At 62.0% G+C, this 113,295-nt stretch carries 106 protein-coding genes (2 of these 106 running past the window's edge); 37 read left to right on the top strand and 69 right to left on the bottom strand.

The annotated features are described in order from the left end of the window. The 5 genes from atpA to FAA86_RS07675 all read right to left on the bottom strand — a co-directional run. Positions 1–35, bottom strand: the 5' portion of a protein-coding gene (atpA, locus tag FAA86_RS07695; RefSeq protein ID WP_113461498.1) for a F0F1 ATP synthase subunit alpha. It extends 1,495 nt beyond the left edge of the window; only the first 35 of its 1,530 coding nucleotides appear in the window; its start codon is at positions 33–35; its stop codon lies beyond the left edge, outside the window. Then, on the bottom strand, positions 35–601 hold the full coding sequence (locus tag FAA86_RS07690; protein ID WP_136539504.1) for a F0F1 ATP synthase subunit delta: 567 nt from the start codon (positions 599–601) through the stop codon (positions 35–37). The genes atpA and FAA86_RS07690 overlap by 1 nt, the downstream gene beginning before the upstream one ends. Positions 602–864: 263 nt before the next feature. Beyond that, entirely contained in the window at positions 865–1,248 is a 384-nt protein-coding gene (locus tag FAA86_RS07685) for an AGROH133_08824 family phage infection protein (RefSeq protein WP_136539502.1), read from the bottom strand. A gap of 113 nt (positions 1,249–1,361) precedes the next feature. Then, a complete protein-coding gene (locus FAA86_RS07680; RefSeq protein WP_136539500.1) occupies positions 1,362–3,575 on the bottom strand; it encodes a primosomal protein N' in 2,214 nt (737 codons plus the stop codon). A 61-nt stretch (positions 3,576–3,636) separates the two neighbouring features. Continuing rightward, positions 3,637–4,530, bottom strand: a complete 894-nt coding sequence (locus FAA86_RS07675) for a GNAT family N-acetyltransferase (protein ID WP_136539498.1) — start codon at positions 4,528–4,530, stop codon at positions 3,637–3,639. 145 nt (positions 4,531–4,675) lie between these two features. On the opposite strand from FAA86_RS07675, the gene FAA86_RS07670 reads away from it, so the two are divergent. Both FAA86_RS07670 and FAA86_RS07665 read left to right on the top strand, forming a co-directional pair. Then, positions 4,676–5,599 (top strand): tyrosine recombinase XerC, encoded by a 924-nt coding sequence (locus FAA86_RS07670; protein WP_136539496.1) that lies wholly within the window; start codon positions 4,676–4,678, stop codon positions 5,597–5,599. A 90-nt stretch (positions 5,600–5,689) separates the two neighbouring features. Next, positions 5,690–6,781: a TraB/GumN family protein gene (locus FAA86_RS07665; RefSeq protein WP_136539494.1), complete on the top strand. Its 1,092-nt coding sequence runs from the start codon at positions 5,690–5,692 to the stop codon at positions 6,779–6,781. Here the strand turns inward: FAA86_RS07665 and FAA86_RS07660 are convergent. The 17 genes from FAA86_RS07660 to sdhC form a co-directional block, all read right to left on the bottom strand. Further along, positions 6,754–7,257 carry a DUF2867 domain-containing protein gene (locus FAA86_RS07660; protein WP_136539492.1) on the bottom strand — a complete coding sequence of 168 codons (504 nt, stop codon included), beginning with the start codon at positions 7,255–7,257 and terminating at the stop codon, positions 6,754–6,756. The two genes, FAA86_RS07665 and FAA86_RS07660, sit on opposite strands and share 28 nt — an antisense overlap. Positions 7,258–7,275: 18 nt before the next feature. Then, positions 7,276–7,776, bottom strand: coding sequence for a cytochrome b (locus FAA86_RS07655; RefSeq protein WP_136539490.1), 501 nt, complete (start codon positions 7,774–7,776; stop codon positions 7,276–7,278). Between the two features lie 131 nt (positions 7,777–7,907). Further along, a complete protein-coding gene (gene lpdA, locus FAA86_RS07650; RefSeq protein ID WP_136539488.1) occupies positions 7,908–9,314 on the bottom strand; it encodes a dihydrolipoyl dehydrogenase in 1,407 nt (468 codons plus the stop codon). 24 nt (positions 9,315–9,338) lie between these two features. Beyond that, positions 9,339–10,088 carry an SDR family oxidoreductase gene (locus tag FAA86_RS07645; RefSeq protein ID WP_136539486.1) on the bottom strand — a complete coding sequence of 250 codons (750 nt, stop codon included), beginning with the start codon at positions 10,086–10,088 and terminating at the stop codon, positions 9,339–9,341. Continuing rightward, a complete protein-coding gene (locus FAA86_RS07640) occupies positions 10,085–10,579 on the bottom strand; it encodes a hypothetical protein (protein ID WP_136539484.1) in 495 nt (164 codons plus the stop codon). Before FAA86_RS07640 ends, FAA86_RS07645 begins: the two co-directional genes overlap by 4 nt. An 8-nt stretch (positions 10,580–10,587) precedes the next feature. After that, a complete protein-coding gene (locus tag FAA86_RS07635) occupies positions 10,588–11,001 on the bottom strand; it encodes an MAPEG family protein (RefSeq protein ID WP_136539482.1) in 414 nt (137 codons plus the stop codon). A gap of 12 nt (positions 11,002–11,013) precedes the next feature. Then, positions 11,014–12,252 carry a 2-oxoglutarate dehydrogenase complex dihydrolipoyllysine-residue succinyltransferase gene (gene odhB / locus FAA86_RS07630; protein WP_136539480.1) on the bottom strand — a complete coding sequence of 413 codons (1,239 nt, stop codon included), beginning with the start codon at positions 12,250–12,252 and terminating at the stop codon, positions 11,014–11,016. Between the two features lie 57 nt (positions 12,253–12,309). Continuing rightward, a complete protein-coding gene (locus FAA86_RS07625; RefSeq protein ID WP_113461511.1) occupies positions 12,310–15,306 on the bottom strand; it encodes a 2-oxoglutarate dehydrogenase E1 component in 2,997 nt (998 codons plus the stop codon). Positions 15,307–15,466: 160 nt separating this feature from the next. After that, positions 15,467–16,369, bottom strand: a complete 903-nt coding sequence (sucD, locus tag FAA86_RS07620; RefSeq protein WP_113461512.1) for a succinate--CoA ligase subunit alpha — start codon at positions 16,367–16,369, stop codon at positions 15,467–15,469. An 18-nt stretch (positions 16,370–16,387) separates the two neighbouring features. Next, entirely contained in the window at positions 16,388–17,581 is a 1,194-nt protein-coding gene (gene sucC / locus FAA86_RS07615; RefSeq protein ID WP_136539478.1) for an ADP-forming succinate--CoA ligase subunit beta, read from the bottom strand. A 43-nt stretch (positions 17,582–17,624) separates the two neighbouring features. Next, positions 17,625–18,587, bottom strand: a complete 963-nt coding sequence (gene mdh / locus FAA86_RS07610; protein ID WP_113461515.1) for a malate dehydrogenase — start codon at positions 18,585–18,587, stop codon at positions 17,625–17,627. 161 nt (positions 18,588–18,748) lie between these two features. Continuing rightward, positions 18,749–19,924 (bottom strand): cell division protein ZapE, encoded by a 1,176-nt coding sequence (gene zapE, locus FAA86_RS07605; protein ID WP_136539476.1) that lies wholly within the window; start codon positions 19,922–19,924, stop codon positions 18,749–18,751. 60 nt (positions 19,925–19,984) lie between these two features. Then, positions 19,985–20,512: a protease inhibitor Inh/omp19 family protein gene (locus tag FAA86_RS07600; RefSeq protein ID WP_113461517.1), complete on the bottom strand. Its 528-nt coding sequence runs from the start codon at positions 20,510–20,512 to the stop codon at positions 19,985–19,987. Positions 20,513–20,695: 183 nt separating this feature from the next. Then, the gene (locus FAA86_RS07595; RefSeq protein ID WP_113461518.1) at positions 20,696–21,475 is read right to left on the bottom strand and encodes a succinate dehydrogenase iron-sulfur subunit; all 780 of its coding nucleotides are present in this window, start codon (positions 21,473–21,475) and stop codon (positions 20,696–20,698) included. A gap of 15 nt (positions 21,476–21,490) precedes the next feature. Continuing rightward, positions 21,491–23,332: a succinate dehydrogenase flavoprotein subunit gene (sdhA, locus tag FAA86_RS07590; protein WP_136539474.1), complete on the bottom strand. Its 1,842-nt coding sequence runs from the start codon at positions 23,330–23,332 to the stop codon at positions 21,491–21,493. A gap of 6 nt (positions 23,333–23,338) precedes the next feature. Continuing rightward, on the bottom strand, positions 23,339–23,719 hold the full coding sequence (gene sdhD, locus FAA86_RS07585; protein WP_136539472.1) for a succinate dehydrogenase, hydrophobic membrane anchor protein: 381 nt from the start codon (positions 23,717–23,719) through the stop codon (positions 23,339–23,341). An 11-nt stretch (positions 23,720–23,730) separates the two neighbouring features. After that, positions 23,731–24,126 (bottom strand): succinate dehydrogenase, cytochrome b556 subunit, encoded by a 396-nt coding sequence (gene sdhC, locus FAA86_RS07580; RefSeq protein ID WP_136539470.1) that lies wholly within the window; start codon positions 24,124–24,126, stop codon positions 23,731–23,733. Between the two features lie 286 nt (positions 24,127–24,412). Here sdhC and FAA86_RS07575 point away from each other — a divergent pair, with 286 nt between their 5' ends. Beyond that, positions 24,413–24,775, top strand: a complete 363-nt coding sequence (locus FAA86_RS07575) for a hypothetical protein (protein ID WP_136539469.1) — start codon at positions 24,413–24,415, stop codon at positions 24,773–24,775. On the opposite strand, the gene FAA86_RS07570 is transcribed toward FAA86_RS07575, so the two are convergent. The 5 genes from FAA86_RS07570 to tsaD are packed head-to-tail and all read right to left on the bottom strand — an operon-like array spanning position 24,769 to position 28,256. Further along, complete coding sequence (locus FAA86_RS07570; protein ID WP_136539467.1) at positions 24,769–25,416, bottom strand: class I SAM-dependent methyltransferase; 648 nt, start codon at positions 25,414–25,416, stop codon at positions 24,769–24,771. The genes FAA86_RS07575 and FAA86_RS07570 overlap by 7 nt on opposite strands. Before the next feature lie 6 nt (positions 25,417–25,422). Next, positions 25,423–25,854: an EVE domain-containing protein gene (locus FAA86_RS07565; RefSeq protein ID WP_113458939.1), complete on the bottom strand. Its 432-nt coding sequence runs from the start codon at positions 25,852–25,854 to the stop codon at positions 25,423–25,425. Between the two features lie 5 nt (positions 25,855–25,859). Next, positions 25,860–26,153 carry a YciI-like protein gene (locus tag FAA86_RS07560; protein WP_054150399.1) on the bottom strand — a complete coding sequence of 98 codons (294 nt, stop codon included), beginning with the start codon at positions 26,151–26,153 and terminating at the stop codon, positions 25,860–25,862. 22 nt (positions 26,154–26,175) lie between these two features. After that, the gene (locus FAA86_RS07555) at positions 26,176–27,165 is read right to left on the bottom strand and encodes an NAD(P)H-dependent glycerol-3-phosphate dehydrogenase (RefSeq protein WP_136539465.1); all 990 of its coding nucleotides are present in this window, start codon (positions 27,163–27,165) and stop codon (positions 26,176–26,178) included. Continuing rightward, entirely contained in the window at positions 27,162–28,256 is a 1,095-nt protein-coding gene (gene tsaD, locus FAA86_RS07550; protein ID WP_136539463.1) for a tRNA (adenosine(37)-N6)-threonylcarbamoyltransferase complex transferase subunit TsaD, read from the bottom strand. Before tsaD ends, FAA86_RS07555 begins: the two co-directional genes overlap by 4 nt. A gap of 73 nt (positions 28,257–28,329) precedes the next feature. On the opposite strand from tsaD, the gene hemC reads away from it, so the two are divergent. The 6 genes from hemC to FAA86_RS07520 all read left to right on the top strand — a co-directional run bounded on the left by hemC (position 28,330) and on the right by FAA86_RS07520 (position 34,224). Further along, the gene (gene hemC / locus FAA86_RS07545; protein ID WP_136539461.1) at positions 28,330–29,259 is read left to right on the top strand and encodes a hydroxymethylbilane synthase; all 930 of its coding nucleotides are present in this window, start codon (positions 28,330–28,332) and stop codon (positions 29,257–29,259) included. 3 nt (positions 29,260–29,262) lie between these two features. Further along, on the top strand, positions 29,263–29,976 hold the full coding sequence (locus FAA86_RS07540) for a uroporphyrinogen-III synthase (RefSeq protein WP_136539459.1): 714 nt from the start codon (positions 29,263–29,265) through the stop codon (positions 29,974–29,976). 90 nt (positions 29,977–30,066) lie between these two features. Further along, positions 30,067–31,341, top strand: a complete 1,275-nt coding sequence (locus tag FAA86_RS07535) for a mitofilin family membrane protein (protein WP_136539457.1) — start codon at positions 30,067–30,069, stop codon at positions 31,339–31,341. 3 nt (positions 31,342–31,344) lie between these two features. Next, positions 31,345–33,009, top strand: coding sequence for a heme biosynthesis protein HemY (locus FAA86_RS07530; protein WP_136539455.1), 1,665 nt, complete (start codon positions 31,345–31,347; stop codon positions 33,007–33,009). A gap of 11 nt (positions 33,010–33,020) precedes the next feature. Then, complete coding sequence (locus FAA86_RS07525) at positions 33,021–33,500, top strand: tellurite resistance TerB family protein (protein ID WP_136539453.1); 480 nt, start codon at positions 33,021–33,023, stop codon at positions 33,498–33,500. Then, positions 33,490–34,224 carry a glutamine amidotransferase gene (locus tag FAA86_RS07520; protein WP_136539451.1) on the top strand — a complete coding sequence of 245 codons (735 nt, stop codon included), beginning with the start codon at positions 33,490–33,492 and terminating at the stop codon, positions 34,222–34,224. The genes FAA86_RS07525 and FAA86_RS07520 overlap by 11 nt, the downstream gene beginning before the upstream one ends. On the opposite strand, the gene FAA86_RS07515 is transcribed toward FAA86_RS07520, so the two are convergent. Further along, positions 34,209–35,456, bottom strand: a complete 1,248-nt coding sequence (locus tag FAA86_RS07515) for an MFS transporter (RefSeq protein ID WP_113458949.1) — start codon at positions 35,454–35,456, stop codon at positions 34,209–34,211. The genes FAA86_RS07520 and FAA86_RS07515 overlap by 16 nt on opposite strands. 124 nt (positions 35,457–35,580) lie before the next feature. Here FAA86_RS07515 and FAA86_RS07510 point away from each other — a divergent pair, with 124 nt between their 5' ends. Together FAA86_RS07510 and FAA86_RS07505 are read left to right on the top strand one after the other, a co-directional pair. Then, the gene (locus FAA86_RS07510; protein ID WP_113458950.1) at positions 35,581–35,871 is read left to right on the top strand and encodes a YggT family protein; all 291 of its coding nucleotides are present in this window, start codon (positions 35,581–35,583) and stop codon (positions 35,869–35,871) included. Continuing rightward, positions 35,868–36,182 (top strand): DUF167 domain-containing protein, encoded by a 315-nt coding sequence (locus FAA86_RS07505; protein WP_136539449.1) that lies wholly within the window; start codon positions 35,868–35,870, stop codon positions 36,180–36,182. Before FAA86_RS07510 ends, FAA86_RS07505 begins: the two co-directional genes overlap by 4 nt. A 1-nt stretch (position 36,183) precedes the next feature. On the opposite strand, the gene ppa is transcribed toward FAA86_RS07505, so the two are convergent. Further along, positions 36,184–36,720 carry an inorganic diphosphatase gene (gene ppa, locus FAA86_RS07500; RefSeq protein WP_113458952.1) on the bottom strand — a complete coding sequence of 179 codons (537 nt, stop codon included), beginning with the start codon at positions 36,718–36,720 and terminating at the stop codon, positions 36,184–36,186. Positions 36,721–36,846: 126 nt separating this feature from the next. Here ppa and FAA86_RS07495 point away from each other — a divergent pair, with 126 nt between their 5' ends. Further along, positions 36,847–37,479 (top strand): hypothetical protein, encoded by a 633-nt coding sequence (locus FAA86_RS07495; protein ID WP_136539447.1) that lies wholly within the window; start codon positions 36,847–36,849, stop codon positions 37,477–37,479. Positions 37,480–37,494: 15 nt separating this feature from the next. Here the strand turns inward: FAA86_RS07495 and FAA86_RS07490 are convergent, their stop codons facing one another. The 3 genes from FAA86_RS07490 to FAA86_RS07480 form a co-directional block, all read right to left on the bottom strand. Further along, positions 37,495–38,001: a GNAT family N-acetyltransferase gene (locus tag FAA86_RS07490; RefSeq protein WP_113458954.1), complete on the bottom strand. Its 507-nt coding sequence runs from the start codon at positions 37,999–38,001 to the stop codon at positions 37,495–37,497. Between the two features lie 179 nt (positions 38,002–38,180). Next, positions 38,181–40,010, bottom strand: a complete 1,830-nt coding sequence (gene typA, locus FAA86_RS07485; RefSeq protein WP_136539445.1) for a translational GTPase TypA — start codon at positions 40,008–40,010, stop codon at positions 38,181–38,183. Between the two features lie 157 nt (positions 40,011–40,167). After that, positions 40,168–42,231 carry a M3 family metallopeptidase gene (locus FAA86_RS07480; RefSeq protein ID WP_136539443.1) on the bottom strand — a complete coding sequence of 688 codons (2,064 nt, stop codon included), beginning with the start codon at positions 42,229–42,231 and terminating at the stop codon, positions 40,168–40,170. Positions 42,232–42,427: 196 nt separating this feature from the next. Here FAA86_RS07480 and FAA86_RS07475 point away from each other — a divergent pair, with 196 nt between their 5' ends. After that, complete coding sequence (locus FAA86_RS07475; RefSeq protein ID WP_136539441.1) at positions 42,428–42,856, top strand: hypothetical protein; 429 nt, start codon at positions 42,428–42,430, stop codon at positions 42,854–42,856. Between the two features lie 108 nt (positions 42,857–42,964). Beyond that, positions 42,965–44,155 carry a multidrug effflux MFS transporter gene (locus FAA86_RS07470; RefSeq protein WP_136539439.1) on the top strand — a complete coding sequence of 397 codons (1,191 nt, stop codon included), beginning with the start codon at positions 42,965–42,967 and terminating at the stop codon, positions 44,153–44,155. A 56-nt stretch (positions 44,156–44,211) separates the two neighbouring features. On the opposite strand, the gene FAA86_RS07465 is transcribed toward FAA86_RS07470, so the two are convergent. From FAA86_RS07465 to FAA86_RS07455, 3 genes are all read right to left on the bottom strand, one after another. After that, a complete protein-coding gene (locus tag FAA86_RS07465) occupies positions 44,212–45,435 on the bottom strand; it encodes an argininosuccinate synthase (protein ID WP_136539437.1) in 1,224 nt (407 codons plus the stop codon). A 108-nt stretch (positions 45,436–45,543) separates the two neighbouring features. Then, positions 45,544–45,834 (bottom strand): type II toxin-antitoxin system RelE/ParE family toxin, encoded by a 291-nt coding sequence (locus FAA86_RS07460; RefSeq protein ID WP_136539435.1) that lies wholly within the window; start codon positions 45,832–45,834, stop codon positions 45,544–45,546. Continuing rightward, positions 45,831–46,079, bottom strand: coding sequence for a type II toxin-antitoxin system ParD family antitoxin (locus tag FAA86_RS07455; RefSeq protein ID WP_136539433.1), 249 nt, complete (start codon positions 46,077–46,079; stop codon positions 45,831–45,833). The genes FAA86_RS07460 and FAA86_RS07455 overlap by 4 nt, the downstream gene beginning before the upstream one ends. Positions 46,080–46,179: 100 nt before the next feature. Between FAA86_RS07455 and FAA86_RS07450 the strand changes: the two genes are divergently transcribed. Continuing rightward, positions 46,180–47,043, top strand: a complete 864-nt coding sequence (locus FAA86_RS07450; RefSeq protein WP_136539431.1) for an SDR family NAD(P)-dependent oxidoreductase — start codon at positions 46,180–46,182, stop codon at positions 47,041–47,043. 74 nt (positions 47,044–47,117) lie between these two features. Beyond that, positions 47,118–47,759: a LysE family translocator gene (locus FAA86_RS07445; protein WP_136539429.1), complete on the top strand. Its 642-nt coding sequence runs from the start codon at positions 47,118–47,120 to the stop codon at positions 47,757–47,759. A gap of 34 nt (positions 47,760–47,793) precedes the next feature. Here the strand turns inward: FAA86_RS07445 and rlmN are convergent, their stop codons facing one another. The 4 genes from rlmN to FAA86_RS07425 all read right to left on the bottom strand — a co-directional run bounded on the left by rlmN (position 47,794) and on the right by FAA86_RS07425 (position 50,790). Beyond that, positions 47,794–49,032 carry a dual-specificity RNA methyltransferase RlmN gene (gene rlmN, locus FAA86_RS07440; RefSeq protein ID WP_136539428.1) on the bottom strand — a complete coding sequence of 413 codons (1,239 nt, stop codon included), beginning with the start codon at positions 49,030–49,032 and terminating at the stop codon, positions 47,794–47,796. A gap of 234 nt (positions 49,033–49,266) precedes the next feature. Further along, positions 49,267–49,770: an invasion associated locus B family protein gene (locus FAA86_RS07435; protein WP_136539426.1), complete on the bottom strand. Its 504-nt coding sequence runs from the start codon at positions 49,768–49,770 to the stop codon at positions 49,267–49,269. 260 nt (positions 49,771–50,030) lie between these two features. Then, positions 50,031–50,411: a YkvA family protein gene (locus tag FAA86_RS07430; protein WP_113458964.1), complete on the bottom strand. Its 381-nt coding sequence runs from the start codon at positions 50,409–50,411 to the stop codon at positions 50,031–50,033. Between the two features lie 76 nt (positions 50,412–50,487). After that, positions 50,488–50,790, bottom strand: coding sequence for a 4a-hydroxytetrahydrobiopterin dehydratase (locus FAA86_RS07425; protein ID WP_136539424.1), 303 nt, complete (start codon positions 50,788–50,790; stop codon positions 50,488–50,490). A 27-nt stretch (positions 50,791–50,817) separates the two neighbouring features. Between FAA86_RS07425 and FAA86_RS07420 the strand changes: the two genes are divergently transcribed. Then, the gene (locus tag FAA86_RS07420; RefSeq protein ID WP_136539422.1) at positions 50,818–51,276 is read left to right on the top strand and encodes a low molecular weight protein-tyrosine-phosphatase; all 459 of its coding nucleotides are present in this window, start codon (positions 50,818–50,820) and stop codon (positions 51,274–51,276) included. Here the strand turns inward: FAA86_RS07420 and thpR are convergent. Both thpR and FAA86_RS07410 read right to left on the bottom strand, forming a co-directional pair. After that, complete coding sequence (thpR, locus tag FAA86_RS07415; RefSeq protein ID WP_113458967.1) at positions 51,225–51,818, bottom strand: RNA 2',3'-cyclic phosphodiesterase; 594 nt, start codon at positions 51,816–51,818, stop codon at positions 51,225–51,227. The two genes, FAA86_RS07420 and thpR, sit on opposite strands and share 52 nt — an antisense overlap. 66 nt (positions 51,819–51,884) lie before the next feature. Beyond that, positions 51,885–52,532 (bottom strand): arylesterase, encoded by a 648-nt coding sequence (locus FAA86_RS07410; protein ID WP_136539420.1) that lies wholly within the window; start codon positions 52,530–52,532, stop codon positions 51,885–51,887. A gap of 74 nt (positions 52,533–52,606) precedes the next feature. Here FAA86_RS07410 and FAA86_RS07405 point away from each other — a divergent pair, with 74 nt between their 5' ends. The 3 genes from FAA86_RS07405 (at position 52,607) to FAA86_RS07395 (ending at position 56,779) form a co-directional block, all read left to right on the top strand. Further along, a complete protein-coding gene (locus tag FAA86_RS07405) occupies positions 52,607–53,320 on the top strand; it encodes an ABC transporter ATP-binding protein (RefSeq protein ID WP_113458969.1) in 714 nt (237 codons plus the stop codon). Continuing rightward, positions 53,317–55,863, top strand: coding sequence for an ABC transporter permease (locus FAA86_RS07400; RefSeq protein WP_136539418.1), 2,547 nt, complete (start codon positions 53,317–53,319; stop codon positions 55,861–55,863). The genes FAA86_RS07405 and FAA86_RS07400 overlap by 4 nt, the downstream gene beginning before the upstream one ends. A gap of 178 nt (positions 55,864–56,041) precedes the next feature. Next, on the top strand, positions 56,042–56,779 hold the full coding sequence (locus FAA86_RS07395) for a Bax inhibitor-1/YccA family protein (protein ID WP_136539416.1): 738 nt from the start codon (positions 56,042–56,044) through the stop codon (positions 56,777–56,779). Between the two features lie 149 nt (positions 56,780–56,928). Here the strand turns inward: FAA86_RS07395 and FAA86_RS07390 are convergent, their stop codons facing one another. Beyond that, a complete protein-coding gene (locus FAA86_RS07390; RefSeq protein ID WP_102021030.1) occupies positions 56,929–57,504 on the bottom strand; it encodes a CarD family transcriptional regulator in 576 nt (191 codons plus the stop codon). Positions 57,505–57,566: 62 nt separating this feature from the next. On the opposite strand from FAA86_RS07390, the gene FAA86_RS25275 reads away from it, so the two are divergent. Continuing rightward, on the top strand, positions 57,567–57,707 hold the full coding sequence (locus FAA86_RS25275) for a cytochrome c3 family protein (protein WP_136539414.1): 141 nt from the start codon (positions 57,567–57,569) through the stop codon (positions 57,705–57,707). Positions 57,708–57,885: 178 nt separating this feature from the next. Here the strand turns inward: FAA86_RS25275 and fdxA are convergent, their stop codons facing one another. The 3 genes from fdxA to FAA86_RS07370 form a co-directional block, all read right to left on the bottom strand. Next, positions 57,886–58,224, bottom strand: a complete 339-nt coding sequence (gene fdxA, locus FAA86_RS07380) for a ferredoxin FdxA (protein ID WP_113458972.1) — start codon at positions 58,222–58,224, stop codon at positions 57,886–57,888. 188 nt (positions 58,225–58,412) lie between these two features. After that, positions 58,413–58,823, bottom strand: a complete 411-nt coding sequence (locus tag FAA86_RS07375) for an RNA-binding S4 domain-containing protein (RefSeq protein ID WP_136539412.1) — start codon at positions 58,821–58,823, stop codon at positions 58,413–58,415. Next, a complete protein-coding gene (locus FAA86_RS07370) occupies positions 58,823–61,879 on the bottom strand; it encodes a helicase-related protein (RefSeq protein ID WP_136539710.1) in 3,057 nt (1,018 codons plus the stop codon). The genes FAA86_RS07375 and FAA86_RS07370 overlap by 1 nt, the downstream gene beginning before the upstream one ends. Positions 61,880–62,203: 324 nt before the next feature. Between FAA86_RS07370 and FAA86_RS07365 the strand changes: the two genes are divergently transcribed. Genes FAA86_RS07365 through FAA86_RS07360 form a run of 3 tightly spaced genes read left to right on the top strand, consistent with a single transcriptional unit; the run spans position 62,204 to position 63,695 of the window. Beyond that, the gene (locus FAA86_RS07365) at positions 62,204–63,232 is read left to right on the top strand and encodes an alpha/beta fold hydrolase (RefSeq protein ID WP_246035018.1); all 1,029 of its coding nucleotides are present in this window, start codon (positions 62,204–62,206) and stop codon (positions 63,230–63,232) included. 13 nt (positions 63,233–63,245) lie between these two features. Further along, positions 63,246–63,398, top strand: a complete 153-nt coding sequence (locus tag FAA86_RS24910; protein ID WP_082511155.1) for a DUF3309 family protein — start codon at positions 63,246–63,248, stop codon at positions 63,396–63,398. A gap of 42 nt (positions 63,399–63,440) precedes the next feature. After that, positions 63,441–63,695, top strand: coding sequence for a glycine zipper domain-containing protein (locus FAA86_RS07360; protein ID WP_113458975.1), 255 nt, complete (start codon positions 63,441–63,443; stop codon positions 63,693–63,695). Positions 63,696–64,023: 328 nt separating this feature from the next. Here FAA86_RS07360 and phbB read toward each other — a convergent pair whose 3' ends face one another. After that, the gene (phbB, locus tag FAA86_RS07355) at positions 64,024–64,749 is read right to left on the bottom strand and encodes a beta-ketoacyl-ACP reductase (protein WP_136539410.1); all 726 of its coding nucleotides are present in this window, start codon (positions 64,747–64,749) and stop codon (positions 64,024–64,026) included. A gap of 152 nt (positions 64,750–64,901) precedes the next feature. Continuing rightward, the gene (locus FAA86_RS07350) at positions 64,902–66,083 is read right to left on the bottom strand and encodes an acetyl-CoA C-acetyltransferase (RefSeq protein ID WP_136539408.1); all 1,182 of its coding nucleotides are present in this window, start codon (positions 66,081–66,083) and stop codon (positions 64,902–64,904) included. Between the two features lie 224 nt (positions 66,084–66,307). Between FAA86_RS07350 and phaR the strand changes: the two genes are divergently transcribed. Next, a complete protein-coding gene (gene phaR, locus FAA86_RS07345) occupies positions 66,308–66,889 on the top strand; it encodes a polyhydroxyalkanoate synthesis repressor PhaR (protein ID WP_113458977.1) in 582 nt (193 codons plus the stop codon). A 42-nt stretch (positions 66,890–66,931) separates the two neighbouring features. On the opposite strand, the gene FAA86_RS07340 is transcribed toward phaR, so the two are convergent. From FAA86_RS07340 to mtgA, 4 genes are all read right to left on the bottom strand, one after another. After that, complete coding sequence (locus FAA86_RS07340) at positions 66,932–67,327, bottom strand: hypothetical protein (protein ID WP_113458978.1); 396 nt, start codon at positions 67,325–67,327, stop codon at positions 66,932–66,934. Positions 67,328–67,462: 135 nt separating this feature from the next. Then, the gene (gene rpmF / locus FAA86_RS07335; protein WP_006724402.1) at positions 67,463–67,648 is read right to left on the bottom strand and encodes a 50S ribosomal protein L32; all 186 of its coding nucleotides are present in this window, start codon (positions 67,646–67,648) and stop codon (positions 67,463–67,465) included. A 155-nt stretch (positions 67,649–67,803) separates the two neighbouring features. Next, a complete protein-coding gene (locus FAA86_RS07330) occupies positions 67,804–68,451 on the bottom strand; it encodes a glutathione S-transferase family protein (protein ID WP_136539406.1) in 648 nt (215 codons plus the stop codon). A 72-nt stretch (positions 68,452–68,523) separates the two neighbouring features. Then, positions 68,524–69,189 carry a monofunctional biosynthetic peptidoglycan transglycosylase gene (mtgA, locus tag FAA86_RS07325; RefSeq protein WP_425467438.1) on the bottom strand — a complete coding sequence of 222 codons (666 nt, stop codon included), beginning with the start codon at positions 69,187–69,189 and terminating at the stop codon, positions 68,524–68,526. A 213-nt stretch (positions 69,190–69,402) separates the two neighbouring features. Here mtgA and FAA86_RS07320 point away from each other — a divergent pair, with 213 nt between their 5' ends. From FAA86_RS07320 to FAA86_RS07310, 3 genes are all read left to right on the top strand, one after another. Next, positions 69,403–70,317 (top strand): polyprenyl synthetase family protein, encoded by a 915-nt coding sequence (locus tag FAA86_RS07320; RefSeq protein WP_136539402.1) that lies wholly within the window; start codon positions 69,403–69,405, stop codon positions 70,315–70,317. 1 nt (position 70,318) lies between these two features. Continuing rightward, positions 70,319–71,374 carry a histidinol-phosphate transaminase gene (gene hisC / locus FAA86_RS07315; RefSeq protein ID WP_136539400.1) on the top strand — a complete coding sequence of 352 codons (1,056 nt, stop codon included), beginning with the start codon at positions 70,319–70,321 and terminating at the stop codon, positions 71,372–71,374. Between the two features lie 62 nt (positions 71,375–71,436). Further along, positions 71,437–72,069, top strand: a complete 633-nt coding sequence (locus tag FAA86_RS07310; protein WP_136539398.1) for a LysE family translocator — start codon at positions 71,437–71,439, stop codon at positions 72,067–72,069. Between the two features lie 54 nt (positions 72,070–72,123). Here the strand turns inward: FAA86_RS07310 and FAA86_RS07305 are convergent, their stop codons facing one another. From FAA86_RS07305 to FAA86_RS07295, 3 genes are all read right to left on the bottom strand, one after another. Then, positions 72,124–72,789 (bottom strand): YiaD family glycine zipper/OmpA-like lipoprotein, encoded by a 666-nt coding sequence (locus tag FAA86_RS07305; protein ID WP_136539396.1) that lies wholly within the window; start codon positions 72,787–72,789, stop codon positions 72,124–72,126. A 76-nt stretch (positions 72,790–72,865) separates the two neighbouring features. After that, entirely contained in the window at positions 72,866–74,131 is a 1,266-nt protein-coding gene (gene ispG / locus FAA86_RS07300; RefSeq protein ID WP_167494917.1) for a flavodoxin-dependent (E)-4-hydroxy-3-methylbut-2-enyl-diphosphate synthase, read from the bottom strand. Positions 74,132–74,262: 131 nt separating this feature from the next. Continuing rightward, the gene (locus FAA86_RS07295; RefSeq protein WP_136539394.1) at positions 74,263–75,456 is read right to left on the bottom strand and encodes an MFS transporter; all 1,194 of its coding nucleotides are present in this window, start codon (positions 75,454–75,456) and stop codon (positions 74,263–74,265) included. A 212-nt stretch (positions 75,457–75,668) separates the two neighbouring features. Here FAA86_RS07295 and FAA86_RS07290 point away from each other — a divergent pair, with 212 nt between their 5' ends. After that, the gene (locus FAA86_RS07290; protein WP_136539392.1) at positions 75,669–76,547 is read left to right on the top strand and encodes a DMT family transporter; all 879 of its coding nucleotides are present in this window, start codon (positions 75,669–75,671) and stop codon (positions 76,545–76,547) included. Here the strand turns inward: FAA86_RS07290 and FAA86_RS07285 are convergent. Beyond that, positions 76,529–77,692, bottom strand: a complete 1,164-nt coding sequence (locus FAA86_RS07285; RefSeq protein WP_183954619.1) for a M20 aminoacylase family protein — start codon at positions 77,690–77,692, stop codon at positions 76,529–76,531. The genes FAA86_RS07290 and FAA86_RS07285 overlap by 19 nt on opposite strands. A gap of 134 nt (positions 77,693–77,826) precedes the next feature. Here FAA86_RS07285 and FAA86_RS07280 point away from each other — a divergent pair, with 134 nt between their 5' ends. Together FAA86_RS07280 and FAA86_RS07275 are read left to right on the top strand one after the other, a co-directional pair. Continuing rightward, positions 77,827–78,462 carry a TetR family transcriptional regulator C-terminal domain-containing protein gene (locus tag FAA86_RS07280; RefSeq protein ID WP_136539390.1) on the top strand — a complete coding sequence of 212 codons (636 nt, stop codon included), beginning with the start codon at positions 77,827–77,829 and terminating at the stop codon, positions 78,460–78,462. Between the two features lie 326 nt (positions 78,463–78,788). Next, the gene (locus tag FAA86_RS07275) at positions 78,789–87,296 is read left to right on the top strand and encodes a glycoside hydrolase family 94 protein (protein WP_136539387.1); all 8,508 of its coding nucleotides are present in this window, start codon (positions 78,789–78,791) and stop codon (positions 87,294–87,296) included. Positions 87,297–87,360: 64 nt separating this feature from the next. On the opposite strand, the gene pyc is transcribed toward FAA86_RS07275, so the two are convergent. Next, the gene (gene pyc / locus FAA86_RS07270) at positions 87,361–90,822 is read right to left on the bottom strand and encodes a pyruvate carboxylase (protein WP_136539384.1); all 3,462 of its coding nucleotides are present in this window, start codon (positions 90,820–90,822) and stop codon (positions 87,361–87,363) included. Positions 90,823–90,939: 117 nt separating this feature from the next. After that, positions 90,940–91,677: a LuxR family transcriptional regulator gene (locus FAA86_RS07265; protein ID WP_136539382.1), complete on the bottom strand. Its 738-nt coding sequence runs from the start codon at positions 91,675–91,677 to the stop codon at positions 90,940–90,942. A 280-nt stretch (positions 91,678–91,957) separates the two neighbouring features. Between FAA86_RS07265 and FAA86_RS07260 the strand changes: the two genes are divergently transcribed. Continuing rightward, positions 91,958–93,703, top strand: a complete 1,746-nt coding sequence (locus FAA86_RS07260; protein WP_136539379.1) for a glucan ABC transporter ATP-binding protein/ permease — start codon at positions 91,958–91,960, stop codon at positions 93,701–93,703. A gap of 12 nt (positions 93,704–93,715) precedes the next feature. Here the strand turns inward: FAA86_RS07260 and FAA86_RS07255 are convergent, their stop codons facing one another. From FAA86_RS07255 to FAA86_RS07210, 10 genes are all read right to left on the bottom strand, one after another. Further along, positions 93,716–95,254 (bottom strand): cryptochrome/photolyase family protein, encoded by a 1,539-nt coding sequence (locus FAA86_RS07255; protein WP_136539377.1) that lies wholly within the window; start codon positions 95,252–95,254, stop codon positions 93,716–93,718. Then, positions 95,248–95,964 carry an SDR family oxidoreductase gene (locus FAA86_RS07250; protein WP_136539375.1) on the bottom strand — a complete coding sequence of 239 codons (717 nt, stop codon included), beginning with the start codon at positions 95,962–95,964 and terminating at the stop codon, positions 95,248–95,250. The genes FAA86_RS07255 and FAA86_RS07250 overlap by 7 nt, the downstream gene beginning before the upstream one ends. Before the next feature lie 68 nt (positions 95,965–96,032). Further along, positions 96,033–96,839, bottom strand: a complete 807-nt coding sequence (locus tag FAA86_RS07245) for an alkaline phosphatase family protein (RefSeq protein WP_136539374.1) — start codon at positions 96,837–96,839, stop codon at positions 96,033–96,035. A gap of 46 nt (positions 96,840–96,885) precedes the next feature. Continuing rightward, complete coding sequence (locus FAA86_RS07240; protein WP_136539372.1) at positions 96,886–97,743, bottom strand: SDR family oxidoreductase; 858 nt, start codon at positions 97,741–97,743, stop codon at positions 96,886–96,888. A gap of 119 nt (positions 97,744–97,862) precedes the next feature. Further along, complete coding sequence (locus FAA86_RS07235) at positions 97,863–99,794, bottom strand: beta-galactosidase (RefSeq protein WP_136539370.1); 1,932 nt, start codon at positions 99,792–99,794, stop codon at positions 97,863–97,865. Then, positions 99,794–100,885, bottom strand: a complete 1,092-nt coding sequence (locus tag FAA86_RS07230; protein WP_136539368.1) for an ABC transporter ATP-binding protein — start codon at positions 100,883–100,885, stop codon at positions 99,794–99,796. The genes FAA86_RS07235 and FAA86_RS07230 overlap by 1 nt, the downstream gene beginning before the upstream one ends. Continuing rightward, positions 100,878–102,983: an alpha-galactosidase gene (locus FAA86_RS07225; RefSeq protein WP_136539366.1), complete on the bottom strand. Its 2,106-nt coding sequence runs from the start codon at positions 102,981–102,983 to the stop codon at positions 100,878–100,880. The genes FAA86_RS07230 and FAA86_RS07225 overlap by 8 nt, the downstream gene beginning before the upstream one ends. Beyond that, on the bottom strand, positions 102,980–103,831 hold the full coding sequence (locus tag FAA86_RS07220; RefSeq protein WP_136539364.1) for a carbohydrate ABC transporter permease: 852 nt from the start codon (positions 103,829–103,831) through the stop codon (positions 102,980–102,982). The genes FAA86_RS07225 and FAA86_RS07220 overlap by 4 nt, the downstream gene beginning before the upstream one ends. After that, the gene (locus tag FAA86_RS07215) at positions 103,831–104,739 is read right to left on the bottom strand and encodes a carbohydrate ABC transporter permease (protein WP_136539362.1); all 909 of its coding nucleotides are present in this window, start codon (positions 104,737–104,739) and stop codon (positions 103,831–103,833) included. The genes FAA86_RS07220 and FAA86_RS07215 overlap by 1 nt, the downstream gene beginning before the upstream one ends. Positions 104,740–104,827: 88 nt before the next feature. Next, the gene (locus FAA86_RS07210; RefSeq protein WP_136539360.1) at positions 104,828–106,060 is read right to left on the bottom strand and encodes an ABC transporter substrate-binding protein; all 1,233 of its coding nucleotides are present in this window, start codon (positions 106,058–106,060) and stop codon (positions 104,828–104,830) included. A gap of 150 nt (positions 106,061–106,210) precedes the next feature. Between FAA86_RS07210 and FAA86_RS07205 the strand changes: the two genes are divergently transcribed. Further along, positions 106,211–107,134 (top strand): helix-turn-helix domain-containing protein, encoded by a 924-nt coding sequence (locus tag FAA86_RS07205; protein WP_136539358.1) that lies wholly within the window; start codon positions 106,211–106,213, stop codon positions 107,132–107,134. A gap of 9 nt (positions 107,135–107,143) precedes the next feature. Here the strand turns inward: FAA86_RS07205 and FAA86_RS07200 are convergent, their stop codons facing one another. Both FAA86_RS07200 and FAA86_RS07195 read right to left on the bottom strand, forming a co-directional pair. Then, entirely contained in the window at positions 107,144–108,232 is a 1,089-nt protein-coding gene (locus tag FAA86_RS07200; RefSeq protein WP_136539356.1) for a mannitol dehydrogenase family protein, read from the bottom strand. A gap of 2 nt (positions 108,233–108,234) precedes the next feature. Beyond that, complete coding sequence (locus tag FAA86_RS07195; protein WP_136539354.1) at positions 108,235–109,122, bottom strand: GntR family transcriptional regulator; 888 nt, start codon at positions 109,120–109,122, stop codon at positions 108,235–108,237. Positions 109,123–109,371: 249 nt separating this feature from the next. On the opposite strand from FAA86_RS07195, the gene FAA86_RS07190 reads away from it, so the two are divergent. From FAA86_RS07190 to FAA86_RS07175, 4 genes are all read left to right on the top strand, one after another. Further along, positions 109,372–110,877, top strand: coding sequence for a UxaA family hydrolase (locus tag FAA86_RS07190; protein WP_136539352.1), 1,506 nt, complete (start codon positions 109,372–109,374; stop codon positions 110,875–110,877). A 28-nt stretch (positions 110,878–110,905) separates the two neighbouring features. Continuing rightward, entirely contained in the window at positions 110,906–111,925 is a 1,020-nt protein-coding gene (locus tag FAA86_RS07185; RefSeq protein ID WP_136539350.1) for an aldo/keto reductase, read from the top strand. A gap of 9 nt (positions 111,926–111,934) precedes the next feature. Continuing rightward, positions 111,935–112,381, top strand: coding sequence for an RbsD/FucU family protein (locus FAA86_RS07180; protein WP_113459001.1), 447 nt, complete (start codon positions 111,935–111,937; stop codon positions 112,379–112,381). 191 nt (positions 112,382–112,572) lie between these two features. Continuing rightward, positions 112,573–113,295, top strand: partial view of an ABC transporter substrate-binding protein gene (locus FAA86_RS07175; protein WP_136539349.1) — the 5' portion only. Its footprint extends 264 nt past the window's final position; the window shows 723 of its 987 coding nt (coding positions 1–723); its start codon is at positions 112,573–112,575; the stop codon falls past the right edge of the window.

Genomic DNA, 113,295 nt, shown 5'->3' with positions numbered 1-113,295 from the left:
AGAATTGCGGAAATTTCCGCGGCGCGGATATCCATCAGCCAACCTCTTTCAGTGCAAGCTTAAGGGTGGAAAGTTTGGTGCGAAGAGACGTGTCGATCTGGCGGGAGCCGACCTTCACGATCAGGCCGCCGAGCAGGGAGGGATCGACCGTAACGGAGATCGAGACATCCTTGCCGGTGACGCCCTTCAGCGCCGCTTTCAGTTCGGTTTCCTGCTCGGCCGAAAGGGCATGAGCAGACGTGACGTCAGCCGTGATCTCACCCTTGTGACGGGCAACGATCTGGCGATAGGCAGCCACCATGCCGGGAACGGCAAACAGGCGGCGATTGCTTGCGACGACCTTCAGGAAGTTCAACACCAGCGCGTTGAAACCGGCCTTCTCGCCGATTGCGCTGATGGCCTTGACCTGGTCTTCGGCCGTGAAGACGGGCGACTGTACCAGGCGCTTCAGATCGTCGCTCTCGTCGATCATCGCCTGGAAACGGTTGAGATCGGCAGCGACGGCGTCGATCGCGCCAGCTTCGAGCGCAAGCTCGAAGAGCGACGATGCGTAACGCTCCGCCACGCCTGAAATCACTTGGGATGCGTCTGCCACGGGCAAAAAATTCCCTGATCTGGATCCAGGCTACCGGACACCTCGGACGAGGCCTCTCAAGCTCCTGATATCGTTTTGTTTTTCCCCAAAAACACAAGCATGTTGCACTTGCGTTTTCCGAATTTCGCGGTTCGTCTAGCATAGCAGGTCTAGACTCGCAACACGCGTATTAACGGTTTGCTCCTTCAGAGCAAGGCCTTGTGGCGTTTTTTGTCCGAAACTGCGTCAAATTGACGAGATATCCCAGCACTACCGCCGAAAACCGATCTTCAAGTCAGACCAAAGACATAGGCGAGCGTGAGAGAAGCAATGGCCGCCTGCACAACCAGAAGGAGAAGGTTGCGCCAGGTGCTTCCATGATCGGACATGATGGAGAGGATTCGGGCGAATGCCGAGAGGCCGACAGCGGCCCCGAATGCGAGGTAGACGGTGGGCTGCGCCAGCAGAAGCGCCGTACCCGCAAAGCCGACGATCAGGCCCCCGACCGAGCGCGCAGCACCGAGCCCCTCCGGCCGGCCTTCCGCCGGGTGGAGACCGAGCGCCTTCAAGGTCAGCCCCGGAGCAAACAGGATGAAGCATCCGATGAGCGCCGCAGCGGCAGCCGAAAGAAAGGCGAGCTGCTCGCCGAACTCGATGGGAAAGTAGAAATCCATGGATCAACCCGCGTTGAAGCAAACCGCGCGGCTTATGGCATGAAACGGGCGCCGGCGGTATGGCCTGAGCGCCGTAATTCGCGGATCATGCGACGGAAACTGCGCCTGATGGCCTACAGGAAGCTTTGCGGATCGACATCCACCTGCACCTGGATCGACCGGCGCTCCTTCGGTCCCCGCTCCAGCATGCTCCTGACAAAGGCCTGCATGTCGCTGTTGCGCCGGCCGTGCACGAGCAGGCGGAAGCGGTGACGTCCCCGGATGAGCGCCAGTGGCGCTTCGGCGGGCCCGAGGATCATGATGCCGCTTTCATGGGGGGCTGCCTGACGCAGGCCACGCGCATGGCCTTCCGCATCTGCACGCGTGTCGGCGGAAACGATGATCGAGACCAGTCGGCCAAAGGGCGGCAGCTGCGCCCGCTCGCGTTCCGTGATTTCGCGCTCGTAGAAGGCCGAGGCGTCGCCCGAGATGATCGCCTGCATGACGGGATGCTGTGGCTGGAACGTCTGCAGCAGACCGAGGCTCTTGCGCCCTGTGCGGCCGGCACGGCCCGTCACCTGCGAAAGCAGCTGGAAGGTCCGCTCGGCAGCCCGGGGATCGCCATTCGACAACCCGATGTCCGCATCGATGATGCCGACCAGCGTCATCAGCGGGAAGTTATGTCCCTTGGCCACGAGCTGTGTGCCGATGACGATATCGGCCTCGCCATTGGCAATCGCTTCGAGTTCGAGCCGCAGGCGCTTGACCCCGCCGATATCGGACGACAGCACCAGCGTCCGGGCATCGGGAAAGTGCTTCTCCACCTCTTCGGCAATCCGCTCGACCCCAGGCCCGCAGGCGACGAGATGATCGAGCGTCCCGCATTCCGGGCAAGAATTCGGCGTCGGCTCGTGATAGCCGCATTGATGGCACTGGATCTGGCCACGGAAGCGATGCTCGACCAGCCAGCTCGAACATTGCGGGCACTGGAAGCGGTGGCCGCAGACCCGGCAGAGGGTGAGCGGCGCGTAACCCCGTCGGTTGAGGAAGAGCAGCGCCTGTTCGCCGCGCTCCACGGCCTTGCCAACGGACCGCAGCAGGATCGGCGACAGGAACCCGCCCCGCTCCGGTGGTGCCCGCCGCATATCGATGAGATGCAAATCCGGCATGGCCGCATCGGCAAAGCGCGTCGGCAGATGGATGCGCGTATAGCGCCCCGCGATGCAGTTGACCTGGCTCTCGACCGACGGCGTCGCCGAGACGAGGACGACCGGGAAGTTCGCGATCCGCGCCCGCACGACCGCCATGTCCCGCGCATTATAAAAGACGCGGTCTTCCTGCTTGAAGGCCGGGTCATGCTCTTCGTCGACGATAATGAGACCCAAATTTTCGAAGGGCAGGAAAAGCGCCGAGCGCGCGCCGGCCACCACGCGGATCTCGCCGGTCGCCACCTGACGCCACACCTTTTCACGCGTACGGGTCGCGAGATCCGAATGCCATTCACCGGGCTTGGAGCCGAAGCGATCCTGGAAGCGCTCGAGGAAGTTGGCAGTCAGCGCGATTTCCGGCAGCAGGATCAACACCTGCTTGCCCTGTTTCAAGGTCTCGGCAATCGCCTCGAAATAAACCTCCGTCTTGCCGGAGCCTGTCACGCCATCGATGAGCGAAACGGCGAAACCGCCCTTGCGCAGGCTGTCGAGGATTTCCTCCGCCGCTTCTTTCTGCGGACCGGCAAGACGGCTTTCGGCATAGTCCGGGTCGGGCGCCGCAACCAGCGGCGGCGGCGGCAGGAAGACCTGTTCGAACACACCCTGCTTGACGAGACCATCGATGACGCTGGCCGAGACGCCGCTGGCATGGGCAAGGCCGCTCTTCGTCCAGGAGAGGCCATCCGACGCCATCTCCAGCACCTTCTGCCGCGCCGGCGTCAGGCGCTCCGGCTGATAGCCGGCATAGCGCAAACCCTCGATCATCGGCTCCGGATCGAAGGCCGCCGGTGCGCGAAGCGCCATGCGCGCGACATAGCCGGGCGGTGACAACGTGTAGGCGGCGACCCAGTCGAGAAAAGTCCGCATGTCCTGATCAAGCGGCGGGCAGTCGAAGACCTTGGTGATTTCGCGCAGCTTCTTCGGATCGACTGACGTCTCATTCGCGCCATCCCAGACCACACCGATGACCTGGCGTGGCCCGAGCGGCACCTGCACGATGGCGCCCGGTTCGATCGTCAGGCCATCCGGCACGGCATAACTATAGGCCGTAGGCGCGGGCATGGGCACGAGCACCGGCACCACCCTGCGGCGCGGCGTCTCGAACAGCTCCCCGAACAGGCTTTTCGAATCGTCCTTCATCGGGCTGCAACTTGCCTCCGGAAGAACAGAAAGAAAACAGGCTTTATGGAGGGGGACGAGATCAGCCGAAGCTGCGATCGGGATCGGCCGGCAGCTGGTGGACCGTGTAGGCTTCTAGCGCGCGTGTCACCTCGGCAGGATCACCATCGAGTGCCTCGACCGGGATCAGGTTGCCGACCGTGAAATCGAAACGACCGCCGCGCTTGTTAAGAAGCTCGTAGAAAACGGTCATGTCGCGCAATTCCGTCGACCAGCGGGCGAACCAGTAGAACAGCCCGGAATTGCGGGCCTTCATGTTCACCGGCAGGATCGGCAGATTGTATTTGCGGGCAAGCGAGATGGCCGATGTCTTCCACGGCCGCTCGTTGAGCTTGCCTTCGTCCCAATAGGCGATGCGACCCGAAGGAAAGAGAATGGTGGCTCGGCCTTCTTCCACGGCCCGCGTCGTGAGTTTCAGCGTTTCACGCGCCTTGAGCTTCGACTTGTGCTCTTCGCGCCATTCCACGGGAATGATGATCTCCGCGAGGCGCGGATTGACCCTGACGGCATCGCGGTTGGCGAAGAAGGTCATATCGGGTCTGCGATCTTTCAGCAGATCATACATGGCAACCCCGTCGGCAATCCCGGTCGGGTGATTGCTGACAAGGATGAAGCCACCGGATGACGGGATGCGATCAGCATGCCGGATCTGGATATCGAGGCCGAGAGCAGCGCTCAAATAGTCGAACACCTGCGGACCCGGCAGGTTCGCGACGTCATTGGCGAACTGGATCGCCTTGTCGTAGCGCAGAACGCTATAAAGAAAGGGCCGCATCGCGGGCCACAGCGGATGCTCGACGAGCTTCTGCCCACGCTCGGCAATCAGCGTGTCGACGATGTGACCGGGGCGACCTTGCGACAGAAGCGACAGAGTGTCGGTGACGCTGGCAAAGGTGGAGACGGGAGAGCGGCGCATCAGCAAATACCTCGCCAGAATTCCTGATGCGTTCTGGCAGCGATTTGTGATCCGATCATGACAGCTCCGGTCTTCGTGCTTCCTTAACCCTCGCGCGCCATCGTGCCGAGGCAGGCCAACATCCGAGAACGCATAAGGCGCGCAATTGATCCCGGCTGACGAAAACATTCTTGGCGAACGCGCGGCATGGCTCGAAAGCCTGGACGCCGAGCGCCGTTTGTCCGGCAATACGCTGGAGGCCTATGAGCGCGACACGCGCCAGTTCCTGCAGTTTCTCTCCGGCTATGTCGGCGGCAAGGTGAAGATCCGCGATATCGAGGCCTTGCGTCCTGCAGACCTTCGAAGCTTCCTCGCCCATCGCCGTAAGGAAGGTGCCGGCGCCCGCTCGCTTGGACGGCATCTGGCGGGGCTGAGGTCCTTTCTGCGTCACCTCGAACGCAAGGGGCTCGTCAATGCGGCCGGCGCCAGCGCCATCCGATCGCCCAAACAGCCGAAGTCATTGCCCAAGCCGCTGAGCGGCAGCCAGGCCCTGGCGGTTGTCGACCAGGGCATGCAGATGAACGAGGAGCCCTGGATTGCGGCGCGCGATGCAGCGGTGCTGTCGCTGCTCTACGGCTGCGGGCTGCGTATTTCGGAAGCACTCGGCCTCACACCCGATGTCTTCAACGGCAGACCGACCAGCCTGCGGATCACCGGCAAGGGCGGTAAGACGCGGCTGGTACCGCTGCTTCCCGTCGTTCTGGAGGCGGTGGAAACCTATTACAAGCTCTGCCCTTACCATCTCGAAGCCGGCGCGCCGCTCTTCCGCGGGGCCCGGGGAGGCCCGTTGCAGCCGGCGATCATTCAGCGCGAAATGCAGAAGCTGCGTTCGGCGCTCGGCCTGCCGGATACCGCCACACCACATGCCCTCCGCCATTCCTTCGCCACCCATCTTCTCGGCAGTGGCGGCGACTTGAGGACGATCCAGGAACTGCTCGGCCATGCGAGCCTCTCGACCACCCAGATCTATACTGGCGTCGACAGCGCTCGGCTTCTGGACATCTACGACCGCGCCCATCCCCGCGCCTGACGCGTCCCGATCGCGCCTGCGTTAACCAAGATCCTTAATCGAACGTGAGGGCGATCGCTTCTATTCTCTCGACTTCTGACAGGAGATGACATGAACGCGCACCGCCTTTTCTCGCAGCGGCCACATCTGCCGCGCCTTTCGCCGTCTGAGATCGGTCTCTGGATCGCCGGCGCGCTGCCGCTTGCTCTTGTCGCTTTGCTCCTTGCCGCTATCCTGGCGGTCAGCCCTGCCCATGCCTCCGATGCTGCCTGCCATGGTGAAAACCTGCTCGTGGCAATGGAGGCGGAGAAGCCGGAAGAACTTGCAGAGATCCGCGCCGAAGCCGCCAAGGTCCCGAATGGCCAGGGCATCTTCTGGAAGATCGAGAAGGACGGTCTGAAACCTTCCTACCTGCTCGGCACCATGCATGTCACCGACCCGCGTGTTCTGACCATGCCCAAGGGTGCACGCGAAGCAGCGGATGCGGCCGACGTGGTGGTCATCGAATCCGATGAAATTCTGGACGAAAAGAAGGCTGCCGCTTCGCTCCTCATGCATCCTGAGCTGACGATGTTCACGGATGGCAAGTCGGTGAAGGACCATCTCGACACTGACGAAATGAAAAAGCTGGAGACGGGCCTGAAGGAGCGCGGCCTGGCGCTTGGCGCCGTTGCGCGGATGAAGCCCTGGATCCTCGCGAGCTTCGTCGCCCTGCCCGCCTGCGAACTGTCACGCAAGGCAGCCGGCGCATCCTTCCTCGACAAGCAGATTGCCGAAGATGCCGTGAAGGCCGGCAAGCCGGTGGCAGGACTGGAGACGCTCGTTGAGCAGCTCGAAGCCATGGCCGACCTGCCGGTCGATTTCCACTTCAAGGCCCTGATCGAGACGATCGCACTTGGCGACAAGATGGAGGATGTCATCGAAACGATGACCGAGCTTTATCTCGCCGGCGATATCGGCATGACCATGCCGATGCTGAAGGCGGTGGCTCCGACGGAAGACGGCGAGGATGAAAGCGCCTATGCCGCTTTCGAAACCCGCATCGTGCGCGACCGCAATCTGGTCATGGCTGAGGGCAGCAAGCCGCATCTCGAGAAGGGCAACGCCTTCATTGCGGTTGGTGCGCTGCATCTGCCGGGCGAGGAAGGTCTGATCGAACTGATCCGCAAACAGGGCTATACGGTCACGCGGATCGACGGCTGACGCGTGGAAGCCGCGAAGCGCTTCAGGAACGTCTTCACGATCAGTTTGTGGAACGGCGTGATGACGAAGATATACAGCCGGCCGAACAGGTTGTGACGCTCAACGAGCGTGGTGAGCGTCACATGTTGATGGGTGACGCCTTCCGGCTCCACCGCCACGATAATCCGAAAATCCAGATGCTTGTCGTTGAACCCGAGCAGCACATGCTGGTCGTCCTCAGCCAGAACCGGAAAGCCACCGATCCGGTCCTGACCCGTCACCTCGAGCTCGGCGGCTTTCAGACCGAAGAGACCGCCGATTGCATTGCGGATCTTCAAGAGGACGCGGACCCAGCGCGGTGCTCGGCCCAGGAGGTCTCTCGCAACCTCAATGGGTTCCAGGTCGGATCGCTCAAGGCGGATGCTGTAACTGTCGGCCCAGTCAGCCTTGGGAAGATCAGGATGAGGAAGCGGGACACGCTGCTCGACAACACTCATCCGACCCTCCTCTGGCCGTCACCCCCGCGTCATGCGCGTGGCGATCGGCGTCTTCCAGTAGAACTGGTGTACCAGAAGCGCCAGGATATGCACCGCGATCAATAGCCACATGAGTGCCTTCAGCGGACCGCCATGCACGAAGCCTGCGGTTTCATTGCCGAAGTAGTAGGCGCCGATGCCGCTGAGCGGGATGAGGAAGAACAGCGCGTAGAAGGTGCCATGGGCGAGCTTCGCGGCCAGCTGGAGGAGCGGCGGCTCCTCGGCCGGCGCCGGTGGCGCGCCACGTTTAAGCCGAATGGCAAGCCGGACAAGCCCGAGACAGAGAACCGCGATACCCACATAGGCATGGATATTGGCGAAGGTCAGATCGTCGGCCGAGGGCACTTCACCACGCTCATAGGCTTCGGCGACCTCTTCCATCGCATCCGAGAAGATGAGGTTGAAGAGGATGAGCAGGGCCATCAGCCAGTGCAGGGCCTTTTGCGGGATCGAATAGGAGGTCGGGGCGAGAGCAGCCATCGGTCATTGCCTTTTCGTGCGGTTCCAGGGAGGCATTGCCCAGACAATGATAAAGGCCGCCGCTTGTGGAGCAAGCGACGGCCTTCAATCTTACCGAAATATAATATTTGACCTATGTCAGGTCAGCCGCATCACATGTGCAGCGGCTTGAAGAAGGTCGCGAGTGCGGCTTCCTTCACGGCTTCCGACATGGTCGGATGCGCGTGGCAGGTGCGGCCGAGATCTTCCGAGGAACCGCCGAACTCCATCAGCACGGCCGCCTCGTGGATCATCTCGCCGGCACCGAGGCCGATGATGTGCACCCCGAGAACGCGATCCGTGTCCTTGTCGGCGAGAACCTTGACGAAACCGTCGGAGGCGAGCATGGCGCGGGCGCGGCCGTTGGCGGTGAACGGAAACTTGCCGACCTTGTACGATACGCCTGCGGCCTTCAATTCTTCCTCGGTCTTGCCGACGGAGGCGACTTCCGGCTGGGTGTAGACGACACCCGGGATGACGTCGTAGTTCACATGGCCATGCTGGCCGGCGAGGATTTCGGCGAGTGCCACGCCCTCGTCTTCCGCCTTGTGGGCGAGCATCGGGCCCTTGACCACGTCGCCGATGGCATAGATGCCGGCGACATTGGTGCGGTAGTGGCCGTCAATTTCGACGCGGCCACGGTTATCGAGCGCAACGCCGGCTTCTTCGAGGCCGAGGCCTGCGGTGTAGGGCTTGCGGCCGGTAGCGACGAGCACGACATCGGCTTCCAGCGTCTGGGCTTCACCGCCCTTGACCGGCTCGAACGTCACCTTGGCGCCTTCGCCCGACTTTTCGACACCAGTGACCTTGGCGCCGAGATTGAATTCCATGCCCTGCTTGGCAAGGATGCGCTGGAACTGCTTGGAGACTTCGCCGTCCATGCCGCCGAGGATCGTGTCGAGATATTCGACCACGGTCACCTTGGCGCCGAGACGCGACCAGACCGAGCCGAGCTCGAGGCCGATGACACCGCCGCCAACGACGATCATCTTGCCCGGCACCTTTTCAAGCGCGATACCGCCGGTCGAGGACACGATGACCTTCTCGTCGATCTCGACGGCAACCCCCGGAATGCCGGCGACGTCGGAGCCGGTGGCAATCACGATATTCTTGGTTTCGAGAACCTGGACTTCACCGGCATCGTTGGTGACCTCAACCTTGCCGGCGCCGAGGATCTTGCCCGTGCCCTGGATGCCGTCGATCTTGTTCTTCTTGAAGAGGAACGAAACGCCCTCGACGTTCGACTTCACGGTCGCATCCTTGTGCGCCATCATCTTTGGCAGGTTCAGCGTCGGTGCACCGACATCCACGCCGAGGTCGGCCATGCCATGGGCAGCGTGGTGAAAGACTTCCGATGCATGCAGCAGGGCCTTGGACGGGATGCAGCCGATGTTGAGGCAGGTGCCGCCATAGGTGGCGCGCTTTTCGACCACGGCAACCTTCATGCCGAGCTGGGCCGCCTTGATGGCGCAGACATAGCCGCCGGGGCCGGAGCCGATAACGATGACATCATAAGACATGGGAGCTTCCTTCGTTTTCGACGGTTATCGACCGCCGCTGACATTCAAGATGGCACCCGTCACATAGGATGCCTGAGGCGAGAGGAGATAAAGAACGCTGTCGGCCACTTCGTCCGCCGTCCCGGGCCTTTGCATCGGAACGATCGGCGCGAGGTCGCGAGCGCGGTTCGGCAGGCCGCCCGATGCGTGGATTTCGGTATCGATGATGCCGGGCCTGATAGCATTGACCCGAACACCTTCCGTTGCGACTTCACGCGCAAGCCCAAGGGTGAACGTGTCGACAGCACCCTTGGCAGCGGCATAGTCGACATATTGCCCGGGCGCTCCGAGCACGGCTGCGATGGAGGACAGGTTGACGATGACACCGCCCTGCCCGCCATGCTTCGTCGACATCCGCTTCACCGCCTCCGTGGCGCAGCGGATCTTGCCGATCACGTTGATGGCAAAGATGCGGTCGAGCCGCGCGCGGTCGAATTCATCGACCCGCGCCGTGACATCCACCACACCGGCATTGTTGACGAGACCATGAAGCGGCCCAAGACGATCGACAGCGGCAAAGATGGCGGCGACACCCTCTTCCGTGCCCGTATCGCCCTGGACGATCTCGGCCCTGGCACCCTGCGCCCGGCAATCGGCGGCGACGGCTTCTGCAGCCGACTGGTCCGAGCGGTAGTTGACGATCAGGTCATAACCCTGTGCGGCGGCCTTGCGGCAGACGGCGGCACCGATTCCGCGGCTGCCGCCGGTGACGAGAACGAGGGGACGCTGGCTCATGCTGCACATCCCTTGAACTCGAAGACATCCCAGGGCGCTGCCTCCATGCCCTTGCCGATCACGGAGGACAGGACAGCCGGCCCGAGGCCGGGCAGGAGAATGGCGTCCGGCGCGTCGGCGCCTTCCGGCGGCAGAAGGTCCACGTGGCCGGTCTTTTCGTCGATGCCGTAGACGATGCCCTTCCAGATGGTGCAGGCGGCGATATCCGCGCCCGTCACGTCACCCTCGGGGCAGTTGTTCATCAGCATCGCCACCGGCCGTTCGATCTCGGGGTCGAACATGACATGGCCATCGAGCTTGAAGGAGCCGATCTCGCTGCGGAAGCCGTGGCTGACAGGCGTATTCTCGCCGCTCGCCGCCGAGAACACGAGTTCGACGCCGGTTTCGGCTTCGCGATAAGTCGTCTTCTCGATCGGGCAATTGGCGGCGAAGGCCGCGTCAGCGAGCGCGAGCGCTGCCAGAAGTATTATTGCCCTTGAAGACGCGCCCATCCCGCACCTCAAAACGCCAGCGCGAGGAACATGAGGCCGAGGCCGGCCATGGCACCGAGCCAGACGAGCGAGCGGATATAGGGAATGCCGGCGAGATAGAGCGGGTAGTAGACGATGCGTCCGACGAACCAGATGATCGCGCCGGTCAGTCCGAGACCGGAGACTTCGCCGGTAAACAGCAGCCCGGCGGCCAGTGCGATGAAGGCCGGATAGGTTTCGCGGAAATTCGAGGACGCGCGCGCGGCACGGCCGGCGAGCTTGCCCGCCGGCTGTTTGCCTTCATCACGCGGGCCGGCATTCCACTCCGTGCCCAACTCCTTGGTGGCGAGCATGCCCTGCAGAAGGACATGCGCGACAAGCAGAACTACGCTCCAGGCGAGGAGCAGGACAAGCGGAGAGGCGGAAGCGGAAACCGGCTCCATTGTGAAGTCTCCTTAGAGGTCGAGAACCAGACGTTCCGGATCCTCAAGGCTTTCCTTGACGCGAACGAGGAAGGTAACGGCTTCCTTGCCGTCGACGATGCGGTGATCGTAGGAGAGCGCGAGATACATCATCGGACGGATGACGATCTGGCCACCGACGACGACCGGACGCTCCTGGATCTTGTGCATGCCGAGGATACCCGACTGCGGGGCGTTCAGGATCGGCGACGACATCAGCGAACCGTAGACGCCACCGTTCGAGATGGTGAAGGTACCGCCCTGCATGTCGGCCATCGACAGCTGACCGTCACGGGCAGCCTTGCCGAGGCGACCGATTTCCTTTTCGATTTCGGCGATCGACATCTGGTCGGCATCGCGCACGACCGGAACCACGAGACCCTTGTCCGTGCCGACGGCAACGCCGACATGGCAGTAGTTCTTGTAGATGATGTCGGTGCCGTCGATTTCGGCGTTGACAGCCGGCAGTTCCTTCAGCGCATGCGTGACGGCCTTGGTGAAGAAGCCCATGAAGCCGAGCTTCACGCCATGCTTCTTCTCGAAGATGTCCTTGTAGCGGTTGCGCAGGTCCATGACGGCCTTCATGTCCACCTCGTTATAGGTGGTGAGCATGGCGGCCGTGTTCTGGGCGTCCTTGAGGCGCTTGGCGATCGTCTGGCGCAGACGGGTCATCTTCACGCGCTCTTCGCGCGAGGCGTCGTCAGCCGAAGAGGCCGGACGCGGTGCAGCCGGAGCGGCGGCCGGAGCCGGTGCGGCGGGACCCTTGGCGATGGCGGCGAGCACGTCACCCTTCAGGACCTGACCGCGCTTGCCGGAGCCGTCGACGTCGGACGTGGAGATGTTGTTGTCGGCAGCGAGCTTGGCAGCAGCCGGAGCAGCCGGCATGGACGAAGCGGCAGCAGGGGCGGACGGAGCGGCGGCTGCCGGAGCGGGCGCAGCAGCCGGAGCCGGTGCGGCGGCCGGAGCAGGTGCAGCGGCGCCGGCGGAGCCCGCAGCGCCTTCGGCGATCTGGCCGAGCAGCGCGCCGAGACCGACAGTCTCGCCGTTCTGGGCAACGATTTCGGTCAGAACGCCCGAGGCAGGCGACGGGACTTCGACGGTCACCTTGTCGGTTTCCAGTTCGACGAGCGGCTCGTCAGCCTTCACGGTGTCACCGACCTTCTTGAACCAGGTGCCGATGGTGGCTTCGCTGACGGATTCGCCGAGGGTGGGTACGCGGATTTCAGTGGCCATGATCTCAATTCCGTTGGTCAGAGAACGTTACGGTCTGCGGGGAGTAGTCTGGGCGGATCAACCGCCCAGAGCGTCCTCGAGGAAGGCTTCGAGCTGGGCGAGGTGCTTGGACATCAGGCCGGTTGCCGGCGAGGCAGCGGCCGGACGGCCGGTGTAGCGCACCCGCTGGTACTTTGCGTCGATATGGGCAAGCACCCATTCCAGATAGGGATCGATGAACGACCAGGCGCCCATGTTCTTCGGCTCTTCCTGGCACCAGACCATCTCCGCATTGCGGAAGCGCGAGAGCTCGTTGATGAGCGCCTTGGCCGGGAACGGATAGAGCTGTTCGATGCGCAGCAGGTAGATGTCGTCGATGCCGCGCTTTTCGCGCTCTTCGAGCAGGTCGTAGTAGACCTTGCCCGTGCACATCACGACGCGACGGATCTTCGCATCCTTCTGCAGCTTGATCGGGCCGTCCTTGATGACCTCGGCATCGTCCCACAGCAGGCGGTGGAACGAGCTTTCGCCGGCCATTTCGGCAAGGCTCGACGTGGCGCGCTTGTGACGCAGCAGCGACTTCGGCGTCATCATGATCAGCGGCTTGCGGAAGTCGCGCTTCATCTGACGGCGCAGGATGTGGAAGTAGTTCGCCGGCGTCGTGACGTTGGCGACCTGCATATTGTCTTCTGCACACATCTGCAGCCAACGCTCGAGGCGGGCAGACGAGTGTTCCGGACCCTGACCTTCATAGCCATGCGGCAGAAGGCAGACGAGACCGGACATGCGCAGCCACTTGCGTTCGCCCGACGAGATGAACTGGTCGAAGACGACCTGTGCACCGTTGGCGAAGTCGCCGAACTGGGCTTCCCAGAGCGTCAGCGCGTTCGGACGGGCGAGCGAATAGCCGTATTCGAAACCGAGCACGGCTTCTTCGGACAGCATCGAGTTGATGACTTCGTAGCGCGCCTGGTTCGGAGCGAGATTGGCAAGCGGGATGTAACGCTCTTCGGTCTCCTGATCGTAGAGAACCGAGTGGCGCTGCGAGAAGGTGCCGCGTTCGCAATCCTGGCCGGACAGACGGATCTTGTGGCCTTCGACGGCAAGCGAACCGAAAGCAAGGGCTTCGCCCATCGCCCAGTCGATGCCTTCGCCGGTCTCGATCATCTGCGAGCGGTTTTCCATGAAGCGCTGGATGGTGCGATGTGCCTTGAAGCCTTCCGGAATGGTCGACAGCTTGCGGCCGATTTCCTTCAGCTGCTTCATCGGCACGGCGGTTTTGCCGCGACGCTGCTCGTCGGCATTGTCGGCAGTGCGCAGACCCGACCAGGCACCATCGAGCCAGTCGGCCTTGTTCGGCTTGTAGCTCTGGCCGGCCTCGAACTCCTGCTCGAGATGCGCGCGCCAGTCGGCCTTCATCTTCTCGAGTTCGCCTTCCGAGATCAGGCCTTCCGCGATCAGACGTTCCCCATAGAGCTGAACGACCGTCTTGTGGGCGCGGATTTCCTTGTACATCTTCGGCTGGGTGAAGCTCGGCTCATCGCCTTCGTTGTGACCGAAGCGGCGATAGCAGAACATGTCGACGACGACAGGCTTGTGGAACTTCATCCGGTATTCGGTGGCAACCTTGGCCGCGTAGACGACGGCTTCCGGATCGTCACCGTTTACGTGGAAGATCGGCGCTTCGATCATCTTGGCGACGTCGGACGGATAAGGCGACGAGCGCGAGAAGGCCGGATTGGTGGTGAAGCCGATCTGGTTGTTGATGATGAAGTGCATGGTGCCGGCAACGCGGTGACCGCGCAGGCCGGAGAGACCGAGGATTTCGGCAACGACGCCCTGACCGGCAAAGGCCGCATCACCGTGCAGAAGCAGCGGCAGAACTTTCGCGCGCTCCTTGAGCGGAATAACGTCGCCTTCCCAGGCCTTGGCAATCTGGTCCTGCTTGGCACGGGCCTTGCCCATGACGACAGGGTTGACGATTTCCAGGTGCGACGGGTTTGCCGTCAGCGACAGGTGTACCTTGTTGCCATCGAATTCGCGGTCGGAGGACGCGCCGAGGTGGTACTTCACGTCGCCCGAGCCTTCGACTTCGTCGGGCTTGAACGAACCGCCCTTGAACTCGTGGAAGATCGCGCGATGCGGCTTGCCCATGACCTGGGACAGAACGTTCAGGCGGCCGCGATGGGCCATGCCGAGAACGATCTCTTCCATGCCTTCCTGGCCGCCGCGCTTGATGATCTGCTCGAGTGCCGGGATCAGCGATTCACCGCCGTCGAGACCGAAGCGCTTGGTGCCCTTGTACTTGACGTCGATGAACTGCTCGAAGCCCTCTGCCTCGATCAGCTTCTGCAGGATGGCCTTCTTGCCGTTCGGCGTGAACTCGACGCCCTTGCCCGGGCCCTCGATGCGCTCCTGGATCCAGGCCTTTTCTTCCGGATTAGAGATATGCATGAACTCGACGCCGAGCGTCGAGCAATAAGTGCGCTGCAGGATGTCGAGCATCTGCGGGATCGTGGCGTATTCCAGACCCAACACGTTGTCGATGAAGATCTTGCGGCCGTAATCGGCTTCGGTGAAGCCGTAAGCGGTCGGGGACAGTTCGTTGTAGTCGTCGACCGGAGCGGCGAGACCGAGCGGGTCGAGCTTGGCATGCAGGTGACCGCGCATGCGATAGGCGCGGATCATCATGATGGCGCGAACGCTATCACGGGTTGCCTGCAGCACTTCGGCTTCGGAAACCGGCTTGCCCGTGGAAGCGGCGGTCGCTTCGGCCTTGGCCTGAACCTTCTTCTCGATGGCCTTCTCGACCACGCCCCAGTTGCCGTCGAGCGCGTTGACGAGATCACCGCCTTCGGCGATCGGCCAGTTCTTGCGCTTCCAGGAGGCGCCAGAGGCTGCCTTCTTCACGTCGCCGGGATTGTCGGCGAGCGCCTTGAAGAAGGCCTGCCATTCGTCGGAGACCGAAGAAGGGTCTTCCTGATAGCGTGCGTAAAGCTGTTCGATATAGGCCGCATTCGATCCGTCGAGGAAGGACGTGATCAGAAACTGCTCGTTGGCTTCTTGCCTACCCATTGTGTTTCGCGAGCGTCTCGGCTCGCCTCCCGACTTGAATTGATGGCCGGATGCCCGGCCTGCCGCTCGCGATCGCAAAAAGCGAATCGTCCTAAAGATGCGAAGTCCAGGCGTAGGATTGGAGGACCAATCCTACGCCTGGCTTGATTTTCGTCAGGTCTTAGCCCTTGAGGACTTCGACCAGGGTCTTGCCCAGGCGTGCCGGCGAAGGCGAAACCTTGATGCCGGCGGCTTCCATGGCGGCGATCTTCGATTCCGCATCGCCCTTGCCACCGGAAACGACAGCACCGGCATGGCCCATGGTGCGGCCCTTCGGCGCCGTACGGCCCGCGATGAAGCCGGCCATCGGCTTCTTGCGGCCCTTCTTGGCTTCGTCGATGAGGAACTGCGCCGCATCTTCTTCAGCCGAACCGCCGATTTCGCCGATCATGATGATCGAGGTGGTTTCCGGGTCTGCCAGGAACATCTCGAGCACGTCGATGAATTCGGTTCCCTTGACCGGGTCGCCACCGATACCGACGGCGGTCGTCTGGCCGAGGCCTTCGTTCGAAGTCTGGAACACCGCTTCATAGGTCAGAGTTCCCGAGCGCGAGACGATACCGACCGAACCCTTGCGGAAGATCGAGCCCGGCATGATGCCGATCTTGCATTCTTCCGGCGTCAGGATGCCCGGGCAGTTGGGGCCGAGCAGCCGCGACTTGGACTTGTCGAGCTTGGCCTTGACCCGCACCATGTCCATGACCGGGATACCCTCGGTGATGCAGGTGATGAACGGGATCTCGGCGTCGATCGCCTCGATGATCGCGTCAGCAGCCCCTGCCGGCGGAACGTAGATCACGGATGCGTCCGCACCGGTCTTTTCCTTGGCTTCGGCAACGGTCGCGAAGATCGGCAGGGTTTCACCCTTGGAGCCGGTCCAGTTTTCGCCACCCTTCTTCGGATGGATACCGCCGACCATCTGCGTGCCGTAATAGGCAAGCGCCTGTTCGGTGTGGAAGGTACCGGTCTTGCCGGTCAGGCCCTGCACGAGGACCTTGGTGTTCTTGTTTACAAGAATAGACATCAGTTAGGTCCCTTGAGATTAGCCGTTGATCGCCGCGACGATCTTCTTGGCGGCGTCGTCCAGATCGTCGGCTGCGGTGATCGCGAGGCCGGATTCGTTCAGGAGCTTCTTGCCAAGTTCGACATTGGTGCCTTCGAGGCGAACGACGAGCGGAACCTTCAGACCGACTTCCTTCACGGCGGCAATGACGCCTTCCGCGATGACGTCGCACTTCATGATGCCGCCGAAGATGTTGACGAGGATGCCCTCGACCTTCGGGTCGGCGGTGATGATCTTGAAGGCAGCCGCGACCTTCTCCTTGCCGGCGCCACCGCCGACGTCGCAGAAGTTTGCCGGCTCCTTGCCGTAGAGCTTGATGATGTCCATCGTCGCCATGGCGAGACCGGCACCATTGACCATGCAGCCGATATTGCCGTCGAGGGCGACATAGGCGAGGTCCCACTTGGAGGCTTCGATTTCCTTGGAGTCTTCTTCCGTTTCGTCGCGCAGTTCGCGTACGTCGTCGTGACGGAAGAGGGCGTTGCCGTCGAAGGAGACCTTGGCGTCGAGAACGCGCAGGTGACCGTCCTGCATGACGATCAGCGGGTTGATCTCGAGGAGCGCCATGTCCTTCTCGGAAAAGGCCTTGTAGAGGATCGGGAAGAGCGACTTCGCGTCTTCGGCAGCAGCACCGGTCAGTTCCAGCGCAGCCGAGATCTTGGCAACGTCGGCATCGGTGACGCCGGCCTGCGGATCGATTGCGATCGTGTGGATCTTCTCGGGCGTGTCATGGGCCACGGCCTCGATGTCCATGCCGCCTTCGGTCGAAACGACGAAGGCAACCTGGCCGACCGAGCGGTCGACGAGGAGCGAGCAGTAGAGTTCGCGAGCGATGTCGGCGCCGTCTTCGATGTAGAGACGGTTGACCTGCTTGCCGGCATCGCCGGTCTGGGCGGTTACCAGCGTGTTGCCGAGCATGTCCTTGGCATGTGCCACGACCTCATCGATCGACTTCGCCAGGCGAACGCCGCCCTTGGCGTCGGGGCCGAGTTCCTTGAACTTGCCCTTGCCGCGGCCGCCGGCATGGATCTGGCTCTTGACCACGTAAAGCGGGCCAGGAAGCTGCTTGGCAGCAGCTTCGGCTTCTTCGACCTTGAGGATCGCCACACCCTTGGCGACCGGTGCACCGAAGCTCTTCAGAAGAGCCTTGGCCTGATATTCATGAATGTTCATTGTCATGTCCCTGTTGTGGGCCGCCCTGTCGGGCTGGTGGCAATTACTTGAGAGCCGGAGCGATGTTGATGCAGGCTTCGCAGAGGCCGGCAACGGCGCCGACGGACTTCTGGAAGGCTTCTTCTTCGGCCTTGTTCAGGTCGATCTCGATGATGCGCTCGACACCGCCTTCGCCGATGATGACGGGAACGCCGACATACATGTCCTTCACGCCATACTGGCCGGTGAGGTAGGCGGCGCAAGGCAGAACGCGCTTCTTGTCCTTGAGGTAGGACTCGGCCATCTCGATGGCGGAAGCAGCAGGTGCGTAGTAAGCCGAACCGGTCTTGAGCAGGCCGACGATTTCGGCGCCGCCGTCGCGGGTGCGCTGGATGATTTCTTCGAGGCGCTCTTTGGTGACCCAGCCCATCTTGACGAGGTCGGTCAGCGGGATGCCGGCGATCGTGGAGTAGCGGGCGAGCGGCACCATCGTGTCGCCGTGGCCGCCGAGAACGAAGGCGGTGACGTCTTCGACCGATACGTTGAACTCAGCCGAGAGGAAGTGACGGAAGCGGGCGGAATCGAGAACGCCAGCCATGCCGACGACCTTGTTGGCCGGCAGGCCCGAGAACTTCTGCAGAGCCCAGACCATCGCGTCGAGCGGGTTGGTGATGCAGATGACGAAGGCGTTCGGAGCATACTTCTTGATGCCGGCGCCGACCTGTTCCATGACCTTAAGGTTGATGCCGAGCAGATCGTCGCGGCTCATGCCCGGCTTGCGGGCGACACCGGCGGTGACGATGCAGACGTCTGCGCCTTCGATGGCGGCGTAGTCGCTCGCACCGGAGAGCTTGGCATTGAAACCTTCGACCGGACCGGACTGGGCGATATCGAGACCCTTGCCCTGCGGGATGCCGTCGGCAATGTCGAACAGGACGATGTCGCCCAGTTCCTTCAGACTGGCGAGATGCGCCAGCGTTCCACCAATCATTCCAGAACCGATAAGAGCGATCTTTTTGCGCGCCATTGTAGACTTCCTTTTGGATCCGCGACCAAGGTCGAGACAAGTTTTAGCCTGCCCTTGTGGACAAACCGCATAGCTCCAAAGGGTCTAAATCGCAAACGATAATTTTCGGTGTATCAATTTCAATCGGTTAGAACATAAAATTCTTACGTAAACGTCAAATATTATGTCACTTGGCCGTCATGATTTTGTCGTTTTGACTGATGCAGCTCCAGATAATCGGCGCTGCGCATCTCGAAAAGACGCGAAACTGTGCGGTCGAATTCGAAGCCTTCGGTGCCCTTTTTCTCCGTCAGCAGAGCCTCGGGCATGGCAACGGCGGAGGCGAAAAGCCTAACGCTCGCATCGTAAAGCGCGTCGATGAGGATGATGAAGCGTTTCGTCTCGTTGCGCTTCTCCGGACCGAGATGCGGGATGTTCTCGACGAAGACGACGTCGAACCGCTTGGCAATCGCCAGATAATCGGATGCGCCAAGCGGCCGCTCGCAAAGATCGCGGAAACTGAAGCGTGCGCATCGATTGGCCGCGCGGGACACTTCGATCACCCGCCCTTTCATCTGGATCGAGACGGGAGCCTCGGGAGCCCCCTCGGTCACGCGTTGCCAGGCGATATCCATCATCTTGGGAGCGTCGTCGAGCGGCGCGATGTAGACCGGCAGGCTCTCCATCTTCTCCAGCCGATAATCGGTCGGGGAATCCAGCGTCGATACCTGGACGTTCTTTTTCAGGAGATCCACGAAGGGGAGGAAGAGCCCGCGATTGAGGCCGTCCTTGTAGAGATTGTCCGGCTCGACATTCGAGGTCGCAACGAGCGTGCAGCCGCGCGCAAAGAGCTCGGTGAAGAGCCGGGCGAGGATCATCGCATCCGCGATATCGGTCACGGTGAATTCGTCGAAGCAGAGGAGTTGAGCCTCCTCGCGCAGGGCTGCGGCGACCGGAGGCACCGGATCCGCCTGCTTGGTCTCGCCGGCCTTGAGTTTCTGGCGATGGGCATGGATGCGCCCATGCACATCGGCCATGAATTCATGGAAATGGGCGCGGCGCTTCTGCTCGACGGGCGCCAGCTTGAAGAAAAGGTCCATCAGCATGGTCTTGCCGCGACCCACACTGCCATGGACATAAAGTCCCTTGATCGGAATTTCCGGCTTGCGTGATCGGGCGAACATCCAGCCTAGGGCACTTTTCTTGGCCGCCGGCTTGCGCGCCTTCAGCTCTGTCAGGATGCGATCGAGCTTCTCGGCCACATCGAACTGGTAACGGTCGGGCTGAAGCGTCCCCGCCTCCGTCATAGCGCGCAATTGCTCAGCGACGCTCAAGCCGTAGTCAGGAATTGGCTGCATGAAATGGTGTCCCGCCGGGAGGGTGGCCCCTTGCGGGCCACCGCAGGAATGAGAATGGGATCAGCGGCTCAGGCTGATCGGCTGCCCCGAGGCGGAGCTGCCGTCGAAACGCGCATCGGCCGTCTTGTAGACGCTGCCGATCGTGTTGCCGTTGCGGTCCTTGAGCACGACGGCCTTGCCGGACACTTCCCACGACCCCATGGTCGTCAGCTCGCCGGCGCAGCCGCGCGTACCGCCACGCGAGCCGCTGCCAAGATTGGTGAGCGTCAGGAACATGTCGCAGCTCGTGCCGGCGCTCTGGACGCGCCAGTTGCCGACCATCGATTCCTTGGTGACATCAAGCGCGGTCGCGGGCGCGCCGGCTGCCGGATCGAGAGCAGCCGTGGTCGTGGCCGGAGCCGCCGGGAACTGCGACGGGTCGGCGCTGCCCGGAGGCGGCAGCTGGCCGGACTGTACGGATGGAACGGGCTGCGCCTGCAGCGGCGGAAGGGCGCTGTTGGCGGCGTTCATGCTGCTATAGGATGTACGCTGGCACCCCGCGAGCGCCAGAAGGATGGCTGCTCCGGTGACTGCATGGCTGAATTTCATCATTATACTCCCGCTCTCGCGACCTGCGCCGCAACCTGCCGTACAACTGGGTTAGAAATATGTTACGCGAATATGGTTAATCAAGTTCCATATCACGTTCGATCGATAGCCGGCACTATAAGGATAAATTAAGGCCGCCCGAAACTGTTCCCGGGCGGCCTCGCAATCTTGTGACGATGTGGCTCAGGCGCGACGCTCGACCATCATCTTCTTGATCTCGGCAATCGCCTTGGCCGGGTTCAGACCCTTCGGGCAGGCCTGTGCGCAGTTCATGATCGTGTGGCAGCGATAAAGACGGAACGGATCCTCGAGATTGTCGAGACGTTCACCGGTCGCTTCATCTCTGGAATCGATGAGCCAGCGATAGGCCTGCAGGAGGACAGCAGGACCGAGGTAACGGTCGCCGTTCCACCAGTAGCTCGGACAGGATGTCGAGCAGCAGGCGCAGAGAATGCACTCATAGAGACCGTCGAGCTTCTGACGATCCTCGTGGCTCTGCTTCCATTCCTTGGCCGGCGTCGGCGAAACCGTCTTCAGCCAGGGCTCGATCGAGCGGTGCTGGGCGTAGAAGTTGGTGAGGTCAGGCACGAGGTCCTTCACCACCGGCATATGCGGCAGCGGATAGACCTTCACGGTGCCATTGATCTCGTCCATGCCCTTGGTGCAGGCGAGCGTGTTCGTGCCGTCGATGTTCATCGCGCAGGAACCGCAGATTCCTTCGCGACAGGAACGGCGCAGCGTCAGCGTCGGGTCGATATTGTTCTTGATGTAGAGAAGTCCATCGAGAACCATCGGACCGCAATCATCGACATCGATGTAGTAGGTGTCGATGCGCGGATTGGCACCATCATCCGGATTCCAGCGATAGATCCGGTATTCGCGCACATTCTTGGCACCGGCCGGCTTCGGCCAGACCTTGCCTTCCGTGACCTGGGAATTCTTGGGGAGAGCGAGTTCTACCATGATGAGTTCCTCAAATCAGTAGACGCGAGCCTTGGGCTCGATCTTCTTCGGATCGATCCCGTCGGCGATGAGCTCGGTATGAACAGGACGGTAGTCGAGCTTGACGTCGCCCTCTTCCGATACCCAGGCCAGCGTGTGCTTGCGCCAGTTGGCATCGTCGCGACCGCCCATCGGGCCGTCCTTGTAGTCTTCGCGGGCATGCGCGCCGCGGCTTTCCTTGCGGGCCTCGGCGCCATAGACCGTGGTGATCGCATTGGCCATCAGGTTGTGCAACTCGAGCGTTTCGACCAGATCGGAATTCCAGATCATCGAGCGGTCGGTGACCTTGATGTCGGGCAGTTCCTTCCAGATCGCCGACAGACGCTGGCAACCGCTTTCCAGCGATTCCTGCGTACGGAAAACGGCTGCGTCTTCCTGCATGGCGCGCTGCATCTTGTCGCGCAGCACGGCAGTCGGGGTCTGGCCAGAGGCATGACGCGTCTTGTCGAAGCGGGCCATGATGGCGTCGCAGGCCTGGACGTTGAGCGCCGGGATCGGCTCGGCCTTGTTGATGACTTCGGCAGCCCGGATCGCAGCGGCGCGACCGAAGACCACGAGGTCGATCAGCGAGTTGGAGCCGAGACGGTTTGCGCCATGAACGGATGCGCAACCGGCTTCGCCGACGGCCATCAGACCCGGGATGATGCGTTCCGGGTTGCTGGAATCGGCATTCAGCACTTCGCCCCAGTAATTGGTCGGAATGCCGCCCATGTTGTAGTGAACCGTCGGCAGAACCGGGATCGGCTCGCGGGTGACATCAACGCCAGCAAAGATCTTCGCCGATTCCGAGATGCCAGGCAGGCGCTCGTGCAGGACCGCCGGATCGAGGTGGTCGAGATGCAGGAAGATGTGGTCCTTGTTCTTGCCGACGCCGCGGCCTTCACGGATTTCCATCGTCATGCAGCGCGAGACGACGTCACGCGAGGCAAGGTCCTTCGCCGACGGCGCGTAACGCTCCATGAAGCGCTCGCCTTCGGAGTTGACGAGATAACCGCCTTCGCCGCGCGCACCTTCGGTGATCAGACAGCCGGCGCCGTAGATGCCCGTCGGGTGGAACTGCACGAATTCCATGTCCTGCAGGGGAAGGCCGGCACGGGCAATCATGCCGCCGCCGTCACCGGTGCAGGTGTGCGCCGAGGTGGCCGAGAAATAGGCGCGGCCATAGCCACCGGTCGCCAGAACCACCATCTTGGCGGTGAAGCGATGGATCGTGCCGTCATCGAGGTTCCAGGCAACGACACCCGTGCAGCGACCGTCTTCCGACATGATCAGGTCGAGCGCGAAATACTCGATGAAGAATTCGGCATTGTTGCGCAGCGACTGGCCATAAAGCGTGTGCAGGATGGCGTGGCCGGTACGGTCGGCGGCAGCGCAGGTGCGCTGCACCGGCGGGCCTTCGCCGTAGTTCTGCATGTGGCCGCCGAACGGACGCTGATAGATCTTGCCTTCTTCGTTACGCGAGAAGGGCACGCCGTAATGCTCGAGCTCATAGACCGCCTTCGGCGCTTCCATGGCGAGATACTGCATGGCGTCGACATCGCCGAGCCAGTCGGAACCCTTGACGGTATCGTAAAGGTGCCACTGCCAGCAGTCCGGCGTCATGTTGTTGAGCGAGGCGGCGATACCGCCCTGTGCCGCGACCGTGTGCGAACGGGTCGGGAAGACCTTGGTGATGCAAGCCGTCTTGAAGCCCTGTTCGGCCATGCCGAGCGTGGCGCGCAGACCGGCACCACCAGCGCCGACGACCACCACGTCATAGGAATGGTCAACATAGGTGTAGGCTTTGCCGGTCTGGGCGAAGTTGTGAATGGTTGCCATGTTGATTTACCCTACGAATGCGATCTTCAAGATGGCGAAAAGACAGAGACCACCGATCAGGATCGCGAAGAACGTGTTCAGCATCAGAAGCAGAACCTTGACGATCTCCGCATGGACATAGTCCTCAATGATCACCTGCATGCCGAGCTTCATATGGATCAGGGCCGAAAGCACGACCAGTCCCATGACGACGGCAACGAGCGGGTGCGACAATGCGCCAACCACTTCCGCATAGGGAGCGCCGTTGTACATCACCAGGAAGCCGACGAAGAAGAGAATGAGCGGAATGTTCGAGACGGCCGTCAGACGCTGACGCCAGAAATGCTCGGTGCCTTCCTTGGCCGAGCCGAGACCGCGGACCTTGCCGAGCGGAGTGCGCATATCCATGAAATGGTGCCTCAGGTGCGAATGATATAGGCAACGACCCAGACGAGGATCGTCAGGACGACGGATGCGACGATGTTCGCCTTGGCGAGCTTCGTGGAGAAATGCTTCTCGAAGCCGTAGCCGACATCCCACATCAGATGGCGCAGGCCGCCCAGCATGTGATGGATCAGCGCCCAGGTGTAGCCGAGCAGGATCAGCCGGCCGATGATGGTTCCCATGAACCAGTTGACCCACTCGAAGTAATCGGCACCCGTCGAAGCGGCCACCAGCCACCACGCGACCAGGATCGTGCCGAAATAGAGCGCGCCGCCAGTGATGCGGTGCAGGATCGACATGACCATGGTGGGAATAGGCTTGTAGATTTGCAGGTGCGGCGACAGGGGCCGGTTTTTTGTCACATTCGCCATCTAAACCTCGCGGCGTCTCGATGCGGTCCGATCATACGGACATCTTGTTCGCAATGCGTCATAGCGTTCTGGTGCATTGCATCAGGGGGACGTTTAATCCTCGAACTCCCGGACGACAAGCACATTCGCTTGACGATTTCAATTTAATCGATTCGCGTGAACAGACCTTTAGCGTCACGCCGAACCGCAGTTCCCGTTACGAAAAAAGCGTTGATATGGATGACTTTAGCAACCACTTGCGGCATGCTGCGTTAACGATTTGTTAACCGCGTTCCGGAGGTGCCCCATGCTAAAGTATCGTCTTGTCGCAACAGCAGCGACCCTCCTTCTGGCCTCCTCGGCAACCCTCGCCGAGGCAGGAGACAGGCATCACCGATACGAGCGCCATCACCATCACGGACGCACCCAGACCATCGTCGGCACCGATGGGCTACCTTCCGTTGTCCCCGGGATCGGCACCTTCAGCGGTGGTATTTCGGCCTTGCGAATCAAGGGCAATGGCGTCTTCATTGCCGTCGACGGAAGGGTTGCGCCTCAGGTCATCGACAATCGCGCGCCGAAGGCGAAAATCATTGAAGTTTCAGCAGAAAACCAGGACGAGGCCTGCTCGTTCGAAGCCGGTGTCTGCGTGATCCGACCCGATTACTGACGGAATTTCCAGACCGTCGTCTTCTTCACTTCGCTGTCTTCCAGCGCCCGCGTCACGGGCACCTCGTAAGTCGCCAGCGGATCGAGATGTGCGGTCGGACGATAGCTCCGCCCAGGATCTCCCACCAGAACGAGACAGCCGCTTTCCGCCAGGTTCACGAACCACTCGACCAGAGCTCGCGCGAAGTCGCTGTCATAGAAAACGTCACCGGCGAGAACCACGTCGAAGTCGACGGACCGGCCGATCAGGTCGTCATCGGTAAAAGCCAGATCGGCATCGTTGAGAGCGGCATTCAGCCGCACCGCCGTTCGAGCCCAGGGATCGATATCGGCTGCCAGCACCTCCACCGCCCCGGCTTTCGCCGCAGCGATGGCAACGAGACCGGATCCGCTGGCGAAATCCAGCACCCGCTTGCCCTCCACCGTCTCGGGATGATCGAGGATGTAGCGGGCGAGCCCCTGCCCACCCGCCCAGGCAAAGGCCCAGAAAGGCGGCGGCAAACCGATCTCCTCCAGATCCTCCTCCGTCTTCAGCCAGAGATCATGCACTTCGCTCGCAAGATGCAGCCGGATCTCCGGCACATGCGGCGGCGAGAGCACGCTGGTATTCTCGAGTATGAAGCGCTCGGGGTCGGTCTTCACGGTCGGTCAGACGGGCGGATTGTCGAGCCCGCCCATGCGGCAGACCTCGAAATACTCGTCTTCGGTCACCGGCTGGACGGAGAGCCGCATCGACGTGACCAGCGACATCTTGGCGAGCTTTTCATTCGCCTTGATGTCCTTGAGGCTGACCGGCTTCGGCATGTCACAGACGGCGCGGATGTCGACACAGTCCCAGCGGGCATCGCCCTCGGCGGTCGAATCCGGATGCGACAGCGCGCAGACCTCGACGATCCCGACCACTTCCAGCCCCTCGTTCGAGTGGTAGAAGAAGCCCTTGTCGCCGATCTTCATCGCCCGCATGTTGTTACGCGCGAGATAGTTGCGCACGCCGGTCCATTCTTCGCCGACCTCGCCCTTGGCCTTCTGCATTTCCCAGGACCACTTGAAGGGTTCGGACTTGTAGAGCCAGAATGCCATCGTCTTTACGCCTCGGGATTGTTGAATACCCAGTTATAGGGCTTGATCTCGACCGTCTCGAACAGGCCCGCCTTGGCATAGGGGTCCTGTGCGGCGAGCGCTTTCGCAGCCTCGATGTCGTCGGCCGCGATGATCAGCATCGAGCCGCAGGGCTTGCCGTCGGCATCGAGAAACGGACCGGCGATCTTCAGCTGCCCGGCAGCGTTCAGCCCGTTCAGCCATTCGACATGCGGCGGACGCGTTTCCATCCGAAGGTTCAGGTGTCCGGGCTTGTCGGCGCAGATGACGGCAAACAGCATCTCTTGTCTCCTAGGGGATCTCTTATTCGGTGGTGATCGGTCGTGACATCAGTTGCGTGATGGCGGTCGGGATGTCCAGCCTGCCATCGATGATCGCGGCAACGGCTTGCGTGATCGGCATCTCGATCTGGCGACCCTCGGCAAGCCGCGCGGCAACGGCGGCGGCGAAGGCACCTTCGACGAGCGCGCCATGCTGGGCAGCGATGGGCTCACCTTTACCCAGAGCAATGCCGAAACGCAGGTTGCGCGACTGATGACTGGTGGCTGTCAGGACAAGGTCTCCGAGACCCGACAAACCCCGCACCGTGTCGCCGCGTCCGCCCATCGCATCCACAAGCCGAGACATCTCGGCAAGCCCGCGGGCAATCAGCGCCGCCCGAGCCGAATCGCCAAGGCCCATGCCTTCGACGATGCCGCAGGCGATCGCGAGCACATTCTTGAGCGCGCCGCCGAGCTGCACGCCGATCCGGTCGTCGGAGGCATAAAGCCGGAAGGTCTGGCCCGAAATGGCCTTGGCAAGCTGTTCGGCCAGCGGCAGGTCTTTGGCCGCGATCGCCATGGCCGTCGGCAGGCCCTTGGCAATGTCGGCAGCGAAACCGGGACCCGACAGCATGGCGATCGGATGCCCGGGCAGTGCGCTTTCCAGCACATCGGTGAGGAGCCGCGAGCTCTGCTTCTCGATGCCCTTGGCGCAGATGACGATGGGCGCGCCCGGCTTCAGATGCGGCCCATAGGTTTCCGCTGCCGCAATCTGGGCCTGGGACGGCATGGCGAACAGCACGATATCCTGATCCCTGAGATCTTCGGGTCGTGAGGAGAAGGCGAGTGTGTCCGGAAGCCGGATACCCGGCAACGCAGCCTCATGCACGCGGCTCGCAGCAAGATCTGCCATAACGGACGCATCGCGACCGATGAGCACAACGGCGACCTTGCCGGTCTGCGCCATAACGGCGGCCAGTGCCGTGCCGAAGGCACCGGCACCGATGACGGCGATACGCTGCAGCCCGCTCATGCCTTGGCTCCTCGCTTGCCATAGGCGAGAAGCGCCTTGGCATCCTGGTCCAGCGGCCAGCGCGATCTCGGCGCGACAGTGAGATCATCCGAGGGCATGCCGAGCGCCATGCGCTCCAAGCCCGCCCAGGCAATCATCACGGCATTGTCGGTGCACAGATGGTGCGGCGGCGCGACAAAGCGGAAACCATGCTCGGCGCAGAGTGTATTCAGCGTCTGGCGCACTTCCTTGTTCGCCGCGACACCACCGGCCACGACCAGCGCAGGCTCGGCGACATCGGGATAGGTTTGCTTGAACCGCTGGAGCCCTCGGCCGATGCGATCCTTCAGCGTGCGCGAGATGGCATGCTGGAAGGAGGCGCAGATATCGGCGATGTCCTGATCGGTGACAGGCGCGATCCCTTCAGCGGCCTGGCGCACAGCGGTTTTCAAGCCCGAAAACGAAAAGTCGAGGCGCGCCTCGCCGACCAGCGGACGGGGGAAAGCGAAGCGTTTGGGATTGCCCGTGGCCGCTGCCCGCTCGACGGCGGGACCACCGGGATAGGGCAGCCCAAGCAGCTTGGCGGTCTTGTCAAAGGCTTCGCCCAGCGCATCATCGATCGTCGTACCCCAGCGCTCGTAGTCTCCGACGCCCTTGACCAGAACGAGCTGCGTGTGGCCGCCCGAAACGAGCAGCATTAGATAGGGAAAGGCAACACCGTCGGTCAGCCGCGCTGTCAGCGCATGGCCTTCGAGATGGTTGACGGCGTAGAGCGGTTTGCCCGTGGCCTGGGCGATGGCCTTGCCGGTCATCAGGCCTACGAGCAGGCCGCCGATCAGTCCGGGGCCCGAGGTGGCGGCGATGGCATCGACCTCGGCCAGCGTTATGCCGGCGCGGGTCAGCGCCTCTTCGATGAGTGTATCCAGCGCATCCACATGGGCGCGCGCCGCAATCTCCGGCACCACGCCGCCATAGGCGCTGTGCTCGTCGAGCTGGCTCAGGACGACATCCGCTTCCGTGACAGCCGAGCCGTCTGCAAGCCGCGTGACGACAGCCGCAGCCGTCTCGTCACAGCTCGTTTCGATGCCGAGGATGCGCAGTTTGGATGTCATGGAACCTGTTCATTGATTGCGGTCACCGAGAAACCGGTCTACGAAACCTGTCGGTAACAACGGACAAGTTCGGATGCAAACAAAACCTTTTCGCATCGGCACACGCGGCAGCCCGCTCGCTCTCGCCCAGGCTTCGGAGACACGTGCCCGGCTGATGATCGCCCATGATCTGCCGGAGGACATGTTCGAGATCGTGGTGCTGTCCACCAAGGGCGACCGTATCACCGACCGCGCTCTGTCAGAGATCGGCGGTAAGGGGCTGTTCACTGAGGAGCTGGAAGAACAGCTGCTCTCGGGCGACCTCGATTTCGCCGTGCATTCTTCCAAGGACATGCCGACGAAACTCCCGGAAGGGCTTTTCCTTTCTGCCTACCTGCCGCGTGAAGATGTCCGTGACGCCGTCGTCGGGCGCACCGCGCCGACATTGAAAGATCTACCGCACGGCGCGACCGTCGGCTCCTCCTCGCTGCGTCGCCAGGCTCTCATCCGCCGCATGCGCCCTGATATCAAGGTCATCACCTTTCGCGGTCTCGTTGACACCCGGCTGCGCAAGCTCACCGAGGGCGAAGTGGATGCCACGCTCCTTGCCTTCGCCGGCCTGAAGCGGCTCGGCAAGCCGGAAATCCCCACGGAGCTGCTCGACCCGAGCGAGTTCCCACCGGCACCAGCCCAGGGCGCGATCTGCATCGAGAGCCGCATCGGCGACACCAGGGTCAATGACCTGCTCGATCCGATCAACGATCGCGACACCTTCGATGCCGTCAGCTGCGAACGTGCCTTTCTGGGCGCGCTTGACGGTTCCTGCCGCACCCCGATTGCAGGCCATGCCACCGTGGACGGAGACGCCCTCCGCTTTGCAGGCATGATCCTCACGCCCGATGGCAGCCGCTGGCACGATGTCGAGATCGACGGAAGCCGCACCGATGCCGCCATCCTTGGCGCCACCGCGGGCGGGACGATCCGCAGCAAGGCCGGCAGCGACTTTTTCGACAGCTGGAATTGAACCATGCGCGTTCTGGTGACGCGCCCTGAGCCGACATCGGCCCGCACCGCCGCCGAACTCAAGCGCCGTGGCCATGAGCCCGTCCTGCTGCCCCTGATGCAGGCAATTCAGCAGCCGGAAGCCCTCATGAAGGCGCCGGAAACGGAGGCTTCCGCGCTGGCAGTCACCAGCGCCGAGGCGATGCGGGTGCTGGAGACACTGCCGCAGGACCGCCAGGCACCCTATCTCGCACTGCCTGTCTTTTCCGTCGGTCGCGCCACGGCGCGGGCGGCAGAGGCTGCGGGCTTCGCCGCTATCTCGATTGCAGACGGCGACGGCAGCTCCCTCGCCAAACTGCTGATCTCGCGAATGGATGCGGCGGCACCGATCGTCTACCTGACCGGCACCCCGCGATCTTCAGACTTCGAGGCGACCTTGCAGAAGGCCGGATACGCACTCGATCTACGAGAATGTTACCGCATGATCCCGACAAGTCTGTCTGATGCCGCAGTGGCCGACAGGCTCGACCCCATGCCGGATGCAATCCTTGTCTACTCTTCCGAAACAGCAAGGCGGCTCGCCGAGCTGTACGCCAGGACAGCTCAGAGTCTGGACTGGCAGCGGGCACGATTTCTCTGCCTGAGCGACAAGATCGCATGTGCTCTCCCGGCAGAATTTCAGCCCAGAAGCCAATGGCCGATGGAACCTCGAGAGGACCTTCTCCTTCTTCTGCTTTGATGCAGTGCCGCGCGAAATGGAACCTCGGCCCTTTCCTTCGCCTTGAGGACTGACTAGGTTTAATCACACGCGCGAAATGAAGAGGTTGCCATGGTTTCCGGAAAGCCACCCCGTCGATCGAAAGCTCCCGAGGATCCGGTGACGATCGACCTGACCGCACAGGAAGCCAAGAAAGCCGAAGAAAACGGCTCGCCCGAGGCTTCCGAATCGGACCCCGCCTCCCCTTCGCCTGCAGTGGAGGAAACGTCGTCCGCAGTGCCCCTGAACGAGCAGCAGATCGATACTGCCACCGATCCCTGGGCGCCGAAGCCGGATGAGACGGAGGCCGTGACGACACCACCCATGGAGGAGCGGGAAGCATCGGCCGACACCCCGCGGGTGGAAGAGCCAGCACCCGCGCCACAACCCGTCCGCCAGTCTCCGGCGACGTCGACTCTGGTCGCATCCGGCATCTTTGGCGGCCTGGTTGCCCTCGCTCTTGCAGGCAGCATGCAATATGCCGGCATCGTCCCCGGGCTCGGACCGGACCAGCAGGCGCAGGCGCCGGCTATCGACACGACAGAGCTTGACGCCCTGAAGGCCGAAGTGGCGAATCTTGCCGCGCGGCCGGCAGCCGAAGGGACCGACCCGGCCCTGGTCGAACGGGTCTCCGCCCTTGAGGAAAGTGTTGCCAATGCCACGTCGACCCCAACGGCCGATGCAGCAGCGGTGGAAGCGCTCAAGACACAGCTCGCAGGCGCAGAACAGGCCATCCAGTCCCTGCGGGCGGAGATCGCCAGCAACAAGCAGGCGCTCGAACAGAGCACGACACGGCTCGATGAAGCCGAGCGCAAGCTGGAAGAACCGCGCAGCGATGTGGAAATGGCCCGCGCGATCGCCCTCTCAGGCCTGAAAACGGCCATCGACCGCGGTGGTCCGTTCCTCTCGGAGCTCGATGCGCTGAAGAGCGTCTCGCCGGAAGATCCGGCAGTTGCGGCTCTGGCGCCACTTGCCAGCAATGGTGTGCTGTCGCGCAGCGATCTGAGCCGGGATTTCAACCAGGTTGCGGACGACATTCTTTCCGCCATCAACCAGCCGGAGGCCGGCGAAGGCTGGACGGATCGTCTGCTGGCAAGCGCCCGCTCTCTCGTGAAGGTGCGGCCTGTCGGCAATGTCGAGGGCGAAACACCGGAAGCCATCGTGGCCAGGATCGAAAACAAGCTGCAGAATGGCGACCTGAAGGGGGCAGCCCTCGAATGGGAAACGCTGCCGGAAGCCGGCAAGCAGGCATCCTCAGACTTCGCGACGAAGCTGAAGAACAGGATCGAGGCGGAAGAGCGGGTGGCCTCTGCCCTGTCTCAGACCGTTGCCGGGAACGGAGGCTGACCCATGACCACCATTCTCAAGATCCTCTTCTTCTTCGCCTTCATCCTGGCCCTCGGCTTTGGTTTTTCCTGGATCGCCGACCGTCCGGGCGAGATCTCGCTGATCTGGGAAGGCCAGCAATACAACACCGACCTGATTGTCGCGGTAACGGCGCTCGTTGCGCTGGTGGCCGCGATAATGGTTCTGTGGTGGCTGCTGCGCACACTCTGGACCTCGCCCCACTCCGTTCGCCGCTTCTTTCGCGCCCGCAAGCGCGATCGCGGTTACCAGGCCCTTTCGACCGGCCTGATTGCAGCCGGCGCCGGCAACGCCATTCTCGCACGCAAGATGAGCGCTCGCGCCCGCGGATTGATCCGGGCAGATCAGGAGCCGCTGATCCGCGTCCTGGATGCGCAGGCAGCCTTGATCGAAGGGCGCCACGACGAGGCACGCCGCCTCTTCCAGGAAATGTCGGAAGACCCGGAGACGCGCGAGCTTGGCCTGCGTGGACTTTATGTCGAAGCCAACCGCTTGGGCGCGCATGAGGCCGCCCGGCAATATGCAGAAACGGCCGCGGAAGCAGCCCCATACCTGCCCTGGGCCGCCAAGGCGACGCTCGAACATCGCTGCCGAGCCGGGCACTGGGATGACGCGATCCGACTGCTGGATCAGCAGAAGATCGCCCATGTTCTGGAGCGTCATGAAGCCGAACGTTTGAAGGCGGTGCTGCTGACGGCAAAGGCCGAAGACCAGCTCGAGGCTGAACCTTCCGGCGCCCGCGACAGTGCCTTGAAGGCCCTGAAGCTCTCCAAGGGTCTGGTGCCCGCGGCAATCGTCGCCGCCAAGGCCTATATGCGCGAAGACAATCTGCGCAAAGCGTCGAGCACGCTCGAACAGGTCTGGAAAATCGAGCCGCATCCGGAAATCGCCCGCGCCTATGTGCGGGCGCGCAGCGGCGACAGTGCCGTTGACCGCCTGAAGAAGGCCGAGAAGCTGGAAGCGCTGAAGCCCAACAATTACGAATCGCTGATGGTCGTCGCCGAAGCAGCGCTCGATGCGCAGGACTTCAAGAAGGCGCGCGCCAAGGCGGAAGCTGCCGCCCGCATCGCATCCCGCGAGCGCGTCTATCTTCTGCTTGCCGATATCGAGGAGGCGGAAACCGGTGACCAGGGCCGCATCCGTCACTGGATGGGTCAGGCGCTGAAGGCACCGCGCGACCCGGCATGGGTGGCCGACGGCCATGTCTCCGAGCGCTGGATGCCGATTTCTCCTATCACCGGACGTCTGGACGCCTTCGAATGGAAGATGCCTTTCGACCAGCTCGCCGGACCAATCGAAGAAGGCAGTGTTTCCGAGGGGGAAAAAGCGCTTGCTTCGCTTCCGCCTGTCGCAAAGGACGATACCCCACCTCAGAGAGAGCCGGAGGTCGTGAAGACACCGCCGAGGATCGTCGAGGCCGAGGGGCCGGTGATCGATGCCGAGGTACCGGCCAAATCGGCCGAACCGGAAGAGGTATCTGCAAAGCCGACAAAGCCCGAAAAGCCTGCGGTGGTCGTGGCCAGGGACAATGCACCCGCGAAGGAAACGACCGTCGTTGAACCCTTCTTCGGGCGCCCACCGGATGATCCGGGCGTTAAGGATCCGGCACTCGCGGCACAGGAACCCAAGACCCGCCTTAAGCTCTTTTGACAGGAAACCGCATGCTCGACCGTCTGCAAGCCTTCTTCCAGTCTGTGATGCAGGACCGCCCGAAATCGGTCTTCGCGCCAGATGATCCGCGCATTGCCGTCGCGGCTCTCTGTCTGCAGGTCATGGAGGCAGACGGTGTCGTACGGGATTCGGAACGGGCGAAGCTGCGCGAGATTCTGAAGCAACAGTACGACCTCGATGGCACCGAACTCGACGACCTGATTGCAGCAGGCCAGAGCGCCGAGAGCGAGGCCGTCGACTACTATCGCTTCACCACCGAACTGAAGCGCCAGCTCAACGAAGAGCAACGCCAGCAACTCGTGGGCCTGTTGTGGGACATCGTCTATGCCGATGGGACCCGCAGCGAGATGGAAGACCACGCCATCTGGCGCGTGGCCGATCTGCTCGGCGTATCCGGACGCGAACGCATCGTCCAGCGGCAGGAAGCGGCGGAGCGCGCCGGTCTCGGAGCCATCGACGATGTCCCGTGATGGCCGGTCGCAATCGCGCGATCGCAAGCAGCCTGTTTTGATCGTCCTCCACCAGGAACGATCGAGCCCCGGCCGCGTCGGTCAGATGCTCGAGGAGAAGGGCTATCCGCTCGACATCCGCCGCCCCGTGCTCGGACAGGAACTGCCCAAGACGCTGAGCGAGCATTCCGGTGCTGTCGTCTTCGGCGGACCGATGAGCGCCAATGATCCGGAAGACTTTATCAAGACCGAGATCAACTGGCTGGATGTGCCGCTCAAGGAGAACAAGCCGTTCCTCGGCATATGCCTGGGCGCCCAGATGCTCGTTCGCCAGCTCGGCGGCAAGGTGGAAGCCGATCGCGAGGAGCGCACCGAGATCGGCTGGTATCCGATCAAACCGACGGAGCATGGCCGCCTGCTGATGCACTGGCCGAAGATGGTCTACCACTTTCACCGCGAAGGCTTCAGCCTGCCGCATGGTGCGAAGCTTCTGGCGACGGGCGATGTCTACCCCAATCAGGCCTTCCGTTACGGTGAAAACGCCTGGGGCGTGCAGTTTCACGCCGAACTGACCAGGGCCATGATGCATCGCTGGGTGGTGCATGGCGCCCACCGCTTCGTGCTGCCCAACGCCCAGCAGGGCCGCGAGCATCTCGAGGGACGAATGATCTTCGACGCGCCGCTTAGGGCGTGGCTATGGGATTTTCTCGACCTGATCTTCGAGCGCGATCAGCGCGCCTCCTGACGCTCCGGCGCTTCCAGACTGTCGATCTTGCGCAACTGCGGGAAACCGAGCGCCCAGACGGCGGCAACCGCGAGCGTGCCGAAGCCACCGAGCACGACGGCCGGCACCGGTCCGATGAAATGTGCCATCGTCCCCGCGCGGAATTCGCCGAGCTCATTCGACGCACCGACGAAGACCATGTTGACCGCATTGACGCGTCCGCGAACCTCGTCGGGCGTCCAGAGCGCAATCAGCGTCTCGCGCACATAAACCGAGGCCATGTCAGCCGCGCCCATCAGCATCAGAGCCAGGATCGAGAGCCAGGCCGTCTGCGAAAAGCCGAACAGGATGGTGCCCACACCGAACAGGGCGACCCCGATGAACATGAAGGTGCCTGCATTGTGGCGGATCGGAAAGCTCGCCAGCGCAATGGCGACGATGATCGCACCAATTCCGGGAGCCGCCCGCAAGAGCCCGAGTCCCCAGGGCCCGAGGTCGAGGATGTCACGCGCAAAGACCGGCATCAAGGCGACCGCACCGCCGAGCAGCACGGCAAAGAGATCGAGCGAAATGGCACCCAACACCACCTTCTCACCGAAGATGAAGCGGAAGCCGGCAAAGAGGGTATCGAGCGTTACGGCCTTTTGTGATCTCTGCTGCGGGGGTCGCTTAACGAGGAAGACGAGGATGGCGGCAGCGGCAAAGAAAGCGAAGGAGACCGAATAGGCAACGACCGGGCTTGCGCCATAGAGGAGACCACCGGCGACAGGCCCGACGATGGAGGCCGTCTGCCACGACGACGAGTTCCAGGCGACCGCATTGGAGAGATCCTTCTGCGGCACGAGATTCGGCGCCAAAGACTGCACGGCGGGTGCGGCAAAGGCACGCTCGACCCCGAAGACCACGAGGATGGCGAATACGATCGTCGGCTCGAAGGCATCGGCAATGGTCAGCGAAAGCAGCGCCCCGGCGCAGACGGCGCTGACGATCATGCAGATCGAGACGATGGCGCGGCGATTGTAACGGTCGGCGACGGAACCCGTGACCAGGATCAGCAGCAGCGAGGGCAGAAACTGCACCAGGCCTATCAGGCCGAGGTAGAACACATTCCCGGTGTTGTCATACATCTGCCAGCCGACCGAGACGCTGAGGATCTGGGTGGCAAAGGCACCAAGGAAACGGGCAAAGAAGAAGCGGGTATAGGAGGAATGCCGGAACGCCGCGAAACGATCGTCGGCCGAAGACGGGTGCATCGAAAAGACCTTAAGCTGCGGGCGGGCCCGCCGTTAAACATGATTCGGATTGCGTGGGCCCCATCCACTTGTCCGTTAAGTCGCCAATGTCTACATCTCTGTCAACCAAGAAATGGAGACCTGAATGTACGCCCTGTTTCAGACAATTGACCTTGCCTTGAGCATCTTCACCTGGATTCTGATCGGGAGTGCCATCTTCTCCTGGCTCTATGCCTTCAACGTGATCAACTCCAGCAACCGCTTCGTCGCGACGCTCGGCCAGTTCTTCTACAACGTCACCGAGCCGGTGCTTCGCCCCATCCGCCGCTTCATGCCGGATCTCGGCGGCATCGACATCTCGCCGATCATCGTGCTGCTGATCATCTTCTTCCTGCGTTCCTTCCTCTGGAACAGCATCTATCCGCTGGTGGCGTGACCAGCCCCTACCGCCTCGCCCATGACCATCTGCTGCTCGCTGTCCGGCTGACCCCGAATGGCGGGCGCGATGCGTTGGACGGTGTGGAGACGACAGCCGACGGGCAGGCGCATCTAAAGGCGCGGGTGACGGCAGTGCCGGAGAAAGGCAAGGCCAACAAGGCGCTGATCGCCCTGCTGTCGAAGGCGCTCAAAGTGCCCAAGACCTCGATTTCCCTGATCTCCGGCGATACCGCCAGACAAAAAATCCTCCGGATCACTGGCGACCCGGAGGATTTGAGAACGCGAATTGATGCGCTGAACGTGAACTGAATTACTTGCCTTCAGCCTTGGCGCGCTCGATCGAGTCGAGAATGATCTGCTTGGCGACGTCGACATTCTGCCAGTCGCCGATCTTCACCCACTTGCCGGGCTCCAGATCCTTGTAGTGCTCGAAGAAGTGCTGGATCTGCTTCAGGGTGATTTCCGGAAGATCCGTGTAGTTGGCGATCTTGTCGTAACGGCGCGTCAGCTTCGGCACCGGAACGGCGAGGATCTTCTCGTCCATACCGCCGTCATCTTCCATCATCATGACGCCGATCGGGCGCACATTGATGACGCAGCCCGGGACCAGCGGACGGGTGTTGCAGATGAGAACGTCGAGCGGGTCGCCGTCCTTGCAGAGCGTGTGCGGCACGAAGCCGTAATTGCCCGGATAGGTCATCGGGGTATAGAGGAAGCGGTCGACGATCAGCGTACCGGCGTCCTTGTCCATCTCATACTTGATCGGCTGGCCGCCGACAGGAACTTCGACGATGACGTTGATGTCTTCCGGCGGGTTCTTGCCGATGGCAATTGCATCAATACGCATATTATTGGACCCCGTAGAGTGTTGAATTCCTGCGCTACCTAATGCGTATTATGGCGCAATGCAACACGGCTTTCGGCGGACATGAGGGGCTCAGCGCCGGGCAGCTTACGGAGGGGGCGCATCCGCATGATCAAGACATCGAGAACCATCTCCGCGGCCATGCAGGTGCTGCTCTGCCTGTCGCCCCTTGCCGGCCCCGCTCACGCAGCCGAAAGCGTCTATACCGACCTCGACCTCGATGCCTGCGAGACACTCGCTGAGGACATGATGGGCGTCTCCCTGAAATGCGAAGGATACAAAGATTACCCCGTCTACTTCAAGGAAGGCGATCTTCGCCAGAGCGTGATCTTCGGCACAATCGACCAGGTCCTGATCGACGGCGCCTACGAAAGCTTCGCCGCCTTCAACCGCGTCAACACCAAGATCGAATGGCGCCTCAATGAAAGCGGCGAGCCCGTGGCGGCGATCCTGCGATGGTTCATCGAAAACCCGGGGCCCAGCGGATCGCCAAGCCCGGAGAGTACCGGTCAGGTCCTCGTCATTTCCCGTGTCGGCGACGCTGGCTTTCCCGGCTCCTGTTTCGTCGCCATGGTGGACGCCAAGGCCAACCGCAATGCCAACGAACTCGCAAGACAGGCGGCCGATAGTGACGCGGCCGACTTCGCCTGCGGCATGACGGAGCCGCAATGGATCGGCAAACGTGGCGATCTCACCAGTGAGCGGACCTTCAGCTGGCCCGAGGGCTATGTGGTGGAATAGGCGAGAGCCGCCCGATCAGTTCCAGATGAAGCCGAGCTTCTTCAGGTGCACGTCGTCGAAATCTTCCATGCCTTCGACAACGTCGAGCCCACCATTCGACCGGAAGAAGTTCGCGGCAATCTCGCTGTCCTCGAGGCACCAGACGACCATGCCGTTGCAGCCGAGCGACTTCAGCATGCGCCGGGCCTCGTGGAAGAGTTGGTAGCCGAGGCCAATGCCTTGATATTCCGGGCGGAGATAAAGCTCGTAGATCTCGCCCTCATGCGGCAGCGCGCGCGCCCGGTTATAGCCAAGCGAGGCATAACCCGCCACGACGCCGGCCACTTCGGCCACCAGGATGGTTGCCGGACCGCGCGTTGCCTTGCGCCACCAGCTTTCGCCGCGGCGCTCGACCATCTTTGTCAGGGCACGATAGGGAATGATGCCGGAATAGGCGTGCATCCAGGCATTGCGATGAGCATCCGCGACCGCTGCGGCATCTGCGGGACCTGCCAAGCGCATATCGATCGACAACGTCTTCATAACGTAAACTCACCCTGGCGCGCCGAACTTGGAGGACGCGGAGCCCGGACCTTCATCGGTCCACGGTGAAAAGTTAACGCTTTTTTAAGACTGCCCGCAAGGCGCGAGGAACAAGTTCAACAAACAAAACCCCGGCCTTTTGGACCGGGGTTTCGAAATGAGACATGTTTTCAGAGGCTTCAGCCGGTAGCGGAAGCCTTGGCCTTTTCCATGCGCTTGCGGTCATTCGCATCGAGGAACATCTTGCGCAGGCGGATGGACTTCGGCGTCACTTCGACGAGCTCGTCGTCCTGGATCCAGGACAGCGCGCGCTCGAGCGTGAACTTGATCGGTGGGGTGAGCTTGACCGCTTCATCCTTGCCGGCAGCACGAATGTTGGTAAGCTTCTTGCCCTTGAGCACGTTCACTTCCAGATCGTTGTCGCGGCTATGGATGCCGATGATCATGCCCATATAGACCTTCTCGCCGGCATCGATGATCATCGGGCCGCGATCTTCCAGGTTGAACAGGGCATAGGCCACGGCTTCGCCGGCTTCGTTGGCGAGCAGAACACCGTTCACGCGGCCACCGATCTCACCCTTGTAGGGCTGGTAGTCGTGGAACAGACGGTTCATCACGGCCGTGCCGCGCGTGTCGGTCAGGAGTTCCGACTGATAGCCGATCAGGCCCCGGGTCGGCGCGAAGAAGACGAGGCGAACGCGGTTGCCGCCCGACGGACGAAGCTCGACCATTTCGGCCTTGCGCTCGGACATCTTCTGGACGACGACGCCGGAATGCTCTTCGTCGACGTCGATCACGACTTCCTCGATCGGCTCCATCATCTGGCCGGTCGCTTCATCCTTGTGCATGACGACGCGCGGACGTGACACGGCAAGCTCGAAGCCTTCGCGGCGCATGTTTTCGATGAGAACGGCAAGCTGAAGTTCACCGCGGCCTGACACGAAGAACGAGTCCTTGTCGGCCGACTCTTCGATCTTTAGCGCGACATTGCCTTCGGCTTCCTTGAACAGACGATCGCGGATGACGCGGCTCGTGACCTTGTCGCCTTCGGTGCCAGCCAGCGGGCTGTCGTTCACGATGAAGGACATCGTGACGGTCGGCGGGTCGATCGGCTGCGCCTTCATCGCTTCAGTCACGGCCGGATCGCAGAAAGTGTCGGCAACGGTGCCCTTCGAGAGACCAGCAATGGCGACGATGTCGCCGGCATGGGCTTCTTCGATGGCGGTACGCTCGATGCCGCGGAAGGCGAGGATCTTGGAGATACGGCCCTGCTCGATGAGCTTGCCGTCCTGGCCGAGAACCTTGACCGCTTGGTTTGGCTTGATCGAGCCGGCAGCAATACGGCCGGTGATGATGCGGCCGAGGAAGTTGTTGGCTTCCAGGATCGTACCGATCATCTTGAACGGGCCTTCTTCGACGGTCGGCTCGGGCACGTGCTTGATGACGAGATCGAGCAACGGCTTCAGGCCTTCTTCCTGCGAGCCGTTCGGATCGGTGTTCATCCAGCCGGAGCGGCCCGAACCGTAAAGGATCGGGAAGTCGAGCTGCTCGTCGGTCGCGTCGAGCGCGGCGAAGAGATCGAAGACTTCGTTGACGACTTCATCAATACGGGCGTCCGGACGGTCGACCTTGTTGATCGCAACGATCGGGCGAAGACCGACCTTGAGCGCCTTGCCGACCACGAACTTGGTCTGCGGCATCGGGCCTTCGGCAGCATCGACGAGAACGATTGCGCCATCCACCATCGAGAGAATGCGCTCGACTTCACCGCCGAAGTCGGCGTGGCCGGGGGTGTCGACGATGTTGATGCGGGTGTCCTTCCACTCGATCGACGTCGCCTTGGCGAGAATGGTGATCCCGCGCTCCTTTTCGATGTCGTTCGAGTCCATAACGCGTTCCATCACGCGCTGGTTCTCGCGGAACGACCCGGACTGCTTGAGGAGCTCGTCGACGAGGGTCGTTTTCCCATGGTCAACGTGCGCAATGATCGCGATATTGCGGAGGTTCATATCCAAGATCTCTGATGGCTGGGGCGCAATACGGAAGAGAGGCGCCGATTTACTTTGGCGCGCTCATACCCTGTTTTTTGCATTTGCGAAAGGGGGAAACGCCCGAAGCGCCGGCGATGGTTACCGCCGGCGGCCCTTTTGAGCGGCGTCAGGACGCTTAGGCCGCAAGGCCTTTCTTCTTCAGCATCGCCTCCGGGCTCGGCATCTTGCCCCGGAAGGCCTTGTAGGCATCCTCCGGATCGACCGACCCACCGGATGCATAGATGTGCGTCTTCAGCTTCGATGCCATCTCCGGATCGAAGGGATTGCCGGTTTCCTCAAAGGCGGCGAAGGCATCCGCGTCGAGCACTTCCGACCACATGTAGGAATAGTAGCCCGCCGAATAACCATCCCCGGAGAACACGTGCTGGAAGTGTGGCGTGGCGTGGCGCATGACGATCGACGACGGCATGCCGATCTTCTCAAGCACTTCGGCCTGCACAGCCATCGGATCCTCCACGGGCCCGCGGGTGTGAAACGCCATGTCGACCAGTGCCGACGAGGTGAACTCCACCGTGTTGAAACCGGCATTGAAAGTCCGGGCCGCGAGCACCTTGTCGAGCAGCGCCTGCGGCATCGGCTCGCCTGTCTCGTAATGCACCGCATAGGTCTTGAGGATCTCGGGCACCGTCAGCCAGTGCTCGTAAAGCTGTGAGGGCAGTTCGACGAAATCGCGCGAGACGCCGGTACCGGACACCGAGGGATAGGTGACGTTGGACAACATGCCATGCGCAGCATGGCCGAATTCATGGAAGAGCGTGCGGGCATCGTCGAGCGACAGCAGCGCTGGCTTGCCGGGCTCGGGTTTGGCGAAGTTGCAGACATTGTAGATGATCGGCAGCTCACCCTGGCGACCGTTCTTCAGCGTCAGCCGGTGTTGCGCCTGGAAGCTGCTCATCCAGGCGCCGGAACGCTTGGAGGGGCGGGCGAAATAGTCGCCGAGGAAGAGTGCGACCAGGTCGTCATTGCGGTCGCGGATTTCAAAGACGCGCACGTCAGGATGATAACCGACGACATTGGCGAGTGGCACGGCGCGGATGCCGAAGATGCGGCCGGCAACGTCGAAGCAGGCCTCGATGATCTTCTCGAGCTGCAGATAAGGTTTCAGCTCGGCCTCGGAGAAATCGAACTTCTTTGCCCTGAGCTTTTCCGCATAATGGCGCCAGTCCCAGGGTGCCACCTCGTGGTTCTTGCCCTCGTCTGCGATCAGGGCGGCAAGTTCCGCCTCTTCGGCGCGCGCCTGCGACACGGCCTTTTCCCAGACCTGCATCAGAAGCCCGTTCACCGCCTCCGGCGTCTTCGCCATAGTGTTGTCGAGCTTGTAGGAGGCATAGTCCTTGTAGCCGAGCAGCCCCGCTTTCTCGGCCCGAAGCGCCAGCGTCTCCTTGACGATGCCGCGATTGTCGGTCTCGCCACCATTGATACCGCGCGAGGTCCAGGCCTTGAAGGCAGTCTCGCGAAGATCGCGGCGTTCGGAGAACGTGAGGAACGGCTCGATGATCGAGCGCGACAGCGTCACCACATGGCTGTGTCCGCCGCCGTGTGCGGTCGCGGCAGAGGCCATGGCATCACGCAGGAAGGCGGGAATGCCGGCGAGATCCTCTTCGCCGACAAGCGGCAGGATCCAGGTGGATTCATCCGCAAGCACGTTCTGGCCGAAATTGGCGCCGAGGCTTGCCAGCCGCTCGTTGATCGCCGCCAGCCGCTCCTGCTCCGCCTTCGGAAGCTTGGCACCCGACTTCACGAAGCCCTTCCAGTGGCGCTCCAGCACTCGGGTCTCTTCGAGCGTCAGATTGAGCGCATCGCGGCGGGTCCAGAGATCGTCGATCCGGGCAAACAGCGCCGCATTCATGCCGATCTTCGAGTAATGACGCGACATCTTCGGCGCAATCTCGCGTTCCAGAGCCTGGATGCCCGGATTGGTGTGGGCGCCCGCCCGGTTCCAGAACAGCGCCGAGACGCGCGACAGGGCATCGCCGGCGATCTCGAGCGCCACGATCGTGTTGGCGAAGGTCGGCGGCTCCGGATTGTCGGCGATCGCGTCGATCTCCGCCTCGTGCTCCCTCAGAGCCGCCTCGAAGGCGGGCGCATAGTCGTCATCGCCGACCTGTTCGAATTGCGGCAGGCCATGCGGCCCCTGCCAGTTGATGACAGCGGGATTGAAGACGGACGACTCAGCCATGCGTTAACCTCCTGAAGCTCCGCGCAACTGCCGGCGAAGCACTGATTTTCCACCATGTTATCCCGGCAAAGCGAGGGCAAGCACGCAAAAATCAGTGAACAAGGCGAGATTTTTCCACAGCGAGTCCGCACCCTCATTGACGAACATTCGAATAGGCCCATAGATCGATTCATCCTATGAAAGGACGGTCACGGCCATGGAAATCTTTCCAATCCAACCGGTAGGCGTTTCATCCCTTCGCGTCAAAGAAAGCACCCCGCAGTCGGATGTCCGGCTGTCAGAACTTTCGCCTAAGATTGCGGCCTCCAAGGAAACGGAGGTTTTCGAAGAAGCACTGTCGGTCTTTGCCAGCATGACGCCACGGCGCCTGCGCGAGATTGCCTCGGAAAGCTTCCAGCGTGACGAGATCGACGCCGACACCTACCGTGAACTGTCGACGGAACTGCCGCTCCAGATCGTCGACCGCAACGGCAACATCATGGATCTGTCGACGCTGACCGAGGATTCCCATTTCGATTACGCGGAATACTACCGCACGCAGCAGTCGCTCGCGGAGATGATCGGCGACATGGACATGGCCGGCTCCTACGCCAAGGTGCTGGACTTCTTCTCGAAATCGGCCTGATCGCGCGTAGGGCGAAAATTGGCACTCGATCGAGAGCGCCAATCCCACTAAGTCATCAGCACGAGGCGCCGCGACGGCGCCTTTCTTCTTGATGCCGGACGAGATCTGATGACAGCAATGCGCATGAGCGAGCGGCGCACCACCTTCCTCGGTGCCTTCCTGACCACGCTCGGTCCGATCTCCATGGCGATCTACACGCCGGCCATGCCCGAACTTGTCCGGGCTTTCGGAACCACCGACGCGGCGATCAAGCTCAGCCTGTCTCTCTTCTTCGCCGGCTTCGCGCTTGCCCAGCTGGTCGCAGGTCCACTCGCCGATGCGCTGGGTCGCAAGAAAGCGACGTTGATCTTCCTCGCGATCTATCTGGCCGGCTCTTGTCTCGCAACGATAGCGCCGAGCGTGGAATTCATTCTCGCCGCCCGTCTCGTGCAGGGCATCGGCGCTTCCGTCGGCGTGGTCGTCGGCCGCGCCATCGTTCGAGACCTGTACACAGGTGCGGAGGCAAGCCGCATCCTCAACACCATCGGCATCTTTCTCGCTGTCGGGCCGGCCATGGGTCCCACTCTCGGTGGGCTGACGCTGGCAGCCTTCGGCTGGAATGCGGTGTTTCTCCTGATGGTCGCGTTCGGCCTGCTGGCCATGGCTTTTACGCTGACCCTGCTCAAGGAAACGATCGTCCCGGATCTCGGCCGTCTCCGACCCGGAAAACTGCTGCGCAACTATCTGGAAGTCGGAACGAACACACGTTTCCTCGCAGCCTCCCTCGTCCTGAGCGGCACGATCGGCGCACTCTACGCTCAATCGACCATGCTGCCTTTCGTGCTGATCAACGAAGTGGGACTGACGCCGACCCAATTCGGGCTGGGCATGCTGATGCAATCCGGCGCCTATCTGACGGGATCACTCACCCTGAAGCTCGTCTCCCGCCGGATCTCGGGTCTGACGGCGTCAAGGATCGGCATCACGCTCTGCGGCACCGGCGCCGTCATCATGGCGCTATCGGTTGCCTTCGTGCCGCCCTTCTTCCTGTCGATCATGGGGCCTGTGGCAATCTGCACCTTCGGCCTCGCCTTTCTCAGCCCCCATGTCGTGACGACGAGCATGGCGCCTTTCCCGCACATTGCGGGTTCGGCGTCTGCCCTAACCGGCTTCCTGCAGATGACCGCGGGTTTTGCCGGCGGCGTTGCGGCAGCCTCGATCGGCGATCCGCTGACCGCCTTCGGCATCATCATCCCCTTCATGGAACTGAGCGCCGTAGCGGGCTTCTTCTGGTTGCGCCACCTCGAACGACGGGCATGAAAAAGCCCGCCTCCCGGAGGGGAGACGGGCGCTCTGTTGTCTGAGCCGAGGAGGGCTTACTTACCGAGATTGCGCTTGGCGAGCGTGCGCAGGCGCAGCGCGTTGAGCTTGATGAAGCCGGCAGCATCCTTCTGGTCATAGGCGCCCTGGTCGTCCTCGAAGGTGACCAGCTGGTCGGAATAGAGCGACTTTGCCGACTCGCGGCCAATGACCATGACATTGCCCTTGTAGAGCTTCAGCGTCACTTCGCCCTCGACATGCTCCTGGCTCTTGTCGATGAGGGCCTGCAGCATTTCGCGTTCCGGCGAGAACCAGAAGCCGTAATAGATGAGTTCCGCATAACGCGGCATAAGCTCATCCTTGAGGTGGGCTGCGCCACGGTCGAGCGTGATGCTCTCGATCGCACGATGGGCAGCGAGCAGGATGGTGCCGCCGGGGGTCTCGTAAACGCCGCGGGACTTCATGCCGACGAAGCGGTTTTCGACGAGATCGAGACGGCCGATGCCATTGTCGCGGCCGTAATTGTTGAGCTCTGCAAGCAGCGTCGCCGGGCTCATGCGAACGCCGTTGATCGAGCAGGCATCGCCCTTCTCGAAACCGACCTTGATGATGGTCGCCTTGTCCGGAGCGGCTTCCGGCGAGATCGTGCGCATATGCACGTATTCCGGTGCTTCCTGGGCGGGATCTTCGAGAACCTTGCCCTCCGACGAGGAGTGCAGAAGGTTGGCGTCGACGGAGAACGGCGCTTCGCCCTTCTTGTCCTTGGCAACCGGGATCTGGTGCTGTTCGGCGAAGTTCAGGAGATCCGTGCGGCTCTTGAACGCCCAGTCACGCCAGGGCGCGATGATCTTGATGTCGGGGTTCAGCGCATAGGCGGAAAGCTCGAAGCGGACCTGGTCATTACCCTTGCCGGTCGCGCCATGGGCAATCGCATCGGCACCGGTCTTGCGGGCGATGTCGATCAGGTGCTTGGAGATCAGCGGACGGGCGATCGAGGTGCCGAGCAGGTAGACGCCTTCATAGACGGCGTTCGCGCGGAACATCGGGAAGACGAAGTCGCGAACGAACTCTTCGCGCACATCCTCGATGAAGATTTCCTTGATGCCGAGCATCTCGGCCTTCTTGCGGGCCGGCTCGAGCTCTTCGCCCTGGCCGAGGTCGGCGGTGAAGGTCACGACTTCAGCACCGAGTTCGGTCTGCAGCCATTTCAGGATGATCGAGGTGTCGAGGCCGCCGGAATAGGCGAGGACGACTTTCTTCACGTCTTTGGGGAGTGCCATATCGATGTTCCGTCTGGAAGGAGCGAGGCTCAAAGCCCGCCTGGATCAAGAATGGCGGCACTTTTAGCGAGATTCCGCTGGTGTGCAAGGGCGGGGAACATGTCTGTGTCAGAGATGGCCGCGGATATTCATGCGCTGGTGGAGGATACGGATCAGCACTATCGAATGCGAGGTCTCGCGATAGATAAGGTAGTGAGATTGATACGCAACGCTGAGATAGGCTTTCCTAAGTCCGGGAATTATCCGGCCGGACCGTTGTCCTTCGCAGATTTCCTGAAGGTAACGCCTGATCCCCCGCGTATACGCCACCGCCTGCTCCAGACCCCAACGATCTTCGGTGTAGTCGAAGAGCGCGTCGAGGTCGTGAGCAGCCCGCGGAGAAACAATAAGCGGCTTCATTCGGCGGCAGAGCGGCGGCGCTTACGATCGATGAACTCGTCAAAGTCAAACGGTTGCGGCTCACCGGAAGCTTCACCTTCCTCGATCGCGGCCTTGATGGCGGCCAGGCCGTCCACCTCATCGCGCAGCAGTGCGAGTGCAGCCTCGATAACCTCTCCTTCAGAAGCATAGTCGCCGGCTGTAATTCTGGCCTCGATGAAATCTGCCAGTTCCTGCGAGACGGTAACGGTCGTCATCTTGTTCATCGGCAGGCAATCCTCCATCACGGGCTGTCACGTTGACGATGTGACGCGAGGGTACCATATCGTCGTCATTCATAACACCACCGGTTTAAGGAGTTCGCCCATGACGCCCCAGCATCCCGCGCTCGTGAAAGGTCATGTTGCTGTCATCACCGGTGCTGCCTCCGGCATCGGCCTTGCGGCAGCAAAAGCCTTCGCCCGGATGGGGCTTTGCGTCGTTCTGGTCGATCTTGACGGGGATCGCCTGGCGAACGCAGCCGCCGAAGTCACCGCGCTCGCGGCCGGCGGTGAAGCTGATGTCGTCGCGATCGGCACGGATGTGTCGAAACTCGATGAACTGGAAGCCCTGGAGCGCGCCGTCATCCAGCGGTTCGGGCGCGTGCATGTGCTGATGAACAATGCCGGGATCCAGCCGGGCAGCGCACTCTTCGGGCCGCAGGCGAACTGGGACAACGTGCTCGGTGTCAACCTCATGGCGGTCATCAACGGCACCCGCACCTTCGGCCCCGGCATGGTCGCCCACAAGGATGCAGCGCTGATCATCAACACCGGCTCCAAGCAGGGCATTACCACCCCGCCGGGCGACCCGGCCTACAATGTTTCAAAAGCGGGCGTGAAGGCCTTCACCGAGGCGCTCCAGCACGAGCTGCGCAACACGCCGGATTGCAACGTCTCTGCACACCTGCTGATCCCCGGCTTCGTCTTCACCGGACTGACCGCAAACGGCCGCACGGAGAAGCCTTCAGGCGCCTGGACACCGGAGGAAACCGTTGACTTCATGCTGGAAAGCCTTGTGAGAGGCGACTTCTACATTCTCTGCCCGGACAACGAGGTGCCCCGCGCTCTGGACGAGAAGCGCATCGCCTGGGCCGCCGGCGACATCATCGAAAACCGCCCACCGCTGTCGCGCTGGCATCCGGACTATGCCGACGCCTTCAAGACCTATCTGTCGATCCCCAAAGGCTGATTGGCAAGGCCATCGATCGCCGCTAAGGATGAAGCCCCCGCAGGTCGCGGGTGCTTCATCATGCGGTGACACCAATGGACTTCATTCCGAGCCTTCCCGTCTTTCTTGCCTTTAGCCTGGCGCTGTTGCTACTGGCGATTACGCCCGGTCCGGACATGACGCTTTGGATCAGTCGCTCGCTGCGCGACGGAAAGGCCATTGGTCTGATGACGCTCGCCGGCACCAGCTTCGGCATCTCGATCCATACCATGCTGGTCGCCTTCGGCATCTCGGCGCTCATCCTCGCCTCGCCGACGGCTTTCCTGCTGTTGAAGACAGGCGGCGCCGCTTATCTCCTGTGGCTTGCGCTTCAGGCGATCCGGCACGGCTCGAACTTCGTGATCAAGGCAGATGGCGATGCCGTGGTGTCGAAAAAGGGCGCCTTCCTGAACGGGCTCTGGGTCAATCTCTTGAACCCCAAGGTCATCATCTTCTTCATGACCTTCCTGCCGCAATTCGTCACCGCCAGCGATCCGAACGTCACCGGCAAGCTGATCTTCCTCGGCCTCTGGTCGATCATCCTGTCACTGCCGATCGGAATCGGCATCGTCTATGGGGCGGATTTCATGTCGAACTGGCTGCAGGCGAACCGCAAGGTCCTGCGCGGCATCGACTACACCTTCGCCGGCGTCTTCTCGATCTTCGCGGTGAAGATCTTCATGACGCAGGCGAGGTAAGAGCTACGGGCGGGCCGAACGTCCCGCCGCAATCTCAATCGTCGTCTTCGCCGTGATTGGCGATCATCATCGCTTCGAACGCCAGACGTTCGGTCTTGCGCATGCGCTCCGATTCCGATTTCAGCTGACCGCAGGCGGCGAGGATGTCGCGACCACGCGGCGTGCGGATCGGCGAGGCATAGCCGGCCTGATTGATGAAGTCGGCGAATTTCTCGATCTGCGCCCAGTCGGAGCACTGGTAGTTGGTGCCGGGCCACGGATTGAACGGGATGAGGTTGATCTTCGCCGGCACGCCCTTGAGCAACTGGATCAGGCCCTTGGCATCCTCCAGGCTGTCGTTGACGTCCTTCAGCATCACATATTCGAAGGTGATGCGACGGGCGTTCGAAAGGCCCGGATAGTTACGACAGGCTTCGATCAGCTCCTTCAACGGATACTTCTTGTTGATCGGAACCAGCATGTCGCGCAATTCGTCGCGCACCGCATGCAGCGAGATGGCCAGCATGACGCCGATCTCCTCGCCTGTCCGGTAGATCTCCGGCACAACGCCCGAGGTCGAGAGCGTGACACGACGCTTCGACAGCGACAGGCCGTCGCCATCGGTCGCGATCAGCAGCGCCTTCTTCACCTCTTCGAAATTGTAGAGCGGCTCACCCATGCCCATCATGACGATGTTGGTGACCTTGCGATCGCTTGACGGCATCATCGTGCCGACGGGCGTTTCGCGATCCGGGAAATCGCCGAGCCGGTCACGCGCCAAAAGCAGCTGGGACAGGATCTCTTCCGCCGTCAGATTGCGCACCAGCTTCTGTGTGCCCGTGTGACAGAAGGAGCAGGTGAGCGTGCAGCCGACCTGGCTGGAGATGCAGAGCGTTCCGCGACCTTCTTCCGGAATATAGACGGCTTCCACCTCGACCGGGCGGCCGGCGCCACGGGGCGGAAAGCGCAGGAGCCATTTGCGGGTGCCGTCATTGGACACCTGTTCCTCGACGATCTCGGGCCGTGCGATGGTGAAATGCGTCTTCAGCATTTCGCGCATATCCTTGGAGACATTGGCCATGTGGTCGAAATCCGAGACGCCGCGCACATAGAGCCAGTTCCAGATCTGCGCGACGCGCATCTTGATCTGCTTTTCCGGCACGCCCTTTTCGCGCAGGGCATTGCCCAACGCTTCGCGGTCGAGGCCGATCAGGCTCGGCTTCTCGATAATGGCAGCAGGGCGAATGGAAGCCGCAGTCTGGCTACGCTCAGGAAGCGTCACAGTGACAGTCATCTCGTTACCTCGGGACCATATGGGAAAGCGGCTCGGATGGAGCGCGTTCCGGCAGGCAGGTATGAATTCAAGGATCATGATGGACAGGCATCAAGCCGATGTCCTTATTTGGCTGCGGCCAATAGCAGCTTTTTTGGCGTCCGTCACCCCGACCCTGCTTTGCGGGTGAAGTGGAAACGGCTCAGGGCCGGCAGTGGTCTGCCGGCCCTGAATTTCATGATCGGCGATTGGCCGTCAGTTGCAGTTCTGGATCTTCTGCAGCGCTGCAGAGATGCCGGAAAGCGAATAGGTATAGCTTGTGGCCGTGCCACGTGCAGACGTCGCCTTGACCGTCATCGTGGCGCCGCCCTTCATGGCAGCAACCAAGGCCGGCTCTTCGGCGGCATTTTCCACCCAGGCCGAGCTGTCTTTGACGAACATGACGAAATTCTTGTTATCGATGGTTACGTTGACCTTCGAGTCGCCCTTCATCGGGTAACCCATCATGGCCTGCGGCTCATACGAGATATTCTGGCCCGGGCGCTGCGAGACGACGAAGAAAATGTCGCCGTGATTGACGCTGCTCGGCTCCTTCGCCGTCGGGACGGACAGCACGTAGCACACGGTGCCGCCGTTCGACTTGTAGGAGTAGGCACCCCAGGCCTTGAACTGCTCGATCCGCGTGGGCGATTGTGCGTTGGCGAGCCCGCTGCTCGCCAGGAGGATTGCCAATGCGGTTACGCTACTTCTTACGAACATGTCTTCCTGCCGGTTGTTTCCATCCATCACCCGACCATGCAGCCGGGCGCTCATCGTCAAAACCTGTGTTCAGTTTGACTTAATTTACCTTACCAAACGATGAACGACACACGCCTTGTTGTCACATTTGACGGCGGTATCTCGTTTGGCGCCCCGAAATCCGGAGAAAACGGCTTCGGACCTCGATCCTGCGGACGATGTAGAAGGAAAGAAAAAGGCAAGAGTGGGGCTGCCTTGAACACAAGGCTGCCTTGCGACCATCAGGTCTGATCGGGACTGTCTGCGAGCGCCCTGTCGGCTTCCTCGTAATGACGATCCTTGATGTGCCGGTTGATCATGGCGATGGCTGTTGTGAGCACGGCAATGTCATCCGTGAAGCCAACGACCGCGAGAATATCCGGCACGACATCGATCGGCAGGACGAAGTAGCCCAGTGCGGCAAGCAGGATGCCGCGAACACGGAAAGGTGTCTCGCGATCCGTTGCGCAGTAATAGGCGGCGACGAGATCCCGCGAGAAAGGGATCTGGCGGGCGGCCTTCTTGAAGGTCGGCCAGAACCGGCTGCGAACCTTCGCTTCCTGTCGCTCCTGCTGCTCCTTGTCTCCGGGAAGCAGGATCTCACCAATCTTCACGTCATCCATAGCCCATCGATCCTTTCGTTCGGACCCGATCAATCATATGTGAATGCTCGAAGCCGAATTCAATCACCACCTGCGATCAACCGCTGCGCGCCGCAGCCAGATCCATGAGAACGGCGAGCTTGAAGTCCAGTTCCGTTATTCCGCCAGCCGAATGCGTGGTGAGCGTCACATCCACCTTCCTGTAGACGTTGAACCACTCCGGATGATGATCGAGCTTTTCGGCCGCCAGAGCGCATTCTGTCATGAAGCCAAAGGCCTGGCGAAAGTCACGGAAGACGAAGTGTTTCTCGATCGCGGCGCCGTCACGCCCGATGCTCCAGCCCTGCAATTCGGCCAGCCGGGCTGCAATGGACGCCGCCGGCAGTTTTTCGTATTTCATTGGAAAACACTCCTCCTGGATCGAGCGATGCCGGCACCTTCAATTCTCTTCGTCTGCCTCGGCAACATCTGCCGATCACCCCTTGCGGAAGGAATCTACCGCCACCTCACGGCAGGAGCCAGACAAACGCCGGTGATCGCTTCGGCGGGGACCGGCGACTGGCATGTCGGCAGCCCGCCGGACCGCCGGTCGATCAAGATTGCGGCAGCAAAAGGCATTGACATCTCGCGGCAACGCGCGCGTCAGGTCAAGCCGCACGACTTCCATGACTTCGAATTGGTCGTGGCGATGGATGGAAGCAATCTTGCCCGGTTGAAGGCGCTGCGACCGGAAAGCGCGACCGCCGAACTGCATCTCTTCGCAGATCTCGCCTTCGGAACCGGTGAAGACGTTCCAGACCCCTATCACGGGGATCTGGCCGATTTCGAAGAGGTCTACAGCATGCTCTTTGCGGGCTGCAGCGCGGTCGTCTCGAAATTCGGATAGACCGGCGCCTCATAAAGAGGAAAGACCTCTTCGGTGAGGTAGGGCCCGCCACCGACGGATTCCTTCGACGACAGAAGGACGAACCGGCCCACCCGGAAGGGCATGGTCTGGAAATCGCCACGACCGCTCAGATAATGAACCACGTCATCGACGCGCGATGACTTCAGTCTGGCAAGGGTCACATGCGGCGTGAACTTGCGCGGATCCGGGGGCAACCCGATGCGCTGGCAGATCCGTTCGATTTCGCCCTGCAATGCGTAGAGTTCTGGCGCGGGAGACACGCCTGCCCAGATCGAATGCGGCTTCTTCGAGCCGAAGGAGCCGATGCCGTTCAAGCTGAGGGAGAATTCGGGACGGTCGATCCGATCGAGCCTGTCGACGACCTCATCGGCCGTTCTACCGTCAACGTCTCCGATGAAGCGCAGAGTGATGTGATAATTCTCGACATCGATCCAGCGCGCTCCGGGGAGCCCACCGCGCAGCAATGAAAGACTCATGGCAGCGTTGCGCGGAATTTCGAGGGCAGTGAACAATCTCGGCATGGAGCGCTCCCCGAATCTTTTGCAGGTGCTCACAGCGAATCACGCAACGACTTCAAGCGCAAGCGTTTAATTCTGCTGTCCCTTGATGTCTGCCACCCAAGTTTCGGCGAGAGGCAGCATGCGCTGGGCCATGGTCTCGAGACCCTTGGTGTTGGGGTGCATGCCATCGTCGAGAAGCAGGCTGCGATCCGTGATCACCCCGTCGAGGACGAAGGGATAAAGCGGCAGGCCATACTTCTCCGCGAGACGCGGATAGATCGCGTTGAACCGCTGACCATAATCGTCACCCATGTTCGGCGGCGCGAGCATGCCGACCAGCAGGATCGGAATGTTGCGCTCCTTCAGCCGGGTGATGATCTGATCGAGGTTCTTTTCGGTCTGCTCCGGAGGGATCCCGCGCAGGGCATCATTGGCGCCGAGTTCGAGAATGACGCCATCGGTCCCCTCCGGCACCGACCAGTCGACGCGTGACAGGCCGCCCGATGTCGTGTCACCGGAGACACCGGCATTCGCGATCACTACGTCATGCCCCTTGGCAACCAGCTGGCGCTGGAGCTGGGCCGGCAGAGCATCCTCCTGCGGCAACTGGTATCCCGCCATCAGACTGTCCCCGAGACCGACAAGCTGCAGGGGCTCGGCGGCGGCAATCCGTGGACCGGCCAGGACCGTCAGCAGGATCACGGCGAAATGAAGGAGCTGAGCTTTAAAAGTCATGGGGCCTTTCCTAGATTGCTGGGAATGCCGCAGTGCGGCGAAGCTTCATCTTTCCAGATATAGGATGGTCGAGTGTGAGAAACAGCATCATCGAATTGAAAAGCGCCGATCTCACGCTTGGCAATGCCGCTGCCTCCGTTCACGTTTTGAAGAGCATCGACCTGTCGATTGCAGAGAGCGAAGCCGTGGGCATTGTCGGGCCATCAGGCTCCGGCAAATCGACGCTTTTGATGGTGCTGGCAGGTCTCGAACGCCTCGACAGCGGCGAAATTCATGTCCGCAACACGCCGCTTCATACGCTGAGCGAAGATCGTCTCGCCGACTTCCGTGGCAAGAACATCGGCATCGTCTTCCAGTCCTTCCATCTCATCGCCAACATGACGGCGCTCGAGAACGTCGCGGTTCCGCTTGAACTCGCCAATGTGAAAGGCGCTTTCGACATTGCGCGCAAGGAACTGGAATCCGTCGGCCTGGGCGAACGCCTCAGCCACTATCCCGGTCAGCTTTCCGGCGGCGAGCAGCAGCGCGTGGCGATCGCCCGGGCGCTGGCACCTTCGCCGGCCGTGCTGATCGCGGACGAGCCGACAGGCAATCTCGACACCGAGACTGGTCGCCAGATCGCCGACCTTCTGTTCACCAAGCAGAAGGAACGCGGCATGACTCTCATCCTCGTCACCCACGATCCGTCGCTCGCCGCCCGCTGCACCAGACAGATCAAGGTGGCCTCCGGCCGGATCGCCGGCGACAGCCGAAACGAGCAGACCCGTCTCGCTTCGGTGTCCGCATGACAAGCTTTGCCTCTCGCCTTTCCATTGCCTTTCGGATCGCCCTGCGTGAATTGCGCGGCGGACTGAAGGGTTTCTACATCTTCCTCGCCTGTATCGCGCTGGGAACCGGCGCCATCGCTGCCGTGAACTCCGTGTCGACCGCCATTACCGATGCGATTTCTTCGGAAGGCCGGACGCTGCTGGCCGGCGACGTGCGGTTCGAACTCGACAACCGCGAGGCCACGTCCGAAGAACGCGCCTTCCTGGAAGGCTTCGGCACGGTTTCCGTCACCACCAACCTGCGCTCCATGGCGCGTCTCGCCGATGGCTCGGATCAGTCGCTGGTCGAGATCAAGGCCGTCGACGAGGCCTATCCGCTTTATGGCAGGCTCGTTGCCGAGCCCGATCGCCCCCTCACGGAACTGCTGGCCCAGCAGGACGGCACCTGGGGCGCAGTCGTTGCCCCTCTTCTGCTTGAACGGATGAACATCCAGGTCGGCGACGAACTGCTGGTCGGCAATGCCCGCTTCCGCATCAATGGCACCATCGTCACCGAGCCGGATTCGATCTCGGATGGTTTCGGCTTCGCGCCTCGCTTCCTGACCAGCCGGGATGGCCTCTTTGCCAGCGGGCTCGTGGCAACCGGCAGCCTTGTCGAACATGCCTACAAGATCCGCTACGACAACCCTGCCCCGACGCCGGAAGCAATCCGCCAGCGCGCCCAGGCTGAACACCCGACAGCCGGCTGGTCAATCCGCAGCAGCGACCGCGCAGCCCCCGCTCTGACCGAGAATGTCGAGCGCTTCTCCCAGTTCCTGACGCTGGTCGGCCTGACGGCGCTCGTGGTCGGCGGGGTCGGCGTGGCCAATGCTGTACGCGCCTTCCTCGATTCCAAGCGGACCGTCATCGCCACGCTGAAATGCGTCGGCGCCCCGGCCTCCGTGGTGGTCATGGTCTATCTCATCCAGATCACGCTGGTCGCATCCGTCGGCATCCTGGCCGGCCTCGTTCTCGGTGCCATCGCCCCGCCGATCGTGGCAAGCTACCTCGCCGGCATCCTGCCGATCTCAGCGGAAGCCACGCTCTACCCGCGTGCGCTCCTCCTTGCGGCGATCTTCGGCATGCTGGTGACCTTCGCCTTCGCCATCCTGCCGCTCGGCCATGCCCGCAAGGTGCCGGCAACGGCCCTCTTCCGCGAGCAGGGTTTCGAAGCCTCCGGTCTTCCGTCCTGGCCCTATCTCCTGGCCATGGCTCTAGCCCTGGGCGCGCTGGCAGCGCTTGCCATCTTCACCTCGGAGCAGCAGCGGATCGCGACGATCTTCCTTGCCGCCATGGCCGCAGGCTTCGTGCTACTGCGCGTGGTCGCCATGGGCATCGCCTGGCTTGCCAAGCGCAGCCCGCGCATTCATTCCGCGGCCCTGAGACTGGCCGTCGGCAACATCCATCGTCCCGGCGCACTGACCCCGGCTGTAACCCTCTCCCTCGGCCTGGGCCTCAGCCTGCTGGTGGCACTGGCGCTGATCGACGGCAATCTGCGGCGCGAGCTGACAGGCAACCTGCCCGAACGTGCGCCGAACTTCTTCTTCGTCGACATTCAAAGCGGCGAAATCGACGGCTTCCGCACCCTGGTCGAAGGCATGGCACCGGACGGCAAGCTGATCGAGGTACCGATGCTGCGCGGCCGCATCGTCGAACTCAACGGCACGGATGTCGCCAAGGTCGAGGTGCCGCCGGAAGGTCGCTGGGTCCTGCGCGGCGATCGCGGCCTGACCTATGCGAAAAACATTCCGGAAAACAGCACCCTGACAGAGGGCGAATGGTGGCCTGACGGTTATACCGGCGAGCCGCTGGTGTCCTTCGCGGAGGAAGAAGGTCGCGAACTCGGCCTCAAGGTCGGCGATACGATCACCATCAACGTGCTCGGCCGCAACATCACGGCGAAGATCGCGAACTTCCGGACAGTGGAATGGGAAAGCCTGTCGATGAACTTCGTCATGGTCTTCTCGCCCAACACCTTCGCCGGCGCCCCGCATGCCTGGCTGGCGACGCTGATCGATCAGGACGCGACGGCGGCTGAGGAAGCCTCGATCCTGCGTTCGGTTACCCAGCAATTCCCGACCATCACCACCGTTCGCGTCAAGGACGCTCTCGATGTGGTCGATCGTCTGGTCGGACAGCTGGCAACCGCAATCCGGGCAGCCGCCGCGATCGCGCTGATTGCATCGGTCCTGGTGCTCTCGGGCGCACTCGCAGCTGGAAACCGGGCCCGCACGCATGATGCGGTCATCCTGAAGACGCTCGGCGCGACACGCGCCATGCTGATCCGCGCCTTCACCTACGAGTATATGCTACTGGGTGCGGCAACGGCGATCTTTGCGCTGATTGCGGGTGGCGGCATCGCCTGGTTCGTGCTGAGCCAGATCATGAACCTGCCGTCGAACTTCCTGCCGGACGTTGCCTTGATGACGCTCGTGATTGCGCTCGTCGTCACGATCGGGATCGGCCTTGCCGGCACCTGGCGCATCCTCGGGCAGAAAGCGGCTCCGGTGCTGCGCGAGCTTTGAACCACGAGGCGACGGGCCGCGTGCCCCGTCGCTTTAACTATTACAGCGATTTAAGATTGTGGCCCTTGTCGCGGACAGGGGAACCTCTCATATTGAAGGCACGCATGCTGGGCTTCGCAGCGGCGCGGGAGCCATCCGGGCTCCGCTGTCCATTATCGAAGCTTTGAGAGAGGAAAACATGTCCGAACTTCGCAACTATCAGAGCCGCCCGGGTCAGACCCAGTCGGCCACGATGATCGACGAAGGTCTGCGCGCCTATATGCTGAAGGTCTACAACCTGATGGCACTGGGCCTCGCCATCACCGGTATCGCAGCCTTCGCCACCTTTCAGATGGCCGTTTCAGGCGGACAGCTCACGGCCTTCGGCCAGGCGATCTTCCTGAGCCCGCTGAAGTGGGTGGTCATCCTGGCGCCGGTCGCCATGGTGTTCTTCCTGAGCTTCCGCATTCATAAGATGAGCGTAACGGCGGCCCAGACGACCTTCTGGGTGTATGCCGCGCTGATGGGCCTGTCGCTGTCGTCGATCTTCCTGATCTACACGGGCGCCAGCATCGTGCAGACCTTCTTCGTGACCGCGGCGTCCTTTGGTGCGTTGTCGCTCTACGGCTACACCACCAAGCGTGACCTGTCGGCCATGGGCTCGTTCCTGATGATGGGTCTCTTCGGCCTGATCATCGCCTCGCTGGTCAATCTGTTCATGGCCTCGTCGGCTCTGGACTTTGCGATCTCCGTCATCGGCGTCCTGATCTTCGCGGGTCTGACGGCCTATGACACGCAGGCGATCAAGGAATCCTACCATGAGAGCCATTCGAGCGAGATGGCCGGCCGCAACGCCATCATGGGCGCACTGCGTCTCTATCTCGACTTCATCAACCTCTTCCTGTTCCTGCTGCGTTTCCTCGGAAATCGCGAGTAACAGTTGAGAGGCAAGTTCTGGAAAACCCCGCTTCGGCGGGGTTTTTCTTTGACCGCGATTTACGCGCGCCAGCACACCGTTTTTCAGGCACAAAAAAACCTCCGATTTGCACCGGAGGTTTTTTCATGACCATGAAACTGAAGCTGCTGTTACGCGGCTTCTTCTTCCTGCGTATCGTCTTCCTCGATCGTCTTGCCGCGCTTGGGACCCTTGGCGAGGTTGACCTCGACAAGGCGAACGGCTTCCGTCTCGGACATCTTGTTCACGGCAGCGATTTCGCGAGCCATTCGGTCGAGCGCTGCTTCGTAGAGCTGACGCTCGGAATAGGACTGCTCGGGCTGGTTCTCGGCACGGTAGAGGTCCCGAACGACTTCTGCGATGGAGATCAGGTCACCGGAATTGATCTTGGCATCATATTCCTGCGCACGACGCGACCACATGGTGCGCTTCACACGGGCCTTGCCCTGAACTACCTTCAGCGCGCGATCGACGAAGTCGGTCTCGGACAGCTTGCGCATCCCGATGCTCACGGCTTTCGCAACCGGAACCTTCAGACGCATCTTGTCCTTTTCGAAGTCGATCACGAAAAGCTCGAGCTTCATGCCTGCGACTTCTTGCTCTTCGATGGCGGTGATGGTACCCACGCCATGGGCCGGGTATACGATCGACTCGCCGGTCTTGAAGCCGTGGCGTGCCGAGGAATTCTTCTTCTGCTGGGTCGTCATTCTATTCAAATACTCCCTGTTTGCTCCCGGCGTGATGCCGGCGCCGGGTCGGTCAGGCCCGGATGAGACGACAAGACTGCGAAACTTGTCATCCTGATCCAGTCCGTCACACAGTCAGACAACACCTCGTCGCGACGGAGACACGACACGAATGGTGTCGCCGATGTCACGGAAATCGCGCGTTGGTGAAGTTGCTTTCGTGATGGTTCAGGGCATAGCTATGCCGCAAAGTGGAACAGTTCCAAGAGGCTATCACAAAAAGACGAGGAAATCAATATTTTAGTGCAGTGCGCCACAATCGTGACGCACAAGGCAGCGAATCCGCCGCCAAGTGATGGATTTTTGGGCAGGATTCCTGTGACCCCGCCCAAGGCCGGAATATCAGTCGCCCGAACCCGGGTTTTCCGAGAAGAACTTTTCGAACTTGCCGTCGACGCCGTCCATCTCCTTGGCCTCCGGCATCGGGTCCTTCTTGACCGTGATGTTCGGCCAGATCTTCGCATAGTCGGCGTTGATCTTCAGCCACTTGTCGAGGCCCGGCTCGGTATCCGGCTTGATCGCTTCCGCAGGACATTCCGGTTCGCACACGCCACAGTCGATGCATTCGTCCGGATGGATGACGAGGAAGTTTTCGCCCTCATAGAAGCAGTCGACAGGGCAGACCTCGACACAATCGGTGTATTTGCAGCGAATGCAGTTATCGGTGACGATATAGGTCATGCGGCACTCCAGGATGACGTTCTCGAACGGCAGGAGAAAGACCGATGCGGGTCTTTCCGCCAGGATGGCCCTGGACGGAAGGCTCGCGCCCCGCCGGATGTTTCTGTCGGACGGGAAGTGAGCTAATGCGGAATCCCGGCCAAGGCAAGAATAAACGCCCTGAAATCAGGCCGCTTTGTAGAAATTTTCTAATCGGCAGACCAATCCGGCTCCCCGCGCAGATCGTCGAGCGCGCGGCGCTCCTTCTTCGTCGGCCGCCCCGCTCCCGGCGCCCGCACCGCCTGCTCCAATGCGGTGAACGGCTTCTTCTCGCGCGGCGGCGTCAAGTCCTCGTAAAGCAGCCGCGCCTCCTCGTAAGGCCCGCGACGCTCACCCGGGAGCTGGACGATGAGAACCAGATCGCGCTCCGGCATGGCAATGTCGAGCCGGTCTCCGGCTTTGACCTGATGGCTTGGCTGGCGGATCTTCTGGCCATTGACGCTGACATGGCCGGCAACCACCCGCTCCTGCGCGAGGCTGCGTGATTTTGCCACACGGGCGAAGAACAGCCACTTGTCGATGCGCTGGCGCGAACCGCTTTGTGGCTGTTGTTCGGTCATTACTTCTTCAGCTGCTCCTTGAGCGCGGCGAGCTTGGCGAAGGGCGAATCCGGATCGACAGGCTTTTCCTTGCGCGGAGGCTTGGCTTCGAAGCGCGCCGGCTGCAACTTGTTGTTGTCGCGCTCGGGACGCGGGCCGCGATCCTTGCGGTCACCACGGTCCTGACGATCACCCTTGCCGCCGAACTTGCCGCGGTTGTCGTCACGACGGTCGCCACGGTTGTCGGAGCGTCGATCGTCGCGACGGCCTTCACCGCGACCCTCGGCACGGCCTTCGCCACCCTCACGCGGCGCCTGATTGCGCTGACCCTGCGGACGGCGATCGCCACCGGGACGACCGGTGCCACGCTGATTGTCGCTACGGCCACCCGGACGCCAGAGCAGAACGGGCTTCGGCTCGGCCGCTTCGGCAGCCTCTGCCGGCTGCTCGGAAGCAGTTGCCTCGGCAGGTGCAGCGTCGGAGGCGGGCGCCTCTTTGGCAGATACAGGCGCGGCCTCAGCCTCACCCGTCGCCTCGGACGCCTGGTCGGCCTCTTCAACGCCATCCTCGTCGCTCTTTTCAGCGCCGGCAGTGGCGTCCGTGGCGGTCGAACCGGTCTGCGCGGCGAGGAAGGCTGCAGCTTCTTCTGCCGAAACGCTGTCGGCACGGTAGCCGAGGCCCTTCAGGATCTCTTCCATATCGTCGGGCGTTGCACCCAGGATCGACAGCATAGCCGTCGTCGTGGTGAAGCGGCGACCGTCATAAGCGCCGTCAGGACGAGCCGGCGTGCCGGGCTTCCACTGCAGAAGCGGACGAATGAGGTCTGCGAGACGCTCGAGAATGTCGATGCGCACCGCGCGCTTGCCGAGGAAACGGAAGCCGGCGAGCTTGTAGAACATGCGCTCGAAGCTCGGTTCGGTCACGACGGATGTGCGGCCGGCAGCCAGCACCGGGATCAGATCGCCATAGCCCGGCTTGTCCAGGCCGTCATGCTTCAGCGCCCAGAGCAGCGTGATGAGTTCGGCCGGTGCAGGCTTCAGCAGCGCCGGCATGAAGATGTGATAGGCCCCGAAGCGCACGCCGTAACGGCGCATGGAGGCGCGGCCATCCTGATCCAGCGACTTGACGTCGTCGGCCACGTCGCGACGGAAGAGAACGCCGAGGTTCTCGACGAGCTGGAAGGCGAGGCCCTTTGCAAGGCCCTGCAGGTCCTCGGCACGCGACAGATCGTCGAGCGGCTTCAGCACCGTCGAGATATGATGATTGACGAAGCGCTCGACGCGGGCAGCGACGTGATCGCGTGCGATGCCGGTCAGCTGCTCGTCGGCAAGCAGGATGACGCGCGGATGCAGTATATGGTCGGTGCCAACGAGGCGGGCGACGGGATCGCCGAGCCAGCGGACAAGTCCATCCGAGCCGATTGCGAGATCATTGTTGCCGGAGGCATGCAGGCGCGCGGCCCGCGCTTCGAATTCCAGCGCCAGAGCCTTGTATGCAGCGGCCTGAACAGCCTTCGCATCCGGGCCTTCCATGCCGGAAATCGGCGTGAACCGGAAACCGGAGAGTTGCCCCATGGCATGGCCTTCCACGAAGACATCGCCGTTCACACTGATTTCAGCTTCCAACATTGCATTCTCTCTTAAGCGCTTCATGAGCACAGATGTCCTGCGATCAACAAAGCGTTTCGTCAACCGTTCATGTAACGCATCGGACAATCGGTCTTCGATTTCCCGCGTCTTTTCTTGCCAGTGTGTCGGATCGGCAAGCCAGCCGGGCCGGTTCGACACGTAAGTCCATGTTCTGATCTGGGCAATCCGCGCCGAAAGCGTATCGATCTCGCCATCGGTCCGGTCTGCCCGGCGCACCTGCTCGGCGAGGAAATCCTCGTTCACGGTGCCCCGCCTGACCAGATCGAAATAGAGGCTCTGAATCAGATCAGCATGCTGTGCCGGCGTAATGCGCCGATAGTCGGGCAAAGCGCAGGCTTCCCAGAGTTTTTCCACCCGCTCGGGCCGATCGGTGATGTCGGAAATCTCCGGGTAGCGCGAGAGATACTCCAGCGCCTGCTGGTCAGTCGCCGGCAGAGCCCGCGTCAGTCCTTCGACCCGAGGCGCCGCATCCAGGCTGCGCTGCAGTCCGGCGATCGAGGAAAAGTCGAACTTTTCCGTCCGCCACTGCAGAACTTTTACCGGGTCGAACTGGTGCGTTTCCAGCCGCTCGACGAGTTCGTCATCGAACGGATCGACACGGCCCGTCACGCCGAAGGTGCCATCCTTGACATGACGACCCGCACGACCGGCGATCTGCCCGAGTTCCCCGGGATTGAGGTTTCGGAACTGGTATCCGTCGAATTTGCGATCCTGCGCGAAAGCGACATGGTCCACGTCGAGATTAAGGCCCATGCCGATCGCATCGGTCGCAACAAGATATTCGACGTCACCTTCCTGGTAGAGACCGACCTGCGCATTGCGCGTCCGCGGGCTCAAGGCGCCGAGGACAACGGCCGCCCCGCCCCTCTGGCGGCGGATGAGCTCGGCGATCGCATAGACCTCGTCGGCAGAGAAGGCGACGATCGCGGTTCGCTGCGGCAGGCGCGTGATCTTCTTCTGGCCAGCATAAAAGAGCTGCGAAAGCCTGGGCCGCTCGACGATCGTGATCCCGGGCAAGAGCTGGATCAGGATGGACTTCATGGTGGCAGAGCCGAGAAGAAGCGTTTCCTCGCGCCCTCTCAGATGCAGCAGACGATCGGTAAAGATGTGGCCACGTTCAAGGTCGCCGGCAAGCTGGATCTCGTCGATGGCGACGAAGGCGACCTTCGTTTCCCGCGGCATGGCCTCGACCGTGCAGACGGAGAAGCGGGCATTCGGGGGGCTGATCTTTTCTTCGCCCGTCACCAGCGCGACGTTCTGAACGCCGACGCGTTCGACGACACGCGTGTAGACCTCGCGGGCCAGCAATCTGAGCGGCAAACCGATGATGCCGGACCCGTGCGCGACCATACGCTCGATGGCGAAATGGGTTTTGCCGGTATTCGTTGGCCCCAGCACAGCACTCACGCCGCGGCCACTCAGGATCATGGGTTGGGTATTCAAGGACCGCTCCGCTTGTCGGGACCGCGCCTCTTCCGCATACCGGCACCCTTGGCCCACACATGGCGACGAACAAGGGCAAAGGCAAGGCGCTTGTCGCAATCACCCCAGAATTCCTCGCAAACCCTTGAACGGAATCATCTTTCCGACTCCGGAACACTCTGCGAACGAATCAGCGACGAATCGACGACTCCGGAAGTTTCAGGGTTTGTTCACGGCTAGATCTGGAAGCATCGCTGCGTTGCACCACCAGATGCTGAATCGATTTCCAGCGCACAGAACCTCCGTCTTATGGCGATGGAACAATCGGGAATGGCTTCACGTTCCGCCGGTGAGGTGAAACTGATGACTTTGTCCCCGCCGCCCGCAGAATGGATTGGAACCAGCGACCTGGCCCAGGATTACGTCCTGATCCATGGGATGGTCATGGCACCTTCCTTTTGGCGCACCTATGCGCCCGATGCTGTCCGCAAGGCTCGGAGCGCGGCTTATGCCTTGCCGGGACACCACCCTTGGAAGCTTGTCGAGCCAGGACAACTGATCACGCCGGAAGCTGTAGCCGCTGCATACGCTGAGGCGATCAGGCGCGATTTCGGCGGCAGGCCTGTAACGCTGATCGGCCATTCGACCGGCGGCTTCGTTTCCTTGCTGCTCGCCAGCCGTTACCCTGAACTGGTGAAATCGATCGTGCTGATCGGCGCTTTCGCCTGTGGTCGGTTCGAGGGGCAGGAGCGGCTGCCGGCCAAGCTGCTGCGCATTCCGCGCGCCGGCCCTTTCCTCTTCCGGCAGTTCTTCAAACGGTGGATCTCGACCAGCGAGCAGTTCCGCTGGGGTTCGGTCGAATGCGTCTTCGACAAGGGATGCCCCTGGCAGAACGATCGGGCGGTGGCAGCCATGGAAGATGTCCGGCTGCAGCTACTACAGGCCCGCCCCGAAGATATCGCCGCCTGCATCCGGTTCATGTCGGCAACGACAATTCTGGCAGAGCTTTCCGAGATCAGGGTGCCCGTCCTGAATATTGTCGGGGCGGAAGACGCGATCGTTCCCCCCGCTCATCAGTTGCGCGTATCGAAACTGCTTCCGCAGGTTCAGACGGTGCTGCTGCGGAATTGCGGCCACCTGCCCATGGTCGAGCACCAGACGATGACGGCCGGCATCATCAGCGCCTTCGTCGACGGCATGTCCGCACTGCAGTCAAAGACCCGCCGCCCGGCGCTGTCACCATCTGGCAAGGCAGCATCGCAGCTGTTCCGTCTGATGGCTCAGACCCTGTACCGGACGGAACAAACTCCCGCCGGTCGCGTTCAAACGGCACAAGACAGCATTTCTACCAAGGCTTAGGAGAGGGCCCCCAATGAGTACCATTCTCATCGTCATTTTGATTCTGCTGCTGATCGGCGCCCTGCCGAGCTGGGGCTACAGCCGTGGCTGGGGCTATGGCCCGTCGGGCGGCCTTGGCCTCGTACTCCTCATTCTCATCATCCTGATGTTGATGGGCCGCATCTGACCTGAAGTGAACATCTAACTCGACGTGAAAAGGAATAGGACGATGAAAAAAACCCTTCTGGCACTCGCATTGATCGCCCCGCTCGCATCCTGCACTGCAACCGAACGCGGCGCTGGCATCGGCGCAGCATCCGGCGCCGTCATCGGCGGTGTCGCCACCGGCAACGTTCGCGGTGCAGCCGTTGGTGCCGCAGTTGGCGGCGTAGCAGGCGCCCTGATCGGCAACTCGCAGGAACGCGCTGGCTACTGCGTGTACCGCGACCGTTATGGCCGCACCTACGAAGCGCGCTGCCGCTAATCGGCACTCCCTCCAAAAAAGCCGCCGCACTCTTGGAGTTCGGCGGCTTTTTCGTGCTCAGCATTAACGTCTCGACCAAAGCCAGAACGAATCGACGACGAATCGGGGACTGAGCAAATTTCCCGGTTTGTTCACCGCTAGATATTGTTGAAGAACAATCGGTTAACCATAGGATGCGGTGGATATTAAGAATTTTGCATCGCGATCGCGCCTGTATTTCTTAACGACGCTCTCGAGGCGAAGCCGCATCTGAATTGACGAATTCAATCCTCATCAAAAGCAAAAGGCCGGCACCAGGCCGGCCCTGTAACTCACGCGCCTCAACTGTTCAAACGAAGAACTGTCCGCCATTGGCCGAGATGGTTGACCCCGTGATGAAGCCGGCATCGTCGGAAGCGAGGAAGACGACGCAGCGCGCAATCTCGTCGGGCTCGCCGAGGCGGCCCACCGGGATCTGCGGGATGATGCGCTCGTTCAGCACCTTCTCCGGAATGGCGCGAACCATCTCCGTCCCGATGTAACCGGGGCAGATGGCGTTCACAGTGATTCCCTTGGCAGCGCCTTCCTGGGCCAGCGCCTTGGTGAAGCCGAGATCGCCGGCCTTGGCTGCGGAATAGTTCGCCTGACCCATCTGGCCCTTCTGGCCATTGATCGAGGAGATGTTGATGACGCGGCCGAAGCTGCGGTCGCGCATGCCGGTCCAGACCGGATGCGTCATGTTGAAGAGGCCGGTGAGGTTGGTGCTGATCACTTCGCCCCACTGCTCCGGCGTCATCTTGTGGAACATGGCGTCGCGCGTAATGCCCGCATTGTTGACCAGCACTTCGACCGGACCAAGAGCCGCCTCGACGGCGGCGATCCCATCGACGCAGGCCTGATAATTCGACACATCCCACTTGAAGACCGGAATACCGGTTTCCGCTTCGAAGGCCTTCGCCTTTTCCTCGTTGCCGGCGAAGTTTGCCGCCACCTTGTAGCCGGCATTTTTCAGCGCGACGGAAATCGCCGCACCGATGCCGCGTGTGCCGCCAGTCACCAAAGCCACTCTGCTCATGCTGTCCTCCCCGTTTTTTCTATCTGGGTTTCCCGTCTGGATCGACCGCTGCTGTTCCCGTCGCAACGGCATGACTTCACCATCCCGGCCTGAGGCCGGGACAGAGCTTCATGATGTCAGTGATGAGCCGGCGCCATTTTTGGCTTTCCGGATCAGAAAGCCTCGAGGCACATGGCAACGCCCATGCCGCCGCCGATGCAGAGGGTGGCAAGACCCTTCTTCGCGCCGCGACGCTTCATCTCGAACAGCAGCGTGTTGAGAATGCGCGCACCGGATGCACCGACCGGGTGGCCGATGGCGATCGCACCGCCGTTGACGTTGACGATCGAGGTATCCCAGCCGAGGTCCTTGTTGACCGCGCAGGCCTGCGCCGCGAAGGCTTCATTGGCCTCCACGAGATCGAGATCGGTGATCTTCCAGCCGGCCTTTTCGAGCGCCTTGCGCGATGCCGGGATCGGGCCGGTGCCCATGATCTTCGGATCGACGCCGGCCGTTGCCCAGGACACGATACGGGCGAGCGGGGCAATGCCGCGACGCGAAGCCTCGGCCTCGGTCATCAGCAGGGCCGCAGCGGCACCGTCATTGATGCCGGAGGCATTGCCGGCAGTCACAGTGCCTTCCTTGTCGAAGGCGGGCTTCAACTTCTGCATGCTGTCCAGCGTTGCGCCGTGGCGAATATATTCGTCCTGGTCGACGGTCACATCGCCCTTGCGACCCGGCACGACGACCGGAACGATTTCATCCTTGAAGCGGCCGGCAAGCTGCGCGGCTTCCGCCTTGTTCTGCGAGGACACCGCAAAGGCATCCTGTTCGTCGCGGGTCAGCTGCCACTGGCGGGCGACATTCTCCGCGGTAGTGCCCATGTGATAGCCGTAGAAGGCGTCGGTGAGGCCGTCCTTGATCATGGTGTCGACCATCTTCAGGTCGCCCATCTTGGTGCCGTTGCGCAGATGGGCGCAATGCGGCGCCATGGACATGGATTCCTGCCCGCCGGCAACGATGATCTTGGCGTCACCCGTTGCGATCTGCTGCATGCCGATGGCAACCGCACGCAGGCCCGAGCCGCACAGCTGGTTGAGGCCCCATGCCGTCGCCTCCTGCGGGATGCCGGCTTTCATGGCAGCCTGACGCGCCGGGTTCTGACCCTGGCCGGCGGTGAGGATCTGGCCGAGAATGACCTCGTCGACTTCGCTGGCGTCTACGCCGGCGCGCTCCAGCACACCCTTGATGGCAATGGCACCCAGATCATGGGCTGCGACGGAGGACAGCGCCCCGTTGAAAGATCCGACCGGGGTTCTGGCAGCGCTCGCGATAACGATGGACGGGGTGCTCATGGGCGTCTCCTCGGGTTTTGTGATTGAGAAGAAACTGACAAAGACTGCCGCCGGTGTCAAACAAGATAAGCCCTCACTTCTCGTTCTTTGGTTGCGCTTTCCTGTCTTTCGTCAAATGCCGATCATGCAACGCACAAAGAGATTGTCACCGGGTGGAATTTGCGCTTACACTCGACCCCGGGAAGAGCAAAAACAATCGAAAAACGACGGGTTAGGAGACAGAAATGGCCAAAGCCGATGGCGAAATCGTTATCAAGAAATACGCCAATCGACGCCTCTACAACACCGGCACCAGCACTTATGTCACGCTCGAAGACCTCGCCAAGATGGTCAAGAAGGGCGAGGATTTCGTGGTGCAGGACGCCAAGTCCGGTGAAGACATCACGCATTCCGTCCTGACCCAGATCATCTTCGAACAGGAGTCCAAGACCGGCAATACGTTGCTGCCGATCTCCTTCCTCCGCCAGCTGATCAGCTATTACGGCGACCAGATGCAGATGGTCGTTCCGAGCTTCCTCGAACACTCGATGAAGGCTTTCACCGAACAGCAGACCCAGATGCGCGAGCAGATGACAAAGGCCTTCGGCGATCATCCGCTGTCGAAGAACCTGCAGATGCCGATGCAACTGATGGAAGAGCAGGTGAAGCGCAACACCGAGATGTTCCAGCAGGCGATGCAGATGTTCTCGCCCTTCCTCGGTGGCCAGCAGCCGCCGGCCAAGGAAAGCAAGAAGGCCGAAGCCAAGGATATCGATGAGTTGAAGGAGCAGTTACGCTCCCTGCAGAACAAGCTCGACAACCTCTGACCTGACACAAGGCCCCGGAAGGGGCCTTTTTCATGCGGGGTGTCAGAGCCCGATCGAGACGTCCCGACCGGCAGCCCGGTTGGATATCGTGAAGCCCGCGACGACGTCGATGAAGGCAATCACCATCAGGCTGAAAAAGAGCTGCGTCGCCGCCTCGCGGACAAGCAGGAATTCCACCAGGAAGGCGATGAAGACAAGCATCGACAGCATATGGTTCATCAGCGAACTGCGGGTGCTGAGTGTTGCCTTCAAGACCTCGAAGAACAGCGCGATCAAGGCCGAGAGAATGACGAGGTCGCCGAGCGTCATGGTCCAGACGGCGCCGGAAAGCATCGGTACCGTCATGATCACGCCCGAGAAGGCCGAAACGCCGCTTCCCAACATGATGGCATTGTAGAAGACGAACGGCACGATCATCAGCGGCACGGCAATCAGCATGCGGGATCCTTCCTGGCATTGCGATCCCGCCTGATGCAGCGGCGATCAGCCGCGCGATTTAACTATGCCTAATCAAAAATGAAAAGGCCGGCGCAAGCGCCGGCCCTTCGAAACTTCGAGTCAAAGCGCAGAAAATTATGCGCTTTCCTTCGGCGTCAGAACCTGACGGCCGCGATACATACCGGTCTTCAGATCGATATGGTGCGGGCGGCGCAGTTCGCCGGAGTTCTTGTCTTCGACATAGGTCGATGCCTTGAGCGCGTCAGCAGAGCGGCGCATACCGCGCTTGGACGGGCTTGTTTTTCTTTTCGGTACAGCCATTTTCGTTACTCCACGTGACGGACAAAACAGATTGATCGGCCTCGATGAGGCCGGACAGAACCTGTCTCGATCTCGGAATTTGGCGGGCTTATACATGCCTGAAGTGGGTTTGACCAGTCCCCAGGTCACTTTTTTCGACAAGCACCCGGCCGGGCCTATGCCTCATCTTCAGGCACGATCCAGGGCTCGGCCAGCACCGCCTCTTCCCAGGCTCGCCAGGCCGGATGTGCGCGCATTGCATCCATATAGGAGACCGTCTCGGGATCACGCGTCAGATCGTAGGTGCTGAAGCGATTGACCACGGGCGCGAACATGGCATCGGCCGCGCTGAAGTCCCCGAACAGGAAGGGACCACCGGAACGCTGCCGCATCTCGCGCCAGATCGCTTCGATCCGTGCGACATCGGCCATGACACCATCAGGGAGTTCGATCGCCTTCACCGGCCGCCGCATGTTCATCGGGCAGGCGCCGCGAAGCGCCCGGAAGCCGGAGAGCATTTCCATAGAAATCGAGCGCGCCAGCGACCGGCTCTCTCGCTCGGAGGGCCAGAGCCCCGCATCGGGATAAAGCTCGGCGACATATTCGATGATCGCAAGCGATTCCCAGACACGCAGCGTGCCGTGATGCAGGACCGGCACCTTGCCCGTCGGCGAGAGCTCGCGGAATTTCGGATGTGTGGCACCCGGCCCGAAGGGGATCAGTTCCTCGCGAAACGGGATCCCCTTCGCGGTCAGGGCTATCCAGGGCCGAACCGACCAGGACGAATAGTTCTTGTTGGCGATGATGAGGATCAAGTCTTCCATGGGGCGCTCCACTGCTGGCTCGGCCGATCCTAGGCCATCGAAGACCGCTGCGACCAACGAAAGCTTCTGATCTCAATCATAAAGGCAGGTGATGTAATCTCCGGACGCCCGCGCCCGCCGATCGACGACATTTGCCAGGCGCTTGAGCCCGGGTCCAGGCTTGCTGGCCACACGATCGATCGGATTGGGCAGGGACACGGCAAGCAGCGCCGACTGCTGGCGGCTGAGTTTCGCAGCCGAGGTCTTGAAATGATGACGAGCTGCGGCTTCGATGCCGTAGATGCCGGGACCCCATTCGGCGACGTTGAGATAGATCTCCATCATCCGCTGCTTCGGCCAGACCGCGTCGGCCGCTATGGCAAGCGGAAGCTCGAGACCCTTGCGGATGAAGGATCGGCCGTTCCACAGAAAGAGGTTCTTCGCCGTCTGCATCGGGATCGTGCTGGCGCCGCGCGTCGCCTCGCCGGCCATGGCGTCGTCGATGACCGACTGCAACTGCCCCCAGTCGACGCCGTCATGGCTGCAGAACTGGCCATCTTCGGACATCATCACGGCGCGCACGAGATTGGGCGAGATATCCTCGAACTCCACCCACTGACGATCATAGCCCTGAAGCGTCGCGAGATCGCCAAGCATCAGGGTCGACATCGGACGGATGAAGTCGAGCCTGTAGACCAGGATCAGCAGATAGGGCGCGATGAGAAAGATCAGCAAGGCAATCAGCACGGCCCGGATGATCCGGGGCCGGCGCCGCCGCTCATGCGCCGGTACAACCTGCTCGTCTTGCTCCAATGCCTCGACTTCCAATACCAGCGATGGGGGGACCTTGATCGGTGATGAACCCTCTTAACCGTCCTCTTGGCAAATGACCAGTCTGGCTGCGCGCTTCTGCCCCTGTCATCAAATGAAATTCCCGTTGCCTGACAGGGGGCAGCGTGCCAAATAGCCCGCATGACCAAGAGCGCCGATGCCTTCGAAAAAAGCCTGTCTGCCCATGCCGCGATCGTCGAGGCAAGGCTTGCCACCCTGCTCGACGCATCCATTCGTCCGGCCGAACTCGCGCGCCCGGCACAACTGATCGAAGCCATGCATTATGGCGCGCTGAACGGCGGCAAGCGACTGCGCCCCTATCTCGTGATGCAGGCAACGCAACTGTTTGCCGGAAACGAAGAGGCCGCCCTCCAGGTCGGCTGTGCGCTCGAATGCCTGCACAGCTATTCGCTCGTGCATGACGACCTGCCGGCCATGGACGACGACGACCTGCGCCGCGGACAGCCGACGGTGCACAAGAAGTACGATGACGCGACGGCAATCCTCGCCGGTGACGGCCTCTTGACCTACGCCTTCGACATCATTGCCTCGCCCGAGACACCCCTGCCGGACGCTGCCAAGGTGGCCCTCGTGCTGGAACTGTCACGCGCGGCCGGCATTGGCGGCATGGCGGGCGGACAGATGCTCGATCTCGCGGCTGAAAAGCAGCAGCCCGATGAGAGAGGCATCGTCCTGCTGCAGGCGATGAAAACCGGCGCGCTTCTGCGCTTTGCCTGCGAGGCCGGTGCCATCATCGCCGGCCGCCCGGCAGAGGACCGCGATCGCCTGCGCCGCTTCGGCGAAATCATCGGTCGCGCTTTCCAGGTTGCCGACGATCTCCTGGACATCACCTCCGACGCCGCCACGCTCGGCAAGGCCACCGGCAAGGATGCCGCTAAGGGCAAGGCGACACTTGTCGGCCTCAAGGGCACCGATTGGGCCCGAAGCGAACTCGACCGACTGGTCTCGGAAGCCAATGCCCTGCTCGCACCCTATGGCGCCGAGGCCGAACCGCTGAAGGAAGCCGCCCACTTCATCGCCTACAGGAAGAAATAGTATGAGCCGTTTCTGGTCGTCCGCCGTCCACGCGCTGGAGCCCTATGTCGCCGGCGAACAGCCGAAGATCCCGGGCCTCGTCAAGCTCAACACCAATGAGAGCCCCTACGGCCCCTCGCAGAAGGTGCTGGACGCGATCGCCGCGGCCTCCGGGGAACGCCTGCGCCTCTACCCCGATCCGGCCTCCACTGCCCTGCGCGATGCGATTGCCCGGCGTTTCGGCCTTTCGATGGAAGAGGTCTTCGTCGGCAACGGCTCCGACGAGGTGCTGGCCTTCACCTTTGCAGGCCTCCTCAAGCACGACAAACCACTTCTCTACCCGGATATCACCTACAGCTTCTACAAGACCTACGCCCGGCTCTTCGAGGTGAAGGTCGAGGAGATCCCGCTGGATGATGGCTTGCGCGTGCGCATTGGCGATTACGACCGCCCCTGCGGTGCGATCATCCTTGCCAATCCGAATGCCCCGACCGGCATCGCCCTGCCGCTCTCCGAGATCGAAAAGCTGGTCGCCGCCCATCCGGATCAGGTCGTGGTGATCGACGAGGCCTATGTCGATTTCGGCGCCGAGAGCGCAGCCTCGCTGATCCCCCGCTACGAGAACCTGCTCGTCGTACAGACCTTCTCGAAGTCCCGCTCGCTTGCCGGCCTGCGCGTCGGCTTCGCACTCGGCCAGCGACCGCTGATCGAGGCGCTGGAGCGGATGAAGGACAGCTTCAATTCCTATCCGGTCGACATGCTCGCCCAGGCCGCCGCCAAGGCTGCCATCGAGGACGAAGCCTGGTTCGACGAGGCCTGCGGCAAGATCATCGCCAACCGCGAGATGGTGACGAAGGCGCTTGAGACCCGCGGCTTTGAGGTCCTGCCGTCCTCGACCAACTTCGTCTTCGCGCGCCATCCGGCACACCAGGGCGCGGATCTGCAGAAGGGCCTGCGCGAGCGTGCCGTCCTCGTCCGGCACTTCAACAAGCCCCGGATCTCCGATTTCCTCCGCGTGACCATCGGCACGACGGAGGAATGCAATCATTTTCTGAGCGCGATCGATCAAATCATCTGACGTGTGGAGCGGCTCAAGAACGGCTACGCTCCGGCCCTTGTCGCAACCGCCGGAGCATGTCCGTGACTGAGATCCTTCAACACTGGCCGCAGGTTGCGGCCGCCTATCTCGTCTATCTCGTGGCAGTCTTGAGCCCCGGCCCTGCCACCATGGCGATCGCCTCGGCCTCGCTCGGTCAGGGTCGCCGGCACGGACTGACGATCGCAGCGGGCATTTTCTGCGGATCCATGACCTGGGCCGTGGCAGCCTCCCTCGGCCTTGCTGCCATCCTCTCGCAATATGCTGAGGCACTGGTGCTGATGCGCATCCTCGGCGGGCTCTATCTGCTCTATCTCGCCTGGCGGGCCTTCCGCTCGGCCGCAAGCAGGATCGATCCGCTGAGCGTCAGCAAGGCCACACTGAGCCTTAAGCGCACCTTTCTGATGGGTTATGCGATCCACCTGACGAACCCGAAGGCGATCTTCGCCTGGCTCGCCATCATCTCGCTGGGTCTGCCGGCGGATGCCACGCCGCTGGCTGTCGCCATCGTCGTCTGCGGATGCCTGACGACAGGCTTTACCGTCTTCATGGGTTATGCGCTGCTGTTCTCCACCCCCGGCGCCCTGCGGATCTATCGCGCCGCGCGTCGCTATATCGACGGGACACTCGCGGTCCTCTTTGCCGCCGCAGGCGTCAGGATGCTGACCTTCCGCTGAAACGAAAAAGGCGCCGCACGGATGCGGCGCCTCTGATCCTTCGGGTCGTAAACCTCAGCCCTGTGTGAGCGGCGAGATCTGGATCTCCACGCGACGGTTCTGCGCGCGGCCATCCGGGGTCGCGTTCGACGCGATCGGCTGGTTCGGGCCAAAACCAACGGCGGAGACGCGACGCGGATCGATGCCCTGGCTGTTGAGATAGCCGGCAACAGACATCGCGCGACGTTCGGACAGGCCCTGGTTATAAGCCTGGCTACCGGTCGAATCGGTATGACCGTTGATGTCGATCAGCGTACGGTCGAACTTGCGCAGCACGATCGCAACCGAGTTCAGCGTCGGATAGAACTGCGGCATGACCGCGTCCTGATCGGTGTTAAAGGTGATGTTGGACGGCATGTTCAGGATGATGCGATCGCCGACGCGAGTGACCGAGATGCCGGTGCCCTGCAGCTGGGCGCGAAGCTCGGCTTCCTGCTGGTCCATATAGTTGCCGATCGCGCCACCGGCGAGCGCGCCGATACCCGCGCCGATCAGCGCCGCATTGCGGCGTCCGACCGGAGAACCGCCGACGGCCAGACCGCCGAGCGCACCGACAGCCGCACCGATGGCCGCGCCACCGGCCGTGTTGGACACCTTCTGCTGGCCCGTATAGGGGTCGGTCGTGGTGCAGGCGCTGAGATAGGTCGCGCACAGCGCGAGGATGGCGATCTTCTTGATCATGCTCGGTGTCCCTCCAGGATTCGGCTGATAATCCGTCAACCGTGAAATTGCGGCAACAAAAAGTTAACCCGCAGGCTCACTCCGCCGCCGATTTCCGACCGTAGCGCTTCTCGATATAGTCCGCCACCAGCGCCTCGAAGTCGGCAGCGATGTTGGGACCGCGCAGCGTCATCGCCTTCTGGCCATCGATGAAGACAGGCGCTGCCGGGTTCTCACCCGTGCCGGGAAGCGAGATGCCGATATCGGCATGCTTGCTCTCGCCGGGGCCGTTGACGATGCAGCCCATGACCGCAACGTTCAGCCCCTCGACGCCTGGATACTTGTCGCGCCAGACCGGCATGTTCTTGCGCAAATCGTCCTGGATCTTCTGGGCGAGCTCCTGGAACACGGTCGAGGTCGTGCGGCCGCAGCCAGGACATGCGGCAACGACCGGCACGAACTGGCGGAAGCCCATGACCTGCAGCAGTTCCTGCGCCACTTGCACTTCCCGGGTGCGGTCGCCGTTCGGCTCCGGGGTGAGCGAAACGCGGATCGTGTCGCCTATGCCATGTTGCAGCACGTAGCCCATGGCGGCCGAGGAAGCGACGATGCCCTTCGAGCCCATACCGGCTTCGGTCAATCCGAGATGCAGCGCATGGTTCGAACGCTCGGCCAGCATCGAATAGACGGCGATCAGGTCCTGTACCTGACTGACCTTGGCGGAGAGAATGATGCGGTTGCGCGGCAGGCCGATCTCTTCGGCCAGTTCTGCCGACAGAAGTGCCGACTGCACGATCGCCTCACGCGTCACCTGGCGAGCCGACAGCGGCGAGCCCTGGGCAGCATTCTCGTCCATCAGCCGGGTCAGCAATTCCTGGTCCAGCGAACCCCAGTTGACCCCGATGCGAACAGGCTTGTCGTAACGGATCGCCATCTCGACGATCTCGGCGAACTGCTTGTCCTTCTTGTCCTTGAAGCCGACATTGCCGGGATTGATGCGGTATTTCGCCAAGGCCTCGGCACAGGCCGGATGATCAGCCAGCAGCTTGTGACCGATGTAGTGGAAGTCGCCGATCAGCGGCACGTCCATGCCGAGCCTGAGAAGGCGCTCGCGGATCTTCGGAACTGCAGCGGCGCTCTCGTCGCGGTCGACGGTGATGCGCACGACCTCGGAGCCCGCCTTGTAGAGGGCGGCAACCTGGGCAACGGTCGCATCGACGTCGGCCGTATCGGTATTGGTCATCGACTGGACGACGACAGGGGCGCCGCCACCGATGATGACGCCACCCACTTCGACCGCGACCGAAGAACGGCGCGGCTTGGGATCATAGGCATCGGCGGGCTGGATGATGGGAGCGGTCATGGCTGGTTCTCTGCAAGCCTCAATCGCCATGGAGGTGGATCAAAGCCGACCGCTTGTCAACCGCAACACGCCGCGGCGCGATCACATGCGCGCGTCTGCCGCCGCCTGAGAAAGGACGCGAGCTTCCTTCCTCAGTGGCCGGTTGCCCGATCCGCATGCCGGCCAAGTTTCGACAGAGCGAGCACGACCACCAGCAGCGCCGGGATTGCCGTATAGACCGTCGACAGCGAGGTATGCTCGGCAACGAGGCCGATCAGCGAAGGCGCAAAGAGAATGCCGGAATAGCCCATCGTGGTCACGACCGAGAGCCCGACGCCTGGCGCCAGCCCCGGTATGTTGCCGCCAGCCGAGAAGGCGATCGGCACCATGTTGGAGATACCGATGCCGGTGATCGCAAAACCGATCAGGGCCAGGGTGACGCTGTTCGACTGCCCAGCCATGACGAGACCGATGATGGCCGCGACCCCGCAGAAGCGCAGCGTGTTGACGGCGCCGAACCGGTCGCGGACGAAGTCACCGGCAAAACGGCAGACAGCCATGGTGAAGGAGAAGGCGGCAAAGGCAAAGCCCGACATCTCGGTCGTAGCATTCAGTTCGTTGCGCAGGTAGAGCGCGCTCCAGTCGAGCACAGTGCCCTCCGGGATCATGCAGAACAGCGCGATCGTGCCGATCAGCCACGGCAGCGGCGTCATCGGCAGCTTGGCCTTAACAGGTTCATCGCTCGGATGCGGCGCATCGGCAAGGATCATCGGACGGGCGACGACAAACAGCACCACGCAGACGGCGGCGAGAAGCAGCACATGGCCGGTGACACCGAGCGAGGCGATGAGGAAGCCGCCGGTTGCCGCACCGCACAGACCGCCCAGGCTCCAGAACGCATGGCAGGACGACATGATCGACCGGCGCATGTTGCGCTCGACCTCGACCGCATTGGCATTCATCGCCACGTCCATGGCCCCGGTCAGGCCACCGAACAGGAAGATGGCGATCGCACCCGTCCAGATATTGTCGACCAGTGTCACGAGCACGATGGTCGGAATGAAGAGCAGCGTGGTCACCTCCACGACGCGACGCGAGCCGTAGCGGGCGATTTGCATCCCGGCGATCGGCATCAAGACCAGCGAACCCACGCCAAAGACGAAGATCATCACGCCGAGCATCAGCTCCGTCAGTCCGAGCGCCTGCGAAAAGAACGGGATCTTCGGCGCCCACGCACCGATGACGAGACCGTTGAGGAAGAACAACAGCGCGACCGCCGCGCGCTCCTTCGTCACGATCGGCGCCGGCGCGGCGGGGGAAGTGATGCTCTGCGTGATGTCGTTCATGTCCTGCTCCCGTGGTCGGGGCGCACTTTAGTTAAATCGATTTAGACGACAATCGCTCTCACGTCCGGAAGCTGTAAATTTTTGTATCGCGTTACAACAATTCTGGTCCGCACGGAGGCGAACGCGGACAGTTGACAGATCCTCCCCAAGCTCCGACACAGGGATGAACTCGCGCGCCGCCCCGGCGCGGCATCATCCGAAAGACACCCCCCGTGAAAACCGCCGTTGGCGCTGGCATCCTGCTCTCCAGTCTCGCTTATCTCCTCTTTGCCGTGCATGACGCGATGATCAAGCTGCTGGTGGAGAGCACCACGGTCTGGCAGATCCTTTTCTGCCGCAGCATCGCCATCCTTCTCGGATGCTACATCCTCGGCGGAAGGTCGCTTGCGCGCGACACGATCACCTCGCCTGCGCTGCGCCCCATGATGCTGCGCAGCCTGTTCCTGCTCGCGGCCTGGCTCTGTTTCTTCAACGCCGCCAGGCATCTGCCGCTTGCGGACCTCACGACCCTCTACTTCGCCGCACCGATCGCCGCGATCCTCCTGGCAATCCCGATTCTCGGCGAAAAGGTGCCGCTCAGCAGCTGGATCGCCGTCATCACAGGCTTCATCGGCGTGGTCATCGCCAGCAACCCGACGGGGCTTGCGACCGGCTGGCCCATCTATCTGGCGCTTGTCGCGGCCGTCTGCTGGGCGATCGCGACAACGCTGCTCAGAACCACCAGCCAGAGCGCGAGCAGCATGGTCCAGATGGCCATGACCAATGTCTTCTTCCTGGTGCTGACCACACCCATGGCCCTGATGACTTGGACCATGCCCAGCGGGGCGACGCAGATCCTGCTGCTCGCTGTCGGCTTCATCGGCGGCATCGGCCAGCTGAGCTTTTTCGAGGCGTTGCGGCGCGCGCCGATCTCGGTCATTGCGCCGCTCGAATACACCGCCCTGATCTGGGCCTTCGCGCTGGGTTACATCATCTGGCAGGATGTGCCGAGCGCCAATGTCTGGGCGGGCGCCGTGCTGATTGCCGGCGCCGGCCTCATCATCCTGTTCGCCCAGCGGCGCCGGATGCCGGCTCAGGATCTCGAGAGATAACGCTCGGCGAGTTCCACCCAGAAGGTGGTGCCGACAGGCAGGATATCGTCGTTGAAGTCGTAGCGCGGATGATGCAGCGGCGGATCATCGGGTGTGCGCTGTGTGCCTAGGAAGAAATAGGTGCCCGGTCGCTTCGCCAGCATATAGGCGAAGTCCTCGCTGCCCATCATCGGCCGCGGCAGATCATAGACCTTGTCCTGACCGGCAAAGCTTACCGCGAGATCGCGGACGAAGTCGGTCTCGTCCTTGTGGTTGATCGTCGGATCGTAGCCGCGTTGATAGTCGATGGTCACGCCCATCCCGTAGCTCGCCGCCTGGCCTTCGGCAACGGCACGGATGCGCCGCTCCAGCTGGTCGCGAACGTCAGGATCGAAGGAGCGGATCGAGAGAACCATCTCCGCCCGCTCCGGAATGACATTGCTCGCAGCCCCGGCATGGAAACCGCCGACCGTGATCACCGTTGGATCGAGCGGATGGATGTTGCGCGAGACGATCGTCTGCAGCGCCATGACGATCGATGCACCACAAACGATCGGATCGGCCGTCGATTGCGGCTCCGCCCCATGCCCGCCGCGGCCATTGACCGTGATCTTGCATTCGTCGACGGCGGCCATGATCGGACCTTCGCGCAGGGCAAAGTGACCGAAGGGGATGTCCGGATCATTATGCAGGGCAAACACGGCATCGCAGGGAAAGCGATCGAAGAGCCCGTCCTCGATCATGATCCGCGCCCCGCCGAAATTCTCCTCGGCTGGCTGGAAGATGAGATGGATGACGCCGTCGAAATTGCGCCGCTCGGCAAGAATCTTGGCCGCACCGAGCAACATCGCCGTGTGCCCGTCATGCCCGCAGGCATGCATCACGCCCGGGATCTCGCTGGCATAGGGAAGCCCGGTTTCCTCCAGGATCGGCAGCGCATCGAAATCGGCGCGGATGCCGATGCTGCGCTCGCTGCTGCCATTGCGCAGGGTCGCGACCACGCCGGTTTTCGCAAGCCCGCGTGTCACCTCGTAACCCAGCGCCGTCAGTTGCTCGGCCACGTAGTCCGAAGTCTTGAATTCCGACAGACCAATCTCCGGAAAACGGTGCAGATGGTGGCGCGTTGCCAGCACTTCGGCCATCACGTTGGGAGCATGGATCGTCATGGGAATGACCTTTCGGTATCAACATCAACTTCAACAAGGCGCGGACTGTTGCACTTGCCGCTGCGTTGTTCAACCGTGTAAAATGACACTCGACGGCAGGTCGCCGCCCTCTTGAGCCAGGCTGGAGTTGCCGCATGACACGACGCACGTTCCAGCGTGCCGGGGAAGCCGAACGTCGCAAGGATCTGATTGCGGCAACACTGGACAGTATCTCCGACTATGGCCTGGAAGGCGCGACCGTGCGCGACATCGCCGCGCGGGCAGGCGTGACAGGCGGCCTGATCCGACACTATTTCGCCGGCAAGGACGAGATGGTGCAGGCAGCTTACCGCGAAATGCTGGCAGGCATGACCGGGACCGCAGTCGACGCCATGGCCGAGGCGGGAGACGATCCCCGACAACGCCTGCATGACTTCATCGTCGCCAATGTCAGCCCGCCCATCGCCGACCCCAAGGCGCTTTCCCTCTGGGCCGCCTTCATCGGCCGCGTCCGCTCCGATGAGGAACTGGCTCGAATTCACCGCGAGAATTATCTGGTCTTCATCGGCATCCTCGAAAACCTCGTTCAGGCGGTTCTGACCCAGCATCACCACAAGCCTGTCTTTAACGAGGTTCGCCACCTCGCCGTTGCGATCAACGGTCTGATCGACGGACTGTGGCTCGAAAACTCGTTGGCCAGCGACCTGTTCGATGAAGGCCCTCTATCGGACATCGCACTCGATGCCGTGGAGGCCATGCTTGGCGGTCTGTCGCTGCGCAATCGCCGATAGACCGGGCAAACAATTCAGGTTTCGCTAACTCCATCCGAACAATGATCGCGCCGCATGCAGGCTACTGCATGATCCTTTGCTGTACGTGCCGCAAACCTCTTGGCCAGACGCTTGAAATAAGGCATAAAAATGCCAATTCACCTGCCAGGACGTGAAAGCCAGCAACAGAGTTCAACCGCAGCCCGGACGCGCGTCGTATTACGGCCTTTTTCTGCCTCGATTGTTGGTGACCAGCCCGATTGTGTGCAATGAGGCGCAACCGCGACGACCGGAAGGTCGAAGCAGATGGCTTTCTACATAACCACCGAACCGAGAACCTATCCTTCATGACGCTGCATGTCCCATCGCGCGACCTCGAAACCAAGCAGATCGATCACAACGATTCTATACGATCTGCCTATTTCACGATCGACGAGTTGCGCGAAAGCGCCGCCTCGCTCGCGCTCAACGGTGCGGATGAACTGCCCGGCCTGATCGATTTTGACTTCTTTGCCCGCCACAAGGAAAACGAGCGGGAAATCCTGCGCGTCTACCGCGCCACGGCCGCGGATGTCGAAGCGGGCGCGACCATCACGCCGGCGGCGGAGTGGCTGCTGGACAACCACTACATCATCGAAGAAGCGATCCAGGAAGTCCGCCGCGACTTCCCGAAGAAGTTCTACCGCCAGCTGCCGACGATGAAGGTGGGAAGCCGCGAAATCCCCCGCACCATGGCGCTGGCCTGGCTCTATGTCGCCCACACCCATTCCACCGTCAGCCAGGAAAGCATGACGGCTCTCGTCGAGGGCTACCAGCAGCACCAGACGCTCGAGATCGGTGAACTCTGGGCGCTGCCCTCGATCGTCCGCTTCGTGCTGGTGGAAAATCTCCGCCGCATCGCCACCCGCGTCGACCGCTCGCGACGCATGCGCCGCCGCGCCAATGAGGTGGCCGACGAGATCATCCGCCTGAACGATCCGGTCGCTGCCGCCACCTATCTCAGCCAGATTGAACAGCTGGCCGACGACAATACCTTCGCGACGCAGTTCCTCTATCGCCTGCGCAATGGCTCGCAGAACACGAGCTTCGCCGTCGAATGGCTGGAAAGCCGACTGGAAGCGGCCGGCCGCACCGCCCAGGAAGCGATGGACGCCGAGCACAATCGTCTCTCCTCCGGCAATGTGACGATGGGCAACATCGTCCGCGGCCTGCGCGAGATCGACGACAAGGAATGGTCGGTCTGGGTCGAGGACGTCAGCCATGTCGACCGCGTCTTGGGCCAGCATACCGACTATCGCGAACTCGATTTCGGTTCGCGCAACGCCTATCGCAACACGATCGAAAAACTGGCGCGCCGCAGCGACCACAGTGAAATCGAGATCGCCCAGACGGCGATCGATCTGGCGACGGAAACGGCGGGTCCTGACGGCCCGCTCGACGTAGGGAGCTACCTCGTCGGCAACCGCCGGACCGAACTTGAAAACGCGATCGGTTACAGCCAGCCACTCTCGCGCGTCGTCACCGATTTCATCAAGAAGCTGAACTGGTTCTCGATCGCCGTTCCCGTCGTGGCGCTGACGATCACGGCACTCGCCGTCATCGGCCATTTCCTCAACCAGATGGCGCTGCCGCCCTCGCTGATCCTGGTTCTTCTGATCCTGGTGTCCCTGCCCGTGTCGGAAGGCGCGACCGGCCTCTTCAACACGCTGGTGACCTTCTTCGTCAAACCGTTCCGCCTCACGGGTTACGAGTTCAAGGACGGCATTCCCGAAGATGCGCGCACCCTCGTCGTCGTACCCTGCATGATCACCAAGCGGGATGATGTCGACGAGCTCGTGCGCAACCTCGAGGTTCATTACCTCACCAACCCGCATGGCGAGATCTATTTCGCGCTTCTGAGCGACTGGAAGGACAGCCAGAGCGAGGAATCCGCAGCCGATCTCGAAGTGCTGGATTACGCAAAACGTGAGGTCGCGCAGCTCAACAGCCGCTATGACTTCGCCGGCAAGACCCGCTTCTATCTCCTCCATCGCCGCCGCCAGTATAACGAGGCGGAAGGCTGCTGGATGGGCTGGGAGCGCAAGCGCGGCAAGCTGCACGAGTTGAACCTGCTGCTGCGCGGCGACCGCGATACATCCTATCTGCCGGGTGCCAACATGGTGCCCGAAAACGTGCGCTACGTGATGACGCTCGATGCCGACACGCGCCTGATGCGCGACGCCGTCACCAAGCTCGTCGGCAAGATGCACCACCCGATCAACCGGCCCGTACACGACGAGAAGACGGGCCGCGTGATCAGCGGCTACGGCGTCCTGCAGCCGCGTGTGACCCCGTCGCTGACGACAGGCAAGGATGCCTCGGTCTTCCAGCGCATCTTCTCGATGAACCGTGGTCTCGACCCTTATGTCTTCACCGTTTCCGACGTCTATCAGGACATCACCGGTGAAGGCACCTTCACCGGCAAGGGTCTCTATGATGTCGACGCCTTCGAGACCGCCATCAAGGGCCGGATCGACGAAAACAGCGTCCTCAGCCACGATCTGCTGGAAGGCTCTTTTGCCCGCTGCGCACTGGTGACCGATGTCGAGCTCGTCGAAGATTTCCCGACCCGCTACGAAGTCGAAATCTCGCGCCAGCATCGCTGGGCCCGCGGCGACTGGCAGCTCATCCCCTATATCGGCGACACCAGCCGCGGCATCACCAGCCTCGGCCGCTGGAAGATGGTCGACAATCTGCGTCGCTCGCTCAACCCGATTGCCTGGTATGCCGCCTCCGTTCTCGGCTGGGCGACCATGGATCCGGTCGGCGCCACCATCTGGCAGCTGCTGCTGATCTTCAGCCTCTTCGTCGCCCCGACACTCTCGCTCTTGTCGGGCATCGTGCCGCGCCAGACCGATATCGTGCCGGCGGCCCATTTCCAGACCCTGTGGTCGGAAGTCCGGTCGATCAACGCCCAGGTCGCCCTGCGGATCGTTTTCATCGCCGACAATGCCTGCATGATGGCCGATGCCATCGTCCGCTCGCTCTACCGCATGCTGGTGAGCCGCAAGCTCCTGCTCGAATGGCGGACCGCGGCCAGCGTCCAGTCCGCAGCACAGGGCACGATCGCCTCCTATTACGGCAACATGCGGCATGCGCCGATCCTCGCCATCCTCTCGGTGGGCATCGCAGCGCTTCCCGGTGGCTACGGTTACCTGATCGGCCTTCCCTTCGCCTTCCTCTGGGTGCTGTCGCCGCTGCTCGCCTGGTATGTCAGCCAGTCGGCCGAGACCGAAGACAGTCTCGAAGTGCCGGAGAATGTCTCCTACGAGCTGCGGAAGATCGCGCGGCGCACCTGGCGCTATTACGAGACCTTCACGACCGCCGGCGACAACTACCTGCCGCCGGACAATTTCCAGGAAACGCCCGAGCCGATCATCGCGCACAGGACATCGCCGACCAATATCGGCGTCTACCTGCTCTCCGTCGTCTCGGCACGCCACTTCGGCTGGCTGAGCTTCGAGCAGACCCTCGAGCGCATGGAACAGACGATCTCCACCGTGGAGCGGATGGAGAAGTACCGGGGCCACCTCTACAACTGGTACTACACCGACACTCTCAAGACGCTGGGCCCGAAATACATCTCCGCCGTCGACAGCGGCAATTTCGCCGGCCACCTGATTGCGATCTCCTCGGCCTGCCGCGAATGGGCCGAGGCGCCCTCTGCCCATCTCCAGGGCAATCTCGACGGCATCGGCGATGTCGGCGGCATCCTGCTCGAGATCCTCGAACAGCTGCCCGATGATCGCAAGACGGTCCGTCCGCTGCGCCGCCGCCTGGAAGAGCGCATCATCGGCTTCAATACGGCGCTCGCCGCGGTCAAGCGCGAGCACGAATTCGCCTCGATCCGCATCATCAACCTCGCGGTGCTTGCCCGCGACGTCCAGAAGCTTGCCGCCAACCTGCATCACGAAGTCCGCTCAGAGCAGAGCGCGGAAGTCGTGCGCTGGACGGAATCCCTCGTCGCTGTCTGCGAGGCCCATATAGCTGACACCGCCTTTGACCTGTCGAACATCGATCCGCTGCGCCAGCGCCTGAGCCAGCTCTCCGAGCGCGCCCGCAATCTGGCCTTCTCGATGGACTTCACCTTCCTGTTCCGTCCGGAGCGCCGCCTGCTCTCGATCGGCTACCGCGTCGATGCCCGCGAGCTGGATGAAGCCTGCTACGACCTGCTCGCCTCGGAATGCCGCCTGACCAGTCTGTTTGCGATCGCCAAGGGCGACCTGCCGACGGAACACTGGTACCGCCTCGGCCGTCAGGTCGTGCCGATCGGGGCCCGCGCCGCGCTGATCTCCTGGTCCGGTTCGATGTTCGAATATCTGATGCCGCCGCTCGTCATGCAGGAGCGCCAGGGCGGCATTCTGAACCAGACGAACAATCTGATCGTCATCGAGCAGATGAACCACGGCCGTCGCCTGAACATTCCGTGGGGCATATCGGAAGCGGCCTTCAACGCCCGCGACCACGAGATGAACTACCAGTACACCAACTTCGGTGTACCGACGCTGGGACTGAAGCGCGGGCTCGGCCAGAACGCCGTCATCGCGCCCTATGCCTCGATCCTCGCCAGCCAGTACTACCCGGAAGCCGCACTCGAGAACCTGAAGCGGCTGCGCAAGCTTGGAGCGCTCGGCGCCTACGGCTTCCATGACGCGGTCGACTTCACCCCGACGCGCCTGCCGGACGGCAAGAAATGCGCCGTCGTCTACAACTACTATGCCCACCACCATGGCATGTCGATTGCGGCCATTGCCAACGTCGCCTTCAACGGCCGCCTGCGCGCGCTCTTCCACGCCGATCCCGTGATCGAAGCGGCAGAACTGCTGCTGCAGGAAAAGACGCCGCGCGAAATTCCGGTCATGAGCGCGAAGTACGAGCCGCAGACCCCGGGCAAGGGCCAGGCAGACCTGCTGCGCGCCGAGATCCGCACGATCGAAGACCCGGCGACGAAGGACCGGGAAGTCGTCTTCCTGTCCAACGGCCACTATTCCGTCATGCTGACGGCGACCGGCTCCGGCTTCTCCCGCTGGAACGGCCAGTCCGTCACCCGCTGGAAGCCGGATACGACCGAAGATCGCTGGGGTACCTTCCTCTTCCTCCGCGACACCGCGACCAACGAATGGTGGTCGGCGACATCAGCGCCCCGCCGTGCGGAAGACGAAAAGACCAAGGTCATCTTCGGCGACGACAAGGCGGAGTTCTTCAAGACCGTCGGGGACATCTCGACCTCGGTCGAATGCATCGTCGGTACCGAACATGATGCCGAAGGTCGCAGGCTGACGATCCTGAACGCCGGCACCGAAGACCGCTACATCGAAGTCACCTCCTACACCGAGCCGGTGCTCGCCTTCGAAGACAGCGACAATGCGCATACGCTCTTCTCGCGCATGTTCGTGAAGACCGAATTCGGCCGCCGTCGCGATGTCATCCGCGCCGAGCGCAACAAGCGCAGCCCGTCGGATCCCGATATCTGCGTCGCCCATCTCGTGGTCGACAGCGCCGGCCAGGGCCGCCCGACGGAGTTCGAAACCGATCGGCGCAAGTTCCTCGGCCGCGGCCGGACGCTTGGCGAAGCCGCAGCCTTCGATCCTGGCGCAAACCTCTCCGGCACGGAAGGCTTCACGCTCGATCCAATCCTCAGCCTGCGCCGCGTCGTCCGTGTGCCGGCCGGCAAGAAGGTCCAGGTCATCTTCTGGACCATGGCAGCCCCGAACCGGGAAGAGATCGATCAGGCCATTGAGCGTTACCGCCATCCCGATGCCTTCAGCCACGAGCTGATCCATGCCTGGACCCGCGCCCAGGTCGAGCTTCGCCATATCGGCATCACCTCGCAGCAGGCAGCGGCCTTCCAGCATCTCGGCCGCTACCTCACCTATCCGGACAACCATCTGCGCGCCGACCCGGAAACGGTCCGCAAGGGTCTGAAGTCGCAGTCGGCACTCTGGCCGATGGCGATTTCGGGTGACTTCCCGATCTTTGCGCTGCGCATCAACGACGACATGGACATGGACATCGCCCGCGAAGCGATGAGCGCGCTGGAATATCTCCGCCGCCGTGGCGTGGTCGCCGATCTCGCGATCATCAACGAACGCGCGACCTCCTATGCCCAGGACATGCAGCACGCGCTCGACCAGATGGCGGACAATCTGCGCCACCGCCTGCCCGGTGGCCGCCAGCATGTCTTCACGGTCCGGGACGACCTGCAGGACGAGGGCGCAACGCTTGCCGTTCTCGCGGCAGCCCGCGTCGTCCTCCACACCCGCAACGGCAAGATCGTCGACCAGGTGAACCGTGCCGTCTCGCTCTTTGCCACGCCGCGCACGATTGACGGCGAAGTGGAATGGGCGGGCCTGCCGCCGGCGCTACCCGCACCGGCCAAGCCGGCTCAGAAGGCTGATGGTACAGACCTCGACTTCTGGAACGGCTTTGGCGGCTTCTCCAGAGACGGGAAGGAATATGTCGTCCGTCTCGATGGCACGACCAGCACGCCGCATCCGTGGATCAACGTCATCGCCAACGAAAGCTTCGGCTTCCACGGTTCGGCAGAGGGCGCCGGCTTCAGCTGGAGCCAGAACTCCCGCGACTACCAGGTCACACCCTGGACGAACGACCCCGTCATCAACCGCCCGGGTGAAGCCTTCTACGTGGCCGATCTCGTCAGCGGTCGCGCCTATGCGACGGTGAGTGCGCTGAACCTCGACCCGACCGCGAGTTTCGAGACCCGTCATGGTCTCGGCTACTCGACCTTTGTCAGCCGCCACGGCGACCTCGAGATCGAGCTCACGCAGACGGTGGACCGCGAACGTCCGGTGAAGCTCAGCAGGATCCGCCTGAAAAACGTCAGCGGCGAAGCGCGCAAGTTCCGCATCTACGGTTATGCGGAATGGGTGCTGGGCAACAACCCGGCGCGCACCGCGCCCTTTGTCCTCTCGACCTTCGACGAGGCAACCGGCGCCCTGCTCGCCTCCAACCCCTACGACATCAACTACCCGGGCCGCTTCGCCTTCCTCGCAGGCCCGGAACAGCCAGATGGTTACACGACGAGCCGCCGTGAATTCATCGGCCGCAACGGCACGATCAAGCTGCCGCAGGCCGTGGCGCGTGCATCCGGCCTCAGCGGATCGATCGAGAGCGAAAGCGACCCCTGCGCCGCAATCGCCTTCGATGTCGAGCTGGCGCCCGGCCAGTCGCGCGACATGACCTTCCTGCTCGGCGAAACCGAGACGGCCGAAGCGGCGCTCGATCTGGTGAAGACGGTCCGTGGCTCCGGCTTTTCGACCATCCTGAAGACGACCACCGACTTCTGGACGGGCTTCACCGGCAAGCTTTCGGTCGAGACTGGCGACAAGGGCTTCGACAATCTCGTCAATCGCTGGCTGCCTTACCAGGCGCTCGCCTGCCGCATCTTCGCGCGCGCCGGCTTCTATCAGGCAAGCGGTGCCTATGGCTTCCGCGACCAACTGCAGGATACGCTGGCTTTCCTGACGGTCGAGCCGCAGCTCGCTCGCAGGCAGATCCTCAATGCAGCCGCACGCCAGTTCGCGGAAGGCGACGTCCAGCATTGGTGGCTGCCGCAGACGGGAGCAGGTGTCCGCACCATGATCTCCGACGACGTCGTCTGGCTCGCTTATGCGATCGATCAATATGTCTCGGCGACAGGTGACGAAACCATCCTCACCGAACAGGTCCCCTTCCTCAATGGTCCGGAATTGCAACAGGGTCAGCATGACAGCTTCTTCCTGCCCGGCACCTCGGCCGAAACGGCGGATCTCTACGAGCATGCCGCCCGCGCGCTGGATCTCGCCATTGCCCGCACCGGCGAACACGGTCTGCCCCTGATCCTCGGCGGCGACTGGAACGACGGCATGAACCGCGTCGGCATCGAAGGCAAGGGCGAGAGCGTCTGGTTGGGCTGGCTGTTGGCGGCCACGCTCGAACGCTTCAAGGCCCAGGCCGACAAGCGCGGCGACCGTGACCGCAGCAGCCGCTGGAGCGACCATGTCGCAAAGCTGAAGACGTCTCTGGAGACGGCAGGCTGGGACGGCGACCACTATCGTCGCGGCTATTTCGACAATGGCGCACCGCTCGGATCGTCGGAATCTGTTCAGTGCCAGATCGACTCGATCGCCCAGTCCTGGAGCGTGCTCTCCGGCATGGGGGATCCCGAGCATACCGCCAAGGCGCTCGAGTCCGCGGTCTCCAAACTTGTCGATACGGAGAACGGCATTGTCCGTCTCTTCACCCCGGCCTTCGAGAAGCCGCAGGTCGATCCGGGTTACATCGGCGCCTATCCGCCGGGCGTGCGCGAGAACGGCGGGCAGTATACCCATGCTGCCATCTGGCTGGGGCTGTCGCTGGTCAAGGCCGGTCGCCTGGCCGATGCTTGGCGCGTCTTTGAAATGCTGAACCCGATCAACCACGCGAGCACTCCCGACGAAGCAGAGCGCTACCGCGTCGAGCCCTATGTGGTCGCGGCCGACATCTACGGCGGCAACGGCTATGCCGGCCGCGGTGGCTGGACCTGGTACACGGGTTCTGCCGGCTGGCTCTATCGTTTCGCGGTCGAAGGCTTCCTCGGCATCCGCCGCAAGGGTGGCGAGATCCTCGTCGACCCGGCGCTGCCGGATCATTGGACAGGCTTCAAGGCGACCGTCGAGATCGACGGACGTAAGATCGATGTCGCAGTCGCACGCAAGGCCGAGGGTTATGACATCACGGTTGATGGCAAGGCGCAGGTGATATCGGAAGATCTGCCCCCGGCGCCGCCACCGGCAAAGAAGCCGGCCCGCAAGCCGCGGATCAAGGCCGCCGAATAGGCAAACGAAAGAGGCCCCGCCAGCGATGGCGGGGCCTCTTCTCTTTAAAGTGTCCGTGGAGCGATCAGGCCGAGTAGACGATCAGCAGATCCTTGGCATCGATCTGGTCGCCGACGCGCACCAGAACTTCGGAGATCGTCCCGTCACGGTCGGCATGCAGCGCCGTTTCCATCTTCATCGCTTCGATCGAGAGCAGCACGTCGCCGGACTTGACCGTCTGGCCGGCAGCGACAGTCACTTGCGAAACGACGCCCGGCATCGGCGCGCCCAGCTGGGCGGCATTGCCGGTCTCGGCCTTGCGGCGGATGGCGCTACCGGACGCGCCGTGGGCCCGATCCGGTACCTTGATGCGGCGCGGCTGGCCGTTGAGCTCGAAGAACACGGTGACCATGCCCTTCTCGTCGGTATGGCCGATGGCCTGGTTGACGATCACAAGCGTCTTGCCCCGCTCCAGGTCGACAAACAGTTCTTCACCGGCCGGCAGGCCATAGAAATACTGCGGCGTCGGGATCACCGAAACAGGACCATAGGTATCGGCGGCCAGCGCGTAATCGGTGAAGACCTTCGGATACATCAGATAGGACGCGAATTCGAAATCCGTGACGTCGCGGCCGAGTTTCTCCTCAATCGTCTTGCGTTCGGCATCGAGGTCGGCAGCCGGCAGCAGCGAACCCGGTACGGCGGTGTAGGGCTTCTCGCCCTTCAATGCCTTCTTCTGCAGCGCTTCCGGCCAACCGCCCGGGGGCTGGCCCAGATCGCCCTTCAGCATCGAGACGACGGAGTCCGGGAAGGCAATGTCCTTGGCCGGGTTCTCGACGTCAGCCACCGAGAGATCCTGGCTCACCATCATCAGTGCCATGTCGCCGACGACCTTGGAGGACGGCGTCACCTTGACGATGTCGCCGAACATCTGGTTGGCATCGGCATAGGCCTGCGCCACTTCGTGCCAGCGGGTTTCGAGGCCCAGCGAACGGGCCTGTTCCTTGAGGTTGGTGAACTGACCGCCCGGCATTTCGTGCAGATAGACTTCCGAGGCCGGCCCCTTGAGGTCGCTTTCGAAGGCCGCATACTGATTGCGCACAGCCTCCCAATAGAAGGAGATGCGACGGATCCAGTGCGGGTCGAGACCCGGATCGCGCTCCGAACCACGCAGGGCCTCGACAATCGAGCCGAGGCAGGGCTGGGACGTATTGCCCGAGAAGGCATCCATGGCCGCATCCACCGCATCGACACCGGCTTCGACAGCCGCAAGCACCGTCGCGGCCGCAATGCCGGAGGTATCATGGGTGTGGAAGTGGATCGGCAGGCTTGTAGCTTCGCGCAGCGCTTTGAACAGCACCTTGGCCGCAGCCGGCTTCAAGAGACCCGCCATGTCCTTCACGGCGATGATATGCGCGCCGGACTTCTCCAGTTCGGCCGCAAGTGCCGTGTAGTACTTCAGGTCATACTTCGGGCGCGCCGAATTCAGGAGATCGCCGGTGTAGCAGATCACCGCCTCGCAGAGCTTGTTCTCCTCGATGACGGCATCCATTGACACCCGCATGTTGTCGACCCAGTTCAGGCAGTCGAAGACACGGAACAGGTCGATCCCGCCCTTGGCCGCCTGACGGACGAAATACTTCACGACATTGTCGGGATAGTTCTTGTAACCAACGCCGTTCGCGCCGCGCAGCAGCATCTGCAACAGCAAGTTCGGCGCACCTTCTCGCACCAGAGCCAGACGCTCCCACGGATCTTCCGTCAGAAAGCGCATGGAGACGTCGAAGGTCGCCCCACCCCAGCATTCGAGCGAGAAGAGGTTCGGCAAGGCCCGCGCATAGGTGTCGGCGATCTTCGCGATATCGTGGGTACGAACGCGGGTCGCCAGCAGCGATTGGTGACCGTCGCGCATGGTCGTGTCGGTCATCAGGATACGCTTCTCGTTGCGCATCCATGCGCCGAACTTCTTCGGCCCAAGCTCGTCGAGCAGCTGCTTGGTGCCCGGCTTGATCTCCGCATCGATGAAGGGAACGACCGGCTCTGCGGCATCCGCCGGCGGCTTCGGGCGGCCCTTCACTTCCGGATGCCCGTTGACGGTGACATCGGCGAGATAGGTGAGGAGCTTGGTCGCACGGTCCTGGCGCTTCACCTGCTGGAAGAGCTCCGGCGTCGTGTCGATGAAGCGGGTCGTATAGGAATTGTCGCGGAAGCTCGGGTGACCGATGATTGCTTCGAGGAAGGTCAGGTTCGTCGCCACGCCGCGGATACGGAATTCGCGCAGCGCACGGTCCATGCGGCTGATCGCTTCCTGCGGCGTGCTGCCGGATGCCGTGACCTTCACGAGCAGCGGGTCATAGTAGCGTGTGATGATCGCACCCGAATAGGCGGTGCCACCGTCGAGACGGATGCCGAAGCCGGCCGCCGAACGATAGGCGGTGATGCGTCCATAATCCGGAATGAAGTTCTGTTCCGGGTCCTCCGTCGTGATGCGGCACTGCAGGGCATGACCGTTGAGGCGGATATCCGCCTGCTTCGGGACACCCGATTCCGGCGTGCCGATCGCGTGGCCGTCGAGGATGTGGATCTGCGCCTTGACGATATCGATGCCGGTCACGACTTCCGTGACCGTGTGCTCCACCTGGATACGCGGGTTGACCTCGATGAAGTAGAATTTGCCGGTATCGGCATCCATCAGATACTCGACGGTGCCGGCGCCGATATAGTTCGTCGCCTTGGCGATCTTCAGCGAGTAATCGGCGAGTTCCTGCCTCTGCGCTTCGTTGAGATACGGCGCCGGTGCGCGCTCGACGACCTTCTGGTTACGGCGCTGGATCGAGCAGTCACGCTCGAAGAGATGCACGACATTGCCATGCGTGTCGCCGAGGATTTGGCTTTCCACGTGGCGCGCGCGCTCGACGAGCTTTTCGAGATATACCTCGTCCTTGCCGAAGGCAGCCTTTGCCTCGCGCTTGGCTTCCGTGACTTCCCGGATCAGGTCCTTCGGATCGCGGATCGCGCGCATGCCACGGCCACCGCCGCCCCAGGAAGCCTTGAGCATGACGGGATAGCCGATTTCGGCGGCCAAGCGATGAATTTCCGCTTCGTCATCCGGCAGCGGATCGGTCGCCGGCACGACCGGCACGCCGACGCTGATGGCAAGGTTGCGGGCGGCGACCTTGTTGCCGAGCTGCCGCATCGTGTCGCTTTTAGGACCGATGAAGATCAGACCTGCATCGTTGCAGGCGTCCACGAATTCAGGACTTTCCGACAGAAGCCCGTAACCCGGATGGATGGCATCCGCGCCGGACAGCTTGGCGACGCGAATGATTTCATCGATCGAAAGGTAGCTTTCGATTGGCCCCAGATCCCGTGTCAGGTGCGGACCACGACCAACCTGGTAACTTTCGTCCGCCTTGAAGCGGTGCAGCGCGAGTTTGTCTTCCTCGGCCCAGATGGCGACCGTTTTCAGACCGAGCTCGTTGGCGGCGCGAAAGACGCGGATCGCGATTTCCGAACGGTTGGCGACAAGGATCTTGGATATTGGCAATTCGATCTCCCCAAAACGATATGCCAGGGCATTGTGCACCTGCGAAGAAAAGTCATAGCGTGTTGTTTTAGGAAGTTCAATTTGCCTTGGCGGACGCGGAGAAGATTCCGCCCCGCCTCAGGTTACCAGCCCGAGACGGAACGACATGGCAACGACATGTTGCCGGTTCTTCGCATTCAGTTTGTCCTGAATACCATTCATGTACCAGTCAACGGTGTGGTTGGAGATCTTCAGGATCTTGCTGATCTCGTTGGAAGTCAGCCCGTCGGCCAGGTAATTCAACACTTCCATCTCGCGCCGCGTCATGCGCGTGTCGATCGGCTTGACGGCTTCGCCGGCATCCGCATCCTTGAACTCGACGAGACGCCAATAGGCCTTCTTGGCCACCGCATCGAAGAGCGCGATTTCGGTTGGCGAAAGATCGACCGGGCGCCCGCCCACCGTCATGTTGCCGAGCAAGCCGGTCCGCCCATGGACCGGGAAGATATAGCCGTCGAGCAGACCGAACCGCATGCTGTCACCCAGCATCCGCTCCATGCGCTTGCGGTGCGGATCGGCACGAAAGGCATGAAGCGCATCACGCCAGCGGAAGCCTGCCTGCGCCTGACCAAGATAGCGGATCGTCGGATCGATCAGCACGTATTTCTTGGCAATATAGAGCTGCGGCCACCCTTCGGGCCACTCACCGGTCAAGACAAGCTCCATCGGATTCTCATCCGGCTTGGGCTGCCGGACCACGCCATAATACTCAAAACCATAGGAACGGATGAGTTTTTCCAGCTCTTTGACGACCTCCGCCGCCGAGCGGCACTCATCGACAATGACCAAAAAATGCAGCAATTGATTGATGTTCACAAAAGTCTCTCCAAAATGCGCGGCTAAAATACCATTAAAAAGCCACGAGCAGCGGTTTTTTCAACCACCCGGAGCAATATGAACATTTATCGTCAAATTGCGTTATGGGAAGCTTAAAGCAGGACGGTCGAGTCTGGCATGCCGGAACCTCTCTTCAGGTGGAGGATGCACTCCCATCTTGCGGAGCAATGGCTGTGGTATTAGGCATCCAGCGACCGACAGACCACCAGCAGATTATCCTGCCCCGGCTGGCACGGTGAACGAACGAAGGTAACGCGACTTGTCTCTGCTCCAGGTCTATTTCAAGGCTCTGACCTACCTTGCCCGCTACAGGCTGAAGGTGTCCCTGGTCGTCATCGCCAACGTCGTTCTCGCCGTCATCACGATTCTCGAGCCGATCCTCTTTGGCCGCATCATCGACGCCATTTCGGAAAAGCGCGACGCAACCACAATCCTGATCGCCTGGGGCTGTTTCGGCGTCTTCAACACGGTCGCCTATGTTCTCGTCGCGAGGCAGGCGGACAGGCTTGCCCATGGTCGACGCGCCGATCTGCTCACCGATTCCTTCGCCAAGATCATCTCCATGCCGCTTAGCTGGCACCATCAGCGCGGCACGTCGAATGCGCTGCACACGTTGCTGCGCGCCGGTGAAACGCTCTTCGGTCTCTGGCTCGAATTCATGCGCACCCATCTGGCAACGGCCGTGGCGCTCGCATTGCTGATCCCGACCGCCTTCTCGATGGATGTGCGCCTGACCTCCGTCCTGATCGTCCTGGCCGTGCTCTATGTCATCATCGGCAAGACGGTGATGAACCGCACCAAGGAAGGCCAGGCCTCCGTCGAGAGCCACTATCACACGGTCTTTTCCCATGTGAGCGACTCGATCAGCAACGTTTCCGTCCTGCACAGCTACAACCGTATCGAGCTCGAAACTCGTGCCCTCAAGGAATACACGACCAAGCTGCTGTCGGCACAGTATCCGGTTCTTGACTGGTGGGCTCTCGCAGGCGCGCTGAACCGCATTGCGTCGACCCTGTCGATGCTGGTGATCCTTGTCATCGGCACGCTGCTCGTCCAGCGCGGTGAACTCAAGGTCGGCGACATCATCGCCTTCACCGGCTTTGCCGGCCTGCTGATCGCCCGCCTCGATCAGATGATCACCTTCGTCAACCAGATCTTCGAGGCGCGCTCGAAGCTCGAGGACTTCTACAAGCTGGAAGACGCCGTCCAGGAGCGGGAAGAGCGCGCAGGCGCCGCCGATCTGAAGCCGGTCAAGGGTGATGTCGAATTCCGCGATGTCTGCTTCGACTTTGCCTCGACGACCCAGGGCGTGCGCGACATCTCCTTCCATGTGCGCGCAGGCCAGACGGTTGCGATCGTCGGCCCGACGGGCGCCGGCAAGACGACCCTCATCAACCTGCTGCAACGGGTCTACGATCCGCAATCCGGCCAGATCCTGATCGATGGGCAGGACATCGCCAAGGTGACGCGCAAATCGCTGCGCCACGCCATCGCGACCGTCTTCCAGGATGCCGGTCTTCTGAACCGCTCGATCAAGGACAATATCCGCCTTGGTCGCGAGGAAGCGACGGAAGAGGAAATCATCCAGGCTGCCGAAGCCGCCGCCGCAACCGACTTCATCGAAAGCCGGATGATCGGCTACGACACCCATGTCGGCGAACGCGGCAACCGCCTCTCCGGAGGCGAGCGCCAGCGCATCGCGATTGCCCGCGCCATCCTGAAGAACGCGCCGATCCTCGTTCTCGACGAGGCGACCAGCGCGCTCGATGTGGAGACCGAAGCCCGGGTAAAGCAGGCGATCGACCGGCTGCGCCAGAACCGCACGACCTTCATCATCGCGCACCGCCTCTCCACCATCCGTGAGGCCGATCTCGTTGTGTTCCTCGATCACGGCCGGATCATCGAGATGGGCAATTACGACCAGCTGAGCGCGCTCGGCGGCCGCTTCAGCTCGCTGCTGCGCACCAGCGGCCTCCTTAAGGAAGAGCCGAGCCCGGCGATTTAACCCCCGGGTCGCTCAGAGCGCGTTGAGAGTGTCGAGCACCTGGGCCGCATGCTTGCGGATGGCGTCCTGCTTGAAGGGGTCCATGCGCCGCCAGGTCGCATATATGTTTGAAAGACGGGGATTGCGGGCAAGCTTTTCGGTGTTGCGATCGAGAAAATCCCAATAGAGCGCATTGAACGGACAGGCGCGAGGCCCCGTCGTGAGCTTGGGATCATAGCGGCAGCCACCGCAGAAATTGCTCATCCGGTCGATGTATTTTCCGCTCGCCGCATAGGGCTTGCTCGCCATGAGCCCGCCATCGCCATAAAGTGCCATGCCGAGCGTGTTCGGCAGCTCCACCCATTCATAGGCGTCGGAATACACCGCCAGATACCACTCGCAGACCTCTGCCGGATCGATCCCGGCCAACATGGCGAAATTGCCGGTCACCATCAGACGCTGGATGTGATGCGAATAGGCATGCTCGATCGTGTCACTGATTGCGCCCTTCATGCAAACCATGTCGGTCTTGGCCGTCCAGTACATCTGCGGCAGCGGGCGTGCGGCCGAAAGATGATTGCGTTGCGCATAACCCGGCATCTCGGTCCAGTAGATGCCGCGCACATATTCGCGCCACCCGAGGATCTGGCGGATGAAACCCTCGACCGCATTGAGCGGCGCAAGCCCCTCGAACCATGCGGCTTCGGCACCACGGATGACATCGATCGGCAAGAGCAACCCGGCATTGACGTAGGAGGAGATAAGCGAGTGATAGAGATACGGCTCCCCCTTCACCATCGCGTCCTGGTAGTCGCCGAAATTGGGCAGGATCTCGTCGATGAACTGCTGCAACTCCATCTCCGCCTGATGCGAAGTCACGGCATAGTGGAAGCTGTCGAGTGAGCCCATATTGTCGGCAAACCGTTCCTCAACGAGTGCCAGTACGGATTTTGTGATTGCATCCTTGGCATGGCTGATCCGCCTTGGCCCCTTGAGGCCGTTGGCAGGCGGCTTGCGGTTCTCGGCGTCGAAATTCCACTTGCCCCCGACAGGCTCCTCGCCCTCCAGCAGAACCCGATGCCGTCTGCGCATGTCACGGTAGAAATACTCCATCCGCAGCTGCTTGCGGCCCTTGCGCCACTGCCGAAACTCCTCGATCGAACAGAGGAAGCGATCATCTTCGCGGATCTCGACGGGTACGCCGAGATGTGTCTCCCAGCCCCGCATCTCCTCCGCCAGACGCCATTCTCCGCATTCGGTCGCGACAATGGTGAAGGCTCCGCTCTCGGCCATCGCCCGGGCAAGTTCACCCCTCAGGCTCTGCGTATTCTCAGGGTCATCCAGCGTGACGTAACGCACCTGAAAGCCCTTCTCCCGCAACTCGTCGGCAAAGTGCCGCATGGCGGAGAAGAGGAAGGCGATCTTCTTCTTGTGGTGCTTCACATAGGTCGCTTCGCTCATGACTTCCGCCATCAGCACGAGCGAGTCCTGCGGATCGGCATCGGCAAGCGCAGACAGCGAATGGCTGAGCTGGTCACCGAGCACGAGATGGATGCGCGATGCTTTCACCATTCGATCGGCTGACCGTCATAGGCGAAGAAACCGCCCGTCTGCGCCGGCTCCAGACGGTCCAGCACCGAGAGCATCATGGCCACGCTTTCCGCCGGCTGGATCCGGTCATGGCCCTTGGAGAACCCGCCTGAAAAGCCGGTATCGACCGTGCCGGGATGCATCGCGACGACCACGCTCTTCGGCCGGAGGCGAGCGATCTCGATTGCCGAGGTCCGGGTGATCTGGTTGAGTGCTGCCTTGGCCGAGCGATAGGAAATCCAGCCACCGAGCTTGTTGTCACCGATCGAGCCGACGCGTGCCGAGAGCGTCGCAAACACGCTCTTGCCGTCGTTGGAGAGAAGCGGTGCGAAATGCTTCAGCGCCAAGGCCGGGCCGATTGCGTTGAGCGCGAATTGCGCCGCCATGACGTCGCCCTGGATCGCCTTGATGGTCTTTTCTGGGCCATTGCCATTGATGACGAGCGCGCCCGTCGCACAGAGGATGAGATCGAATTTCAGGTCCGCATCGGACAGCTGTGCGGCCGCAGAACCGACAGCGGCATCATCCGTGATGTCGAACCCGTCACGGCTTCGCGACAACTCCGTCACGCTGCCGCAGGCGGGATCCGCCTTGATGGCTGCGGCAAAGGCACCGCCGATACCACCGCTGGCTCCCAGCACGAGGGCACGGTAGCCGGGGTTGAGGGACGTCATTCCGGAAAAGGCGGACATCTTGATCTCCTGCAGGTCTCTGTCTTCCAATACGGACGACAGCATGACCGGATCAGGCGCAGATTGTCTCAGAGGCGTTCGATGGCTCCGTCGAAGGCCGGCATCGAGCCGGAATCGACGTCCATCAGTCGGCAGACGAGCCCGGCAATTTCTGTCTGCGCAAGAGGCTGATCTCGCTCCAGCCGGAAGCCGACCGTGTAGAACGGCACCTCGGTCTCCTGAGGCGTCGGTCCGGCATGATTGCCGTCGTCACCCATGCCATGATCCGAGGTGACGATGACGGTGTAGCCGGCCTCGACCCAGCCTGGCAGGTGGCGGGCGAGCAGATCGCCCTGTGTCCGGGCCGCGTTGCGGTAACCGACACTGTCGCCACCATGCTTGTGGCCAGCATCATCGACATTCATCGGGTGGAGCAGCAGAAAATCGGGCGCCTTGGAGCGGACAAGCCATTCGGCATCGGCAAACAGATGACTGTCGGGATAGGCGTCATCCCAGTAGAAGAGACCATGCGTGATGTCCCCGCTTCCATCGACGAGAATGCGGTCGCGATGGCGGTCAAACGGGCAGGAGACATAAAGCTCCGACACCCAGTGATAGGCGGCCGCAGCCGTCACGCCGCCATGCGCACGCACCCGGGCCAAGAGATTGTCCCCCACCGACCGCCGCACCACGCCATTGCTGACCACACCGTGATCCACGGGCTTTCGGCCGGTCAGCAAGGTTTCGTAGAGCGGCCGCGACATGGCCGGCAGTTCGCAGGTGAGCTTGCGCACTTCGGCGCGGCCGGCTGCGACGAGCCCTTCCATATAGCCGAGACAGGCACGGGCCGCGTCGTAACGCAGCCCGTCGAGAATGATCAGGATCACTTTGTTCATGGCGCGCACCATGCCACGCGATCCATGAAAGGCAAGCGACAGCGCCTCAGATGATCGGCTTGCCGCCGGTCACCGCGATCGTCGCTCCGGAAACGTAGCTTGAGAGCGGATCGGCCAGCATCACATAAGCCGTCTGCAACTCCGCCGGCTGGCCCGGGCGCTGCATAGGCACCTGCTTGCCGAAGTTCTTCACCTTGTCCTCCGGCATGGTCGACGGAATGAGCGGCGTCCAGATCGGACCGGGAGCCACGGCATTGGCCCGGATCTTTTTCTCCGCCAGCATCTGCGCAAGCCCGGCGGTGAAGTTCTGGATTGCGCCCTTGGTGGTCGCATAGGCGAGAAGATTGGGGCTCGGGCTATCCGAATTGATCGAGGCCGTGTTGATGATCGACCCGCCATTCTTCATGTGCGGCACAGCAGCCTTGGTCAGATAGAACATCGCATGGATGTTGACGCGGAATGTGAGTTCCCACTCTTCATCCGGGATCTCGGTGATATCTTCGAACGATGCCTGGTGGGCGGCATTGTTGACCAGGATGTCGACGCCACCGAATTCGCGGACCGCCGTCTCCACGATCTCGCGGCAATGATCGGCATTTTGGATGTCACCCCGAACCAGCACCGCCTTGCGGCCGGCTTTTTCCACCCACTGGGCGGTATCCTTCGCGTCCTCGTCTTCTTCGATATATGAAATCAGGACATCGGCACCTTCCCGCGCATAGGCAATCGCCACAGCACGGCCGATCCCGCTGTCGCCTCCGGTGATGATCGCCTTCAGGCCCTCGAGCTTTCCGGAGCCCTTGTAGCTGTCTTCGCCGTGATCAGGCCTCGGATTCATGTCGGCAGTCCGGCCCGGCATGGGGACCTTTTCCTGCGAGAACGGCGGTGTCGGATAGTCGGCCATGTGTTCGTCTCCTCGTGTGGGTTCGAGGGTCAAACCGGTGAGCCATGGATGAGTTCCGAACAGATCCGGCCGGAACGGAAAGGGCCGGCATGACGCCGGCCCCGAGTGAACTTCTAATTTCAGGCCCGCCAGGCGGCGACCGCCTGCGGTTTCAGCACGCGCTCGCCCAACACCGGCTCGGCACCGGCAGGCAGCGCCCAGTCTTCCGTTCCGTAGTTGAAGGCAAAGACAAGATTGCCGCGGCGACGGATACGGATGAAGTCGGGCACGCGCAGCGTCGCAACGCCTGCCTTCTTGGTGGCCAGCTCCAGCACCTCGGCCAGCAGATCGGCATCGGCCCAGCAGGCGAGATAGAGCACATTGCCCTTTTCGGTCAGTGCCGGATCGCCATTGTCGAAGGTGGCGAGCACCGAGGCCGAGGTCTCCAGATATTCGCGCCAACGGATCGCATGACCCGTAACCGCACCGGAGACGCCATCCGAGAGACCCGGACGTAGGGAGGAGACCTGAACGACACGATTGCCCGTGAGTGCGCCCAGCGGACCCGGCGGCAGGTTTTCCGGAATGCGGAAATTGCGGTCGCGAGAGCCTGTGCGTGCGCCGATAACCACAACGCCCTTGGCCTTCTCAAGCTCGGCGAGAACCGCTTCGGTGACTTCCGTCATGCAGGGCACGACGACCAGCGGATAACCCTCGAGCGACGCGCCCGGACGGACGAAATCGACGTTCAGGCCCAGATGGCGAAGCGCCTCGTACCAGCGGAAGCAGAGTTCTTCGTAGCGGAAATCCTTGCCCTGCGGCTGGATCATCGTCGACCAGTAGCTCTGATAGTCGAAGACCAGCGCGACAGGCGCCTGGCTCGTTTCGGGAAGTGCGCCAAGGGCGGCCAGTTCGTCCGACACCTGCATGGCTTCCTTGCCGCCCGGCGACCACTCGTCGAGGCCGGGCAGGTTCAGACCCGCATGCATCTGTTCCTGCGCAAACGGTGCCTGGCGCCAGCGGAAATAGCTGACGACATCAGCGCCATGCGCGAGCGCCTCCCAGGTCCACAGACGCACCATACCCGGCTTCGGCACGGGGTTCCACGGCGCCCAGTTCACTGGGCCCGGCTGCTGTTCCATCACCCAGAAGCGACCCTTGCCGACGGCACGGTAGAGATCGTGGTGATAGGGCGCGATATCGGGATGCGAGGTCTCGGCCCAGCGATTGCGTTCGTCTTCGGTGAAGGGGAACTTCTCAACGAAGCCGATCGGATAGCTGTCCCAGGAGGCAAGATCGAGATTGTCGCCGACCTTGAAGTGGTCGAAGTCGGACACGAAGCCCATGAAGTTATGGGTGACCCAGCGGTCAGGCGAATGCTTGCGGATGATCTCGCACTGCATCTTGTCATAGGCCGCGACCTGATCCGAATGGAAGCGCCAGAAGTCGAGACGGGTCGCCGGGTTCGGCTCGGTCACCGTCAGGTTGGGAAGCGCGACGTCGTCGAAGCTCGAAAGCTCCATCGACCAGAAGACCGAACCCCAGGCCTCGTTCAGCTGGTCCGTCGATTGGTAGCGCAGGCGCAGCCAGCGCTTGAAGCTCTTCAGATCCTCGGGCCCCCAGGAGAGCGTGGTATCATGACAGCCATATTCATTGTCCGTCTGCCAGCCTACGATGCCGGGATGCTCGCCATAACGTTCGGCGACGATCTCGACGATCCGCGCGCTCTCCTTCCACCAGGTTTCCGATGAGAAGGTGTAGTGACGCCGCGAGCCGAAGCCGCGCGGGCTGCCCTGTTCGTCATAGGGAATGATATCGGGGCATTCGTCCACCAGCCACTTGGGCGGGGTCGCGGTTGGCGTGCCGAGCACGACCTTCAGGCCCGCTTCATGCAGCACGTTGATCGCCCGGTCGAGCCATTCGAAGGTGAAGGTGTCGCGCGAGGGCTCCAAACGGGACCAGGCGAATTCGCCGATACGCACGAAGGAAATGCCGAGTTCGCGCATCCGGCGCGCGTCGGTTCGCCACCGGCTTTCGTCCCAGTGTTCCGGATAGTAGCAGACGCCCAGCATTATCGTGTCAGATCCCCATTGATGACGGCCTTGCCGTCCTTGTCGAACAGATGGCAGGCCTTGGCATTGATGCCGAGGCGCAGCGTCTGGCCGGGCTTCTCGCTGGCCAGACCATCGGCCTTCACCGCAAGCTCCGAGCCATCGGCAAGCGTGACGAAGAACAGCGTCTCCGAACCGAGATATTCGGCGAGTTTGACGGTCGCTTCGATGACGACATCGCCATGGCCGGTTGCGTCGATATGCTCGGGCCGCAGACCGAGGGTCAGGTCGCCGGCCGGAACGCTCGCGCCAAGCGTCGGGATCGAGATCTCCGCCCCGGGCAGGCGCACCACGGCAGCACCGTCGGCAGCCGTGGCCTGAACCTTCAGAAAATTCATCTTCGGCGAGCCGATGAAGCCGGCAACGAAGAGATTGTTCGGGCGGTGATAGAGTTCGAGCGGCGAACCGACCTGCTCGATCTTGCCGGCCGACAGCACGACGATTTTATCCGCCATGGTCATGGCCTCGACCTGGTCGTGGGTCACGTAGATCATCGTCGCCTTCAGATCCTGATGCAGCTTGGAAAGCTCGGTGCGCATCTGGACGCGCAGCGCGGCATCGAGGTTCGACAGCGGCTCGTCGAACAGGAAGACTTCCGGATTGCGCACGATCGCACGGCCGATCGCGACACGCTGGCGCTGTCCGCCGGAGAGCTGGCCGGGCTTGCGCTGCAGGAGCGGCTCGAGCTGCAGCATCTTCGCGGCAACGGCAGTGCGCTCCGCAATCAGAGCCTTGGGCTGACCGGTCATCTTCAGACCGAAGCCGATGTTCTCCTCGACCGTCATGTGCGGATAAAGCGCGTAAGACTGGAAGACCATGGCAACGCCGCGCTCGGAGGGGCCGATGCTGGTCATGTCCTGGCCACCGATCGCAAGCGAACCGGCGGTGATGTCTTCAAGGCCCGCAATCATGCGCAGAAGCGTGGACTTGCCGCAGCCGGAGGGGCCGACGAAGACGCAGAACTCGCCGTCCTTGACGTCGAGATCCACACCCTTGATGACGCTGAGCGCGCCGAACTGTTTCTTGACGCCACGCAGGCTCACGTCAGCCATGGGTCTTGCCTCCCTTGATCGGTTCGAGTTCGAGGAGAAGTGCGCTTTCGGGCATCAGCATCGGCAGCGGCAGGCCGGCAAGACCGGCACTGGAAAGCGCGAAACTGACACCGCCGGAAAGCAGCGCTTTCTGCCCCTCGGAGATACGGATGAATTGCGGTTCTGCCGGCAGCACGGTCTTGATCCGCCACTGGCCGCCAAACTGGGTCACGTGCTCGGGCAGACGCAGCGGTGCTGGCTGTTCGCCCACCATCTGCGGCCCCTGAGCGACGATCACCACGATCTTCTCGTCCGAAGCCGCACCCCAGACATAGCGACCGTCGATCGGCTCCATGCGGAAATTGGCGCCCGGCGCATGGAAGAGATCGCGCAGCCGCTTGTAGGTCTCGATATAGACCTTGAGCTCGTCGCGCTCCGCATCGGTCAGTTCGAGCGGGTTGAGCTCCACACCGAGATGATAGGCAATGGCCACCAAGGCCCGGAAAGCAAGCGTGTGCCGACGACCGGTCTGATGGTTCGGCGAGGCCGAGATATGGCTGCCGAGAATTTCCGGCGGCACGAAGACGGACGCGCCACGCTGGATCTCCAGCCGCTCCAGCGCATCGGTGCAATCCGACGTCCAGACGCGATGGGTGCGCTTCAAGGCACCGTAGTCGATACGCCCGCCACCGGAAGCGCAGCTTTCGATTTCGACATCGGGATGGGCCGCACGAACACGGTCCATCAGCGCATAGACGGCGCGGGTCTGGGCTGATGTTTTCGCCTTGCCGTCGCGACCGGCCGCATGCGTCAGGTCGCGGTTCATGTCCCACTTGATGTAGGAGACGGCATGGTTCGACAGCACCGCGTCGATCTTGCCGAAGAGATAGTCGGAGACCTCCGGACGCGTCAGATCCAGCACCAGCTGGGTGCGTGATTCCAAGATAGGGCGACCCTCGATGGTCAGCGCCCAGTCGGGATGCGCCTTGTAGAGCTCGGACACCGGGTTCACCATCTCGGGCTCGAACCAGATGCCGAACTGCATGCCAAGCCCGGTCACGTGATCGACCAGCGGCTTCAGACCATCAGGGTATTTCCGTGCGTCGATGTCCCAGTCGCCAAGGCTGGTCGTGTCGTCGTCGCGCTTGCCGAACCAGCCATCGTCGAGCACGAAGCGCTCTATCCCGAGCTCTGCGGCCGCCGTCGCCTGAGCCTTCAGCGAGTCCATCTGATGGTCGAAGTAATTGCCTTCCCAGGTGTTGAGCGTCACCGGACGGGGGCTCATGCTGCCGCCCGGCCAGGTGGTCAACTCCTCGCGGACAAAGGCGTGGAAGTCTTCCGTATCGGCACCGGCATAGGCCGTCGGGCTCTCATAGCTTTCGCCCGGCGCAAGGATGATCTCACCCGGCTCGAACAGCTCTCCCAGATGCACGACGCGCTGGCCGTCGTCGGTCCGGTCGATCACCATCTGGTGGTTGCCGCTGAAACCGAGTGTCACGCCGAAGATCTGGGTTTCGCTTTCGATGAACAACATCGGGAAGCGGTCATGTGACGTGCGCCCACGACGGTTTTCCTGGATCCAGGTGCCATTGCCGAGAAGCTCGCGCCGCGTCTGGAACTCACGACCCCAGATGCCGGTGAAGCTCATCACCTGCAGGTCACCTGCGGGCGCCAGGAACGTGCCGGCCATGCAGCGATCGAGCTGATAATCACTGGCACCGGTATTGGTCAGCACCGTGGCCATGGAGATGAGGCCCGAGGCATGCGCCGTCAGCATGATCGCCAGCGAAAGACCCGCAATCACATCCACACCGGTCAACACCGTTTGGTTGCCATCTCGGCCAACAGTCCAGTCGCCAAACTGCGCGACGAAGTCGCGGCCGTTTCGGTGACCGGCAATCGCCGGCCAGCCGAAGAAGCCCATGCCGCCTGTCGGCAGTAGAACCGCTGACGGTACGGCGACGTCCATACCATTGACGCGACTCGACCGTTCGATCTCGAACAGCGGATCGGCTTCGACAGGTTCCGACCCGAAGGACAGGATCTCCGGCATTCCAATTTCCGGCAGTCGCAGGCTGAGCGCGAGCTGTCCAGAATCGATGGTGACAATCGTGCTCATCCCTTGGTCGCTCCGAGTGTGAGGCCAGCGATGAAGTGACGCTGCATCAGAAAAAACATGGCGACCGGCGGCAGGGCCGCGACGATCGAACCGGCGGAAACGAGATGCCAGGCGGCAACCCACTGGCCATTCAGCGAATAGAGGCCAGCAGTCACCGGCATGGCATGTTGGCCCTGCACCAAGACGGTCGCCCAGAAGTAGTCGTTCCAGACGAAGGTGAAGATCAGCACCGACAGAGCAGCGATTGCCGGGCGCATCAAGGGCAGCACGATGTAGCGGAAGATCCGCCATTCCGACACGCCTTCGACGCGGGCCGATTCGATCAGTGCAAAGGGCAGGCCCTTGATGAAATTGCGCATGAACAGCGTGCAGAAGCCGGTCTGGAAGGCGACATGGAAGAGCACGAGACCCATCGTCGTGTCGTAGAGACCGGCCCTCAGCGTCATGTCGCGGACCGGTACCATCAGGATCTGGAACGGGATAAAATTGCCGGCGACGAACATGAAGAACAGGACGAGATTGCCCTTGAACTTGTAGACCGCGAGCGCAAAGCCCGTGAGGCAGGAGAGCGCCACCGCGCCGATGACGGTCGGGATTGTCACCTTGAACGAGTTCAGGATGTAGTAGCCGATCGGCGAGTTGTTGAAGACCGCCGAATAGTTCTCGAAGCCGGCAAAGCCTGACGGGATCCCGAAGTAATTGCCGGCGGCGAGGTCGCCTGCCGGGCGAACCGACGTGATCGCAACGCCGATCAGCGGCAGCAGCCAGAGGAAGAGCGCAACCGGCAGCAGGATCTTGTAGGCCGTCTGCGCAAAGGGCGAGGCCTTCTGGATCGGAGTGGGGAACATCAGGCGTTCCTTTCCTGGGCGAGCATGCGGACGATGAAGAGCGAGATGAAGACCATCATGATGAGGAACAGCACGACAGCGATCGATGCGCCGTAGCCCATGCGGAACCCGTATTCCGAGAGCGCCTGCTCATACATGAAGTAGGAGAGCACCTGGCTGGAGCCGTAGGGCCCGCCGGCGGTCATGATGGATACGAGGTCGAAGGAGCGCAGCGAGCCGATGACGGTCACGACCATGGCGATGAAGGTGGCGGGTGCCAACTGCGGCAGGATCACATACCAGAGCAGCTTCAAACCCTTGGCGCCATCCATGCGCGCGGCTTCGACCTGCTCCGGATTGATGTTGTTGAGACCCGTCAGATAGAGGATCATGCAATAGGCCGTCTGCGGCCAGAGACCCGCAACGATAATGCCGTAGGTGACGTAGCGTTCCTCGGCCAGCACGGCGATCTGCTCGCCGAACAGCATCTCCGTGAGCTTGGCGAACAGGCCGAAATCCGGCGCATAGAACCAGGTGAACATCAGACCCACAACGACCTGGCTGATCACGAAGGGGAAGAAGAACAGGGATTTGTAGAGCCGGATCCCTGCGACGGTCTGGTTGAGGAAGAGGGCGACAGCGAGACCCGCCGGGATCGACAGCAGATAGAGCACCAGCCAGATGACGTTGTTGGAAAGCGACGTGTAGAAGGCATCGTCGTCAATGAGCTCGGCATAATTGCCGAAGCCGATCCAGGTCATGGCGCCGAGACCGTCCCAGTCGTGAAAGCTGATCCAGATCGACTCGAAGATCGGCACGAGCACGTAGATCAGGAACATCAGCATGCCGGGCGCCAGGAACAGGAAAGGCGCAAGCGTCTGCTGGTTTCGCTTCCAGAAACCGGACGACGAAGGAACGGTGTTGCTCATGGCGGCACCTCTGAAGGTCAAGGGAAACGGCAACCGGATGCCATGGGCCAAGGAGACCCACAGCACCCGGCGCAGGGAGCTCTTGTGTTTACTTGTGAACGCGGGCGCGAACCTTTTCGAGGCGCTCGAGGATCGCATCCAGGCGGTCAGGCTTGACCATGAATTCCTGGAAGCCTTCCATGCCGGCCTTCGCCATTTCGGCATTGGCATCGCGATCGTAGAACTGCGCGAGCGCATAGGCGTTCGACAGCATCTCGAAACCGGCATTGAGGAACGGATCCGCCGGCTTTTCAGCCTGGTTGTTGACCGGCAGCTGGCCGAGCGTGGCGTTCATCTTGGTCTGCGCTTCCGGCGAAGCCAGATAGGCGAGGAACTTCTTCGCATCTTCCTTGTTCTTCGCGCCTGACGGGATATGGAAGGTGTCGGTCGGCGCTTCCTCGGCCATCGGGATACCGGCCGTGATTTCGGGGAACTGCATGAAGCCGATCTGGTCTTCGGTCAGGCCACCGTCCTTCATGGTGGCAACGGCAAAGTTGCCCATCAGATACATGGCGGCCTTGCCCTGCACCATCTGCGGAATGGCATCCTGCCAGTCGATCGCGGCATGGTTTTCATTGAAGTAGCCGGCATTGACCAGCTCGCCCCACTTCTCGAACACGGCCTTCACGCGCGGATCGGTGTAGGGAACCTTGCCCGAGGTCAGCTCCATGTGGAACTCGTAACCGTTGACGCGCAGATTGAGATAATCGAACCAGCCGCCCGTCGGCCACAGGGCTTTGGTGCCGATGGTGATCGGCGTGATGCCAGCAGACTTCAGCTTCTCGCAGGCAGCCAGGAATTCGGCCCAGTTCTTCGGCGGCTCGATGCCCTGTTCGGCGAAGATGTCCTTACGGTAGTAGATGCCCCACTGGTAATAAGTGTAGGGCACGCCCCACTTCTTGCCATCGATGGTCATAGAGGCGGAAGCCGACTTCAGCTGGTCGTTCAGGCCATTGGCTTCCCAGACATCGGAAACGTCTTCGAACAGGCCCGCCTTGACGAAGGGCTCCATGCGGTTGCCGGCATACCAGGCGGCGACGTCAGGCGCATCGGCGGTCAGGAAGTTGCGGATGGCGGACTTGTAGCCTTCGTGGTCGAAGTTGTTCCACTTCACCGTGATATCAGGATTGGCCTTCTGGAAATCGGCGATCAATTCTTCCATCGCCTTTTTCGGCGCCGGATCGGAATGGTCGGAATTGAGAACGATTTCACCGGCGAACGCGGTAGACGACAGAAGGGTTGCACCCAGAGCAAAGCTGCTCAGGCTTTTGAAAAAGGTCATGTTTTCCTCCCTATGACCGTTATGCATCGCATTGCGGAGCTTGAAGCCCCGGATCCCACCGGAGCGGAATTCCCAGCTCTGCTTGATCATCCGATTCAAACCCGTAATAATCTACCGAGTTTTCACCGAACTTTTCCGGGATCCTAAGATTTGGAACATGTGAAGCCGCTGCTGGAGGACGAATCGGTCCCGGTTCACCCGGATCACGACCCACGCCACCCGCTGGTCATCTTCGGCGATCACCGCTTTTGTGCCGGCGAAAATCTGACGGTCCAGCGCATGGCGGGCCCGCACATGCACAGCCAGATCGAACTCAACTTCGTGCTGACAGGCCACATGACCTACTGGTTCGACGGCCGCGAACTGACGGTCGACGAAGGGCGCCTTTGCCTCTTCTGGGGCATGATCCCGCATCAGGTGATCGACCGGCAGGAGGGCACACGTTTCGTCTGCCTTTACGTGCCGATGTCGGTCTTCCTCGGCCTTGCAAACTTGAGCCGCTTTCGCGATGCCGTCTTTCGCGGCGCCATGATCGAAGCGCTCGAAATCCGCTCCTGGGATCGGGACATCTTCCAGCGCTGGCGTGAGGAACTCCTGGCCGGCGACGAGAACCTGACCGAGATCGTGCGCAACGAATTGACGGCGCGGGTTCTCAGGATCGAACGCGACGGCTGGCGGGATCTGCGCGAGGAAGGCTCGGCCATTGCGAGCTTCAGCGCCAATGACAGCGAACGCGTGGAACACATCGAACGCATGCTGCGCTTCATCGCCGAGCACGCACTGGACAGCATCTCCGCGGATGACGTCGGCAATGCGGTGGGTCTGCATCCGAACTATGCGATGTCGATCTTCAAGCGCGCCGTAGGCCATACGATCAACCAGGCGATCGTGCGCCATCGTCTCGACACGGCCCAATCGCTGCTGATTTCGACCGATCTGTCGATCACCGACGTCGCCTTCGAAAGCGGCTTTGGTTCGGTCTCCCGCTTCTATGAGGCCTTCAGCGAACGCTTCGTCGAAAAGCCAACCGCCTTCCGGCGGCGCATGCGCTCGAAAGGCCAGCCACCGGCCTGATGGCCGGCTTCAGCGATCGGCAATCGCCGAGAGCTTCGGCATGGCGACCCCGGGACACCAGTCCTTGAAACCGATGATCCGGCGGACGATCTTTTCCGCGTGATTGCCGGCAATGTCGCGCAGCCGGTGGTCGAGGGTGGGATTGCGGAAACGCTCGAGCGTGGTCGCGACATAGACTTCCGCCTCGTCGCCCAGACCATGTTGGCGAAATCCCGGAATGACCTCTTGTGCATAGATCGCCTCGAGCTCCGTGCGGATCGCGGCATCGGCAAGGATCTCTTTCACACATTCCGCCTCGGGTCGTGCGTCCTTCAGCCAGCGATCGGCCAGGACCGTATGACCGAGATTGAGGATGTGCAGTTTCAGCCGCTCGTAAGGCGTGAGATCATCGACCACCTTGATTGCGGGATGCTCGCAGGGGATCGTCAGCCCCGGCTGCCGCTCGATGGCCCAGAGCGCATAAGGCTCCGCCACCGCGCCTGCCGGCTCGATCGGCTCCGACACGATGCGATCGACGAGCGTATTGCCCCAGATGACCCGCTCCGAAAGCCAGGACACGAAGGTCGCGTCGGGAACATGGCGGCTCGCAAGGTCCACGATCAGATCCCGCAGCACCTCGCCATTCCGCGAGATGAGCTCGCAGGGCAATATCGTCAAGGGCATCGCGCCGCCGCGGAAGCGCGCGTGGAGAAGTGCCAGCAGTTTCATTGGAAAGGAGCGCGGGACCCCGTCGACGCTGTCCCCTTCGATCAAGGCATATCCCTTGTCTCCGGTATTGCTCAGCACAACTCTCGCCTCTTCGACGAAGACCCGCCTGACCTCGGCCCAGTCGCTGGAGGTCGAGAGCGATCGCGTTACCGATCGAACGCGCAGCTCCCGCTCGACCGGCCGCCCCTCCTCCAGCCCCCGTATGATCACCGGAAACCCTTCGGGCGCCGACAGGGCTCCGATGCGCCCGGCGCGCGCCGGATCACCCGACGTCTGCACCACAGTGATGGGTCCCAGTGCCTTTCCTGCCTCCATGGCCTCGCTGACGAAGAGGTCCGCATGTGCCTGGAGAAATCGGCTCGTGCCGAATTGCAGGATGGGCGTGCTCATGGTCAGGCGATCTCCTGGATGGATTGCAGCAATGTCTCTCGTGCGGACTTCAAATGTTGACGGCAGGCCTTCTCGATCTTGGCCGGATCCCGGGAGAACAGTGCCCGGATATAATCGAGATGCTCCTCCAGCGCCCGCTGGTTGCGCGCCCGCGCGTTCGTCTTGTTCCACTGATAGTGGTAGTGAAAGACGATCGAGATGATGTCGTAGAAATCGATGATGAAGCGGTTGCTCGAGGCCTTCTGGACGAGCAGGTGGAAGCGCTCGTCGAGCTCCGAAAACTCGGTATAGCGGTTGTCGATATCGGCCAGCAGCGCGTGATGCTGGGCTTCCACCGCCTTGAGCTCCGCCCAGGCCGGATGATCTTCTGCCAGATACACGAAGGCTGCTGCCGACCGCAGTTCGAACATCTCACGCACTTCGGTGAGTTCCAGCGCAAACTCACGGGTGAACCCCTTGAGCACCCAGTGGCTGTTGGGCCGCTTCTCGATCAGGCCGAAGCGGCTGAAACGGATGAGGAATTCCCGGACGCTGGTCGTGCCGATACCGATCTCGCGGGCAAGCTCCAGCTCGTTGATCTGCATGCCCGGCTGAGCCCCCCCGGCCAGGATCCGCCGCATGAAGCTGCGCTCGATGATCTCCGAGAGCGAGTTCGTTTCTTCGTCCGGAAAATAATCGGCCTGCTGCGGCCGGCGCAGCACGGTTTTCGAGCGCTTGTCCCAGGCAACGAGCCCCACATCGCCGAGTCGCGTTAAAACCGCGCGCACGGTCGTCCGGCTGACGCTGAGCAAACCGCCGAGCTCCGGCTCCGAGGGAAGCGTGTCCGTTTCCTCGATCAGCTTCAGCGTGCGGTTGTAGGCATCCTTGAAGACGGTGTTCTGCTTGGCCATGGCCCTGCCTGAATGTTTCTTGGTCTAGCGCGTCGGTCTTCTGCCTCTTGGCGCAAGACGCAGCCGCGCGCAATGAAAACCACCGATTGCGGTCTCCCTGCTTCCTTTGACGTTGAGCTTCTCCTCCCGCGCCCTCGTCGCGTAAATTGTTCTTTATCGATATCATACCCATTGACGAGCAACTGTCTATTGCCGATAAAAGACAAAACACAGGATCCGGTCTCGCCGGACGCATGGGAGAAACATCGGGTGTCGAAACCAGCCTGCATCCTGCTGTCGCAGGACGATAATGTTGCCGTGACCACTGTTGCGATCGAGGCGGGGCATGTCCTGCCCGGTGGCGCCGCAGCTTCGGCCAAGATCGATCCCGGCCACAAGGTCGCTGTCCGCGCCATTCATAAGGGCGAACCGGTCGTCAAATATGCCCAGGCGATCGGCCGCGCCACAACGGACATTGCCGCCGGCGACCACGTCCATTCCCACAACCTCGCCTTCGATGAAGACCGCCTCTCGGTCAGCGGACTAACAGCCCCCGAAGCCGCGACGGCAGCCGACAAGGGCCGTACCTTCATGGGTTATAGACGCGCCGATGGCCGCGCGGCCACCCGCAACTACATCGGCATCATCGCCAGCGTGAACTGTTCCACCACCGTCTGTCGGGCGATTGCGGATGCGGCCAACTGCACCATCCTGCCGCATTACGAGGGCATCGACGGCTTTGTGCCGATCGTCCACGATCAGGGCTGCGGCATGAGCTCGACCGGCGACGGCATGCGCACGCTGCACAGAACGATAGCCGGCTACACGAGACATGTGAATTTCGGCGGCGTGCTGATGGTCGGCCTCGGCTGCGAGGTCAACCAGCTGACGCTTTACGGCCAGAGCGGCGCCGGTGCTTCGAAACGTCACTTCAACATCCAGGACGCCGGCGGATCCCGCCGCGCCGTCGAGAACGCCCTTTCGATCCTGAAAGAGATCGCAGCCGAAGTCGGCACCATGCGCCGCGAACCGATCTCCGTCAGCGAGATCATCGTCGGCCTGCAATGCGGCGGTTCCGACGGCCTGTCCGGAATCACCGCCAATCCGGCGCTCGGCGTTGCCGTCGATATCTTGGCCGGTGCCGGTGGCACTGCGATCCTCTCCGAGACCTCGGAAATCTACGGCGCCGAACACCTCCTGCGCAGCCGCGCCGTCAACGAAGATGTCGCCGTCAAGCTCGACGGCCTGATCTCCTGGTGGGAGGCCTATGTCGCCCAGCACGGCGCCTCGCTCGACAACAATCCCTCGCCCGGCAACAAGAAGGGTGGCCTCACCACCATTCTCGAGAAGTCGCTTGGCGCGGTCGCCAAAGGCGGACGCTCGCCGCTGACCGCTGTCTACAATTACGCCGAGCGCGTCACCGAACACGGCCTCGTCTTCATGGACACGCCCGGCTACGACCCGGTCTCCGCGACCGGCCAGGTGGCCGGCGGCGCGAATGTCATTGCCTTCACCACTGGCCGCGGCTCCTGCTTCGGCTCTCGGCCTGTGCCCTCCATCAAGCTGACGAGTAACACCGCGCTCTACAAGTCGATGGAAGAGGACATGGACATCGACTGCGGCGTGATTGCCACGGGAGACGCCAGCGTCTCGGGACTGGGTCGCGACATCTTCGACCTGATCATCGAGACCGCCTCGGGCAAGAAGACCAAGAGCGAGCTCTTCGGCTACGGCGACAACGAATTCGTGCCGTGGCACCTCGGTGCCACGCTCTGACCTCGACAACAGGACAACGGATATCAGCATGAAGACTAGACGCATCGGCAAGACCGCCCTCGAAGTGACCGAATACTCCTTCGGCACGGCCCCACTCGGCGGCCTATACCGGCCCTGCCCCCGCGATGTCGGGATCGCCACGCTGCAGGCGGCCTGGGATCACGGCATCCGTTATTTCGACACCGCTCCCCATTACGGTTTTGGCCAGGCCGAGCGCTATGTCGGCGACTTCCTGCGCGACAAGCCGGAGGACAGCTATGTGCTCTCCACCAAGGTCGGCCGCCTGCTGGCACCCGTGCCGAAGGACCAGATCCCGAATGTCGGCTTCGTCGATCCGCTGCCCTTCAAGCTGGTCTACGACTACAGCTATGACGGCATCATGCGCTCGGTCGACTTCAGCTATGCGCGCCTCGGCCTGAACCGCATCGACATCCTCTATGTCCATGACATCGGCGTCTATACCCATGGCCGCGCCGTCAACGACCACTACGTCAAGCAGCTCCGCGACGGCGGGTACAAGGCCCTCGACCAGCTGAAATCCTCGGGCGCCATCAAGGCCTTCGGTCTCGGCGTCAACGAAGTCCCGGCCTGCCTGGAGATGATGGCCGACATCGATATCGACGTCATCCTCATGGCCGGCCGCTATTCGCTGCTCGATCGCTCCGCTGTCGAGGAACTGCTGCCGCTCTGCGAGAAGCGCGGCACCTCCATCACTGCCGGCGGCGTGTTCAACTCCGGCATCCTCGCGACGGGCGCCGTGCCCGGCGCCCATTTCGACTACACGCCGGCAACCGACGAGGTGCTCGCCAAGGTACGCGCCATGGAAGACCTGGCAAAGCAGGCCGGCAAGCCGCTCGCCCAGTTCGCCATGCAGTTCCCGTTGCATCATCCGGTCGTCGCCTCCGTCATCATCGGCACCGCGAGGCCCGAGAGCCTCAACCGCAATATGGCGCTGACCACGGAAGAACTGCCGGCCTCCGCCTTTGCACCCTTCGAGGCGCATACGCTGGTCGCACCGCCGCTCGGCGATGACGCGGTCCGGGAATAGGAGCAGACCATGCTGAAAGGCATTCACCCCCTGCTCGGTCCCGACCTCCTGCATGCCATCGCCACCATGGGCCACGGCGACGAGATCGTGATTGCCGACGGCAATTTCCCGGCCTCGACCATGGGCCCGCCGGTTATCCGGGCCGACGGCGTCGGCGCCGTCGAGATCCTCGAAGCAATCCTCGCCCACATGCCGCTGGACCAGTTCGTCGAGGATGCCGCCTGGCGCATGCAGGTCGTCGGCGATCCGCATGCCGTCCCGGAGATCTGTGCCGAGTTTCAAGCGATGATCACGAGGCTTGCGGGCGATTTCCAGCTCGAAAGCCTCGAGCGCTTCGCCTTCTACGAACGGGCGCAGACCGCGGCCTATATCGTCGCAACCACGGAATTGCGGATTTACGGCAACGTTATCCTGAAGAAGGGCGTCGTCTATCCCGAGGAAATCCACCGGGTCTGAAAAGGCCCGGAATGCCCTGAGAACAAGGGCGAAAGAGGTTCGGAGGAGACCGCTTTTGCCTGCTTGCAATCTCCAGAATGCTGGAGTAGCGTGCCTCGATAAAATGTTTTTTATCGATAAAGATCGTCCTGGTTGCGTTCTGCGGGCCGATCTAACCGGAGGAACAGGACGCGTTGAGAGGAGAACCCACAATGACCATTCTGAAGAGCATGACTCGCCGCGCCCTGATGGGGATCGCTGGCGCCGCAATGATGACATCGATGATGCCGGCCATGTCCTATGCCCAGGATGTGACCATCCCGATCATCGTCAAGGACACCACGTCCTTCTACTGGCAGATCGTGCTCGCCGGCGCCCGCCAGGCCGGCAAGGACCTCGGCGTGAACGTGCCGGAGCTGGGCGCTCAGTCCGAATCCGACATCAACGGCCAGATCAGCATCCTTGAAAACGCCGTCGCCGGCGGCCCGGCCGCCGTCGTCATCTCGCCGACCGAATTCAAGGCGCTCGGCAAGCCAATCGACGAAGCCGCGAAGTCCGTTCCGATCATCGGCATCGACTCGGGCGCAGACTCCCAGGCTTTCACATCGTTTCTGACCACCGACAACGTCCAGGGCGGCCGCATCGCCGCTGATGGTCTCGTTGCAGCGATCAAGGCGGCGACCGGCAAGGAAGAGGGCGAAGTCGCCATCATCACCAGCCTGCCGGGCGTCGGCTCGCTCGACCAGCGCCGCGAAGGCTTCCTCGACCAGATCAAGACCAAGTATCCGGGCATCCAGGTAACCGTCGACCGCTTCGCCGACGGCCAGGCAACCACCGGTCTGAACATGATGACCGACCTGATCACCGCCAACCCGAATATCGTTGGCGTCTTTGCATCGAACCTGATCATGGCGCAGGGCGTCGGCCAGGCGATC

It is taken from the genome of Rhizobium rosettiformans W3 (assembly GCF_004912135.1).
Taxonomy (GTDB): Bacteria; Pseudomonadota; Alphaproteobacteria; order Rhizobiales; family Rhizobiaceae; genus Allorhizobium; species Allorhizobium rosettiformans.
The sequence above is the reverse complement of the archived record's forward strand: the minus strand, read 5'-3'. Positions and strand labels throughout refer to the sequence as shown.

What these genes read in the sequence shown, in the direction of transcription:
- FAA86_RS07685 (WP_136539502.1), bottom strand. Translation starts at nt 1,248, where the DNA reads ATGGATTTCTACTTTCCCATCGAGTTCGGCGAGCAGCTCGCCTTTCTT.
- FAA86_RS07680 (WP_136539500.1), bottom strand. Translation starts at nt 3,575, where the DNA reads ATGAAGGACGATTCGAAAAGCCTGTTCGGGGAGCTGTTCGAGACGCCG.
- FAA86_RS07675 (WP_136539498.1), bottom strand. Translation starts at nt 4,530, where the DNA reads ATGCGCCGCTCTCCCGTCTCCACCTTTGCCAGCGTCACCGACACTCTG.
- FAA86_RS07665 (WP_136539494.1), top strand. Translation starts at nt 5,690, where the DNA reads ATGAACGCGCACCGCCTTTTCTCGCAGCGGCCACATCTGCCGCGCCTT.
- FAA86_RS07660 (WP_136539492.1), bottom strand. Translation starts at nt 7,257, where the DNA reads ATGAGTGTTGTCGAGCAGCGTGTCCCGCTTCCTCATCCTGATCTTCCC.
- FAA86_RS07655 (WP_136539490.1), bottom strand. Translation starts at nt 7,776, where the DNA reads ATGGCTGCTCTCGCCCCGACCTCCTATTCGATCCCGCAAAAGGCCCTG.
- lpdA (WP_136539488.1), bottom strand. Translation starts at nt 9,314, where the DNA reads ATGTCTTATGATGTCATCGTTATCGGCTCCGGCCCCGGCGGCTATGTC.
- FAA86_RS07645 (WP_136539486.1), bottom strand. Translation starts at nt 10,088, where the DNA reads ATGAGCCAGCGTCCCCTCGTTCTCGTCACCGGCGGCAGCCGCGGAATC.
- FAA86_RS07640 (WP_136539484.1), bottom strand. Translation starts at nt 10,579, where the DNA reads ATGGGCGCGTCTTCAAGGGCAATAATACTTCTGGCAGCGCTCGCGCTC.
- FAA86_RS07635 (WP_136539482.1), bottom strand. Translation starts at nt 11,001, where the DNA reads ATGGAGCCGGTTTCCGCTTCCGCCTCTCCGCTTGTCCTGCTCCTCGCC.
- odhB (WP_136539480.1), bottom strand. Translation starts at nt 12,252, where the DNA reads ATGGCCACTGAAATCCGCGTACCCACCCTCGGCGAATCCGTCAGCGAA.
- FAA86_RS07625 (WP_113461511.1), bottom strand. Translation starts at nt 15,306, where the DNA reads ATGGGTAGGCAAGAAGCCAACGAGCAGTTTCTGATCACGTCCTTCCTC.
- sucD (WP_113461512.1), bottom strand. Translation starts at nt 16,369, where the DNA reads ATGTCTATTCTTGTAAACAAGAACACCAAGGTCCTCGTGCAGGGCCTG.
- sucC (WP_136539478.1), bottom strand. Translation starts at nt 17,581, where the DNA reads ATGAACATTCATGAATATCAGGCCAAGGCTCTTCTGAAGAGCTTCGGT.
- mdh (WP_113461515.1), bottom strand. Translation starts at nt 18,587, where the DNA reads ATGGCGCGCAAAAAGATCGCTCTTATCGGTTCTGGAATGATTGGTGGA.
- zapE (WP_136539476.1), bottom strand. Translation starts at nt 19,924, where the DNA reads ATGCAGCCAATTCCTGACTACGGCTTGAGCGTCGCTGAGCAATTGCGC.
- FAA86_RS07600 (WP_113461517.1), bottom strand. Translation starts at nt 20,512, where the DNA reads ATGAAATTCAGCCATGCAGTCACCGGAGCAGCCATCCTTCTGGCGCTC.
- FAA86_RS07595 (WP_113461518.1), bottom strand. Translation starts at nt 21,475, where the DNA reads ATGGTAGAACTCGCTCTCCCCAAGAATTCCCAGGTCACGGAAGGCAAG.
- sdhA (WP_136539474.1), bottom strand. Translation starts at nt 23,332, where the DNA reads ATGGCAACCATTCACAACTTCGCCCAGACCGGCAAAGCCTACACCTAT.
- sdhD (WP_136539472.1), bottom strand. Translation starts at nt 23,719, where the DNA reads ATGGATATGCGCACTCCGCTCGGCAAGGTCCGCGGTCTCGGCTCGGCC.
- sdhC (WP_136539470.1), bottom strand. Translation starts at nt 24,126, where the DNA reads ATGGCGAATGTGACAAAAAACCGGCCCCTGTCGCCGCACCTGCAAATC.
- FAA86_RS07575 (WP_136539469.1), top strand. Translation starts at nt 24,413, where the DNA reads ATGCTAAAGTATCGTCTTGTCGCAACAGCAGCGACCCTCCTTCTGGCC.
- FAA86_RS07565 (WP_113458939.1), bottom strand. Translation starts at nt 25,854, where the DNA reads ATGGCATTCTGGCTCTACAAGTCCGAACCCTTCAAGTGGTCCTGGGAA.
- FAA86_RS07560 (WP_054150399.1), bottom strand. Translation starts at nt 26,153, where the DNA reads ATGCTGTTTGCCGTCATCTGCGCCGACAAGCCCGGACACCTGAACCTT.
- FAA86_RS07555 (WP_136539465.1), bottom strand. Translation starts at nt 27,165, where the DNA reads ATGAGCGGGCTGCAGCGTATCGCCGTCATCGGTGCCGGTGCCTTCGGC.
- tsaD (WP_136539463.1), bottom strand. Translation starts at nt 28,256, where the DNA reads ATGACATCCAAACTGCGCATCCTCGGCATCGAAACGAGCTGTGACGAG.
- hemC (WP_136539461.1), top strand. Translation starts at nt 28,330, where the DNA reads ATGCAAACAAAACCTTTTCGCATCGGCACACGCGGCAGCCCGCTCGCT.
- FAA86_RS07540 (WP_136539459.1), top strand. Translation starts at nt 29,263, where the DNA reads ATGCGCGTTCTGGTGACGCGCCCTGAGCCGACATCGGCCCGCACCGCC.
- FAA86_RS07535 (WP_136539457.1), top strand. Translation starts at nt 30,067, where the DNA reads ATGGTTTCCGGAAAGCCACCCCGTCGATCGAAAGCTCCCGAGGATCCG.
- FAA86_RS07530 (WP_136539455.1), top strand. Translation starts at nt 31,345, where the DNA reads ATGACCACCATTCTCAAGATCCTCTTCTTCTTCGCCTTCATCCTGGCC.
- FAA86_RS07525 (WP_136539453.1), top strand. Translation starts at nt 33,021, where the DNA reads ATGCTCGACCGTCTGCAAGCCTTCTTCCAGTCTGTGATGCAGGACCGC.
- FAA86_RS07520 (WP_136539451.1), top strand. Translation starts at nt 33,490, where the DNA reads ATGTCCCGTGATGGCCGGTCGCAATCGCGCGATCGCAAGCAGCCTGTT.
- FAA86_RS07515 (WP_113458949.1), bottom strand. Translation starts at nt 35,456, where the DNA reads ATGCACCCGTCTTCGGCCGACGATCGTTTCGCGGCGTTCCGGCATTCC.
- FAA86_RS07510 (WP_113458950.1), top strand. Translation starts at nt 35,581, where the DNA reads ATGTACGCCCTGTTTCAGACAATTGACCTTGCCTTGAGCATCTTCACC.
- ppa (WP_113458952.1), bottom strand. Translation starts at nt 36,720, where the DNA reads ATGCGTATTGATGCAATTGCCATCGGCAAGAACCCGCCGGAAGACATC.
- FAA86_RS07495 (WP_136539447.1), top strand. Translation starts at nt 36,847, where the DNA reads ATGATCAAGACATCGAGAACCATCTCCGCGGCCATGCAGGTGCTGCTC.
- FAA86_RS07490 (WP_113458954.1), bottom strand. Translation starts at nt 38,001, where the DNA reads ATGAAGACGTTGTCGATCGATATGCGCTTGGCAGGTCCCGCAGATGCC.
- typA (WP_136539445.1), bottom strand. Translation starts at nt 40,010, where the DNA reads ATGAACCTCCGCAATATCGCGATCATTGCGCACGTTGACCATGGGAAA.
- FAA86_RS07480 (WP_136539443.1), bottom strand. Translation starts at nt 42,231, where the DNA reads ATGGCTGAGTCGTCCGTCTTCAATCCCGCTGTCATCAACTGGCAGGGG.
- FAA86_RS07475 (WP_136539441.1), top strand. Translation starts at nt 42,428, where the DNA reads ATGGAAATCTTTCCAATCCAACCGGTAGGCGTTTCATCCCTTCGCGTC.
- FAA86_RS07470 (WP_136539439.1), top strand. Translation starts at nt 42,965, where the DNA reads ATGACAGCAATGCGCATGAGCGAGCGGCGCACCACCTTCCTCGGTGCC.
- FAA86_RS07465 (WP_136539437.1), bottom strand. Translation starts at nt 45,435, where the DNA reads ATGGCACTCCCCAAAGACGTGAAGAAAGTCGTCCTCGCCTATTCCGGC.
- FAA86_RS07460 (WP_136539435.1), bottom strand. Translation starts at nt 45,834, where the DNA reads ATGAAGCCGCTTATTGTTTCTCCGCGGGCTGCTCACGACCTCGACGCG.
- FAA86_RS07455 (WP_136539433.1), bottom strand. Translation starts at nt 46,079, where the DNA reads ATGAACAAGATGACGACCGTTACCGTCTCGCAGGAACTGGCAGATTTC.
- FAA86_RS07450 (WP_136539431.1), top strand. Translation starts at nt 46,180, where the DNA reads ATGACGCCCCAGCATCCCGCGCTCGTGAAAGGTCATGTTGCTGTCATC.
- FAA86_RS07445 (WP_136539429.1), top strand. Translation starts at nt 47,118, where the DNA reads ATGGACTTCATTCCGAGCCTTCCCGTCTTTCTTGCCTTTAGCCTGGCG.
- rlmN (WP_136539428.1), bottom strand. Translation starts at nt 49,032, where the DNA reads ATGACTGTCACTGTGACGCTTCCTGAGCGTAGCCAGACTGCGGCTTCC.
- FAA86_RS07435 (WP_136539426.1), bottom strand. Translation starts at nt 49,770, where the DNA reads ATGTTCGTAAGAAGTAGCGTAACCGCATTGGCAATCCTCCTGGCGAGC.
- FAA86_RS07430 (WP_113458964.1), bottom strand. Translation starts at nt 50,411, where the DNA reads ATGGATGACGTGAAGATTGGTGAGATCCTGCTTCCCGGAGACAAGGAG.
- FAA86_RS07425 (WP_136539424.1), bottom strand. Translation starts at nt 50,790, where the DNA reads ATGAAATACGAAAAACTGCCGGCGGCGTCCATTGCAGCCCGGCTGGCC.
- FAA86_RS07420 (WP_136539422.1), top strand. Translation starts at nt 50,818, where the DNA reads ATGCCGGCACCTTCAATTCTCTTCGTCTGCCTCGGCAACATCTGCCGA.
- thpR (WP_113458967.1), bottom strand. Translation starts at nt 51,818, where the DNA reads ATGCCGAGATTGTTCACTGCCCTCGAAATTCCGCGCAACGCTGCCATG.
- FAA86_RS07410 (WP_136539420.1), bottom strand. Translation starts at nt 52,532, where the DNA reads ATGACTTTTAAAGCTCAGCTCCTTCATTTCGCCGTGATCCTGCTGACG.
- FAA86_RS07400 (WP_136539418.1), top strand. Translation starts at nt 53,317, where the DNA reads ATGACAAGCTTTGCCTCTCGCCTTTCCATTGCCTTTCGGATCGCCCTG.
- FAA86_RS07395 (WP_136539416.1), top strand. Translation starts at nt 56,042, where the DNA reads ATGTCCGAACTTCGCAACTATCAGAGCCGCCCGGGTCAGACCCAGTCG.
- FAA86_RS07390 (WP_102021030.1), bottom strand. Translation starts at nt 57,504, where the DNA reads ATGACGACCCAGCAGAAGAAGAATTCCTCGGCACGCCACGGCTTCAAG.
- FAA86_RS25275 (WP_136539414.1), top strand. Translation starts at nt 57,567, where the DNA reads ATGAGACGACAAGACTGCGAAACTTGTCATCCTGATCCAGTCCGTCAC.
- fdxA (WP_113458972.1), bottom strand. Translation starts at nt 58,224, where the DNA reads ATGACCTATATCGTCACCGATAACTGCATTCGCTGCAAATACACCGAT.
- FAA86_RS07375 (WP_136539412.1), bottom strand. Translation starts at nt 58,823, where the DNA reads ATGACCGAACAACAGCCACAAAGCGGTTCGCGCCAGCGCATCGACAAG.
- FAA86_RS07370 (WP_136539710.1), bottom strand. Translation starts at nt 61,879, where the DNA reads ATGATCCTGAGTGGCCGCGGCGTGAGTGCTGTGCTGGGGCCAACGAAT.
- FAA86_RS07365 (WP_246035018.1), top strand. Translation starts at nt 62,204, where the DNA reads ATGGCTTCACGTTCCGCCGGTGAGGTGAAACTGATGACTTTGTCCCCG.
- FAA86_RS24910 (WP_082511155.1), top strand. Translation starts at nt 63,246, where the DNA reads ATGAGTACCATTCTCATCGTCATTTTGATTCTGCTGCTGATCGGCGCC.
- FAA86_RS07360 (WP_113458975.1), top strand. Translation starts at nt 63,441, where the DNA reads ATGAAAAAAACCCTTCTGGCACTCGCATTGATCGCCCCGCTCGCATCC.
- phbB (WP_136539410.1), bottom strand. Translation starts at nt 64,749, where the DNA reads ATGAGCAGAGTGGCTTTGGTGACTGGCGGCACACGCGGCATCGGTGCG.
- FAA86_RS07350 (WP_136539408.1), bottom strand. Translation starts at nt 66,083, where the DNA reads ATGAGCACCCCGTCCATCGTTATCGCGAGCGCTGCCAGAACCCCGGTC.
- phaR (WP_113458977.1), top strand. Translation starts at nt 66,308, where the DNA reads ATGGCCAAAGCCGATGGCGAAATCGTTATCAAGAAATACGCCAATCGA.
- FAA86_RS07340 (WP_113458978.1), bottom strand. Translation starts at nt 67,327, where the DNA reads ATGCTGATTGCCGTGCCGCTGATGATCGTGCCGTTCGTCTTCTACAAT.
- rpmF (WP_006724402.1), bottom strand. Translation starts at nt 67,648, where the DNA reads ATGGCTGTACCGAAAAGAAAAACAAGCCCGTCCAAGCGCGGTATGCGC.
- FAA86_RS07330 (WP_136539406.1), bottom strand. Translation starts at nt 68,451, where the DNA reads ATGGAAGACTTGATCCTCATCATCGCCAACAAGAACTATTCGTCCTGG.
- FAA86_RS07320 (WP_136539402.1), top strand. Translation starts at nt 69,403, where the DNA reads ATGACCAAGAGCGCCGATGCCTTCGAAAAAAGCCTGTCTGCCCATGCC.
- hisC (WP_136539400.1), top strand. Translation starts at nt 70,319, where the DNA reads ATGAGCCGTTTCTGGTCGTCCGCCGTCCACGCGCTGGAGCCCTATGTC.
- FAA86_RS07305 (WP_136539396.1), bottom strand. Translation starts at nt 72,789, where the DNA reads ATGATCAAGAAGATCGCCATCCTCGCGCTGTGCGCGACCTATCTCAGC.
- ispG (WP_167494917.1), bottom strand. Translation starts at nt 74,131, where the DNA reads ATGACCGCTCCCATCATCCAGCCCGCCGATGCCTATGATCCCAAGCCG.
- FAA86_RS07295 (WP_136539394.1), bottom strand. Translation starts at nt 75,456, where the DNA reads ATGAACGACATCACGCAGAGCATCACTTCCCCCGCCGCGCCGGCGCCG.
- FAA86_RS07285 (WP_183954619.1), bottom strand. Translation starts at nt 77,692, where the DNA reads ATGACGATCCATGCTCCCAACGTGATGGCCGAAGTGCTGGCAACGCGC.
- FAA86_RS07280 (WP_136539390.1), top strand. Translation starts at nt 77,827, where the DNA reads ATGACACGACGCACGTTCCAGCGTGCCGGGGAAGCCGAACGTCGCAAG.
- FAA86_RS07275 (WP_136539387.1), top strand. Translation starts at nt 78,789, where the DNA reads ATGACGCTGCATGTCCCATCGCGCGACCTCGAAACCAAGCAGATCGAT.
- FAA86_RS07255 (WP_136539377.1), bottom strand. Translation starts at nt 95,254, where the DNA reads ATGGTGAAAGCATCGCGCATCCATCTCGTGCTCGGTGACCAGCTCAGC.
- FAA86_RS07250 (WP_136539375.1), bottom strand. Translation starts at nt 95,964, where the DNA reads ATGTCCGCCTTTTCCGGAATGACGTCCCTCAACCCCGGCTACCGTGCC.
- FAA86_RS07245 (WP_136539374.1), bottom strand. Translation starts at nt 96,839, where the DNA reads ATGAACAAAGTGATCCTGATCATTCTCGACGGGCTGCGTTACGACGCG.
- FAA86_RS07240 (WP_136539372.1), bottom strand. Translation starts at nt 97,743, where the DNA reads ATGGCCGACTATCCGACACCGCCGTTCTCGCAGGAAAAGGTCCCCATG.
- FAA86_RS07235 (WP_136539370.1), bottom strand. Translation starts at nt 99,794, where the DNA reads ATGCTGGGCGTCTGCTACTATCCGGAACACTGGGACGAAAGCCGGTGG.
- FAA86_RS07230 (WP_136539368.1), bottom strand. Translation starts at nt 100,885, where the DNA reads ATGGCTGACGTGAGCCTGCGTGGCGTCAAGAAACAGTTCGGCGCGCTC.
- FAA86_RS07225 (WP_136539366.1), bottom strand. Translation starts at nt 102,983, where the DNA reads ATGAGCACGATTGTCACCATCGATTCTGGACAGCTCGCGCTCAGCCTG.
- FAA86_RS07220 (WP_136539364.1), bottom strand. Translation starts at nt 103,831, where the DNA reads ATGTTCCCCACTCCGATCCAGAAGGCCTCGCCCTTTGCGCAGACGGCC.
- FAA86_RS07215 (WP_136539362.1), bottom strand. Translation starts at nt 104,739, where the DNA reads ATGAGCAACACCGTTCCTTCGTCGTCCGGTTTCTGGAAGCGAAACCAG.
- FAA86_RS07210 (WP_136539360.1), bottom strand. Translation starts at nt 106,060, where the DNA reads ATGACCTTTTTCAAAAGCCTGAGCAGCTTTGCTCTGGGTGCAACCCTT.
- FAA86_RS07200 (WP_136539356.1), bottom strand. Translation starts at nt 108,232, where the DNA reads ATGAGCACGCCCATCCTGCAATTCGGCACGAGCCGATTTCTCCAGGCA.
- FAA86_RS07195 (WP_136539354.1), bottom strand. Translation starts at nt 109,122, where the DNA reads ATGGCCAAGCAGAACACCGTCTTCAAGGATGCCTACAACCGCACGCTG.
- FAA86_RS07185 (WP_136539350.1), top strand. Translation starts at nt 110,906, where the DNA reads ATGAAGACTAGACGCATCGGCAAGACCGCCCTCGAAGTGACCGAATAC.
- FAA86_RS07180 (WP_113459001.1), top strand. Translation starts at nt 111,935, where the DNA reads ATGCTGAAAGGCATTCACCCCCTGCTCGGTCCCGACCTCCTGCATGCC.